Origin of the sequence: Chitinophaga sp. W3I9, from assembly GCF_050434025.1 — a bacterium.
In the GTDB taxonomy this organism is placed as follows: domain Bacteria; phylum Bacteroidota; class Bacteroidia; order Chitinophagales; family Chitinophagaceae; genus Chitinophaga.
The window spans coordinates 3,194,055-3,309,397 of the sequence record NZ_JBNPWC010000001.1 but is presented as its reverse complement, the minus strand read 5'-3'; the positions used below and the strand labels follow the sequence as shown (position 1 = coordinate 3,309,397).

At 45.9% G+C, this 115,343-nt stretch carries 108 protein-coding genes, 1 tRNA gene and 2 pseudogenes (1 of these 111 only partly in view); 47 read left to right on the top strand and 64 right to left on the bottom strand.

The annotated features are described in order from the left end of the window. The 7 genes from QFZ51_RS13860 to QFZ51_RS13830 form a co-directional block, all read right to left on the bottom strand. Positions 1-2,026, bottom strand: the 5' portion of a protein-coding gene (locus QFZ51_RS13860) for a putative Ig domain-containing protein (RefSeq protein ID WP_429046575.1). It extends 215 nt beyond the left edge of the window; only the first 2,026 of its 2,241 coding nucleotides appear in the window; the start codon lies at positions 2,024-2,026; its stop codon lies off the left edge, out of view. 19 nt (positions 2,027-2,045) lie between these two features. Beyond that, the gene (locus QFZ51_RS13855) at positions 2,046-3,005 is read right to left on the bottom strand and encodes a hypothetical protein (RefSeq protein WP_429046574.1); all 960 of its coding nucleotides are present in this window, start codon (positions 3,003-3,005) and stop codon (positions 2,046-2,048) included. Positions 3,006-3,017: 12 nt separating this feature from the next. Beyond that, the gene (locus tag QFZ51_RS13850) at positions 3,018-3,689 is read right to left on the bottom strand and encodes a fasciclin domain-containing protein (protein WP_370911265.1); all 672 of its coding nucleotides are present in this window, start codon (positions 3,687-3,689) and stop codon (positions 3,018-3,020) included. 21 nt (positions 3,690-3,710) lie between these two features. After that, entirely contained in the window at positions 3,711-5,282 is a 1,572-nt protein-coding gene (locus QFZ51_RS13845) for a RagB/SusD family nutrient uptake outer membrane protein (RefSeq protein ID WP_429046573.1), read from the bottom strand. A 19-nt stretch (positions 5,283-5,301) separates the two neighbouring features. Then, complete coding sequence (locus QFZ51_RS13840) at positions 5,302-8,487, bottom strand: SusC/RagA family TonB-linked outer membrane protein (protein WP_429046572.1); 3,186 nt, start codon at positions 8,485-8,487, stop codon at positions 5,302-5,304. Positions 8,488-8,739: 252 nt separating this feature from the next. After that, positions 8,740-10,470, bottom strand: a complete 1,731-nt coding sequence (locus QFZ51_RS13835) for a DUF885 family protein (protein WP_429046571.1) — start codon at positions 10,468-10,470, stop codon at positions 8,740-8,742. Positions 10,471-10,473: 3 nt separating this feature from the next. Beyond that, positions 10,474-12,612, bottom strand: coding sequence for a prolyl oligopeptidase family serine peptidase (locus QFZ51_RS13830; RefSeq protein ID WP_429046570.1), 2,139 nt, complete (start codon positions 12,610-12,612; stop codon positions 10,474-10,476). 190 nt (positions 12,613-12,802) lie between these two features. Here QFZ51_RS13830 and QFZ51_RS13825 point away from each other — a divergent pair, with 190 nt between their 5' ends. The 4 genes from QFZ51_RS13825 (at position 12,803) to QFZ51_RS13810 (ending at position 20,269) form a co-directional block, all read left to right on the top strand. Then, positions 12,803-13,711, top strand: coding sequence for an AraC family transcriptional regulator (locus QFZ51_RS13825; protein WP_429046569.1), 909 nt, complete (start codon positions 12,803-12,805; stop codon positions 13,709-13,711). 93 nt (positions 13,712-13,804) lie between these two features. Beyond that, positions 13,805-15,259, top strand: a complete 1,455-nt coding sequence (locus tag QFZ51_RS13820) for an APC family permease (RefSeq protein WP_429046567.1) — start codon at positions 13,805-13,807, stop codon at positions 15,257-15,259. 481 nt (positions 15,260-15,740) lie between these two features. Continuing rightward, a complete protein-coding gene (locus QFZ51_RS13815) occupies positions 15,741-18,776 on the top strand; it encodes a SusC/RagA family TonB-linked outer membrane protein (protein ID WP_429046565.1) in 3,036 nt (1,011 codons plus the stop codon). A gap of 26 nt (positions 18,777-18,802) precedes the next feature. Then, positions 18,803-20,269, top strand: a complete 1,467-nt coding sequence (locus QFZ51_RS13810; RefSeq protein WP_429046563.1) for a RagB/SusD family nutrient uptake outer membrane protein — start codon at positions 18,803-18,805, stop codon at positions 20,267-20,269. 270 nt (positions 20,270-20,539) lie between these two features. On the opposite strand, the gene QFZ51_RS13805 is transcribed toward QFZ51_RS13810, so the two are convergent. Next, the gene (locus QFZ51_RS13805; protein WP_429046562.1) at positions 20,540-21,691 is read right to left on the bottom strand and encodes an aldose epimerase family protein; all 1,152 of its coding nucleotides are present in this window, start codon (positions 21,689-21,691) and stop codon (positions 20,540-20,542) included. Between the two features lie 197 nt (positions 21,692-21,888). Here QFZ51_RS13805 and QFZ51_RS13800 point away from each other — a divergent pair, with 197 nt between their 5' ends. Then, positions 21,889-24,258, top strand: a complete 2,370-nt coding sequence (locus tag QFZ51_RS13800; protein ID WP_429046561.1) for a beta-L-arabinofuranosidase domain-containing protein — start codon at positions 21,889-21,891, stop codon at positions 24,256-24,258. 28 nt (positions 24,259-24,286) lie between these two features. Here QFZ51_RS13800 and QFZ51_RS13795 read toward each other — a convergent pair whose 3' ends face one another. From QFZ51_RS13795 to QFZ51_RS13760, 8 genes are all read right to left on the bottom strand, one after another. After that, a complete protein-coding gene (locus QFZ51_RS13795) occupies positions 24,287-25,249 on the bottom strand; it encodes a family 43 glycosylhydrolase (protein WP_429046560.1) in 963 nt (320 codons plus the stop codon). Between the two features lie 71 nt (positions 25,250-25,320). Next, on the bottom strand, positions 25,321-27,369 hold the full coding sequence (locus tag QFZ51_RS13790; RefSeq protein ID WP_429046559.1) for an alpha-L-arabinofuranosidase C-terminal domain-containing protein: 2,049 nt from the start codon (positions 27,367-27,369) through the stop codon (positions 25,321-25,323). Between the two features lie 13 nt (positions 27,370-27,382). Further along, complete coding sequence (locus QFZ51_RS13785) at positions 27,383-28,102, bottom strand: NUDIX hydrolase (RefSeq protein WP_370911878.1); 720 nt, start codon at positions 28,100-28,102, stop codon at positions 27,383-27,385. Positions 28,103-28,297: 195 nt separating this feature from the next. Then, positions 28,298-29,980 (bottom strand): sodium:solute symporter family transporter, encoded by a 1,683-nt coding sequence (locus tag QFZ51_RS13780; RefSeq protein ID WP_429046558.1) that lies wholly within the window; start codon positions 29,978-29,980, stop codon positions 28,298-28,300. 92 nt (positions 29,981-30,072) lie between these two features. After that, complete coding sequence (araA, locus tag QFZ51_RS13775; protein WP_429046557.1) at positions 30,073-31,551, bottom strand: L-arabinose isomerase; 1,479 nt, start codon at positions 31,549-31,551, stop codon at positions 30,073-30,075. A gap of 10 nt (positions 31,552-31,561) precedes the next feature. Next, positions 31,562-32,260 (bottom strand): L-ribulose-5-phosphate 4-epimerase, encoded by a 699-nt coding sequence (locus tag QFZ51_RS13770; protein ID WP_429046556.1) that lies wholly within the window; start codon positions 32,258-32,260, stop codon positions 31,562-31,564. A gap of 6 nt (positions 32,261-32,266) precedes the next feature. After that, a complete protein-coding gene (locus tag QFZ51_RS13765; protein ID WP_429046555.1) occupies positions 32,267-33,940 on the bottom strand; it encodes a ribulokinase in 1,674 nt (557 codons plus the stop codon). 114 nt (positions 33,941-34,054) lie between these two features. Continuing rightward, entirely contained in the window at positions 34,055-35,605 is a 1,551-nt protein-coding gene (locus QFZ51_RS13760; protein ID WP_429046554.1) for an alpha-N-arabinofuranosidase, read from the bottom strand. 321 nt (positions 35,606-35,926) lie between these two features. On the opposite strand from QFZ51_RS13760, the gene QFZ51_RS13755 reads away from it, so the two are divergent. Genes QFZ51_RS13755 through QFZ51_RS13745 form a run of 3 tightly spaced genes read left to right on the top strand, consistent with a single transcriptional unit; the run spans position 35,927 to position 37,547 of the window. Further along, positions 35,927-36,166, top strand: a complete 240-nt coding sequence (locus QFZ51_RS13755; protein ID WP_429046553.1) for a hypothetical protein — start codon at positions 35,927-35,929, stop codon at positions 36,164-36,166. 33 nt (positions 36,167-36,199) lie between these two features. Beyond that, positions 36,200-36,907 carry a dipeptidase PepE gene (gene pepE, locus QFZ51_RS13750; RefSeq protein WP_429046552.1) on the top strand — a complete coding sequence of 236 codons (708 nt, stop codon included), beginning with the start codon at positions 36,200-36,202 and terminating at the stop codon, positions 36,905-36,907. Between the two features lie 49 nt (positions 36,908-36,956). After that, positions 36,957-37,547 carry a TetR/AcrR family transcriptional regulator gene (locus QFZ51_RS13745; RefSeq protein ID WP_370911870.1) on the top strand — a complete coding sequence of 197 codons (591 nt, stop codon included), beginning with the start codon at positions 36,957-36,959 and terminating at the stop codon, positions 37,545-37,547. Positions 37,548-37,552: 5 nt separating this feature from the next. On the opposite strand, the gene QFZ51_RS13740 is transcribed toward QFZ51_RS13745, so the two are convergent. Then, positions 37,553-38,272, bottom strand: coding sequence for an SDR family oxidoreductase (locus QFZ51_RS13740; protein ID WP_429046551.1), 720 nt, complete (start codon positions 38,270-38,272; stop codon positions 37,553-37,555). An 81-nt stretch (positions 38,273-38,353) separates the two neighbouring features. Further along, a complete protein-coding gene (locus QFZ51_RS13735; RefSeq protein ID WP_429046550.1) occupies positions 38,354-39,292 on the bottom strand; it encodes a helix-turn-helix domain-containing protein in 939 nt (312 codons plus the stop codon). A gap of 40 nt (positions 39,293-39,332) precedes the next feature. Between QFZ51_RS13735 and QFZ51_RS13730 the strand changes: the two genes are divergently transcribed. After that, positions 39,333-39,686, top strand: coding sequence for an ADP-ribosylation/crystallin J1 (locus QFZ51_RS13730; RefSeq protein WP_429046549.1), 354 nt, complete (start codon positions 39,333-39,335; stop codon positions 39,684-39,686). Positions 39,687-39,754: 68 nt separating this feature from the next. Here the strand turns inward: QFZ51_RS13730 and QFZ51_RS13725 are convergent, their stop codons facing one another. Next, complete coding sequence (locus QFZ51_RS13725; protein WP_429046548.1) at positions 39,755-40,162, bottom strand: winged helix-turn-helix transcriptional regulator; 408 nt, start codon at positions 40,160-40,162, stop codon at positions 39,755-39,757. A 208-nt stretch (positions 40,163-40,370) separates the two neighbouring features. Between QFZ51_RS13725 and QFZ51_RS13720 the strand changes: the two genes are divergently transcribed. From QFZ51_RS13720 to QFZ51_RS13710, 3 genes are all read left to right on the top strand, one after another. Further along, complete coding sequence (locus QFZ51_RS13720) at positions 40,371-41,096, top strand: SDR family oxidoreductase (protein ID WP_429051585.1); 726 nt, start codon at positions 40,371-40,373, stop codon at positions 41,094-41,096. 14 nt (positions 41,097-41,110) lie between these two features. Then, a complete protein-coding gene (locus QFZ51_RS13715) occupies positions 41,111-42,112 on the top strand; it encodes an NADP-dependent oxidoreductase (RefSeq protein WP_429046547.1) in 1,002 nt (333 codons plus the stop codon). A 185-nt stretch (positions 42,113-42,297) separates the two neighbouring features. Continuing rightward, a complete protein-coding gene (locus QFZ51_RS13710; protein ID WP_429046546.1) occupies positions 42,298-42,951 on the top strand; it encodes a hypothetical protein in 654 nt (217 codons plus the stop codon). A 72-nt stretch (positions 42,952-43,023) separates the two neighbouring features. Here the strand turns inward: QFZ51_RS13710 and QFZ51_RS13705 are convergent, their stop codons facing one another. Together QFZ51_RS13705 and QFZ51_RS13700 are read right to left on the bottom strand one after the other, a co-directional pair. Then, a complete protein-coding gene (locus QFZ51_RS13705; RefSeq protein WP_429046545.1) occupies positions 43,024-44,355 on the bottom strand; it encodes a DEAD/DEAH box helicase in 1,332 nt (443 codons plus the stop codon). A gap of 29 nt (positions 44,356-44,384) precedes the next feature. Next, positions 44,385-45,362, bottom strand: coding sequence for a DUF6528 family protein (locus tag QFZ51_RS13700; protein WP_429046544.1), 978 nt, complete (start codon positions 45,360-45,362; stop codon positions 44,385-44,387). A gap of 115 nt (positions 45,363-45,477) precedes the next feature. Here QFZ51_RS13700 and QFZ51_RS13695 point away from each other — a divergent pair, with 115 nt between their 5' ends. Next, entirely contained in the window at positions 45,478-45,948 is a 471-nt protein-coding gene (locus QFZ51_RS13695; RefSeq protein ID WP_429046543.1) for a hypothetical protein, read from the top strand. Positions 45,949-46,231: 283 nt separating this feature from the next. Here QFZ51_RS13695 and QFZ51_RS13690 read toward each other — a convergent pair whose 3' ends face one another. From QFZ51_RS13690 to QFZ51_RS13670, 5 genes are all read right to left on the bottom strand, one after another. Next, positions 46,232-47,284 (bottom strand): SO2930 family diheme c-type cytochrome, encoded by a 1,053-nt coding sequence (locus QFZ51_RS13690; protein WP_429046542.1) that lies wholly within the window; start codon positions 47,282-47,284, stop codon positions 46,232-46,234. Between the two features lie 26 nt (positions 47,285-47,310). Beyond that, entirely contained in the window at positions 47,311-48,582 is a 1,272-nt protein-coding gene (locus QFZ51_RS13685; protein WP_429046541.1) for a parallel beta-helix domain-containing protein, read from the bottom strand. A gap of 26 nt (positions 48,583-48,608) precedes the next feature. After that, positions 48,609-51,359, bottom strand: coding sequence for a TonB-dependent receptor (locus QFZ51_RS13680; protein ID WP_429046539.1), 2,751 nt, complete (start codon positions 51,357-51,359; stop codon positions 48,609-48,611). A 133-nt stretch (positions 51,360-51,492) separates the two neighbouring features. Further along, positions 51,493-52,371, bottom strand: a complete 879-nt coding sequence (locus QFZ51_RS13675) for a LytTR family DNA-binding domain-containing protein (RefSeq protein WP_429046538.1) — start codon at positions 52,369-52,371, stop codon at positions 51,493-51,495. Between the two features lie 62 nt (positions 52,372-52,433). Then, positions 52,434-52,949, bottom strand: a complete 516-nt coding sequence (locus tag QFZ51_RS13670) for a hypothetical protein (RefSeq protein ID WP_429046536.1) — start codon at positions 52,947-52,949, stop codon at positions 52,434-52,436. A 206-nt stretch (positions 52,950-53,155) separates the two neighbouring features. On the opposite strand from QFZ51_RS13670, the gene QFZ51_RS13665 reads away from it, so the two are divergent. Next, the gene (locus tag QFZ51_RS13665) at positions 53,156-53,581 is read left to right on the top strand and encodes an SWIB/MDM2 domain-containing protein (protein WP_370911853.1); all 426 of its coding nucleotides are present in this window, start codon (positions 53,156-53,158) and stop codon (positions 53,579-53,581) included. 90 nt (positions 53,582-53,671) lie between these two features. On the opposite strand, the gene QFZ51_RS13660 is transcribed toward QFZ51_RS13665, so the two are convergent. Both QFZ51_RS13660 and QFZ51_RS13655 read right to left on the bottom strand, forming a co-directional pair. Beyond that, entirely contained in the window at positions 53,672-55,267 is a 1,596-nt protein-coding gene (locus tag QFZ51_RS13660; protein ID WP_429046533.1) for a Na+/H+ antiporter, read from the bottom strand. Position 55,268: 1 nt separating this feature from the next. Beyond that, entirely contained in the window at positions 55,269-55,829 is a 561-nt protein-coding gene (locus QFZ51_RS13655) for a flavin reductase family protein (protein ID WP_429046531.1), read from the bottom strand. Positions 55,830-55,988: 159 nt separating this feature from the next. Here QFZ51_RS13655 and QFZ51_RS13650 point away from each other — a divergent pair, with 159 nt between their 5' ends. Next, positions 55,989-58,259, top strand: a complete 2,271-nt coding sequence (locus QFZ51_RS13650; RefSeq protein WP_429046529.1) for a M60 family metallopeptidase — start codon at positions 55,989-55,991, stop codon at positions 58,257-58,259. Position 58,260: 1 nt separating this feature from the next. Here QFZ51_RS13650 and QFZ51_RS13645 read toward each other — a convergent pair whose 3' ends face one another. The 4 genes from QFZ51_RS13645 to QFZ51_RS13630 are packed head-to-tail and all read right to left on the bottom strand — an operon-like array spanning position 58,261 to position 60,447. Beyond that, positions 58,261-59,130, bottom strand: a complete 870-nt coding sequence (locus QFZ51_RS13645; protein ID WP_429046527.1) for an AraC family transcriptional regulator — start codon at positions 59,128-59,130, stop codon at positions 58,261-58,263. A gap of 35 nt (positions 59,131-59,165) precedes the next feature. Beyond that, on the bottom strand, positions 59,166-59,501 hold the full coding sequence (locus tag QFZ51_RS13640) for a hypothetical protein (protein WP_429046525.1): 336 nt from the start codon (positions 59,499-59,501) through the stop codon (positions 59,166-59,168). A gap of 32 nt (positions 59,502-59,533) precedes the next feature. Then, the gene (locus QFZ51_RS13635; protein WP_429046523.1) at positions 59,534-60,157 is read right to left on the bottom strand and encodes an SCO family protein; all 624 of its coding nucleotides are present in this window, start codon (positions 60,155-60,157) and stop codon (positions 59,534-59,536) included. Next, the gene (locus QFZ51_RS13630) at positions 60,157-60,447 is read right to left on the bottom strand and encodes a YHS domain-containing protein (RefSeq protein ID WP_429046521.1); all 291 of its coding nucleotides are present in this window, start codon (positions 60,445-60,447) and stop codon (positions 60,157-60,159) included. The genes QFZ51_RS13635 and QFZ51_RS13630 overlap by 1 nt, the downstream gene beginning before the upstream one ends. A gap of 163 nt (positions 60,448-60,610) precedes the next feature. On the opposite strand from QFZ51_RS13630, the gene QFZ51_RS13625 reads away from it, so the two are divergent. The 7 genes from QFZ51_RS13625 (at position 60,611) to QFZ51_RS13595 (ending at position 67,237) form a co-directional block, all read left to right on the top strand. Next, positions 60,611-61,144: a class I SAM-dependent methyltransferase gene (locus QFZ51_RS13625; RefSeq protein WP_429046519.1), complete on the top strand. Its 534-nt coding sequence runs from the start codon at positions 60,611-60,613 to the stop codon at positions 61,142-61,144. A gap of 44 nt (positions 61,145-61,188) precedes the next feature. Then, positions 61,189-61,262: transfer RNA gene (locus QFZ51_RS13620), tRNA-Pro, on the top strand. A 20-nt stretch (positions 61,263-61,282) separates the two neighbouring features. Next, positions 61,283-62,641, top strand: coding sequence for a tyrosine-type recombinase/integrase (locus QFZ51_RS13615; protein ID WP_429046517.1), 1,359 nt, complete (start codon positions 61,283-61,285; stop codon positions 62,639-62,641). A 210-nt stretch (positions 62,642-62,851) separates the two neighbouring features. Then, positions 62,852-63,637, top strand: a complete 786-nt coding sequence (locus QFZ51_RS13610) for a hypothetical protein (RefSeq protein WP_429046516.1) — start codon at positions 62,852-62,854, stop codon at positions 63,635-63,637. A 326-nt stretch (positions 63,638-63,963) separates the two neighbouring features. Further along, positions 63,964-65,049, top strand: a complete 1,086-nt coding sequence (locus QFZ51_RS13605; RefSeq protein WP_429046515.1) for a hypothetical protein — start codon at positions 63,964-63,966, stop codon at positions 65,047-65,049. Positions 65,050-65,220: 171 nt separating this feature from the next. After that, positions 65,221-66,237: a YaaC family protein gene (locus QFZ51_RS13600; RefSeq protein WP_429046514.1), complete on the top strand. Its 1,017-nt coding sequence runs from the start codon at positions 65,221-65,223 to the stop codon at positions 66,235-66,237. A gap of 40 nt (positions 66,238-66,277) precedes the next feature. Then, positions 66,278-67,237 carry a hypothetical protein gene (locus QFZ51_RS13595; RefSeq protein ID WP_429046513.1) on the top strand — a complete coding sequence of 320 codons (960 nt, stop codon included), beginning with the start codon at positions 66,278-66,280 and terminating at the stop codon, positions 67,235-67,237. Positions 67,238-67,646: 409 nt separating this feature from the next. On the opposite strand, the gene QFZ51_RS13590 is transcribed toward QFZ51_RS13595, so the two are convergent. Next, a complete protein-coding gene (locus tag QFZ51_RS13590; RefSeq protein WP_429046511.1) occupies positions 67,647-68,762 on the bottom strand; it encodes a hypothetical protein in 1,116 nt (371 codons plus the stop codon). A gap of 484 nt (positions 68,763-69,246) precedes the next feature. On the opposite strand from QFZ51_RS13590, the gene QFZ51_RS13585 reads away from it, so the two are divergent. The 7 genes from QFZ51_RS13585 (at position 69,247) to QFZ51_RS13555 (ending at position 73,900) form a co-directional block, all read left to right on the top strand. Beyond that, the gene (locus tag QFZ51_RS13585; RefSeq protein WP_429046510.1) at positions 69,247-69,672 is read left to right on the top strand and encodes a hypothetical protein; all 426 of its coding nucleotides are present in this window, start codon (positions 69,247-69,249) and stop codon (positions 69,670-69,672) included. Positions 69,673-70,441: 769 nt separating this feature from the next. Further along, the gene (locus QFZ51_RS13580; RefSeq protein WP_429046509.1) at positions 70,442-70,783 is read left to right on the top strand and encodes a hypothetical protein; all 342 of its coding nucleotides are present in this window, start codon (positions 70,442-70,444) and stop codon (positions 70,781-70,783) included. Positions 70,784-70,862: 79 nt separating this feature from the next. After that, positions 70,863-71,057 carry a hypothetical protein gene (locus QFZ51_RS13575; RefSeq protein ID WP_429046507.1) on the top strand — a complete coding sequence of 65 codons (195 nt, stop codon included), beginning with the start codon at positions 70,863-70,865 and terminating at the stop codon, positions 71,055-71,057. A 65-nt stretch (positions 71,058-71,122) separates the two neighbouring features. Further along, positions 71,123-71,704, top strand: a complete 582-nt coding sequence (locus tag QFZ51_RS13570; protein WP_429046506.1) for an AAA family ATPase — start codon at positions 71,123-71,125, stop codon at positions 71,702-71,704. A gap of 12 nt (positions 71,705-71,716) precedes the next feature. Next, positions 71,717-72,691, top strand: a complete 975-nt coding sequence (locus QFZ51_RS13565) for a DUF3871 family protein (RefSeq protein WP_429046505.1) — start codon at positions 71,717-71,719, stop codon at positions 72,689-72,691. Between the two features lie 400 nt (positions 72,692-73,091). Continuing rightward, positions 73,092-73,622, top strand: coding sequence for a hypothetical protein (locus QFZ51_RS13560; protein ID WP_429046503.1), 531 nt, complete (start codon positions 73,092-73,094; stop codon positions 73,620-73,622). Positions 73,623-73,627: 5 nt separating this feature from the next. After that, on the top strand, positions 73,628-73,900 hold the full coding sequence (locus QFZ51_RS13555) for a hypothetical protein (protein ID WP_429046501.1): 273 nt from the start codon (positions 73,628-73,630) through the stop codon (positions 73,898-73,900). A gap of 598 nt (positions 73,901-74,498) precedes the next feature. On the opposite strand, the gene QFZ51_RS13550 is transcribed toward QFZ51_RS13555, so the two are convergent. The 4 genes from QFZ51_RS13550 to QFZ51_RS13535 all read right to left on the bottom strand — a co-directional run bounded on the left by QFZ51_RS13550 (position 74,499) and on the right by QFZ51_RS13535 (position 80,387). Continuing rightward, on the bottom strand, positions 74,499-75,752 hold the full coding sequence (locus QFZ51_RS13550) for a TPR end-of-group domain-containing protein (protein WP_429046500.1): 1,254 nt from the start codon (positions 75,750-75,752) through the stop codon (positions 74,499-74,501). A 365-nt stretch (positions 75,753-76,117) separates the two neighbouring features. Beyond that, entirely contained in the window at positions 76,118-78,391 is a 2,274-nt protein-coding gene (locus tag QFZ51_RS13545) for an ATP-binding cassette domain-containing protein (RefSeq protein WP_429046499.1), read from the bottom strand. A 561-nt stretch (positions 78,392-78,952) separates the two neighbouring features. Then, positions 78,953-79,576, bottom strand: coding sequence for an NADPH-dependent F420 reductase (locus QFZ51_RS13540; RefSeq protein WP_429046498.1), 624 nt, complete (start codon positions 79,574-79,576; stop codon positions 78,953-78,955). Positions 79,577-79,622: 46 nt separating this feature from the next. Next, positions 79,623-80,387 (bottom strand): SDR family NAD(P)-dependent oxidoreductase, encoded by a 765-nt coding sequence (locus QFZ51_RS13535; protein ID WP_429046497.1) that lies wholly within the window; start codon positions 80,385-80,387, stop codon positions 79,623-79,625. Positions 80,388-80,610: 223 nt separating this feature from the next. On the opposite strand from QFZ51_RS13535, the pseudogene QFZ51_RS13530 reads away from it, so the two are divergent. The 3 genes and pseudogenes from QFZ51_RS13530 to QFZ51_RS13520 form a co-directional block, all read left to right on the top strand. Continuing rightward, positions 80,611-80,849 (top strand): annotated as a pseudogene (locus QFZ51_RS13530) (helix-turn-helix domain-containing protein); the annotation flags it as partial. A gap of 130 nt (positions 80,850-80,979) precedes the next feature. Further along, positions 80,980-81,894: an SDR family NAD(P)-dependent oxidoreductase gene (locus tag QFZ51_RS13525; protein WP_429046496.1), complete on the top strand. Its 915-nt coding sequence runs from the start codon at positions 80,980-80,982 to the stop codon at positions 81,892-81,894. A 43-nt stretch (positions 81,895-81,937) separates the two neighbouring features. Further along, entirely contained in the window at positions 81,938-82,765 is an 828-nt protein-coding gene (locus QFZ51_RS13520) for a helix-turn-helix domain-containing protein (RefSeq protein ID WP_429046495.1), read from the top strand. A gap of 52 nt (positions 82,766-82,817) precedes the next feature. Here the strand turns inward: QFZ51_RS13520 and QFZ51_RS13515 are convergent, their stop codons facing one another. Further along, positions 82,818-84,014 (bottom strand): alpha/beta hydrolase, encoded by a 1,197-nt coding sequence (locus tag QFZ51_RS13515; RefSeq protein ID WP_429046493.1) that lies wholly within the window; start codon positions 84,012-84,014, stop codon positions 82,818-82,820. Between the two features lie 106 nt (positions 84,015-84,120). Between QFZ51_RS13515 and QFZ51_RS13510 the strand changes: the two are divergent. From QFZ51_RS13510 to QFZ51_RS13480, 7 genes and pseudogenes are all read left to right on the top strand, one after another. Next, positions 84,121-84,825: pseudogene (locus QFZ51_RS13510) on the top strand (DUF4386 domain-containing protein). Positions 84,826-84,949: 124 nt separating this feature from the next. Beyond that, on the top strand, positions 84,950-85,357 hold the full coding sequence (locus QFZ51_RS13505) for a VOC family protein (RefSeq protein ID WP_429046492.1): 408 nt from the start codon (positions 84,950-84,952) through the stop codon (positions 85,355-85,357). A gap of 182 nt (positions 85,358-85,539) precedes the next feature. Further along, positions 85,540-85,866, top strand: a complete 327-nt coding sequence (locus QFZ51_RS13500; RefSeq protein ID WP_429046490.1) for an ArsR/SmtB family transcription factor — start codon at positions 85,540-85,542, stop codon at positions 85,864-85,866. Then, a complete protein-coding gene (locus QFZ51_RS13495; RefSeq protein ID WP_429046489.1) occupies positions 85,863-86,348 on the top strand; it encodes an SRPBCC domain-containing protein in 486 nt (161 codons plus the stop codon). Before QFZ51_RS13500 ends, QFZ51_RS13495 begins: the two co-directional genes overlap by 4 nt. 91 nt (positions 86,349-86,439) lie before the next feature. Next, on the top strand, positions 86,440-86,799 hold the full coding sequence (locus QFZ51_RS13490) for a nuclear transport factor 2 family protein (RefSeq protein ID WP_429046487.1): 360 nt from the start codon (positions 86,440-86,442) through the stop codon (positions 86,797-86,799). Between the two features lie 81 nt (positions 86,800-86,880). Further along, positions 86,881-87,912: a PQQ-binding-like beta-propeller repeat protein gene (locus QFZ51_RS13485; protein WP_429046486.1), complete on the top strand. Its 1,032-nt coding sequence runs from the start codon at positions 86,881-86,883 to the stop codon at positions 87,910-87,912. 106 nt (positions 87,913-88,018) lie between these two features. After that, a complete protein-coding gene (locus QFZ51_RS13480) occupies positions 88,019-88,726 on the top strand; it encodes a serine hydrolase domain-containing protein (protein ID WP_429051583.1) in 708 nt (235 codons plus the stop codon). 224 nt (positions 88,727-88,950) lie between these two features. Here the strand turns inward: QFZ51_RS13480 and QFZ51_RS13475 are convergent, their stop codons facing one another. From QFZ51_RS13475 to QFZ51_RS13440, 8 genes are all read right to left on the bottom strand, one after another. Further along, complete coding sequence (locus QFZ51_RS13475) at positions 88,951-89,808, bottom strand: RNA polymerase sigma factor (protein ID WP_429046485.1); 858 nt, start codon at positions 89,806-89,808, stop codon at positions 88,951-88,953. A 77-nt stretch (positions 89,809-89,885) separates the two neighbouring features. Next, complete coding sequence (locus QFZ51_RS13470; protein WP_429046483.1) at positions 89,886-90,689, bottom strand: SDR family NAD(P)-dependent oxidoreductase; 804 nt, start codon at positions 90,687-90,689, stop codon at positions 89,886-89,888. Between the two features lie 375 nt (positions 90,690-91,064). Further along, positions 91,065-91,199 (bottom strand): hypothetical protein, encoded by a 135-nt coding sequence (locus QFZ51_RS13465; RefSeq protein WP_429046481.1) that lies wholly within the window; start codon positions 91,197-91,199, stop codon positions 91,065-91,067. Next, positions 91,196-92,296 carry a hypothetical protein gene (locus QFZ51_RS13460; protein ID WP_429046480.1) on the bottom strand — a complete coding sequence of 367 codons (1,101 nt, stop codon included), beginning with the start codon at positions 92,294-92,296 and terminating at the stop codon, positions 91,196-91,198. The genes QFZ51_RS13465 and QFZ51_RS13460 overlap by 4 nt, the downstream gene beginning before the upstream one ends. Then, positions 92,263-93,594 (bottom strand): hypothetical protein, encoded by a 1,332-nt coding sequence (locus QFZ51_RS13455; protein ID WP_429046479.1) that lies wholly within the window; start codon positions 93,592-93,594, stop codon positions 92,263-92,265. The genes QFZ51_RS13460 and QFZ51_RS13455 overlap by 34 nt, the downstream gene beginning before the upstream one ends. A 68-nt stretch (positions 93,595-93,662) precedes the next feature. After that, positions 93,663-93,842, bottom strand: coding sequence for an RNA polymerase sigma factor (locus QFZ51_RS13450; protein WP_429046478.1), 180 nt, complete (start codon positions 93,840-93,842; stop codon positions 93,663-93,665). 140 nt (positions 93,843-93,982) lie between these two features. Continuing rightward, positions 93,983-94,438, bottom strand: coding sequence for a MaoC family dehydratase (locus tag QFZ51_RS13445; RefSeq protein ID WP_370911817.1), 456 nt, complete (start codon positions 94,436-94,438; stop codon positions 93,983-93,985). Positions 94,439-94,737: 299 nt separating this feature from the next. Beyond that, the gene (locus tag QFZ51_RS13440; RefSeq protein WP_429046477.1) at positions 94,738-95,022 is read right to left on the bottom strand and encodes a nuclear transport factor 2 family protein; all 285 of its coding nucleotides are present in this window, start codon (positions 95,020-95,022) and stop codon (positions 94,738-94,740) included. A gap of 525 nt (positions 95,023-95,547) precedes the next feature. Between QFZ51_RS13440 and QFZ51_RS13435 the strand changes: the two genes are divergently transcribed. Together QFZ51_RS13435 and QFZ51_RS13430 are read left to right on the top strand one after the other, a co-directional pair. Then, positions 95,548-96,138: a phosphatase PAP2 family protein gene (locus QFZ51_RS13435; RefSeq protein WP_429046476.1), complete on the top strand. Its 591-nt coding sequence runs from the start codon at positions 95,548-95,550 to the stop codon at positions 96,136-96,138. 9 nt (positions 96,139-96,147) lie between these two features. Beyond that, positions 96,148-96,333 carry a hypothetical protein gene (locus tag QFZ51_RS13430; RefSeq protein WP_429046475.1) on the top strand — a complete coding sequence of 62 codons (186 nt, stop codon included), beginning with the start codon at positions 96,148-96,150 and terminating at the stop codon, positions 96,331-96,333. A gap of 45 nt (positions 96,334-96,378) precedes the next feature. Here the strand turns inward: QFZ51_RS13430 and sigZ are convergent, their stop codons facing one another. The 6 genes from sigZ to QFZ51_RS13400 form a co-directional block, all read right to left on the bottom strand. Next, a complete protein-coding gene (gene sigZ / locus QFZ51_RS13425) occupies positions 96,379-96,957 on the bottom strand; it encodes an RNA polymerase sigma factor SigZ (protein ID WP_429046474.1) in 579 nt (192 codons plus the stop codon). Between the two features lie 10 nt (positions 96,958-96,967). Further along, positions 96,968-97,741, bottom strand: coding sequence for a metallophosphoesterase family protein (locus QFZ51_RS13420; protein ID WP_429046473.1), 774 nt, complete (start codon positions 97,739-97,741; stop codon positions 96,968-96,970). Positions 97,742-97,790: 49 nt separating this feature from the next. Continuing rightward, positions 97,791-98,318, bottom strand: coding sequence for a DUF6428 family protein (locus QFZ51_RS13415; protein ID WP_429046472.1), 528 nt, complete (start codon positions 98,316-98,318; stop codon positions 97,791-97,793). Between the two features lie 26 nt (positions 98,319-98,344). After that, positions 98,345-99,433 (bottom strand): ACR3 family arsenite efflux transporter, encoded by a 1,089-nt coding sequence (gene arsB / locus QFZ51_RS13410; protein WP_429046471.1) that lies wholly within the window; start codon positions 99,431-99,433, stop codon positions 98,345-98,347. 21 nt (positions 99,434-99,454) lie between these two features. Next, positions 99,455-99,943 carry an N-acetyltransferase family protein gene (locus tag QFZ51_RS13405; protein WP_429046469.1) on the bottom strand — a complete coding sequence of 163 codons (489 nt, stop codon included), beginning with the start codon at positions 99,941-99,943 and terminating at the stop codon, positions 99,455-99,457. A gap of 125 nt (positions 99,944-100,068) precedes the next feature. After that, positions 100,069-100,398, bottom strand: a complete 330-nt coding sequence (locus QFZ51_RS13400) for an ArsR/SmtB family transcription factor (RefSeq protein ID WP_429046468.1) — start codon at positions 100,396-100,398, stop codon at positions 100,069-100,071. 218 nt (positions 100,399-100,616) lie between these two features. Between QFZ51_RS13400 and QFZ51_RS13395 the strand changes: the two genes are divergently transcribed. The 5 genes from QFZ51_RS13395 (at position 100,617) to QFZ51_RS13375 (ending at position 104,168) form a co-directional block, all read left to right on the top strand. After that, on the top strand, positions 100,617-101,471 hold the full coding sequence (locus QFZ51_RS13395; protein ID WP_429046467.1) for an AraC family transcriptional regulator: 855 nt from the start codon (positions 100,617-100,619) through the stop codon (positions 101,469-101,471). A 72-nt stretch (positions 101,472-101,543) separates the two neighbouring features. Next, complete coding sequence (locus QFZ51_RS13390; protein WP_429046466.1) at positions 101,544-101,999, top strand: aldo/keto reductase; 456 nt, start codon at positions 101,544-101,546, stop codon at positions 101,997-101,999. Beyond that, on the top strand, positions 101,993-102,148 hold the full coding sequence (locus QFZ51_RS13385; RefSeq protein ID WP_429046464.1) for a hypothetical protein: 156 nt from the start codon (positions 101,993-101,995) through the stop codon (positions 102,146-102,148). The genes QFZ51_RS13390 and QFZ51_RS13385 overlap by 7 nt, the downstream gene beginning before the upstream one ends. Positions 102,149-102,750: 602 nt before the next feature. Next, complete coding sequence (locus QFZ51_RS13380) at positions 102,751-103,122, top strand: hypothetical protein (protein ID WP_429046462.1); 372 nt, start codon at positions 102,751-102,753, stop codon at positions 103,120-103,122. Continuing rightward, a complete protein-coding gene (locus QFZ51_RS13375; RefSeq protein WP_429046461.1) occupies positions 103,119-104,168 on the top strand; it encodes a hypothetical protein in 1,050 nt (349 codons plus the stop codon). The genes QFZ51_RS13380 and QFZ51_RS13375 overlap by 4 nt, the downstream gene beginning before the upstream one ends. Positions 104,169-104,223: 55 nt before the next feature. On the opposite strand, the gene bla is transcribed toward QFZ51_RS13375, so the two are convergent. From bla to QFZ51_RS13350, 5 genes are all read right to left on the bottom strand, one after another. Further along, entirely contained in the window at positions 104,224-105,096 is an 873-nt protein-coding gene (bla, locus tag QFZ51_RS13370) for a subclass B3 metallo-beta-lactamase (RefSeq protein ID WP_429046460.1), read from the bottom strand. Between the two features lie 70 nt (positions 105,097-105,166). Further along, positions 105,167-106,234, bottom strand: a complete 1,068-nt coding sequence (locus tag QFZ51_RS13365) for an alpha/beta hydrolase (RefSeq protein WP_429046459.1) — start codon at positions 106,232-106,234, stop codon at positions 105,167-105,169. A 30-nt stretch (positions 106,235-106,264) separates the two neighbouring features. Continuing rightward, positions 106,265-107,668 (bottom strand): S41 family peptidase, encoded by a 1,404-nt coding sequence (locus QFZ51_RS13360; RefSeq protein ID WP_429046458.1) that lies wholly within the window; start codon positions 107,666-107,668, stop codon positions 106,265-106,267. A gap of 65 nt (positions 107,669-107,733) precedes the next feature. Beyond that, a complete protein-coding gene (locus QFZ51_RS13355; RefSeq protein WP_429046457.1) occupies positions 107,734-108,396 on the bottom strand; it encodes an OmpA family protein in 663 nt (220 codons plus the stop codon). Further along, positions 108,371-108,745, bottom strand: a complete 375-nt coding sequence (locus QFZ51_RS13350; RefSeq protein WP_429046456.1) for a hypothetical protein — start codon at positions 108,743-108,745, stop codon at positions 108,371-108,373. Before QFZ51_RS13350 ends, QFZ51_RS13355 begins: the two co-directional genes overlap by 26 nt. A 464-nt stretch (positions 108,746-109,209) precedes the next feature. Between QFZ51_RS13350 and QFZ51_RS13345 the strand changes: the two genes are divergently transcribed. Then, positions 109,210-109,800: an alpha/beta hydrolase gene (locus tag QFZ51_RS13345; RefSeq protein WP_429046455.1), complete on the top strand. Its 591-nt coding sequence runs from the start codon at positions 109,210-109,212 to the stop codon at positions 109,798-109,800. Between the two features lie 12 nt (positions 109,801-109,812). Here the strand turns inward: QFZ51_RS13345 and QFZ51_RS13340 are convergent, their stop codons facing one another. The 7 genes from QFZ51_RS13340 to QFZ51_RS13310 all read right to left on the bottom strand — a co-directional run bounded on the left by QFZ51_RS13340 (position 109,813) and on the right by QFZ51_RS13310 (position 115,319). After that, a complete protein-coding gene (locus QFZ51_RS13340) occupies positions 109,813-110,586 on the bottom strand; it encodes a DUF3658 domain-containing protein (RefSeq protein WP_429046454.1) in 774 nt (257 codons plus the stop codon). Positions 110,587-110,670: 84 nt separating this feature from the next. Beyond that, positions 110,671-112,212, bottom strand: coding sequence for an FAD-dependent monooxygenase (locus QFZ51_RS13335; RefSeq protein WP_429046453.1), 1,542 nt, complete (start codon positions 112,210-112,212; stop codon positions 110,671-110,673). Positions 112,213-112,252: 40 nt separating this feature from the next. Beyond that, complete coding sequence (locus QFZ51_RS13330; protein ID WP_429046452.1) at positions 112,253-112,870, bottom strand: helix-turn-helix domain-containing protein; 618 nt, start codon at positions 112,868-112,870, stop codon at positions 112,253-112,255. Next, entirely contained in the window at positions 112,857-113,087 is a 231-nt protein-coding gene (locus QFZ51_RS13325; RefSeq protein WP_429046451.1) for a DUF6597 domain-containing transcriptional factor, read from the bottom strand. The genes QFZ51_RS13330 and QFZ51_RS13325 overlap by 14 nt, the downstream gene beginning before the upstream one ends. A gap of 112 nt (positions 113,088-113,199) precedes the next feature. Beyond that, positions 113,200-113,412 carry a hypothetical protein gene (locus QFZ51_RS13320; RefSeq protein ID WP_429046450.1) on the bottom strand — a complete coding sequence of 71 codons (213 nt, stop codon included), beginning with the start codon at positions 113,410-113,412 and terminating at the stop codon, positions 113,200-113,202. Positions 113,413-113,651: 239 nt separating this feature from the next. Beyond that, a complete protein-coding gene (locus QFZ51_RS13315) occupies positions 113,652-113,861 on the bottom strand; it encodes a hypothetical protein (protein ID WP_429046449.1) in 210 nt (69 codons plus the stop codon). Between the two features lie 18 nt (positions 113,862-113,879). Then, complete coding sequence (locus QFZ51_RS13310) at positions 113,880-115,319, bottom strand: hypothetical protein (protein ID WP_429046448.1); 1,440 nt, start codon at positions 115,317-115,319, stop codon at positions 113,880-113,882. Between the last annotated feature and the right edge of the window lie 24 nt (positions 115,320-115,343).

Sequence of the window (115,343 nt, the reverse complement as noted above, 5' to 3'; positions counted from 1 at the left end):
ATACTTCATAGTGCGCAGTGGCTATACGTCGCCCCGCAGCCATACCCAGCGTGTCCTGGTCGATAGCCAGCACTTCATCATTGGTAAGCAGGTTAAGCGTAAAAGTATCTATCCTGCTGATATCACACCCGATAAGCAACGGTGCGGCCAGCAAGCTCCATAAACTAACATGCGTATATTGCTCGTCCGGTGTAAGCCGGGAGGGATGCAGGTTTTCACCCCAGCCCACCTGCCCTACGATCATCATGTCCGGATCGTTCCAGTTACCGGGGCGGGCATACTTTTCAAGTGGATATTGTCCGAAGCCGATGCCAGCCATGCTTTCCCAGGTATCATCAATATCTTCTGTCGTGCGCCAGGTTTGTGCATCCACCTGGGAACCCCATTTCCACACTTCCCTCAGTCCGTACTGGCACAGGTTATACACAATATCACGCGGATACTTCCGGATGGCCCGCTGCATCACACGGAACGGATGAATGAACGTTTCCCGGCTGGTATCGGCGGGCATCACCTGGTCGTAACTGCACCAGTCGTATTTAAGGTAGTCAATTCCCCAGCCGGCATAGGTGGCGGCGTCCTTCTCCTCATTCCGGTAAGAGCCCAGGAATCCGCCACAGGTAAGCGGGCCAGGAGAAGAATACATTCCAAATTTCAATCCTCTGTTATGCAGCCAATCGCCCAGCCCTTTCATATCGGGAAACTTTCCGTTAGGAAGGATGCTGCTGTCGGCAGCACGCCGGGATTGCTGCCAGCCGTCATCAACATTGATATAATTCCAGCCGTGATCGGCCAGGCCCTTGTCCAGCAGCGCCTGGGCAGAGCTTTTTACTTTTTCCTCACTCACGCTGAGTCCCCAGCAATTCCAGCTGTTCCATCCCATTGGCGGCGTTAATGCAATAACAGCGCCTGCCTTGAGCAGCAGCGATTGTGTAGCAACTCCCAATGCATTACTCACAGTAACAACTATACGATAATTGCCAGCCTCTTTTACCACGCCGGTAATCACGCCATGGACGCTGTCGATCGTTAACCCTTCCGGCAGCCCCGATACACTGAAATGAAGCGGTGTTGTTCCGGTGGCCGCCACTTTGAAAATGACGGGCGCACCCGGACTAACACCGTACACCGGGGCACTGTTAATCCGCGGTTCAGGCGCAGGCGCCGGGGTCTGGAGGTAAGGCACGTCCAGTTCTCCTTTTAGCTGATGCCCGGTAGCCGTTTCTGTGAAGCAATAACGTAAACGGATACCCGCTCTGTGAGGCGCCTCCATGATAAACGCGCTTTTTGAGCCGGGTGTAAGTGTCATGGCCTCCACATGGCTCGCAATCTTTTTTCCGGCCGCTATATCAAATATATCGCTGCGGAGTGTACCCTTTACCGTAGTATTGAACACATTCGTCAATTTCACTGGCAGCGATGTTTTCTTATCACGGAACACAATCTGGTCTTCCGGCAGCGTTAGCCGGATACCATCAATTTTCCGGAGCAGATCCACGTAAGGTATGCCCATAAAGATCCCTCCTGTACCACCGCCATCAAACACTCTTACAGCTATCACGTTTTCCGCGTCCCAGCGGATAGCGCTGTCTGAAGCCGGAATATGATACTCCCGGATGTATGGCCACTTGCTGACATAACCACCCACGTCGTGCGGGAAGCTACCGGTTTGCCCTACCCGCACGCCATTCAGCCAGGTTTCATCTACATCATTTACATGCGCAAGATAAATCCTCAATGAATCTTTCCAGGCAGCCTGCTGCTTCAGGCTGCGGGAAATCATCACCTTCATACGGTACCAGCCATATCCGTGATAGTCCGGGAATCCCTGCGACTGCCACACTTCACCGGTTTTTATCCGCTTCCAGTGACGGTCGTTGTAGCCTGGTGCAGCCCACTGCAGGGAGTCGCCTGTTGCAAACGCCGCTCCTTTCAACATCAGGGCATCAGGATGCTGGGCTATGGCAGGCAAAGCAAAACAGATCATTAATACTATAAACCATCCATGTTTCTTACACCCGGTCATTGTGTCTTTCTTTAGTTACTTATAACTTCGTCACGTTAGGCATTCTTATCGTCACTTCATAGCTGCCTTCAAATAGTATCTGGAAACCAAACCGTGGATTGGCTGCCCAGGCTTTGGCAGCGGCGCCATCCATCTTAATAAACCACGCCGGGATGCGGTAATAGATCAGGTAATTTACATAACCCGGGATCAGCTTGGACGGATAAGGAGCGATGGCATAGTCTGTGATCAGTGCAGTATCTGTTACAATCACCGGGTTAAACCTCGCATAGGAAGCAAAAGAGGGACGATCACCACGGGTAATCACTTCTCCGTTCTTCGGATTAAACAGTTTGCCGTTCTTATCCATGATCTTCAACATCACTTTGGTACCGGTAGCGGATACACGTTTTAATTCCATCGTTCCTTTCATCTCACCCGGGAAAGTATTGGTAACAGAGTCGAAACCGGGGATCACCGGTACTTCCGTCATACGGATATACTCCGGATCTTCAATGTGCAGCCGGGCCAGATTCTGGTATACCCTGCTCCCGTTTACATTCGTTGCCTTCACATCAAACTCATACACCCCATTGGGAATAAAGGCGGAAGGCGATTTAAACAGGAATCCGCCGTTTACCGGGTTAAACTCAAAAGGCAACTCCTGCAAACTGTCCTGTTTTGCGCGTAAAAGAGCAATGGTAGTATCGGTATCCGGGTCAAAAGACATTTTATCTTTAAATACCCATACCGGGTACCTGGTGTTAAATGCCGCCGGCAATTTGCCACCGCCCACCGGCCGTATATCCAGCATTTCAAATTTTACCGGTGGTGTGGATCCATCAAATAAAATACCGGGATAGCGGGCGGTAATCCCCTTCGGAATGAATATCTCCGGGCTTTTGTAACGGATACCATCGCTCAGAAAACCTTCTTCCACTTTGCTACATGCCGTATTCATCAATACAAATGCGATGATGGCGAATAAGATATATTTCATAGTCATCTTATTTTAGTTTTCCCTGTAAATGTAAAATCCCATGTTGGCGTTGGCCTCTAATACATGCACCATACCCGTAGCAGTACGCACTTCAGAAGTTTGCACATACGCGTAAAAATCAGGTTCTGTGTTCTCGGTACCATCCGGTACGTCTTCATCTGCCAGTCCGAATACCCGCCGTATCTGTATCCTGTTAGTAGTTGAACGGATACCGCTTACATCGATATAATACTTCTCCAGCAGCAGGAAATAATTACCCTCACTGTTGATGTTGGTGAAGCTCTTCTTCGTATAGCTCATAGCTTTTTTATCAAGTACGCCTTTGAATATATGCCGTCGCAGGAAGAACTTAATACTGTCTGTCGTCAAACTATCCAATGTGAATTTGATGTTCTCATTATTATACTTCCTTTGGATAGCGCGTGTTTGCTGCGCCAGGAAACTGGTCACCCCCAAATTAGTGGGCGAAAAGAAGGTGATGTCGCCGTTGATCTCGTCTTTCATACCGGCGCGGTCAATCAGCATTACCACGGTATCCAGCACTTTACTTTCCTTCAGGAAATCGTAGGTCGACATCTTCCTGATCCTCTCCACGTCAGTATTACCTTCATTAACGAGGTAGTTATCTTTTTTACATGCTGCCAGGATCAGCAGTGATCCGAGTAACAGATGAATGATCTTCATGATGAATAATTTGGATAAAAATTAAATTTTACCTGCCCAGTATTTATTCTGTACCAGCAACCTGTTGTTATTGAACAACGCGGGATCCAGCGGCAGCAGGAAGCCTTCCTGGTTGTACCTGGAGGGCGTAAGCCAGGGAACCATCGACCGCTTCATTCTCACATCATCAAAATACAGCTGGCCTTCCATAAACAACTCGCGTGAGCGCTCCGTTATGATTTCATCCAGCAGGCTGTTGTAACTCAGCGGCGACTCGCTCACATACATTGCAGAGTCCATCTGTGGCAGGTTGCGCGAGCGGCGGAAACTCCGCAGCTGCGAATAGGCTTCTCCCAGTTGTCCTTTATACACGGCAATTTCCATGCGGTTCAGTAGCACATCTGCATAACGGATCAGGGAAACATTGTTATCCAGGTAAGGTTCCGCCTGTTGATTAGGATTGTTATAGATAATGTTACTGTATTTTGTAAAGATGGGTTGGGCGCCGTCTGCATCATATAGAAACAAGCTTCTGCGTATATCCGTATTAGGTAGTGTATCCTCCGGATTAGGTCCCGTTTGAATAATGCGGGGATACAGGTTACCAACGAAGCTGTTGCCCAGCAGCAGGTCGCTCCAGTCTGCTTTTGCCAGGACGGGAATCCTTAAAAACTTCATGGGCATCAGGTTGTTGGAACCTTCGTTATAAGCATACCGTGTATATAATTCAAAGATACTTTCGCGGGTGTTACCGGTAAATGCCTTTGCATACTGGATGCTGTCTATCTTCCCGTTGGGAGCCGGTAAGCCGTATAACCCACTGCCAATAATAGTTTCCACCAGTGCGGAAGCTTTGGCTACATCGGCCATATCGGGAGTGGCCTCAAACACCGGCTTTTTGATCACGCAGGCGCGCCACAGGTATACCTGGGATTGCAGCGCCATCACCGCAGCTTTATTAGGCACTGTGCCCCTGTTGGACTCCACTTCATATGCCATATCCAGGCAGTTGGCGGCCGAATCCAGGTCATTCAGGATTTGCTGCACCACCAGGTTCTTGTCTGTACGTGCCAGTGGTTTGTTGGCAATAGGATCAGGATCCGGTGTTAACACCAGTGGTACATCGCCAAAGGTGCGGAGCAGTTGGAAATAAACATAGGAGCGGATAAAAAGAGTTTGTCCGGCGATGTTTTTCCGGCCTTTTTCCGGATCATCGAGGAAGGTATCGTCCGGTACCAGTGGCAGTTTTTCCAGTATCAGGTTTGTTTGAAGAATAGTGCTGTAAAACCTCGACCAGTTCCGGAAAACATCCAGGTAGTTCATTTCAAATTTACCCACCTGTATGTTCCAGTCGGAGTTGGAAAAATAGGGTCCGCTCCTGATGATGATAAACTGATCACCCAGCGTCATGTCGCCCAGGTTATGAAAGTAATCCTGCTCAAGCATATTGGCGCGCAGCGAAGCGTATGCGCCTGCCAATGCCTTCTTCATATCATTTTCCGACTTCCAGAATTTCTCCTCGTAAGTAGTATCCTTTGGCTCCTGGTTCAGCATTTTCTTACACCCCGATAAAAATGCTGCCACTATAATGATGATAATAAAAGTCCGTTTCATAAAAAGTGTTTAGCTGTTTTTAAAATCCTACATCAATGCCCAGTGTATATTTATGCGGGCTCGGATAGCCGACACCGTTATACTCGCCGTAAGGGTTCACATTTTCTGCATCCGGTAATCTTTTGGAAGCCTGGAACATATACACATTGTCCATCAGGCCATAAAACCGCAGGCGGTTCAAATGCAGCGGCTTCAGGGCCTTTTCTTTGAGGGTATAGCCAAATGATACATTTTTGATCCTGAAATAATCACCTTTCTCCAGGAAGAAAGTTTGATCGGCACGATAGTAATAGCGGTAAGTACCGATATCCATTCTTGCATACTGGGCCTTATCACCGGGCTTACGCCAGATATTCATAGAAGAAAGATCTGACACCGCATATTTGGAGAACTCGTTACCGGAACCATCCCAGCCGTAGCGGCCATAGGTATCCGACTCATACAGGTTCAGCACATCTCTCTTAAACGTGAAAGTGCAAAGGAACCCGAAGGTGAAATTCTTCCAGTAAAAATTTTGTGTAATACCACCCGTGAGGAAAGGATTAGGATTGCCATACGGAATTTTATCTCCTGTGATACCTCCGTTAAAGGCATCGATAATACCATCGCCATCCAGGTCCGCAAAAATAAATTCTCCGGCTCTGAAAGGATTATTGGCAGCAGGATCATTCACTGCCCCCACCTGGAATTTCTTACCGGTGTATTTGTCAGTCGGCACATCATCATCGGTAGCGTATACGCCCAGTGTTTTCAGCAGGTAGAAAGTATTCACTGCTTTTCCGCGGGTGAGGATATGCGTGGTATTAAACAAATTGCCAAAGGTAAGATCACGATTGTTGTTAGGCATACTTACCACCAGGTTTTGATTCATACTTACATTCCACATGATTTCCCAACGCAATGCACTCTTCTCCGGCATCACATTCCTGAACTGGAAATTGATATCAATACCGGAATTGCGTAATTGTGCACCGTTGGTTTTGGCGGTGGCAATACCGGTAGTACTTTGCAGGTTCATATCAATGAGTCCCGCTTTGCTATTCTTCACATATACATCGGCACTGAAATAATATTTGCCATTCATCAGTTCTGCCTCTATCCCACCGTTCCAGCTGGCGGTTTTTTCCCAGCTGATATCTTTCTGCGCTACGCCACCAGAACCGAATTGCGGGGTAATAGTTACCGCACCGTTGTATGTATTGGGGCTCAATCCGCTGCCGTTATACCCGGCGGCGCCTACGTTATAAAGACTATACTGCAAATAATAATCGCCAGGCAGGTTACCCAGCACGCCATAACTACCGCGCAGTTTCAGCATGGACAACCAGCTGGAATAACGCCGCATAAAAGGTTCATTACTAATCATCCAGCCTGCTGAGATAGCGGGAAAATACCCCCATTTATTATCCGGTCCGAAGCTGGAAGCAGCATCACCACGCAGGGATGCGGAAAAGAGATAGGTACTTTTATAATCATAGTTCACCCTTGAAAACAGGGAGAGAATACCAAAGGCCGCGTAGGACGAACTGCCGTACAGATAAGGTCCCTGCGGGAAACCATTCACTACCTGGATTTGGTCACTGGCGCCGCGATCGCCGCGCGCATACGTGTTCTGGTAAGTGCTGTACTGTACTTCCTGCCCTACAATGGCGTTGATGGTGTGTTCCTTTCCTTTTCCAAATACAGCGTTCCAGTTCAGGTCATTAGAGGTGGTATAACTTTGCTGCAACCCGCTGCTAGAGGAAGCAGAGTTACCAAGGTCTGAATTCAGTTCACCCGGCACCGACACATCGCGGCGGCTCATTACCATCGACACTGAGTTACGCGAGCGGAACGACAACTGGCTGGATAACCGTAACTGCACAGAGATATCGCCATTTACCTGGTTATCCGTGTTGATATCCATATTACTGGAATAGCGTCCTAATACGCGCTGCAAGCTGTTTTCATCCGGTGCAAACAGGGAGGAGGGCATGCTTTGTCCTACTGCTCCAAAAAGATCTGCACTGCCGGAACCGCGTCCTCTTTCCATGCGGGCCAGCCGGATATTGGGTACGACTTCCAGCGCACCGTTTTTGGTACGTATAGAAGAGGAGTAGTTGAGCGTATAGCGTTTAAATCCCGAGGCTTTCACAATGCCATCTTCCATGTACATACCGGCCGACAGGCGATAAGTATTGTACTCCGTTCCCCCGTATACGTTAAAGTCCACGTTCCGCACAAATCCGTTGCGGTAAAACAAGCGTTGCCAGTCGGTCGACTTATTCAGATCCGGGTTCAGGCTGTCTGTCATGATGAGATTTTTATGCGTCAGCCTGTCGTAGTTATTTTCAAACGCATCATCATACAGGCGGATCTTTTCGCGGCGTTCTGCCGCGCCCACCAATATCTGGCGGAGTTTAGGGATCTGCGTTAAACCGCCATAGGCCGACACGCTGAAGCGCGGCGCACCGGTACGGGCACGTTTTGTTTTGATAATGATTACGCCGTTGGCGCCACGGGAGCCATACACAGCCGCGGCAGCCGCATCTTTCAGCACATCAACCGATTCTATTTCGTTGGGGTTCAAACCGGCGATATTGTTGGTACCGGTACCAATGTCCGGTCCCACCATATCATCGTTGAACTGCGGTACGTCATCAATTACATACAGTGGCTTGTTTAATATTTTATACTGATTGCTTTGGTAAGAAGTACCGATAGCGGTATTACCCCTCACGGAGATGGTGGGTGCCGCGCCGGGTTCCCCGGTGAAGTTCTGCACATTTACGCCGGCCATGCGTCCCTGCAGCAGTTGTTCAAAACTACCGGCAGGAATGTTTTCAATGTCTTTTCCTTTGATGCTGGAAACGGCAGCAGTAGCTTTACGCCGGTTCACCGTCTGATAGCCGATCACCACTACATCTCCCAGTGCGCCGCTCTGAGCGGTGAGCACTACGCTGAGATGTGTGCGGCCTTTTAATTTCTGTTCCTGTTTAAGATAGCCGATAAAACTGAACTCTAAAGTAGCATCAGGTGGCGCTGCCAGGGAAAATTCCCCCTTGTCGTCCGTAACTACCCCCTGGGAGTTCCCCTTAATTTTGACCGAGGCGCCGGGCAGTGGCCCACTTCTTTCATCTGTAATTTTGCCGCTGACTTTTACGTTCTGGGCAACAGATGGTAAGACCGCCAATAAGGCGATAAAGGCCATGACAATTTTTTGCATGGGATTAGGTTTAAGCAGTGTTGAAAAAATTCTGGTTGATATACGATGTTACAGGTCCGCACACAGTGCGTAGACTAGATATAAGATTTTATTCCGGTTGATTTATTTTAATTGTATTGTTGACAATTGTTATTACAAATCTATCTAAAAGGACCGGATATTACTTCCCGGAAATTAACTGATAGGTTGCTGATTTTAACTGGTAAGGAGGGAAAAGGGGAACATCTCTCAACGGAGACGTTCCCCGCAGGATTATAATTTGTAAAAACGCCAGCTGGAGGTAAAATCCTTTGGCACAGGCTTATTCAACAGGATGGCCCGGAGCATTTCAACAGGCATCATATTCTCCCGGAGCACCGCGTCATGATATTGTTTGAACGACATCTTACCACTGTCTACCAGTTCTTTCTTCAGCGCTTCAAACTGCAATCCGCCAATCATATAGGCGATCTGGTACAGCGGGCTGTAACCGCCAACAAAAGAACGGCGTACTTCTCCTTCTGCGTTTGCCCGCTCGTGGCCTACGCGGTCTACCAGGAAATCAATACATTGCTGCGGCGTCCACTTACCGGTGTGATAGTTAATAGAGAAGATAATGCGCGCGCAACGGTGCTTACGCCAGAACAACATACCAACGCGGTCCTCCGGCGACTTTGCAAATCCCTGGTCCCATAGCAACCGTTCCCAGTACAGGGCCCATCCTTCGATCCAGAAAGGCGTTTCAAAATGGCGGTATGTTTTATAGCGGTTCTGCATAAACTCCTGGAGGGCGTGCCCTGCCAACAGTTCATGGTGAACGGTGGCGCGGGAAAAGTGCGGGTTGTTACCACGCATACTCATCATTTTGTCTTCCTGGCTCATGCTGCTAACGGGATAGGATACACTAAACTCTTCTCCACCGGTGAAGAACGGGTTCACCAGCTGCCGCTCCGGTGTCATCATAATCATGCGCCAGGTTTCTTCCGCGAGCGGTGGCAGGGTGATCAGGTCGTGTTGCTTTATAAAATCCACGGATTCATTGTAAAGCTTCACCATCTCAGCAGGTTGATCTGCCGGGGGCACGTAACTGTTCTTTACTTTCTCCATGGCTGCTTTCCAGTCTGTTCCCAATCCCATTTCTCGGGTGGCTTTTTCCATTTCCGCATCGCACCAGGCAAACTCTTTATTGGCAATGGCCAGCAGTTCCTCTGGTGTATAAGGAATCATTTCTTCCTGCAGTCCTTTGATCAGCGCGGTTCTTCCGATAGGGTGACCGGCAATACCACTGCCATCGTCGGGCATACGGGCGGTACTTTTTTCTTTATTGGAGAAAGTAGTGCTATATGTTTTCAGGAGACTGTCCACCTGTTTATAGGGAGCAGGCACCCACCAGGAAAACAGCGGATCATAACCGTTATAAAAAGCAAAAACATTTCCCAAAGCTTCCCGTAAGCCTCTCAGAGTAGAGATACCGCGACGGATCTGCGGCAGCGTGAGCGAGCTGTCGCCTTCCAGCTGCTGTCTTTTTTTGATGATCTCCCTGGCTGTTTCGCTCAGCTGGGCGGCCAGTGCCGCTGCATCGGGTTTCTCCCCCCGGCGGCGATGCTGCTCTACGTTGTAAATTTTATCGGCAAAGGGAAACCATTTTTTTACCTGTGCGCTTTCCTGTTGTGCAAGTAACAGTTCCTCCATTGTTTGTGAAAGCCGGCGTTTAAACAGGGTGTAATCTACCTGGGCGCCTACATTAAGCCCCGCATAGTTCAGTTGCTCCAGCCGTTGCTGGTAGCTTTTTACCAGGGTGGTCATGCGGGTGAACCCTTCCGGCGAGCTGTCTACAAAGTAAAACCGGCGCAGGTTACCGGCATCCGCATCATATTGCACCATGATGTTATTCACTTCGCTGGTCTGGAGATACAGGTCATTATCCGCAGATTGAGCGGAGGCTGTTGCCTGCTGCAGCAGCACGCAGGCGAGGAGCATGTATAATTTCTTCAAAAGAGGCATATTTTACTCGTTTATGTTTCTGTCAGGCGGATTAATATTCAACAGGCTTTTTACAAAGAAATCGCGGCGTTTAATTCGTCCGTAGGGGCCTCCGTCGCTGTGCCCCATACCCGGTACCGGCAGGAATTCGAAGGACTTTCCTTTTTTAATCAATGCGTTGATCACGCGGTAAGTAGATTCCGGCGGCACGTTTGTGTCGGCCTCTCCCACTATCAACAGCAGGCGCCCCTGCAATTTCCCGGCATTGGTTACGTTGGATTGTTCTTCATATTCTTTGCCTACAGGGTATCCCATCCATTGTTCATTCCACCATTGCTTATCCACCCGGTTATCATGACAGCCACAGGAAGCCACTGCTGCCTTATAAAATTCGGGATGAAAGAGCAGCCCGCCCAGTGCGTTTTGCCCGCCGGCGGAAGTTCCGTATAGCCCTACCCGTGAGGTATCCACAAAAGGATACTTTTGGGCCAGTGCCTTGATCCAGAGAATGCGGTCCGGGAAACCTGCATCAACCAGGTTCTTCCAGCATACATCGTGGAATGCCTTTGATCGGTTGGCGGTGCCCATGCCATCGATCTGCACTACAATAAATCCAAGATCAGCCAGGCTTTGCATATCGATATAATAACTCATAAAACTCTTGGGTACAAACGCATCCTGCGGACCTGCATAGATATTTTCCACTACCGGGTACATTTTCGTGGAGTCGTAATCCGTTGGCCGGCACATTACCCCCCAGATATCTGTTTTGCCATCGCGGCCCTTCGCCGTAAAAGGTACGGGGAAAGGCACGCCGGTAGCCTCCCAGCCGCTCACGTCTGTTTTTTCCAACACGGTGATCAGTTTCCCGTCGGACGTGCGGCGCAGTTCATTTACCGGTGGCACGTTTACCTGTGAGTATTTATCTATAAAATATTTTTTATCGGGAGAAAAGATTGCCTGGTGGTTACCGGTGGCCGGGGTAAGGTCCAGCAGGTGCTGACCGCTGAAGTCTGTACGGTAGTAATGGAGAAAGTAAGGATCTTCCCCCGCGTTCCTGCCACCTGCCCTGAACCAGATCTCTCTTTTCTTTGCATCTACGCTGTCTATATCCCGGACTACCCAATCACCTTTTGTTACCTGGTTTTTAATTTCGCCGGTGAGGGTATTCACCAGATAAATATGCCGCCAGCCGTCTTTTTCGGACGTCCAGAGGAGTTCATTGGTTTCCGGCAGGTAATGGGTATAAAGGCGCGATTCGTAGATGAAGGAGGGTGTTTTTTCATCCAGTATGGTGCGGGTATTGCCGTTGGTGGCGTCTACTTCTATCACGCGGAAGCGCTGATGGCCGCGGTCTACTTTTTCATAAAGGAAGTAGCGCGGGTCTTTATGCCGCCAGTGCAGTTCCGGTGCTTCAAAAAAATCGATCTGTTCTGTTTTTACTTTAGCGGTGGTTTTTCCGGCCAGGGTAAACAGGTACATATCGAAGGTGGTAAACGGATCGCCCGGTTGCTTATAGGGTTGCGAGCGCAGTTGTCCGCGGGTGGTACCGGGTACGTCGGTGAGTATGTAGTACACGGAGGAATCTTCCACGGGGTGAATGCGGTAACCGACCAGGTATTTGCTGTCGGGCGACCAGGCCAGGGCGCCATAGTAGTCGCCGGAGGCTTTTCCGTCTGTTGTAAACGGTGTAAGGGCGCCGGTGGCTACCGAGCGTACATACACGTTACCATCTATCGTGGTGGCGACCCATTGTTTATCCGGGGATACGCTATCTGTTGCAAAACTCTCCCAGCGGCTGGGTTCATGTCGCCTCACCGGACGGGTAGCGGGGTAGTCTTTAGCCAGTTGCGCAATTTTTGCGGTGTCGGTGATCACCTCTTTTTTACCGGTGGCAGCCGTCACAAGATAACCTGTTTTACTGCTGTCTTTTCCTGTAACCACATACCAGAACGACTTCCCGTCGGGCAGCCAGTTGGCCTCCACGTTGTGCCGGAAGATGGTTTTCCGGGTAATACTGTCCAGCAGCTGTACTTTTTTATATCGCTGCAATATCTCTGCATGTGAAGGCAGGTAAGGTGTTGGCTTATTTTGCTGTGCGAGCAACAGCCCGGTTGGCAGGCTCCATAAAATCACCAGGTAAAGAAATCGTTGGTATTTCATAAGTTGTGTTGATCCGCTATAATTAAATGTATACTGGACAGTTAATATTTACTCCCTGTCCGATTATTTTTTAAAAGTACATCAGGCATTGATTAGATTTTAAACGTTTTTTAATAACTTGTTCTCATATCTTCACCTAAATTTGGTTGCAATCTCTTCAAAGGTGTTAAAAAAAGAATAATGTAAGTGCATGAAAGTATTACAGTTTACGATACCTGTGGCGCATGATAAAACCATTATCACACAAAAGGACTGGCTGCCGGCTTTTTACCCGCATCTCCATCGTCATGAGGAAATCCAGCTTACGTGGATCCAGCATGGGCATGGTACTTTGATAGTAGAAAATAATATGCATGCCTTCTGGTCGAATGAAATATACTGGATAGGCAGTAACCAGCCGCATGTATTAAAGAGCGAGGAATTGCCTTTTGGCAGCAAGAATAAAAAGAACGTGCAGGCCCTTACCCTTTTCTTCAACCCGGAAGGCAAGCTGGGACCCTTGTTTGGCTTGCCGGAGTTTAAAAAGATAAAGTCTTTTATAGATCAGTCGCAAAACGGGTTTAAGATACCGGAGGCCCATGTAGTGGAAATATCCAGCCGGTTGCTGAAAATCCACCAGTCGCAGGGCATTGCACAGTTCCTGGCATTTGTGGAGCTGATCAATTTCTTCCTTACTATTAAGGACCTGGAGCCACTGATCACCGGGTCAAGGTTATCTGCTGTAAATGAACAGGAAGGAATCCGCATCGGGTACATCTACAATTATATCATGCAGCATTATGATGCGGAAATAAAGCTGGAAGATATCGCCAGGGAAGCGCATATGACGCCGCAGGCTTTTTGCCGGTATTTCAAAAAACATACGCGATTAACGTTTGTATCATTCCTGAATGAAGTACGCATCAATGAGGCCTGCAAAAAGCTGGCAGGCGGGTCGTATGATAGTATTGCCACTGTTGCCTACAATTGTGGTTTCAACAGCATAGCGAATTTTAACCGGGTATTTAAGAGTATTACCCGCAAATCGCCCCGCAGTTACCTGCGGGAATATGAGCAGCTGGAAAACCCGCCACCGGGCACTGCAACAAAATCTGCATAGTATTGATCAAAAAGCGAATAGAATTGCCAGCAAAGTAACTGTAGTTTTAGGGGAGATAAACCTGTAATATCAACCAAACTACGATTCGCTACTATGTCAGACGCTCCTACCTTTAAGCCGTCCATTAAGTTGCTGGATGCTACTATGATTGTAGCCGGCAGCATGATCGGCTCCGGAATTTTTATTGTCAGTGCAGATATTACCCGTCATACCGGGAGCGCCGGATGGCTGTTGCTGGTATGGCTGATCACCGGTTTTATGACCCTTACGGCTGCATTGAGCTACGGAGAACTGAGTGGTATGTTTCCACGGGCAGGCGGCCAGTACATCTACCTGAAAGAAGCCTATAATCCTATGACAGCCTTCCTGTATGGCTGGAGTTTTTTTACCGTGATACAAACGGCTACCATTGCCGCGGTGGGCGTAGCCTTCGCCAAATTTACCGCCTATCTCCTGCCGGCTTTCAGTGAAGAAAACGTGTTATTGTCGGCAGGAACGCTGCATATCACTGCTGCGCAGCTGCTTTCCATCGGGGTAATTGTGTTACTGACCTATATGAATACACGGGGTATTGAAGGAGGTAAAATTATTCAGACAACTTTTACACTTACCAAACTGGTAAGCCTGGCTGCGCTGATCATATTCGGACTGCTGGCGATTAAACCCGAAATATGGCAGGCCAACTGGCAGCATGCGTGGAACCTGCATCCCCTGACAACAGGTGGCAGTATATCGTCATACAGTACCATTGCCGCTTTTGGCGCTATTGCTTCCGCCATGGTAGGATCGGTGTTCAGCAGTGACTCCTGGCATAATGTAGCTTTTGTTGGCGGGGAAATAAAAAACCCCCGGAGGAATATCGGGTTAAGTCTTTTTTTAGGAACCGCGATCGTCACCATCATTTATGTGCTAACCAATATTACCTATCTCGCTGTATTGCCTTTGTCAGAAATTGCAAATGCACCAAAAGATCGTGTAGCCGTTTCCGTATCACAGGCGGTGCTGGGAAATACAGGCACAGTACTTATTGCAGTAATGATCATGATATCCACTTTTGGTTGTAACAACGGGCTTATACTTGCAGGTGCGCGGGTGTACCATACCATGGCCAAAGATGGTTTGTTTTTCAAAAAAGCGGGGGATTTAAACCGTTCTGCGGTGCCTTCCTTCGCACTGTGGATACAATGCCTCGTGGCATGCTTATGGTGTCTCAGCGGCCGTTATGGCGACTTACTGGATATGATCTCTTTTGTGGTGGTGGCCTTTTATATGCTTACCATTGCAGGCATCTTTATCCTGCGGAAGAAGCGCCCGGACGCCGACCGGCCTTACAAAGCGTTTGGATACCCGGTGTTGCCGGTGCTGTATATTTTAATGGGTATTGCTTTCTGCGGACTGCTGTTTGTTTATAAACCACGATTTACCTGGCCGGGACTATTTATAACGCTGTCCGGTATACCCGTGTATTATTTTGCCAACAGAAACAACACCCGCGATAACGCATCTATCAAAAAAGAAAATATAACCACCGCTGATTCTTCTTACTAAATTATCTGTCAACCAGGGGGACTATCAAAAAATAGTCCCCCTCTTTTTTGGTGCCTTCCCCTATAAGCGTATCCTCTACGCCTTTTCGAAGTATTAATATATAATTAATCCAGTATTATAACCAGGCAAAAAACTATACATGTACATTTACAAAATTCGTTACCTTTCTGACAGAAACTGATGCGATGTTATGTAGACATGTAATTCCTTTTCTGACGAAGCATTACGACGTGCCATATTGATCATGTGAAAGACCAACTTTTTTCATCTCTTTTGGGGATCCAGTGAATTATATAAAAAAACTGCCTCCAGCGGGCAAATGTGCAATAACGATTTAGCAACTTTTATTTTATAACAACCAAAAAACTAAACGACAACACGAGAGACAGGCCGTATATCTGTTCCATTCACGTTTCTATTCAAGTTCACGTCTTATTCATTAATTATGAGGTACTCATTCACTGGAAAATTATGCTTTCTGATGGTCTTTCTATGCGCTGCCACCAGCGCAGTATTTGCTCAAAAGACCCTTACCGGAAAAGTTACCGGCGCGGCAGACGGTGCAGGTCTGCCTGGTGTAAACGTAATCATAACCGGCACCACCAGCGGCGCCAGTACTGATGCAAAAGGGAACTACACCCTTTCTCTACCGCCGGGTGCTAAATCGGTTTTGTTCTCGTTCATCGGCTACGAACCACAAACGGTTACCATCGGTGAACAAACCGTTATCAACGTATCACTGGCCGCAGCCACCAAGGGATTAGGCGAAGTAGTGGTAGTAGGTTACGGTGTGCAAAGTCGCCGCGACGTTACCGGTACCATCGCTTCCGTTAAAGGAGCCGACATCAAAAACCTTCCTGTATCAGACGCCGCGCAAGCCATCCAGGGCCGCGTAACAGGCGTGGATATTGTACGGTCGGATGCTGCCCCCGGCAGCACGCCTGCCATCCGTATCCGCGGTACAGGCACCATCAATAATGCCGACCCATTGATCATTATAGATGGCGTACCGGCAGGCGGACTCGCAGATGTAAACCCTAACGACATCGCCTCCATGGAAATACTTAAAGATGCGTCTTCCTCCGCAATATATGGTACCCGCGCCGCCAACGGCGTGGTGATCATTACCACCAAAAGAGGAAACTATGGAGAAAAACTGAAAGCATCGGTCAACTTCTATCGCGGCGTTACCAATACCATCCGCTATATCCCGCTGCTCACCGCACCCGACCTGGTAAAACTGAAACAGGAACGCTATACCAACGATGGCGTGGCAATAGAGCCCATCTGGCAGGATCCTTACTACGCCACTCAACGCACCGACTGGCAAAAAGCATTGTTCGGCTCCGGTGATATTACCAATGCAGATGTGAGCCTGCGCGGCGGCAACAACACCTCCAATTATATGCTCAGTGCCGGTTATTATAACGAAAATGGTATCATCACCAATTCCTATTTCAAAAGATACTCGGTGCGCATTAACTCAGAACACAAGCTGGGTAAGCGTTTGAAAGTAGGTGAAAATCTGCAGCTCACCTATAAACAAAACAGCGGCCCGGATACCTACTCTTCCCAGACAGGTCTTATTTTCAGCGCCCTGCGCTTTAACCCCGCCATCCCCGTTCACAACCCCGATGGCAGCTGGGGCACTTCCAAAGCCAGCAATGAACTCGGTGATATCAACAACCCCGTATACACCGCGGAAACCACCGACACCTGGACCAAAAACTATCGCATGCTGGCCAGCGTATACGCTGAACTGGAAATCATGGATGGCCTCACCCTGCGCGCCAACTATGGCTTTGACGGCAGCCTGATGAACCAGTTCAACTTCGCGCCTAAAGTACTGGATCAAACCAGGGCACGCGATCATGCAGAACTTTTCAATCGCAGCGAAAGCTATAACAACCAGCTGAGCGAAATTTTCCTTACCTACAATAAAGTGCTGGCAAACGTACATCACCTCACCGTTACCGGCGGTTACTCCCAGCAAACCTATAACGGCTCCTGGAACCAGGCGGAAAGATGGGGCTTTAACGATGAATCGAAAGACCAACTGGTACTGAGTAACGGCAACGATATTCACGATGCAAAAGGCAATTACTTTAATGCCAACGCTATCGCATCCGGGTTTATCAGGGGCTTCTATGGCTTTAAGGATAAATACCTGCTCACCGTTACCTTCCGTGCCGATGGCTCGTCCAGGTTCTCACCGGATCAACGCTGGGGCTACTTCCCCGCTTTCTCCGCAGGCTGGCGTATTTCAGATGAAACCTTCTTCAAAGACAACGTAAAAGTCGTGAGCAACCTGAAAATCACAGGCGGCTGGGGACAGCTGGGTAATCAAAACGTTACTGAATTCCAGTACCTCGCACAGATTGATAAAGACCGCCGCTATAACTTCGGCGAAACAGCCTACACCGGCGTATGGAACTCAAGGCTCGCCAACCCTGATATCACCTGGGAAAAGGCCGAAATGACCAACATCAGCCTGGAAGCCGGCTTCTTCCACGATAAACTCAATACCACCATCACCTGGTTCAACAAAAACACCAAAGACATGCTGGTACCCGCTCCTGAAATGGACCTCCACGGCACTTCTGCCATCCCCGACCGTAACCTCGGCCAGCTGAGCAACAAAGGCTGGGAAGTGGAAGTAGGCTACCAGGGCGGCAACGACAAGTTCCATTACAATGTAAGCGCCAACGCTTCTTTTATTAAAAATGAAGTAACCAAACTATACGACCCTTCTTCCTATATCGGTTCCACTCCCTATGGCCGGCAGGGACAGGAAATTTCCCGCACCTATGTAGGTCAGCCACTTGCCTCTTATTATGGCTGGAAAACAGGTGGAATCTACCAGACCGCTGATGAGATCAACAACGATCCCAACATCAGCAAAGATCCAAACAAAGCCAATATCAAACCGGGTGATGTGCGTTTTCTCGATACCAACGGTGACAATATCGTAAATGATAAAGACCGCGTAAACCTGGGCAGCCCCAATCCTAAAATGGTATACGGCATCCAGGCCAGCGCGGGTTACAAAGGGTTTGACCTGAGCCTTTCCTTTGCGGGTGTGAGTGGCGTAAAACTTTACAACGCCGATAAAATGCAGGGCATGGATCCCAACTATCCATATAACCTGTATGCAGATGCCCTGAACCGCTGGCATGGCGCCGGCACCAGCAATTCCGTACCAAGGATGACCCTGGGCAATGCCAATCAGAATAACCGCACCTCCGACCGCTTTGTGGAAAACGGCGATTACTTCTCCCTGAAGAACACATCGCTGGGATATACCATTCCTTCCAAAGTATGGGGCCGCAGCGGCATTTCAGATATCCATGTATACGTGGCCGCGCAAAACCTGTTTATCCTCACCAACTACTCCGGTTTAACCCCCCAGCTGGGTTATAACTACGGTACCGGCGATGGCAACAGGCAGAGAGGAGTAGACGTAGCCGCCTATCCGCAGGCCAGGACCTTTACTTTTGGCGCTACCCTCAACTTTTAATTCACGGCAACCTTAAATTAACTACCATGCAACGGATCAAATATATATTAGTACTCACGGCATTACTCTTTGCCGGCTGTAAAAGCGTACTCGATGTATCTCCCAAAGGAGTGTACAGCACCGGCAACTACTGGCGCAACCAAAGCGATGCCCTTGACGGGGTAACCGGTATCTATAATGTTTTACTGGAAGAAGATTATACCGGCTTTAATGAGTTTGTATTCGATAACTGCTCAGACGACCAGGTACGCGGCGGCGACCATGATTATGACGCCGTGATAGAAGACTTCACCTACGATGCTTCCACCTACAGCGTACGGGTAGGATGGAGATGGAAATATGAAACGATTAACCGCTCCAACAACGTGCTGATCTATGTTCCTAAAATTACAGACATTGATCCGGGCATCAAGAACCGTTGTCTCGGTGAAGCACACTTCTTCCGCGCATTCGCCTACTGGCGCCTGCTGCTGATCTATGGCGAAGCCCCTATCATCACAGAAGATGATGTGCTCAAATCTTTCTATAACAAACCAAAAGTAACGGCCGATGAACTGCGGGCCCAGATAGAAAGCGATCTCCTGGCCGCCGCCGACCAGCTTCCTGAATCCTACGACGACGCCAATAAAGGCCGTGTAAACAAAGGTACCGCATGGGGATTGTTGTGTAAACTGTATATGAACTGGTCGAAACTGGACAAAGCCATCGAATACGGCAGCAAAGTAGTTAGCAATACTAACTATAAACTGGCAACAAACTATGCTGATAACTTCAGTGTAGCCACCGGCAACAATTCAGAAATGCTGCTCGCCGTTCAAACAGTAGACGGAAACGGCTACTCCGATTTCATCACCTATCATGCTCCACGCAACTGGAACGGATGGAGCTTCTTCTACCCTACCAAAGGACTGGTAGATGAATTTGAAGCAGGCGATCCCCGCAAGAATATCTGCATCATGCAACCCGGTGATAAAGTAAATATCGGTACCGGTATTGCCACTTATGAAGCATCGGCTTCCTGGAGCGGTTATCACTATAAAAAGTTCTGTAGCTGGAAACCTTCCGGCGGACTCGACTACTCCCTCAAAACACCGCTGATGCGCGCCGCGGATATTTACCTGCTGGTGGCAGAAGCAAAGATCCGTTTAAACGGCCCGGGCGCCGGCGACTCGGAACTCAATGCCGTTCGCAAGCGCGCTTCCGCCAGTTTACCGGCAGTTACCAATGCCGGCATGGCAGCACTGATGCATGAACGCAGGGTGGAACTATGCGGGGAAAATGAACGCCACCAGGACCTCCTGCGCTGGGATAAAGCCAACCTCGTAGACATTGTGGCGTTGTACAAGAAACCAAAGCTGGCGTATGATGGTACCGTGATTACAAGAGGGGGAGCCCCACGTATTTTCACGAAGCCTAAAAACTACTTCTTCCCGATGCCGCAACAGGAAATCGACAGAAGTAAAGGCACACTGGTGCAGAATCCGAATTATTAGCGAAGGAACCGCCTTCGGCGGTGGAAATTGTCTTGGAGCAGGATTACGCTGATTTTGCTGATTATAAGGATTTGATCTTTTGGATTTTTATAAGATTAAGGAAGATAGAAGCGAATATTTAAAAGACTTCGGGGAGATATAAGCGGATATACTCGCTTACATCTCCCCGAAATCATTTATAAAATCCAAAAGTTCAAATCCTTATAATCAGCAAAATCAGTGTAATCCTGCTCCAAGACAATTTAAAAACCGCCGAAGTCGGTCCTCCGCTTACTTCACCGAAAACTTATACACCGTTGTTTGTGAAAACGTTTCACCCGGTTTCAGGATTACGTTCGGGAAAGAAGGTTGATTAGGAGAATCGGGGAAGTGTTGTGTTTCCAGGCAAAGCGCCGCGTTCTGCACATACTTTTGCCCGTTACGTGTATTCGTGAGCGTGCCATCCAGGAAGTTGCCGGTATAGAACTGAATACCGGGTTGGGTGGTAGCTACCTCCATATAACGGCCGCTGGTTGGGTCGTACAGGGTAGCAATGGTTTCCAGCACCCCTTCCTGTTTGTCCAGTACCCAGTTATGATCATATCCGCCTTTTACTTTGCCGATATCAGCACCGATCTTTTTGGCAGTGGTAAAATCCATTGGGGTACCTTTTACCGGGTCCAGTTTACCGGTAGGAATCAGCTTATCATTTACCGGGGTATAACGGCTTGCCTTCAGCGACAACTCATGTCCGAGGATGGTGCTGTCTTTTCCCGCAGAAAGATTAAAGTAAGCGTGGTTAGTAAGGTTTATCGGGGTCGCTTTATCGGTGGTTGCCTTGTAGGTGATCTGCAGGGCGTTGTCCGGTGTAAGCGTGTATACCACCGTAGCCTGGAGGTTACCGGGATATCCTTCTTCTCCGTCTTTGCTGTTATATACCAGTTGCAGGCTGCTGTCGCCGGCAGGAGTGGCTGCCCATACTACCTTATCAAATCCTTTCAGTCCGCCGTGAAGCGTGTTGCCGTTATTATTAGCGGCGAGTTTGTATTCCTTGCCATCCAGTGTAAACTTAGCATTGGCAATACGGTTGGCATAACGGCCTACCAGTGCGCCGAAATAGGGCTGGCCTTTTTGCTGGTAGCCTGAAAGTGAGTCGTAAGACAATACCACATTGCCTTTCTGTCCTTGTTTGTCGGCAGTAATGATATCTGTGATAGTACCGCCGTAATTCAGGATCTTTACTTCCATTCCGTTTGCATTCTTCAGGGTATACTGCAAAACTTCCTGGCCATCTGCCTGGCCAAAGCTTTGTGGGCCAGCTGTTACAGCCGTTGCTGTGGAATCCTTACTTTCTTCCGTCTTCGCAGCATTGTTGTTGCAGGAAGCCAGCATGGTGCCACCGGAGATCACGAGGGCGGTTAGCGCCTTAAAGTTCATGTCCATAACGTATTTTGATGTTAAGTGAAAAAGAGTCACTAAATATCGGGATAATCCGGCTAAAGTCAAATATTTTTATTTAAAATTTATTGTCACAAGAACAATTAAAACGCGATTGATTAAAATACGTGTACTTTCTGTCAATAATTGGAAAGTAAGTATACACCGGGCTAACTAGCTTTAGCCTGTTAAATTCTGATGAAATGAAAAGACTGCTCCTTACGGGATTGTTGCTGGCCGGCAGCGTTCCGCTGTACTATAGCGCCTGTGCCCAATCTTATGTACCAGGGTGGAAAGAAAGCAAGATGAAAGTGTTGCCTACAGCCACTATAAAAGCATACCCGTTCCCGATAACGGACGTCACCCTCCTGGACGGCCCCTTTAAAACGGCTATGCAGGCGGATGCGCGATACCTTTTAAAAATAGATCCCGATCGCCTGCTGTCGGCTTTCCGCACCAATGCGGGATTGCCCGCAAAAGGGAAGCAATATGGCGGCTGGGAAACCGGCGGACTGGCAGGCCACACCATGGGTCATTATTTGTCGGCCTGCGCCATGCAATACGCCGCCACCAAAGATACCGCCTATCTTAACCGGGTGGCCTACCTGGTAAGCGAGCTGGCACTGTGCCAGCAAAACCGCCGCAATGGCTATATCGGGGCCTTCCCCAACGATAATAAGCTCTGGTCTGAAGTCGCTGCCGGCGATATCCGCTCCAGGGGCTTCGATCTTAACGGTGGCTGGTCGCCCTGGTACACCGTACACAAAATTATGGCAGGGTTACTGGATGCATGGCTCTACTGTAATAACGCGGAAGCATTGAAGGTAAACAAAGGGATCGCGGACTGGACCGGTGACGTCATCAAAAACCTGTCGGAAGAACAGATGCAGAAAATGCTGATCTGCGAATACGGCGGGATGGCGGAAACACTGGTGAATACCTACGCCCTGAGCGGCGATAAAAAATACCTGGACCTCTCCTATCGCTTTTATGATAAACGTATCCTTGATTCACTGGCTATCGGGAAAGATATATTACCAGGCAAGCACTCCAATACCCAGATCCCTAAAGCCATTGCCAGCATCCGCAGGTATGAGCTGAACAAAGATCCCAAAGATGCCGCCATTGCCAGGTATTTCTGGGAAGTGGTAACCAGGGATCACTCCTATGCCAATGGCGGTAACAGCAACTATGAATACTTCGGACCAGCAAGACAGCTCAATGAATCGCTCACAGACAATACCACCGAAACATGTAACACCTATAACATGCTCAAGCTCACCAGGCACTTGTTTGCATTGGAGCCACAGGCGCGTTTCATGGACTACTACGAAAAAGCATTATACAATCATATCCTGGCATCGCAGCATCACGAAACCGGTATGATGTGCTACTTCATTCCCCTCCGCATGGGCGGCCACAAAGAATACAGCGATGAGTTTGAAACCTTTACCTGCTGCGTAGGCTCCGGAATGGAGAATCATGTGAAATACGGTGAAAGCATTTATTACCGCGGCGCCGATGGCAGCCTGTTTGTGAACTTGTTTATTCCTTCCGTACTTGAATGGAAAGACAAAGGTATTACAGTAAAGCAGGAAAATAACCTCCCGGCAGATAATCGTATAGCCCTCACCGTTAGCACTAAGAAAACAACGTCATTTACCCTTCGCATCCGTAAACCGGCATGGGCGCGACCAGGCATTACACTGAAAGTAAATGGTGCGGAGCAATCCCTGCAAACAGATGAAAGCGGATACTTCGTGGTTACCCGGAGCTGGAAAAACAGCGACCAGGTAACGCTTACCCTGCCAGCCGATGTGTATACAGAGGCGCTTCCCGACAATCCTAACAGGCAGGCATTGTTTTATGGCCCGGTGTTATTATCCGGTATACTCGGCGAGAAAGAACCCGATCCGGTAAGCGGCGTTCCGGTGCTGGTAGCGCCTAACGGGCAACCCAGCACCTGGATCAATCGCAGCAACGACCCCGGCACACTGGTGTTCCGCACTGCCGGCACCGCAAAGCCAATGGACATTACACTTACGCCCTTTTACCAAACCCGTAATGAGTATTACACCGTATACTGGGATGTGTTTACGCCGCAAAGCTGGCAGGAACAGCAGGGGAAATATGCAGCGGCTAAAAAAGCGCAGCAGGAGCTGGATGCGCGTACTACCGACATTCTTCGCCCGGGTGAAATGCAACCGGAACGTGATCATGAATTCACCGGCGAGAAAACCAGCACCGAAGAAGAACATGGACGCAAATGGCGCATTGCCTGGCCCGGAGGATATTTCTCCTTTAATATGAAAGTAGATCCCAACTCCCGTCATTCGCTGCAATGTACTTATTGGGGCATGGATAACCGGGGCCGTACATTTGATATCATCGTAGACGGCACTACTATTGCCACTGAAGATATCAACAAATTCAAGGAGAGCAGGTTCTATCCTATCTCTTATCCCATCCCTGAACATCTTACAAAAGGAAAGCAAAGCGTGAATATCCGTTTCGTACCAAAAGCCAATAACAGCGCAGGCCCACTGTATGGCTGCAGAATGGTGAAAGAATAAAAAAACAGGCGTTAGCGGAGTGGATCCGCTAACGCTGTTTTACTACCGGCCACCCGTTTTCCCATTGCAATAACTCCACTCTCAATGTTGGTTTTCCCCCGTCGCCGGCATCATAACCATGAAAAACGAGATAATCATTTCCATCAAATGCCACTACGGCATTATGCCCAACGCCATGCCAACGGGCATCTCCCGCTAATAGCAGCGAGCCGCCGCCATCGGTCATTCGCCGGTTTTCTTTATCAGTATAAGGTCCCAGTAATTGTGCAGATCTGCCCACCATCATTTTGTAGGTACTCTTTTCACCGCGGCAACAATAATCGAACGAAACAAAAAGATAATAGTAATGCGCTTTCTTATAAATAAAAGGCGCTTCTATTGCAGCATTTCCGAGTAAAGCATCCGCAATCCCTTCATCGCGGTGACGCGCGGCCAACGTGTACCACACCTGTGGCACAGCCGGGCGTGTAGCCGTACTATCCAGTTTAAACATTTTGATGCCACCCCAGAAAGAGCCGAAACTCAGCCATGCCGTACCCAGGCTGTCCGTAATAAAATTGGGATCAATGGCATTCCAGTTATCCCTGCCGGGAACAGATTGTATCACCATGCCTTTATCAATCCATTGAAAACCGGGCGATTGCGGATCCAGTGTTTTGTTAACCGCCACACCAATGGCAGAAGTATTTTTCCCAAACGCGGAAACTGCATAATACAAATAATACCATCCGTTATAGTAACTGATATCCGGCGCCCATGTATGCCCTTTAAAGCCTGGCACAGCAGCCTTTGTCCAGGCAGGTGGCGCAGTAAATACTGGTGGTTGCCGGTTCCAGTTTTTCATATCGGGAGATGAATACACCGTAATCCCGTTTCCCGTACAAAACAAATACCAGGTACTATCCTGGCGGATCATTACCGGATCATGAACAAACTGCGCCTGGCTATGCCATGCGTAAAAAAGTAGTATCCAAATTAATCCCCGTTTCATGATCATTCTTTTTATAACAAAAAAAGGCGGCAGAAAAAACTTTCCTGCCGCCGTATATACTTGCCAGATGGCTATTTATTTATCTTCGCACGGATCACGTAAAAGGACCACGGTGCAATATCCGTACGGATTGTTTTTCCTTTGATGTTTATATCTTTTTCTTCCGGGGAGATGCCGGTGGGACGGTCCAGCGAATTAAGACCCTGAAGATCATTGCTACGAAGCGCAGTTAACTTCCCATTGGCAGCAATGCTTTTTACACCCTGCACTGCTACTGCTACCGGCTTAACAGTAGCGGACGTGTTCACCAGTTTGATGACCAATTCACCCGTGGCGTCATCTACTACCGTGGATGCATATACGCTATCCTGTCCGCTGATTACCTGGTTACCTTTCAGCATGGGTACCACTGCAGTGCCTTTGTTATTGGCATACAGTTTTTGCACATAGTAGTTAGGGGTACCATAGGAACGCAGGTTATCAAACCAGATAAGGTCGGGCGTCCACTGCCATCCATCCACATGTGCCAGCAGCGGCGCATAGGAAGCCATTACCACTACGTCGGTATTGCGTTCCAGTCCGGTCATGAAGGCGGCTTCTGCCAATGCCGACTGCCAGTTGTTTTTATTATCCCCGTTGCCTACTCCTTTACTGTGTGCAGCATATTCACCGGCAAAGATCTTAGGCCCTTTACGGTCGTAGGAATCATAGCGTGCTGCGTTGCTGAGGAACCATTCGGGAGAGCTGTAATAGTGCTCGTCGAGGATATCTGCATTCAGTTTACGCAGCGTGTCGTTGAGGAAAGTAAATCTATCACCGTCAGGGCCCGGGCCAAGACTGTTTATCAGCTTGATATCCGGATACTTGCTTTTAATGGCTTTTGCAAAAATAGTGTAACGTTCTACGTATTGCGGTCCCCACTGCTCATTGCCTACGCCCATCATTTTCAGGTTAAACGGCGCCGGGTGGCCCATTTTTGCGCGCAGCGCGCCCCATTTGGAAGTTACGTCGCCATTGGCAAATTCAATCAGGTCCAGTGCGTCCTGGATGTAAGGGTCCAGTTCATTCACGGCTACCACTTCTCCGCTGTTAAACTGACAGGCCATGCCGCAGTTGAGGATCGGTAAAGGCGACGCGCCTATGTCTTCCGACAACTGAAAATATTCAAAGAAGCCAAGTCCGAACGACTGGAAGTAATCCGGTGTGGCGCGATGTGGAAATTCGTTGTTCCAGCGGTTGATGATCAGTTCACGGTCATTCACATCGCCTACTGTTTTCTTCCACTGGTAGCGGTTTACCAGCTCGCGTCCTTCCACGATGCAGCCGCCGGGGAACCGGAGAAAGCCGGGATGCAGGTCGGCCAGCAATTGTACGAGATCGGTACGAAGCCCGTTGCTCCGCTCCTTCCAGGTATGTTGCGGGAACAGGGAGATCATGTCAACATCTATCACCCCATTGCCGCTGAAAGTTACTTTCAGTTTGCCTTTGGACGCGGTGGCAGCAGCGGTGAAACTGGCTTTATATTGCTGCCAGCTGCTGCCGGCAGGTGATACAGTGGTGCTGCCTATTTCTTTACCCGCATCATCGAGTAAGGTAACGGTGAGCTTTACCGCAGCGCCTTCCTGTTGCCGGGCATACAAAGAGAAATTGTACTGTTCGCCACTCTTAATACCCATGCCGCGGAAACCTTCATTCACTATTTCAAAACTACGTATAGCCGGCATTGTTATCCTGGCAAAGCGTGGATTGGATGGGTGGTCTTCCTGCCGGTTGACGACCACTATCTGCCCACTAGCTACCGCGTTCCTTGGGACGCTCCAGCCCATAAGCGGCGTGCTGAACTCAAAGGACCGGTTCTTTACCAGCTCCGCATAAATACCGCCATCAGCGCTGAGGTTAATGTCCTCAAAGAAGATACCCCACATATTGGGCGATACCGGCGTTTTTATTTCGCCGGCCTTTACAGTAAAATTCAACGGTTGCTGGGCTGCCAACGGCGTGGTATAAACGCCCATGAGCAGTGATAATGCCGTAATAATACGTTGTGGTTTCATATAATTATTCCAGTTTTTTCTTGCCCCGGATTGTTCAAACCCGGTGAGCACTAATAATTTATCCACTTTACCTTTTCGTTTATACCCCGTCGTTATGTTGCAGCATGTGCGGATCGGGAACAAAGTTCAGGAAGGCGTGGAAATTGGCGTTATACTTTTTCCGGTCGATCCTGTAATAAAAGGCGCCCTTCTTGGAGCTTAGCTTGTCTTTGTCCGCGAGCTTTACCAGCAGTTTGGTAGAAAGGATCTTGCGGCTGAAATTACCTTTATCGAAAGAGATGTTATAAACAGATTCGTATAGGTGTTGTAGTTGCGGGATGGTGAATTTAGCCGGCAGCAGTTCAAGCAGCAGCGGGTGCAATGCAGCCTTATAACGCAGCTTCTCCTTTGCCAGGTCTACCATCGCTTTATGATCGAAGATGAGGTCCGGATGGTGGTTAATAGGAAACCATACCGCGTGAAAATCCTCATTCAGCTGCTGTTTGTATTTCTGAATATCGATCAGTGCGGTGTAAGCCACCGATACAGTGCGTTCTACCGTATCACGGGAAGGGGAACTGAAGGTATGGAGCTGCTCCATATAAATGCCATCCAGTCCGCTGAGATTTTTTAACACCCTGCTGGCGGCATCTTCAGCGCTTTCGTGCTCCTGTATAAAACCGCCTACCAGGCTCCATTGCCCTTTACAGGGCTCAAAACCCCTTTGTATCAGCAGCAGTTTCATTTCCTGGCCATCGAAGCCAAAAATGATACAATCAACGGCGAATAATAACCGGGTCTGCTGCGAATATCTTTTCATAACAATAAATTAGGCGGTAAAAGTACAACGCGGATTTTGTCTTTCTCGCTGATTACGCTGATTATAATGATTTTCTTGATTTTTATTTTTTCTATAGTTCCGGTAAAACCTATCTAAAAATCGTGTAAAATCAAAAAGAATAAAATCAAAAAAATCATTATAATCAGCGTAATCAGCGAGAAAGACAACCTTCGCTTACCAGAAGCGGATGTACAGCGCGGATAATAACAACAATGTTATTACGATCAGCACAGTGGTTGCCGGGGTAATTTTGAACATAGCCTTATCAAGTACAAAGGCTTTCGGATTTACTTTTGGTCCTGCGAAGCTGATAACGATCATCACGATCATGGTAAACATAAAGGCCAGTCCCATACAGATGAGGAAAGGAATTTCGTAACCGCCTTTACCATTTGGATAGGCTGTATAGAAAATTGTTTCATGTCCAAGTACGGCAGGTGCAAACTGGTTAAAGAACACACACAGCGTAAACCCGGTGATAATCCCTGCTACAGCAGCGGCGCCGGTAGTGCGTTTCCAGAACATACCCAACAGGAACATGGCAAATACGCCCGGACTGATAAAGCCGGTATATTTCTGGATAAAGGTAAATCCGCCCTCACCGCCAATACCCAGCAAATCGTTCCAGGTAAAGAGGATGCCCAGCAACATGGCAGCTACTACGGTGATGCGACCAGTCCATACCAGTTTTGCTTCAGAGGCATCCTTCTTAATATATTTACGGTATATATCCAGGGTAAAAATAGTAGAGATACTATTGGCCTTACCCGCCAGGGAAGCTACAATAGCAGCAGTTAATGCCGCTATGGATAAGCCTTTCAACCCGGAAGGTAAAAAGCCGAGGATCGCTGCGTAAGCGCCATCTTTACTGGCCAGGCCAGGGAGGTGTCCGTTTTTCTGCAGCACATATGCCGCAATACCCGGCAACATGACGATGATGGGCATCATGATCTTCAGTAAGCCCGCGAAGAGGATACCGTTACGGGCAGTTTGCAGATTGGCTCCCAGTGCGCGTTGCGTGATATACTGGTTGCAACCCCAGTAGTTGAGGTTCACGATCCACTGACCGGCGGCATACATCAGGATCCCCGGAAGCACCAGGTATTTGTTGATATAGTCCTGCGAAGAGTTGGCATCCGGTTTTGCCAGGATCATATGAAAGTGATCCGGCGCATCCTTCATGAGGGCATTGAAGCCAGCCAGGGCATTGTGTCCCAGGCCAAACTTTTCACTCACCAACGTGAGGGCCATATAAGTGGTGGCCAGTCCGCCGATAATCAATACCGCCACCTGGATCACATCTGTATAACCGATTACCTTCATACCGCCGAGTGTAATAATGATGGCAAATATGGAGAGCGCAATCATCACCACATGCAGGTATTCGCCTCCCAGCAGGCCATTGATGGCCAGTGCGCCGAGGTATAAAATGGAGGTGAGGTTAACGAACACATAGAGAAATAACCAGAAGATAGCCATGATCAACGCTACCGTTTCATTATACCGCGTTTTCAGGAACTGCGGCATGGTATAAATTTTATTCTTCAGGTAGATGGGAATAAACCAGACGGCAATGATGATAAGGGCTATTGCAGCCACCCATTCATAGGCTGCTACTGCAATACCTACAAAATAACCATCACCGCTCATGCCGATAAACTGCTCTGCAGAAATATTTGATGCAATCAGGGATGCCCCGATTGCCCACCAGGTAAGGGTTCCTTCAGCGAGGAAGAAGTCTTTTGTATTCGTTTCGGTTTTCTTTTTTCGTTTGTATATCCAGTAACCGTATACGGAAACAATAATGAAATAAGTAATGAAGACGAGTATATCGCCGGTGGAAAGGATGTTTTGCATAACGGGCAGTTTATTAGCTTTTGCTTTAAGAAGTTGGCAAGTTATAAAGCAGCCGGCGGTGGTGCTTAAGCGCCTCCCGCCGGCAGGTGGAATTATTTATAGGATACATCGTTCCAGCGCAGTTCATTCTTGAACTCACGCAGGTCGGTGTTCTTCCCTATCAGTGCCAGTTCAATACCCGCCATTTCTGCAAAGTCCTGCATATGTACGGAGGTGAGGTTTTGGCTGTAACAGGTATGATGCGCGCCACCAGCCAGTATCCAGGCGGTGCAGCCTTTTTTCATATCGGGATAAGGTTTCCATAACACGCGGGCTACCGGCAGCTTTGGCAGATCCTTCGGCGGTTCCACTGCTTCTACCTCATTTACGAGCAGGCGGAAACGGTTGCCCATGTCCACCAGTGAAGCGTTGATCGCTGGTCCTGCCGCGGAATTGAATACCAGTCTTACCGGGTCTGCCTTCCCTCCTATGCCCAGCGGATGCTTCTCACAGGATGGTTTTCCGCTGGCGATGGATTCGCAGATCTCCAGCATATGGGAACCGAGCACCATTGGATTAGACGGGTCAAAATGATAGGTATAATCTTCCATGAAAGAGTTACCACCTTTTAAACCGCTGCCCATTACTTTCATGGCCCGCACCAATGCGGCTGTTTTCCAGTCGCCTTCACCGGCAAAACCGTAACCGGCTTTCATCAGGCGTTGCACTGCAATGCCCGGCAGTTGTATCATACCATGCAGGTCTTCAAAGGTATCGGAGAACCCTTTGAAGTTCCCGTCTTCCAGGAATGCTTTTAATCCGAGTTCTATGCGGGCCGCATCTTTCAGCGCAGGGTCCTGCAGCAGTGCGGAAGATATCGTATATGCATCTCCGTATTCCTTTACCAGGGAGGCCACTGCTCCATCGGAAATGCCATTGATCACACTTACGAGATCACCAATGCCATGCGTGTTGCAGGAGAAGCCCAGTTTGGATTCTGCTTCTACTTTATCGCCATCGGTTACCGCCACGAAGCGCATGTTGTCGCCGAAACGAACAAACCGTGCTCCCTGCCAGTCGTGCCAACCGGCGGCTACCCTTGCCCAGGCGCCCAGTTCCTCCAGTACTTCCGGATCCTGCCAGTGGCCGGTGATCACCTTGCGGCTCATCCGCATGCGGCTCATCATAAATCCGAACTCCCGGTCGCCATGAGCGCTCTGGTTCAGGTTCATGAAGTCCATATCTATTTCACTCCAGGGGATATCGCGGTTGAATTGAGTATGCAGGTGGCAGATAGGTTTGGATAATGCTTTCAGGCCACGGATCCACATTTTAGCCGGGGAGAAAGTATGCATCCAGGTGATTACCCCGATACAGTTAGGAGCAGCATTGGCTTCCATACATACGGCGTAAATTTCGTCCGGTGTTTTTACAGTGGGTTTGTAAACCACCGTAACGGGTATGCGTGTATCCTTGTGCAGGGAGGCGGCAATTTCCTGGCTGTGTGCGGCTACCTGTTTCAATGTTTCTTCTCCGTACAGGTGCTGACTGCCGGTTACAAACCAGATTTCGAAATTCTTCAGATTAATCATGTTGCTTGGTTTATTGCCCGTAATAGGAATTGGGGCCGTGTTTACGTTCAAAATGTTTCCGGATCAGCGCATCTTTCAGTCGTGGTGCATTCCCGTTAATCGACTCCGTGAGATACGCCATTTGTGCCACTGATTCCAGTACGGCGCTGTTGTAAACTGCTTTGGCGGGAGTTTTGCCCCAGGTGAAGGGCGCATGGTTTCCTACCAGGATCATTTCAATATCTTCGTAGCTAAGTCCTCGTTCCGTCAATGCATTCATGATCTGGAAGCCGGTCTGGTATTCATAGTCACCGGCAATCATTTCATCAGACATCGGCGGGGCGCAGGGAATATCCACGGTGTTATGGTCGGCGTGCGTAGTGCCATAAATGGGAATATCGCGCAGACTCTGCGCCCATGCGGTAGCATAAGTGGAGTGCGTATGCACGATACCTCCAATGTGTTCCCAGTGCTTATATAATACCGCGTGGGTGAGGGTATCAGAAGAAGGCCGCAATTGCCCGTCTACTGTTTTACCATCGAAGTCCACTATCACCATTTTTTCGGGAGATAGTTCCGGGTAGGGAACACCACTGGGTTTGATGGCAAACACGCCCAGCTGCCGGTCTGCTGCACTTACATTCCCAAAGGTGAAGAGGACCAGTCCCAATGCGGGCAGTTGCATATTGGCTTCGTATGCTGCCTGCCGGATATGTTGATACTGTTGCATACAAAATTAGTCAATGGTGATGGCGGCAGTAAATGCGCCTAATGCTTTATACTTCTGGTACCTGTTTTCGTATATGCCAGCGCGTTGGCTATCCGGGTGATAGGTAACTTCAAATCCCTGTCCCATTGCTTCCATCGCATCTTCCACCCTGTTGAACAATCCTGCTGCGGTGGCGGCAAACATGGCGGCGCCGAGGGCGCAGGTTTGTTCGGAGCGGTGAATACGGATCGGCATATTCATTACATCGGCCATCATCTGCATGATGAAAGCCGACTTTTTGGCTACGCCGCCAATTCCTATCAATCCTTTTACAGGAACGCCTTCCCTTTCAAATCTTTCTACAATGGCTTTGGCGCCAAAGCAGGTAGATTCCGCCACGGTGCGGAAAATGCGAGGCGCGTCTGTAGCGAGGTTCAGACCGGTGAGGGTACCTTTGAGCGACTGATCCGCGTCTGGTGTACGGCGGCCGTTAAGCCAGTCGATACCCAGTTCACTGTGTTCTTCCGGCGGGATCTGTGCTGCCTGTTTTGCCAGTTCAACGATCATCCTGGCGGAAGTTTCCTGCGCCAGTTTAGCGGCAGTTTCTGCATCAATCAGGGAAGACGACGGCAGGAGGTGCTGTAACGGCCATGCCAGTACGTTACTGAACCAGGCGTACGCATCACCAAAGGCCGATTGCCCTGCTTCCATGCCCATCATACCGGGGATTACAGAACCCGGTACCTGTCCGCAGATACCTTTTACCAGTGTATGTTTCATTTCGTCCATAGGCGCCACCAGCATATCGCAGGTGGAGGTGCCCATTACCTTGCTGAGGTGGTAGGGCTCTATTTGTCCGCCTACCGCACCCATGTGCGCATCAAACGCACCGATGCCTATTACTACGCTGGTAGGAAGCCCCAGCCGCTCTGCCCATTCGGGGCAAAGATGACCTGCGGCTTCGCCGGAGGTGTATGTTTTTGTAAAGAGCCGTTGTGTGAATCCCTGTAATAACGGGTCAATGGCGGAGAAGAATGCATCCGGCGGAAGGCCGCCGAATTCTGCTGCAAACAGCGCTTTGTGCCCTGCGCTGCAAACGCCGCGTTTCAGCTGGCTGACATGTTTTCCTCCGGAAAGCAGGAATGGTATCCAGTCGCAATGTTCCACCCAGGAGTAAGTGGCGTTTCTAACGGCTTCGTCTGCACGAAGAATATGCAGCAGTTTTGCCCAAAACCATTCCGATGAATAAATGCCGCCCACAAAGCGGAGGTAATTTTCTTCAAATGTAGCGGCAGTGGCGTTGATCGCCGCTGCTTCCTTCAGGGCGGTATGATCCTTCCATAACACAAACATGGCGTTTGGGTTATCCTGGAAGGCTGGTGTAAGCGCCAGTGGCGTACCGGTTTCGTCAACCGCTACCGGTGTGGAACCAGTGGTATCTACCGAAATAGCTTTAATATTGGCGGCAGCTCCGGGGCCGGCCTGTTGCAGGCATTGCCGGATGGTAGTTTCCAGTCCTTCCACATAATCCAACGGGTGCTGGCGGAACCGGCTCTGGGCTGCATTGCAGTACAGGCCGTCTTTCCAGCGCGGGTAATAAAATACTGCCGAGGCGATTTCATTCCCGTTATGCACATCTACGATGATAGAACGTACCGAATCAGTACCGTAGTCTACCCCTATTACCCAGGATGAATTCATATTGAACGTTATATTGACACTTATAAAAAAAGGTAAAAAATTACGAATGACGGCGGGTAGAAATGATACCGGCTGGATTCCAGTTCAGCCAATATCCCACCGCGCCGTTATCCGTTACTTTAACTCCAACACTACTACTGAGAAAGGAGGCAGCTTTACGCTGACAGTATTATTTTTCAGTGAGGCGCCTTTAAAGTCTACCGGTTTAATATTATCCGGCTTTGTAAAACTGTTATAGTCCTGCAATTTGGCGGAGGCCAGCAGTCTGCCACTGATAGATTTATAAGCCTGGCTGCGGGTATCCAGCGTTACTTCCTGCGTTTTATGGGCATCAATGTTTACGAGGGAAATGTGCGTGACGCCGTTTTTATCTTTGGAAGCAGAAGCAGACACTGCAGGCAGTTTCTCGTTATTGAACGTATAGTCGTTGGAGTGAATATCCACCGGGATTAAAGTAGCATCCTGGTGTATGTTATACATCTCCATTACATAGTAAGTGGGTGTAAGTACCATCTTGTCGCCTTTGGTAAGGATAACGGATTGCAGTACATTGATAGCCTGCGCGAGGTTGGCCATGCGCACGCGGTCGGAGTGGTTATTAAAGATGTTCAGGGTGGCGCCGGCAATCATGGCATCGCGCATGGTGTTCTGCTGGAAGAGGAAGCCAGGATTCGTTCCCCCTTCTACGTTATACCATCCGCCCCATTCGTCTACCAGCAGCGCTATCTTTTTCTTCGGATCATATTTATCCATGATCGCGGTATGTTTGCTGATCAGCGTATCCATCAGCAGGGCTGATTTCATGGTAGCGAAATACTGTTTCTCTGTGAAATCAACCGCATCTCCTTTATTGTTCCAATCCACGGAAGAGTAATGATGGAGGGCAACACCATCGAGTAAACCCGCGGGGATGTTTTTCATGAGCACTTCTGTCCAGTTGTAATCGCCATCACTGGCGCCGGATGCAATACGGAAGAGAGGCGCGTTTTTCCAGTCGCTTTGCATGAAGGTGGCAAACTTGCGGTAAAGGTCGGCGTAGTATTCCGGCCGCATATTACCACCGCAACCCCAGGCTTCATTGCCTACTCCCCAGTAACGTACCTTCCAGGGCTCTTTACGGCCGTTTTGCTGACGAAGGTCAGACATGGGACTTTTACCTGCGAAGTTGGTATACTGCACCCAGTCGGAGAGCTCCTGCGCAGTGCCGCTGCCCACGTTGCCGGACAGGTAAGGTTCTGCACCCAGCTCCTCACACATGTTGAGGAAGTCGTGCGTACCAAAACTGTTATCTTCCGTTACGTTTCCCCACCAGGTATTTACGATAGTGGGCCGTTTATCTTTCGGACCTATCCCGTCTTTCCAATGGTAGGTATCTGCGAAGCAGCCACCCGGCCAGCGTAGATTGGGAATTTTCATTTTACGCAATGCGGCAATCACATCTTTACGTACCCCGTTGGTATTGGGGATGTGGGAACTGTCTCCCACATAAAACCCGCCGTAGATACAATTTCCCAGATGCTCTGCGAAATGACCATAGATATTGCGGTTGATAGTTTGAGTTGGCGCATCCGGACGAAAGGTAACTGTATTTTGTGCCTGCGTTGCTTGCGTGGAAAGCAAAAGGCCCAGGATACCAGTACGGATATAACGATATTGTTTTTTCATAACGAGGTTTTAAAAATCAGGACCGGCAGCACTGTTTTGCTGCGACAATTCAAAAGAACAAAATAATTGTCACATTTACAATTAAAACAGTAAAAAAAACATTTTAAAGGCAGCAGGAGGCCATTCTATGGCTTATTTCCAGTAAATATTTTTTTCAGGAAAGATAGAAATCATCAGGATAGTGCGGATTTACCACGGGCATGGCAGCGAAATGGGTGTTTTTTGCCGGCTGTCATATTCGGGCTATTAATTTACCGCAGCAGCTTTTCAATTCACAGCGGAATTTCGATATTTGCGTAAAATACTGTACAAACCATTCTTATGCCATTCACCAACCTGGAACAGTTGTCCCTTTGTTTGTTATTATTTGCGGGCTGTGTGCCAGCTCCATCTCCCGAAAAAAAGGTAACGGCAGATACTGTTGCCCTGCCAACAGAACAACATATGATAATGCCGGCAGATTCCCTGCCGGTGGACATTGAGGAAGACAGTACGGTTGTACCCGCCGGCGCGGTGACACGTACACCTGCAGCCACCAATACGGTAACCAGGAGAATTTAGCCGGAAGAATTACCTTTGTTTAATTTTTTTATTATGAGGCATTTTATACTGGCGAGTACCTCCACGTTGTTTGGGGAAAACTACCTGGCTTATCTGCAACCTGCCATCAAAGCGTTGTATGCAGGCGTAGCGGAAATTGTTTTTGTTCCGTTTGCCCGTCCGGGTGGCATTTCCCACGACGATTACACCAGCAGGGCGGCGGCGGCCTTTGAAGAACCCGGTATACGCGTGCGCGGGCTCCACACCTTTGAGGATCCCGCTGCAGCCATCAAAAATGCGAAGGGTTTCTTTACGGGGGGCGGCAACACCTTCCTGCTGGTGAAGCAATTAAATGAGCTGGGACTGATGCAGGTACTCCGCGATGCAGTGAACAACGGCGCTCCTTACCTGGGATGCAGCGCCGGCAGCAACATCGGGGGCGTAACCATGCAAAACACCAACGACATGCCCATTGTGTACCCACCCAGTTTTGAAACAATGGGACTGATCCCTTTCAACCTTAACCCGCACTACCTGGACCCACTGCCCGGCTCCCAGCATATGGGCGAAACCCGGGAAACACGCATCAAAGAATACCATACCCAAAATACCACGCCGGTACTGGGGCTGAGGGAAGGCAGCTGGATCTACGCCCATGGCGATACTTTAACCCTTAAAGGCACGCTGAGCGCCAGGATCTTTGAAGCTGGCAAAGATCCTTATGAACTGCCCGCAGGCAGCTCTCTCGTCCACCTGAAATAAAAATCAGGATGACCCCTTAAAAGAACAACCATTCTTTTATCTTTGCCTCATGCGTGCAAAAGACGAAAATAAAGAGTGGATCATCCGGGAAAGAGCCATAGAAATGATTGTTCATGAAGGCTTTGATGGCCTGAGCATGCATAAACTTGCCAGGGCAGCCAGGATTTCGGTATCTACCATCTATATCTATTTCCGCAACCGCGAGGACCTGCTGAACCAGTTATATACAGCAGTAGTGGCCACTTTTGTACAGCATAGCATGAGGGGATTTGACCCCGACATGAACTTTGAATCGGGTTTATGGCTGCAATGGAAAAACAGGTATGAATTTGTACTACGCAACCCGCTGCATTACCATTTCTCAGAACAGTTCCGGAACTCCCCGCTGATCAAAAGACAGGATGACGCACCGGAAATTGTTTTCAAAAACGCCATGCGGCGGTTTGTAGCTAATGCGACAGAGAAAGGCGAAATAGTGGACCTCCCGCCGGAAGTGTTCTGGGCCATTGCCTACGGCCCATTCTATACCCTTGTTAAATTCCATCTCGATAACTCCACGATGTCCGGCGTTCCCTTTTTCCTGAGTGATGAACTGCTGCAGCTAACCTTTCAGCGGACCATGAGGGCACTGCGGGTGTAAGGAAATTATAAGCTCAAGCCACCATCGCAACGTATCACCGTTCCCGTTATATTACCATTACGCATCAGGAAAAGAATCGTATCCGCTACCTCTCCGGGTTCTCCTACCCTGCCAACGGGCAGCTGTGACGCATACTGCTGAAAGGTATCCGCTTTGGTATCTGCCGGCAGGAAGTCCCACCAGGCGGTATTTACCACGCCTGGTGAAACAGCGTTTATGCGTAAGGGTTGTATTTCTTTCGCTATAGAAGGAATCATCAGCTCCAGGGCGCCATTGATAGCCGCCAGTCCGGATACGCCCGGCGCCTTGCTGACTGCCGAAATAGCGGTGATCAATGTAATGCTCCCGCCTTTATTCACATAAGGCAACGCCGCCTGCAGGGTATTCAGCTGCGGCCAGAATTTGCCTTCGAAGCCATCCCGCAGGTCTTGCAGCGACAGCTCTGCAAACGCACCTGCACCTTTGGCCCCACTCAGCGCAATTACCAGGTGATCAAAATTTCCTTGTGTCCGGAAAAACTCATCCAGCTCATCCCGGTTGTTGCTGTCCAGCGCCACGGCCTGGATACCGGGGTTCTCTTCTGCCGCCGCTGCAAGCTTGGCTGCTGAACGGCCCGTAACTGTTACATTCGCTTTTTCTTTGACCAGCATTGCAGCAGTAGCTAAACCTATTCCAGAAGAGCCACCGGCAATAATTACTTTTTTACTTTCAAATGTACCTGACATATTGTTGCTGTTTTATACCCACAAAGTTGAGATATAAAACACTGGTCCTTGTTACCGGAATCATGCATCGTATTAACCGGATCATGCATTTTTACGGAATGCCAGCGGCGTTTGCCCGGTCTGCTCCCGGAAGAAGCGGTTAAATCCCGCGGGATCACTGAAATTAAGCTGGTAAGAGATTTCCGCCACCGAGGTATCGGTATACCGCAATACCGCCTTTGCTTCCTGTACCAGCATATCTGCAATAGCATCTGAGGCCGTACGGCCCGTTACATCTTTTACGGTACGGTTAAGATGATTAGGCGTTACGCCCAGCAAAGCGGCATAATCTGCTACCCTTTTTTTTGAAAGAAAATGCTGGCTGACCAGTTTCTTAAACCGGGGCACCAGGTAAGTAGTTCGTGTATCCGTAGCCGTTAAATGGAGCTGCTGTGCTACATAACTTCTTTTTACTTCCAGCAGTAATAAATAAAGATACATACGGATTGCTTTCCCGCATCCCGGCCGGTGATGCTGCAGCTCTTCATTGATCTTAGCACAAAAATCCGCTACGGCTGTGATCTCCGTTTCCGCTAATTGTATAAAGGGCACGCCTGCATAATCGAAGAACGGAAACTCCTCCGAAACCTTATCTGCCGGGATAATTTCCTGCAGAAAATCTGCATTAAACAAAATATAATAGCCGAAAGTATCTGCGCTGATATTGCTTTTACTAAACACCTGTCCCGGAAAAGTAAAGCTCAAAGTACCGGGGCGGTGTTTAAATTGTTCCAGTCCCAGCTGTACATCCACGCTGCCCCTGAGCGTAATACTGATCCGGTAGAAATCTGATTTTAAAGGTCCAACCGCCGGCCGCAATCCTTCACTGGAATAGATTTCCAGGCCGGTAATCTTTTTCTCCGGCGCCAGGTTACTATAGCCAAAGCTGGAAGTATCTGCCTCCTGCCGGTGAAGGTGACGGAAATCGTTTAATACGTATTGCGGTATTTCCGGTTTGTTGAGCTTGGTTTTCATTGCCATTTGCCTATATTCGTTCTTTAAAAGTAGATAAATATTACCAATGGAGTTAACCACCCTTTATCGCCCTGTAGGACCAGATGAACTTGTTTTGATTGAGCAATCCGGCTGGAAACGGTTCCCACCCAGGCGACCGGATCAACCTATTTTTTACCCGGTCATGAATGAAGCGTATGCCATCCAGATATCAGTGGAATGGAATGTTCCGGCATATGGATCCGGCTTCGTTACCAAATTTTCTTTGAGCAGCGATTTCCTGAAAAGATATAACGTTGAAAATGTAGGCGGGGAAATACATAACGAGTTATGGGTACCGGCGGAAGAGTTGGAGGAGTTTAATGATAATATTGTGGGAACGATTGAGGTGACGCAGCGGTATTATAAGGACACACAATGAAAGTCAACGTTTACCTCGCCCCATTTGTGAAACCGCAAATATTTTTTGAAAAAGAAAACTTCATCCCCTCAACTCTCCAACTTTTTTGTCATCGCTTTAATAAATCCGGCCTTATCCTTTTTCACTGCTTTCAACTGCGCTTTCCTGTCTTCCGGTATAGCATAATACTTTTCCGCCCATAGATTTATTTCAATCATTACGGGCAGCAAATCAATTCCTTTACGGGTTAACCTGTACAACCCTTTGACTTTACTATCCGGGTGCGCCAATTTTTCAATGATCTTATTTTCCTCCAGCGCCACCAGCCTGGCGGCTAAAATATTAGTCGCAATCCCTTCTGCCGATTTTAAAAAGTCGCCGTAAGAGCACTCTTTTGCAATCAATAAATCCCTGACAATCAACAGCGACCACTTATCCCCCCATACATCCAGGGAACAACTCACCGGGCAATCCGACCTTTTTTTTGCTTTAGCCATAAAAATATTTTAAAAAACACTTGCATTTTGCAAGTAAATACTACCTTTACACTTGCAAAATGCAAGTAAAGGTACAAAACAACCTAAAATGAAACAAACAATTTTAGCGACAGGGCTTAATCCCGCAAGCTTCACGAAAATGGTATACACTAAAAAATTAAGCTCATGATCATAGCAGGAAAGACGGTATTGATAACCGGCGGCGCGTCTGGCGATCGGCCTGGAAGCAGCCAGGCAATTCCTGGCCAATGGCGCAAAGGTCATTATTACCGGCAGAAACCAGGAGAAACTGGACATTGCCCAAAAAACACATCCGGCGCTGATTACCATCAACAGCGACGTGGCCAATGCTGGTGACGCAGCTGCGCTATTCAGCCGGATAAAAGATCTTGGCGGTATAGATATACTGTACAATAATGCAGGTGTTGGCGTGCCGCCATTAAACCTGGGGCTTACCAATGATCAGCACTGGGAAGGAGCAGCCTACGAAATGAATGTGAACTACGTGGGAGTAATCCGGTTGAACAATCTGTTCATGGATATGTTGAAGTCAAGAAAGGAAGCAGCCATTATCAACACCACCTCCATACTTAGTTATGTACCATCATTGATCGAAGCTACTTACTCCGCTTCTAAAACGGCTTTGGCTTTTTACACCCGGTCGCTCAGGGAACATCTGCGCATTTTAAACAGCCGGGTGAAGATATTTGAACTGCTGCCACCACTGGTAGCAACAGAAATGACTGCGGCCCGGAACGATAAGAAAATGACCACAGAAGAACTGGTAAAAGGACTGATAGCCGGACTCAAAAAGAACCAATATACTATCCGCGCGGGTGACACAAAATTGATCTATATACTCAACCGGCTTTTCCCGAAAATAGCTTTTGGCTTAATTAATTCTAAAAAGACGTATCGGTCTCTAACAGCATAGCACAAACTTCGCACATGAAAGCATTTATTATAAATCGCTACGGCAGGAAAGAAAATTTGCAGCTGCGTGAAATCGCGGAGCCGATCATAAAGGAACATGAAGTATTGGTGCAGGTACATGCTGCCAGTGTAAACTTATTGGATTCAAAAATCAAGAATGGTGAGTTCAAACTCATTCTCCCCTACAAAATGCCCCTTACTTTGGGACACGATGTAGCAGGTGTGATCACAAAAACCGGCGCTAAAGTGAGCCGCTTCAAGGTAGGCGATGAAGTGTACGCCCGACCGGCAGATCATCATATTGGTACTTTCGCGGAGCTGATTGCCATCAATGAAGCCGATGTAGCGCTCAAACCCCAAAAACTAACCATGGAAGAAGCGGCATCTGTCCCCCTGGTGGCGCTAACAGCCTGGCAGGCACTTGTTGAGAAAGCCGGCTTGAAAAAAGGACAAAAAGTTTTCATCCAGGCGGGCTCCGGTGGCGTAGGCACCATTGCCATTCAATTGGCCAAACACCTCGGCGCTACTGTAGCCACTACAACCGGCACCTCAAATGTTGAATGGGTAAAAGCGCTTGGCGCAGACGTGGTGATTGATTATAAAAAGGAAGATTTTGAAAGCATCCTGCATGATTATGATGTAGTGTTGAACAGCCAAGATGCTAAAACACTCGAAAAATCTCTCCAGGTGCTAAAGCCAGGCGGAAAGCTCATCTCCATATCCGGCCCCCCGGACCCTGCTTTTGCAAAAGAATTCCGATTGGGCTGGCCGCTGAAAATAGTGATGGGACTGCTCAGCTTTGGCGTACGCGGCAAAGCCAAACGCCGGCATGTCAATTATTCATTTCTTTTTATGCGGGCGGAAGGTAACCAGTTAGGCAAGATCGCTGCACTTATTGACGCAGGTGTTATTAGCCCTGTTATCGACAAGGTATTTCCATTTGAGAAAACAGCAGAAGCCCTGGCCTATGTTGAAAGCGGGCGCGCAAAAGGCAAGGTTGTCATCAAGGTTAAATAAAATTACACTTATAATGTTAGCGGCAATCGGGTTGCTATCCTCATGAATTTATCCAGTTCGTCCCGACCATTGTTTTTGTAACCGGCTACTGTTATATTTGAGCGAATGTTAGCCAATGCAAAAGGTAACAACATCCCTGATGTACATTGGAATACCAGCTTCTAACCCATGTAAATGATTCAATTATGATAACCGCCCAAATGTTACGCGATCTTGAACAGGATCCGGCAGTGAAAAAAAATTACGCAGCAGCAGGCAGCTGGGGACAGCATAAAATAGTATTCCTTCCCGTGGTGGTGCTGATTTTTAGTGCATTTGCGCTTTATTTTTTCTACGACCTTTCTAAAACCGATAACAGTTATTCCACCTATACAATGGTTTGTGGCGCGCTGGTATTACTTTCCATCGTAGCCATTGCCCTCATACAAAAAAGCGCAAAGCAACAGGTGATAAATAATATTGCTTCCGTACCGGTGTGCGTAGCAAAGAAAGTATATGGCAACGATTCCAACGGCATTTACTATTGCATTTATACTACGGGCAACAAACGCCATGACCTTGCATTTATTGATGCAATTGCCCATAAAATATTTAATATCGATCAGGAACCGGAGGCGGCATCATATAAGCGGGAAATAGACCGCCTGTTCAGCGTGCAATTTGCAAATACCAATTCCGCAGCGGTACCGCTGCCAACCGGCTTTACGGAAGGGGAACAGGTATATCAGAAACAGTTTGCCACGGCTTCTATTGCGGCGGTAACAACGGCGAATGACGGCAAATTTGCCGTGCTGGCTTTTAACGGAACAAGTGTGCCGGTATTGAAAGAAGCGCTTTAATTGAAAAAAATTGCCTGAAAACAAAGAGGGCGTCTCAATAATTGAGACGCCCTCTTTAAATTACTTATATCCCTATCTCGCTATATCAATCTTCACTTTCTTATTCTTGATCTTCTCATTTTTAATCATCTCCAGCGTATTCTGCACTTTCGATTTCACCACTGCTACAAAGGAGAAGAAGTCTTTCACTTCAATTAAACCGATATCTTCTTTCTTCAAATGCGCCTGTTTAGACAGGAATCCCACGATATCCACTTTATTCACTTTATGTTTTTTGCCTGCGGCAATAAAAATAGTCGTCCATTTCGGTTTGTCCGGGATGGTGGAGGTAGCGGGCAGTTCAATGTCTTCTACCACTTCATCCGCGAGGTAAGGCATCCGTTTTTCATCGGGTGACAGGATGAGGATAGCGGTACCACTGGCTTCCATTCTGGCAGTACGGCCGTTGCGGTGCGTCCAGCTGTCTTCCGTATGTGGCAGATGGAAATGCACGATATAACGGATATTCGGAATATCAAGACCGCGGGCTGCGAGATCGGTGGTTACCAACACATTTACAGACCCATTGCGGAACTTGCAGAGGGCGGCATCCCGCTCCTGCTGCTCCATAGCGCCATGATAGAAGGTATTGATAATACTTTTTTCAGACAGCATTTTACTGGTGCGCTCCACCGCTTCGCGGTGATTGCAGAACACAATGGTAGAGCGGTTGCCCAGGTAGCAGATAAGACGGAAAAGGGTTTCTACCTTGTCATTTTCCGGCGACAGCACTTCCTTGATCGTTAAACGGGCAGCAGGCGTGCCTTCTTCCGGGAGGAAATCCAGCTTTTCCGGTTTGTCCAACGCCAGGAAATCAGGGATGTCCACTGATTCTGTAGCGGAGGTCAGTATCCGTTTTTTGATATTGGGAAGCGATTCAATAATGAAAGACACTTCCTCCTGGAATCCCAGTTCCAGGGTTTTATCAAATTCGTCGAGTACCAGCGTTTCAATAGCTGCCGTAGTGATATTTTCCCTGCGGATGTGGTCTCCCAGGCGGCCGGGGGTACCGACTATCACTGCTGGTGGCTGTATCAGGTTGTTCTCTTCTGTTTCCCTCAGGTGTCCGCCATAGCAGGCGGTGATCTTATAACCGGTGCCCATCAGCTTGAACACTTTCTCTATCTGTAAGGCCAGCTCACGGGACGGCACCACGATCAGGGCCTGGGTGTTTTTATTGGCAGGATCGAGATTTTCCAGGATGGGCAGCAGGAATGCCAGCGTTTTACCGGAACCGGTAGCCGATAACAGGATAACATCATTGTGATGCTTGTTTGCGTCCACTGATGCCTGCTGCATTTCATTGAGTGAATCGATCTTTAAATTGGTAAGAATATTACCTAATGAGTATTTTTCTTTTTGCATTGCCGCAAAAGTACGAAGATTAACGGGTTTTACCTGCACAAATGCATCGGATCGCCCGCCGGATAGCTGAATGCATTGCGTACTACCCACCTGGCTTTGTAGATCTTCCAGCCTTTATGGATAAACAGCCGCTTCCCTTTGGCGTCGAGCAACTCATCCGTCCACCACGATTCCTTTGGCCGGATCACAATGGTGGGAAGGCCCTTCCCGGCGGAAGAAACGCTTTTAATATTGTCCTGCAACACATCGGCCTTCGTCAGCTTTTGTGTAATAACATCAAATTTATATACGTTGGTGGTATTCGTCAGCCATAGATTATTTTCACCATATACCGGAAAGAGATCATGTGCCTCTGTTCCCGGCAGGGAAAAAACGGTATCCTGCACCAAATCCGGCGCGTTGCAGTTGAAGTTATACCTGAATGAATGCATATGAGCCCTGGCGGCCGACCACAATCTTTGCTGGCCGGCATCCCACACCACATTATGCCCGAAATCAATGGGTATCCTTTTCGTATATACGTTATCGGGGAAATGAACGGTATCTGTTTTAAACACCATCAGGTAGTTGCCGGTACTGGAAGCGCTCACAATATTGCCATCGGGCAACAACTCGGCAGAATGGGTATTACCGCCTGCATAGGCATAAAAAACCGTTTTCTTATCCGCCACCCTGATCAGCGCCACACCGCCACCAGAGGCATTCATTAACACATATTCATTGTTGTACACCATTTTGGCGTCGCTGGGATTGCTGAACCATTTTACATGCGCCGGCCGCACATTGGAGTTTTCCGGCTTCCATTCCCAGATCACCTCACCGGAAGGCATTGCTGCGATTATAATCCGGTGCTGCGACTGCTCCGCTATCACCATACATTGATTACAGGCCGCTACTGTAACAGCGGTATCGGGATGATTCCCCGCCAGGGCAACACCGCTTTTACAGGAAGTGACAACGGCCAGCAAACAAATTATAGCGGCCAGAAAGGATTCTCTTTTTTTCATTGTTAGTAAGATATATCGCCACATTTGGCTATGGCGCCACATAATTACAATTTTTTCCGTGGAATTAAAAGACCCCTCTTTCCTTCATTTGCCTCATTTTTCTTACTTTCAATATATGAAAACACCTTACATATTACTGGCGCTTGGCGCAGGCATCTTTGCATCCTGCCAACAACAAGGCCAGCAGCAGCAAACCAACGCTACCAAAGATTCATTGCCACCCGTGGTGGAAAAAGAAAAATCCAACCATTGCTTCGAAAAAGTACTCGGCAGGGATACCATCCAGCTCCGGTTAACCATGCACGACAGCGTAGCTACCGGCACCCTGGTATATAATTACTTTGAAAAAGATAAAAATACCGGCGACTTCAACGGCCTTATCAGCAATGGCATCGTCCGTGGAAAATACGTTTTCTTTAGCGAAGGCGTGGAAAGCTCCCGCCAGGTGATCTTCAAAATCTCCGACCACGAAGCATATGAAGCACTACCCGACAGCATCGACCACCAGGGCCTCCCCGTGTTCAACAGCCAGAACGAAGCGCTGAAATTCGACAACATCCCACTGGTGGAAGGAGCGTGCAAATAAAAGGCCTTCGGCCTTCGCGAATTTTGTCTTTCTCGCTGATTACGCTGATTATACTGATTTTACTTTTTGGGATTTTTATAATGATTTTGGGGAGATATAAGCGAACATATTCCGCTTCTATCTCCCCAATATTTTTCAAAAATAAAATCAGTATAATCAGCGTAATCAGCGAGAAAGACAAAATACGCTTCTATCTCCCCTAATCCTTTATAAAATCCAAAAGTAAAAATCAAACTAATCAGTAAAATCAGCGTAATCCTGAGTAAGACAACATCCGCGCGCGTTATTTCATTGCCGCAATCCACTGCCGGATCAACGCCACGCCCTCTGTATGCACCACCGTGCGCGCCAGCTCCGGCATAGCCGTACCCGGTTCCACACTGTTCATACGGTAAGCCAGGATGGAGTGCAGCGGGTCGCCGGGGATCACGTCGTAATCCAGTCCGCCGGCGCCACCACCAGCCGAAACGGGCGACTTCATTATACCGAGATGGTCAGGGGTGGTTTGTTCGTATTCCAGGAATAGGCCGGTATTAAATGCATCGCCGCCTTTGGTGTGGCAGTGCGCGCAGTTGACATCAAGATAAGCACGCGCGCGTTCATTCACAGTGTAGTGAATACTGTCTTTCCAATCGGGCAGCCGCGGCACTTTTTCCAGGGAAGGCATTCCCATCAACAAGCCATTGCTGGCCCATTGCTGTAACTGGTTCTGCACTTGCCCGTGACGCACAAAATTAAGATTGCGCGCTTTGGGACCAATAGGCGTAAGCACGCTGTTATTAATATGACAGCGTTTACAGTCATTGGTGTTGGGCATCTGGTATAGGGTGGACTGCTCACGCCCGTTGTCGTCCAGGAAGGTGATGGGGATCTTTTTTCCCAGTATCCATTTCTCTGCATCCTGCTGATCCTTATTCCACAGGTAGTTCATCACTTTCCATTGCCGGTCTGCCGGGTCTTTGAACAGCAGGCGCGTTTCTATCATGACTTTTTCATGCGCCGGATTGGTGTATGCAAAGTTTTTAATGATAAAAGTGGAATCCGGAAAATCGAGGGAACCGTGACCGGTGTAGCCCATCGTTTTTCCTTCCGGTAGTACAATAAAGCGGTCTTTTACGGCGTAGTCGGTGAACAGCGGCGTAGCCAGTTCATAGTTCACGATGCCTTTACGCGGCTGTAATGTTTTGAGCGCGCCGGTAAAAAATCCATAGTCAGATAATTTTTGTTTAAACTGGAACGGACCGGCTGTTGCAGCAGGCGACGGCCGTTGCTGACAACTCTGCGTGGCGGCGATCCATAAAATTAAACACATCACAAATAAACAAGACTTCCTCATCTCCCTTAAAAAATTTAATAAAAACACTATTTACATACATAAGGCGTAACATCGGTACTGGGCTTCCAGTTTTTCGACATCATGTTCATGGCATCCACATTTACAAATAAGTTGGGACCCTTTTGCTGTATACAAAGCGAATCGGGATTCACCGCTGTACCTTTTGTGAGGATGTTGGTGGTAATACCATCGTAGGTAATGAAAGGCAGGCGGGCATTTTTACGCGCCGGGTCATCTGCATTTAATTTCTGTTCTATACCCACTAAAATTTTTCCGGTATGATGCTCATATACTGCCGGCGGAAAAGCGGCGCCCACTTCCATAATATTATCATGTATATGCACATTGCGGGGGATCGGGAAATAATGATCGTTGATTTTTGAACCGGCCTTTTCATCAATGAAAAATCCTGATACCACTGAAATAGCGCTGGAATTATTATTGATGATGCGGTTGTTGTACAACTCTATATCCGATGCGGCGAGGATCACCACGCCACTGCCGGGAGCAGCATTGCCTACGCCCCAGGTGGAACCGAAGCTGCCGGATTTGGCAAAATTCTTTTCGTTGTTGTCGTGCATGTAATTGTTGTATGCCCTTACGAAGCCACCGCGTTTCGACAGGTCGGGCAGGTCAAAAATGAGGAAGCCGGCGGTGTTACCCCAAAACTCATTATCATACACCTGCGCATTGGAAGTATTTTCTATTTCGCACCCAGCCACATTTTTAAAGGCTTTGCATTTACGCACGATGGCGCTGTCGGTTTGTCCTACGTAGATGCCGGCGTCGGAAGCGCCCTGGGCATAGCAGTTTTCCACCAGCACATTTTTACACATCACTGGGTAAATGGCATACCCGCCGCTGGTGGAATCGGATACCGACCAGATCGCATGCACATTGGTGACTACCACTTTCTCGCTTTTATTGATCTTGATCAGGTCTCCTTTGGAGTCGCGCAGGGTAAGGCCGTCGATGGTAAATCCTTTTACATCGGTTACCCGGATGCCTTCCCCGCCCTGGCTTTGGGCCGAAAAGTCGAAGATCGTTTTATCCGGACCGGCGCCCTGGATCAGGATATGATTTACCTGGGCGATACTGAGGTTATCAAACTTATAAGTCCCTTCTTTTAAGGTGATACTGCTGCTGTCCGTCAGCGACAGAAAGGCTTCCGCAATTTTTGTTTCCTCACCGGGACCAAACTGAAGCCGGGTTTTATAACCGCTCTTCTCCTGAACTTCCGGACCCTGGCAGGCTGCCAGCAGGGCAATCAATAACAAACAGATAGGATATCGTTTCATACTTGGAAATATTTATTTTAAATAAATCAGAAAACATTGTAAGCGAAGGTGACGTAGTACATACCACCGATGGCCGGGCTGCCGAAGCCATTTCTGTAATAGGTATTGGTGAGATTTACCCCACCCAGTTTAATCGTGGAATGCGCCTGCAGGAGCCGGTAACTCACCTGTGCATCAATGACTGCCGAGGCGGGTACCGTACCGCTGCCAAAACCAATCTGGTAGAAATAGGCCGGTCTGTAACGGAAGGTAGTATTAAATGAGAATTTTTCCTTCTTACCAAAGCCGGTATTTCCAAAATCGATGTTGAATTTATAGTTGGGCGTGTTGAAATTATTCACCTGGCTGTTGTTCCTGTTTTTCAGGAAATCGGACGAGAAATTGACCTTTGCCAGGAAGTGATGCGACAAATCCACGCTCACACTGGCGGCGTAGCCATAGGTATTCACTTTTTCCGCGCCGTTATAGGCAATATTATACTGGATATAAGTGCTGTGATCCAGGAAGGCGTTGGGATCTGCCGTACCGGGGGTATTGGCCACATTTACATAGCCAATGAAATTTTTCCAGGTAGAATAATAACCCAGCACGTCTATCAGCACCCTGCCGGCGATGAGGGACGAGTAACCTAACTCGAACGCATCTACGGACTGCGGTTTGATATCATTCAAAGCAAACTGTTTCAGGTCTGCGGGATTCTTTGTGCGCTGGAATGAATCCACGCTTTCCAGTGTATAGGCCGGGTATTTATTAAACTGGTATACGCCGTTGAGCAGCCTGTCGGACCCGCCGGAGGCGAAGCTGTTGTAATCGATCGGGGTGCTTTGGAGCGACTGGATATTGGAAGGGAAGCTATACGCATTCTGGTAAGAAAAGCGGATGAAACTTTCCTTGTTCACTTCCAGTACCGCAGATACCCGGGTGGTGATACGCGGTTTGGCGAACAACGTATTTTTATCATACCGGAAAGCAGCAGCCAGGCTCAGTTTTTCGCGGATCACTTTTTTGGTAAGATGGGCGTAAGCACTGTATTCCGCTACATCAATAGGCCCCTCGTTATCCGGGAACAGCGTGCCTTTGGAGTCGAGCCGGTACAGGCGGTAGTTTAACCCGGCAATCAGCTCCGCAAATTTTACCAGGTGTGTAAAATTATACTGGGTTTCTGCATTAAAGAGGCGGCTTTTATCGGTAAACAGCGTACCACCTTTGGAGGTGGGAATGTTGGAGATACTATCTTTCAGGTGCAGGAACTGTGTGCTGCCGGCGTCGGGCCGGCCCTGGTCGGCGAATGCCCTGGCCAGGTTGCTGGCATCAATATAACTTTTACCCTGCGACATAGCTTCCAGCAATGCGCTGGTATATTGCGGGTACCAGCCATCGCCGGTATTACCGTCGTAGCTGGGCTTCCAGGCTTCGTTGATCAGCTGCGCCGTGGGCATGGCAATAATGGTACGACCAGAATTTTCGCGGGAAGTGTAGGCTCTCACAAACCAGTGCTCCGCTTTTAATTCGGCGCGGTATTGTCCCAGGTGGAAGTTGGTGAGTGCGTAGCGGGTATCATTGCTGTATACCGCGTTGCCTTGTCCGAAGGTACCCGAAAGAATGGCCTCCAGCTTCGGTTTGATCTTATAGCGCAGTTCCACATTGGCTTTGAACATTTTGGCATCGCTGCTCAGGTAGCCGTATTCCGGGTAGCCGGTGCGGGCTACCATATGCCTGCCTTCCGCCAGCATGGGCGAAATGATAGGTTCCAGTTCCGGCACCTGCGCCAGGGCTCCTTCCAGGAAGGGGTTAATGTCTACGGATGTTTTGCTCCCGTAAATATTTACGCCGTTATAGTTAGGATCCTGCTGCGGGCCACCGGGACCGTTGGTATTAGTGGTATCGTTGGCCATCCAGTCTTTCGCCTGGGTGTATTGCACATTTATTTTAAACGCGAACTTGTCGTTTACTTTTTTGCCCCAGCGCACGGTCCAGTCGTAGTAAGGCGATGGCCCCAGCGGATCATTGGCCTTTCCTTTTTTCACATGGTTCACGCCCTGTGTGATTTGTGCGCTGAGTCCCTGGTATTTGAACGGGTCTTTGCCGGTCATTACCATGGTGCCATTGAGGCCGCGGGAGCCGTACAATGCAGACGAGGCGCCGGACAGCACTTCGAGGTTGTCCACGTCCAGCTCCGTAAGACCAATAATAGCGCCGATGGGGAAGTTGAGGCCGGGGGCCTGGTTATCCATACCGTCTACTATCTGGGTGAAGTTGGTATTGCCGCTGGTATTGAAGCCGCGGGTGGTAACGGTGGTGAACAGGAGGCTGGAGGTGGTAACGTCTACTCCTTTGAGGCCCTGCAGCATGTTATAGTAGCTGGGCTGCGGGGAGTTGATGATATCTTTGCTGCTGATCCTTTCAATGGTAACCGGGGATTCTATTTTCTTTTGTACAAACCGGCTGGCAGAAACCACCACTTCTTTGCCCAGTACCGATGCGGGCGACAGCTCAATGCGCTGAAATCCGGGACCGGAAATGATGATTTCTTTTGTTTCAAAGCCTACCGATGACAGTATAAGGGTAACAGGATAATTTTTCCGGGTAGAGAATTTAAAGTTTCCCTGGTCGTTGGTATAGTCCCCGTTCTGTGCTTCCTTCATGGTCACGGAAACAACAGGCACTACTTCCTGGGTAACGCTGTTGCGAACGTTGCCCGAAATCACAATCTGTGCATTAACCGTAAGGCGCACCCCGAACAGGCAAACCATACTTATAATAATGGATCTTAACATCGGCAGGTGGGATTTAGATGGCTTGGTTGTTTAATTTATCGCCTTGTGGCATAGCGATATTACCAAAATACGCGGACGGAACGCATTGGTACCATTGACTTTGGGGCGAAACCGGGGCTATTGGGGGTAAAAATCAGGGCACGGGGGCGAATCTTTCCTGGAAAGCCGTTAAACAGGTAGCCGATACCGGTACACTGATATCACTGAGACCCTCCAGTTCCAGGTAATGTCCTTTTGTGTTTTTCTTAAAAAGAACCACTTTGGAGATATTCACCAGGTAAGAGCGATGTGCACGCACAAAATTATCGGGCGACAGGTACGACTCCAGTTTTTTCAGGGATGTTCTGACGAGTTCCTTGCTGATGGTATTTCCGGAGAGGTAAAATACCTGCACATAATTATCTTCTGCTTTCATGAGCAGTAACTTGCCAGGGTGCAGGGTGAGCACGGGTTTGTCATGTTCGTCACGGATCAGGATACAGGGATCACCGGCTTTGACCACCTGTTCTTTTTCCAGGCTTTTGAGTTGGGCTATTTTCTCCCTGGTAAAAAACCAGAGCAGCGAAATGCAGTAAGGCAGCGGTAAAATAAGGGCGATATAACGAAGGGTATTGATAAATTCGGCCCAGGTAAGGAAAAATGTATCCGTAAGGGTTACATCCACTATGGTAACCATAACGGCTACGCCCACAATTTCGCCCAGGAACCAGCAGAGGTAGGTGGCATTGGTGAGCTTACGCCGCCATTTTAGCCTGGCCAGGCCAAACTGCGTGATGGTCAGCACTACTACCCCGCATAAGGTGAAAATAAGGAACAATGCCATGAGGGATAGCGGTTGTCCTTCGTACCACATATTGATATTAAAAGGCAGGAAGATATACATGAACAGGAAGCTGAAAACGCTGCAGAACACGATCAGGGAAATCCTGTTGGCAACGGAATCCAGTAAGGTAAAGCGGGGTTGCTCTGCGGTATACCGGGAAATAAGTGGCAAAGTGGTCAAGCTTTTCATGTAGTGGATGATTTACTTTAATTAAGTTAAGTAAAAAAGCCGGAATCTGTATGCAGTGGCGGTTAAAACCGGGGCTCCTCTCCTGGCTTCAGTTCTTTTCCCCGCTGCTTTTCGGCTGCTGCAAATGCGTCATCGGGCAACGCCCTGAAACCCTTTGGCGCTTTGGAGGCCGGCCCTTTGTAAATGCCGATAAACGGCTTGGGGAAAGTCCGGCGGGTAACGGGGTCGGTCATACGAAAAAACTGCGGATACCAGCCCTGAACGGGGCTATTGTCCGACTGCGGTTTTTCAGCCGCCTTATTCCGGTTGGCGAGTATAGCATCCAGGGAGATGTGGCTGATATCGGTGGCCGAAAAGAAATAAACTTTGCGCCCGATCAACCTGCCATTCCGTGCGCCCTTGAAAACACCGGCGTGGTGCCATTCTGTGGAAAATACGCTCAGTTCCTTTGCGGATATTTTGGTGTTGAATTTCTTCGACAGCAAGGCGGCCACTTCGCCCGCCTTTAATAACCCTTTCTCTTCGGCATCCTGGTAATTTTCAGATTTTCCCTGCCGCAGGTAATCACTCCTTTTCATGGTGGAAAGATACAATTAAGTGCTATAAAAGCAGGCCTGTATTGCTAAAGACCTGCAATTGCCTCATAACCCGCTGCTCCGGATCCAATGCTGGCGGGAAATTGATATGGTGAATAATGCGTTTTCCAGGCAAACTGGCATATGTGTTGATGTTAGGGGGCGTATGTCCTCCAGGGACTGCATCATATCATCTTAAAACCAGAAAAATGGCAAACAAAAGTACTACCGGCAAGAAAGCGGCTGCTGCAAAAGCACCGGCAAAGAAAGCAGCAACAAAGGCACCTGCGGCAAAAGCACCTGCAGCAAAAGCGCCTGCTAAAAAGGCTGCTGCAGCCAAGCCAGCCGCCACCAAACCAGCTGCCGCCAAAAAAGCAGCAGGCGCATCTGCCGGTTCCGGGCTTAAAAAACCACTCGCACCCTCTGCAGAACTGGCCGCTGTTATTGGTACCACCCCATTGCCAAGAACGGAGATCGTAAAAAAAGTATGGGATTATATTAAGAAGCACAATCTGCAGGATACTGCCAACAAACGCATGATCAACGCAGATGATAAACTGAATAAATTATTTGGCGGGAAGAAGCAGATCTCCATGTTTGACCTGGCCAAAGTGATCAGCGTTCATGTGAAGTAAATACCGGGCAATATAACGTTAACCGGCAATGAGAGGGCGCCTCCGGAGCAATACCGGAAGCACCCTGTTGTTATTTTATGCCCGTCAGGTTCAGGAAGCAGGTTCATATTTCATTCTCAGGATCTCCTCTTCAATATCCACCAGCTCATGATATTTCCGGATCAGCTCATGCGCTGTAGCCGGGTCCTTGTTTAGTTCGTGCAATACCTGGCGCTGGTGATCCAGCATCTTCACATAAACTTTCTTATATAACAGGTGGTCCACTCCTTCAATCTTATTGTGCATGGACACGGTTTTGCGAAGCTCCAGGTCTTCCCGCAGCTGCTTCAGCGCCGGATTTGTCTTTACCTCTTCCGGGTATTGGGTATCCAGGAAGCGGATGCTTCCTTCCAGTAGCCGGTCGCGGATAATCCGCTCCTGCTCTTCTGCAGGGATTTGTTTATCGGGATCTTCCATATTTACCCATCTGATCACCAGCGGCAGGGTGAGCCCCTGCGCCACCAGCGTAAGCAGGATCACCGTAAAAGTGATAAACAGGATCAGGTTGCGCTGAGGGAAAAGCGCGCCATTATCCATATACACCGGGATCGACAACGCCGCGGCGAGTGATACCACTCCCCTCATGCCCGCCCAGCCGATAATAACCGGACCTTTCCAACCCGGCCGGCTGTCGGCCGTGGTGATATACCTACTGATAAATACCGTGAACACGGAGGCGCCCATCGTACAAAGCAGGCGGGTTACCACCAGCACGCCGGTGATAATTACACCGTATTTTATGGCATCCCAAAGACTTACCGTACCCAGTTCCTTAATGATCACCGGCAATTCCAGCCCGATCAGCATAAACACCAACCCGTTCAGCATAAATCCAATCGTAGCCCATACATTGGCGCCATGCAACCGGCTCCGGTAACTTAGTATATGCTGGCTCCGGGAAGAGAGGAACAATCCGCCGCTCACCACCGCCAGTACACCTGACCCGTGGAAATATTCCGCTGTGATGTACATTACATAGGGCGCCGTCAGGGTCAGGATCACATCCATTTCCGTACCGGTAGGCAGCCAGCGGTGAATGGCATAATATATCAACGCCACCAGCAAACCAATGGCAATACCCATCACAATGGCCACCACAAAGCTCGCTGCCGCTTCATGCAACACAAACACCCCGCTGATCACAGCGGTTTTGGCAAAGCTGAATACAATCAAACTGGACGCATCGTTCATCAAGCTTTCCCCTTCCAGGATCGCAGAGATCCTTTTGGGCACCTTCACATATTTCAGGATGGTAGTGGCAGATACCGCGTCTGGCGGGGATACAATGCCGCCCAGCACAAATCCCAGTGCCAGTGAAAATCCCGGGATCAACGCATGGGATACTACGGCGACCACACCGGAAGTAACAATCACGATTAAAAATGCAAAAATAGAGATCACCCGCCGCCATCGCCAAAGCTCCTTCCACGAAGTATACCACGCCGCTTCATATAACAGTGGCGGCAGGAAAATGAGCAGGATCAGCTCCGGGTTAATTTCAATGGAAGGGAAAAGCCGCAGCATGCTGAGGCACAGTCCACCCACCACAAGGATGATCGGGTACGCAATTTTCAACTTCTGCGCAATCATCACCAGCAACAAAATAAAAAAGATCAGTAAAATGTGTTGGATAACGGCAGTGAGCATACTATAGATTCTGGTTCTTAAATTTCGCTCTCAAGTTAATGTGTTTTCCTGACACCATAAAGATGCCCTCTCCCCTGTAATGTACCGTTTTCGGGTATTTGGGATAAACAGCCGCGCGGGCGCTCACCACTTCCAGGATAAAGAAATTGTATCCTTTCAGCAGTTGGGTATCGGCTACCTTACATTCGTAGTTGGCATAACATTCCTTTATCAGCGGCGCTTTCACGATGTTTCCCGTTTCCTCCGTGAGACCGAATTTCCGGAACTTGTCCAAATGGGCGCCGGTACTATTTCCGATCCCAACGATCTCCTCTACCAGGTTCACCGTAGGAATATTGATCACGCACTCCCCGCTTTTCCGGATCATCTCATAACTGTGGTTCTCCGCCGTGATCATGCATCCCACCAGCGAAGGGGAAAACTCCATCACCGTATGCCACCCCATGGTCATGATGTTCGTGTTGTTTTTCCAGCGGGAACTGACCAGCACAATCGGACCGGGTTCCAGGAATCTGCGGATCTCCGCTACCGGGAGATCTGCTTTTTTGTAAGCTCTTCTCATAATAGGGTTGTTTGAGTACAGGACTGCAATAATCATACACATTGCGCCGGAATAAGGTTAATCCTATCAAGCAAAGGAAGATCTCTGCGGCTGTTTTTATTCTTATTAAATTAGCAGACCAGCGTATCCGTTTATTATTAAACACATCCCTGTTAGTTCATGACATCAATCAACACTATTGCCGGAAAGATTGCTATCTGCCTGATTTTTACCGGCATTCTTTTCTCCCATCATTCGTTATCCGCACAATCGGGCGACCAGCAACGCCTGCTGGATCATGTTCAACAGATAGCGATGCCGCCGGCACCGGATAATGCCACTTTCACCCTCCCCTTAAACGAAAAACCCACCATTATTGCTACCGCAACCGAAAAAGATACAAAGCAGCACCTGCCTGTTATCATGGCCTCCCGGCTGGATAAAGGCAGGATACTGATTTTAGGGTCCGACAAATATTTTAAAAAGCCCCTGTTAGATGACAGGAACGTACAGCAACTGCTGCGCAATGCTATCGCATGGGCAGGCAACAAAAGCGGCAGCATACAGGTATGGGGCCACAACAGCGATCTTCCACCGTTCTTACATCTTCTGAAAAATTACAACACCATCACCGATACCGTTAACATTGCACCTGCCGCCGGCATTATTATCCTTACCCAGGATGTTACCGATACTGTTAAAAGAAATCACCTGGAAGCATTTGTAAGAAAAGGAGGCGCCTTGATATTTGGTTCTCCCGCTACTGGCATTTTAAGCCAGCAAAAAACCAGTTATTTTGAAATGGACTTAAACCAGCTTTTCAGGAAAGCCGGGATGTATCACGTAACCGCCACACTAAAACCGGAAGATAGAAAAGAGGGATTAACGATCCGCTCCATTCCTCCCTATGTGCACATTTCTTCGTTAATGGCGGCATTTAAGGATACGCTGTTTATACCCGCCGCTGCTGACGCCGACAGCTACGCCAGCACCATAGCCAACTATTTATTTAATAATCCCGATACCACTGCTATATCAAATAAAATCAGGTCAACGTTTGCAAACCGGCAGGCGCCCGTCATCCCATCTCCCACACACCCGCTCTGGAAAACTGATGTAAAAAACCGGTTCATCTACAATGTTCAAAATTACCTGGCCACACAACACCAGCAACGGCATACCGATACAGGGTACATCCACCCTGCCAGCAGCCTGTTTCCCGGGGAAGTGAGTAAAACAGCCCCGAGGGTGAATGAGCCGGTAGTTATATCTATAAAGGCAGGCGCCCAGGGCCTGTTGGAACCCGATGGTGTTTTTTACAGGTGGCACAGCACCGGTTTATATGTGGCAGCAGGCGATACGGTGACGATCACCATTTCCCCGGACTGCATTCCACAACAGCTGAAAGCACAGATAGGCGTGCATGAGGACAACCTAAGCCATATGGATTATTATGTGCGTCATACTGATGACCTCACAAAAACTTTTGAACTCGACAAACCGGCGACCACCATCTTTTCTCCGTTTGGCGGGCTGTTGATGATCAAAGTGCCCGACACGACTTCGCTAAAAACACTTCAGATACAGGTAAACGGGGCGGTTAAAAGTCCGTACTTCAAATTGGGCGTTACCAGTTTAGCCGACTGGCAACATACCATCCGCAACTGCCCGGGACCGTGGGCGGAACTGGCTACTGATAAAATTGTACTCACCGTTCCTTCGTATCGCATCCGTAAGCTGGACGACCCTGAAAAGCTGATGAAGTTCTGGGATGAAGTGATGGATGCCGATGCGCAGCTGGCAGCTATTTCGGCCGACAGGGTTCACCCGGAAAGGATTATCATCGATCAACAGGTAGCCTTTGGTTATATGTATACGGCGCCACATAAAATTATGGCGCCTGATGATGAAAGTTGCGCCCTGATGCTGGATGAAGCGCAGCTGCGGGCAAAAGGCTCCTGGGGGCATTTTCATGAACTGGGCCACCGTCACCAGTTCTGGGGCATTGATTTCGATGGCCTTGGTGAGGTAACCGTAAACCTGTACACCATGTATGTATATGACCAGGTGCTGCATAAAGGGCTTTATAATCACGAAAACATAGCCAGCAGGCAGGCGGTTATCGATGCCGTAAAGAGCTATATGAAAGGGCAGCCCGGTTTTGATAAATTCCGCGAAGATCCGTTTCTCGCTTTAAAAATGTACATCGAAATAATTGAACATTTCGGGTGGCAGCCTATTGCTGACGTCTTCAAAAAATACCGCGCTTTACCTGCCGCGCAATACCCGGTATCAGAGGCCGATAAAAGGGATTACTGGTTTACGTGTATCAGCACCGCCACGCAAAAAGATCTTTCCCTCTTTTTTGACAAGTGGCAGGTGCCGGTTACGGAAGCAGCCAAGAAGGCTGTCAGCAGTTATCCTTCATGGTTGCCGGAGGAGCTCCAATAAATTACCGGTGACTTTTCCTGAAGCTTTCGGGCGTCATGCCGGCATTTTTACCAAAGAAGGTCACGAAATAAGAAGCGCTTTCAAATGCAAGTTCCTTGGCTACTTCGGCCACCGACAACCCGGTGTAATGCAACAGGCGCTGGGCTTCCAGCGTGATCCTTTTGCGGATCAGCTCTCCGCTGGACAGCCCGTTATATTCCCGGCACAGTTTATTCAGGTAGTTGGTCGTGATATTTAATTGCCCCGCATAAAAAGAAGGCGTTTTATGTTGCACGAAATGCTCTTCGAGCAGCAGCTTGAACTGACGCATTTTTTCTTCTTTGTTGTGCTTCCGCTCTATCCCCGTGGGGGGATTGAAGTGGCGGTCGAGGTTACAAAGCAGGATATTCAGATACGACCGCAGCACATTATCGGCGCCTTTATGCCGGCCGTAAAATTCCTGGTGCATAAACCGGGTGATCTGGTTCCACTCTGCTGTTTTGTTTTCTTCCAGGCATATTTCGTGAATGCTTTCCTTATTCAGGAAAGAAAAGTTGAGCAGTACATTATTGTTATATCTCAGGGAGAAAAAACTTTCTGTAAAGCAAATAACGTTACCGCGGGCGGCACGGTTGATATGTATGCTGCATATGCTGCCAGGTTTTACACAAATGATTTTCGGATGATCCAGCCGGATAACAGCGCCATCAATTACCGCCGTGCCCTGTGCGCTTTCAATGCACAGCAGCATGTAGAACATTTGCCTGTGGGGCTGTTCCAGCAAAGGGTACTTATCGGGTATACATCCAAGGCTGCCTATCCAGAAAAAATCATTACCGGTGTCAAACATGTCAGCAGATAACACAGCTATTTCGCTGGATTTCATACTCATGTAGTAGCTTAATGATGTGAACGTAACAGGAGAAATTACGCTGTAGCAGCGGGAGGCCGGAATACCTGCCTGATGAGGCTTTGCGGGGAATACGGCGACTTATAGCCGCGAAAGGTAATAAGGCTTTCAGTAGAAACAGGTTTTGCCGGGGCAGAATCATACTGCTGGCAAAACAGGGTAATTTCTTTCAGTCGTGTATTGACCGTATTTTCGGGTTTATCGTTTTCTTTTATTTTCCTGTCCAGGAAGCAGGCGCCTTTACAAACCGGGATGAGGTCGAACCGGTTAATACAAAGTTCGGAGGCGATATAGTTCCTGTTAAGATAAAATGCGGCTACTATCCAGCAGTTACCGGTGCTTTGTAAAAGCACGATACACAGAAGCCATATGGATAGTATTTTCTTCAATTTTCTTTTAGTAAGATGTTAATATCGTTTATCAACCGGGTTGTTTCCCGTGGGTCTGTACCGTTATATACCCCGCGTATGTGCCGGACTTTATCCACCAGCAGCAGTCCGCCGCTGTGCACATAGCCCCCGGGGGCAGAGCTGTCTTTATACGCCGTAGAAAAATATCCTTTTTCAGCGAGGCGGTAAATGGTATCCTGGCTACCGGTAACAAACCGCCATTTGGGGCTGGTTACTTCCAGGCTGGCGGCATATGCTTTCAGCCGGGGAATGGAATCGTCTTCCGGGTCAATGGTGTGTGACAGGAAAAAAATGCCGTCGTTTGCTTTAAAGGTGTTATACACCTTCTTCATCTCCACGGTCATCTTCGGGCATATGTTCGGGCAGGATAAAAAGATAAAATCCGCCACATAGATCTTCCCTTCAAATGACTGTTCATTTACCGGGAGGCTGTCCTGGTCCCTAAACGAAAAAGGCGGGACAACGGGGTACGTGGTGTCGTATACTGTTTTCCCGTTATCCTGACGCGCTGTTACCCCCGGCTCACCCAGTATGGGCAGCTTTTTCGCCGGCGATGCACATCCGGCTACCAGTAAAGTGATCAGGAGTATCTTCTTCATTATTTCATGACAAGGGTGTAAGCTGCGGGCTTTAACAGGAAGCTGTCTTTGCAGGCGGAGGAGCAAAATCCGAGAACAGCACCTTGGTAATGGACGGTGTCGTAAATCCCTGCCTTGATGGGCATTCTGCACACGGGGTCTCTCCGGTTAGCCACCAGCGCGGTGTCGTACTGCACTTCCTCCGGGGCCACTGCCATTGAAGAGTCGCCCTGATGCTGGCTTTCATGGCCGGCATTGCCACCGCAGGCGGCAAGTGCAGCTATTAAAAATAATCCTATATAAGCCTTCATGCCTGTTTTATTTTTCATTATCAGCCGCAAAAATAGGGATTAAAGTAAAGGGAGGGATAAAATGAACGGGACAATAGTTTAGAAAAAAGGTAACTGGTATGAGAGGTTGTGAGTTTAGTACAGAATTTACTAACCTGGTCCCTTCCTTGTACCTTTATAAATTATGGATATAAGAGATGCTATCGCGCTGATAAAACATCCCCCGGTTATTGCCGGGGCTCAAACGGTTTGGGCGGATCTCGGATGCGGGTCAGGCTTATTTACCTATGCCCTGGCCAACCTGCTGGAAACAGGCAGTACTATTTATGCCTGGGATAAAACCTTCCCATCCTTATCCGGCCAGCCCAATCCACAACATGTTACCATCCAACCGGGGCAACTGGATTTTTTGAAAGATGATTTACCCGTATCAGGGCTGGACGGCATCCTAATGGCCAATTCCCTGCACTATGTATCCGGGAAACCGGCCTTTATTGATAAGGTAAGTGCGCACCTGCAGGGAGACGGTGTTTTTCTGATAGTGGAATATGAAACGACAAAAGCCAATCCGTGGGTACCTTATCCCGTACCATTTCATGCTTTAAAAGCATTGTTTCATAAGGCGGGATTTAGATCTGCAGTGAAGTTAAACGAAAGACCTTCCCTGTATGGATCCGGGCATATGTATGCCGCGATGTTCCGGAGAATTTTTGTGTGAAAATTTGTTGGATAGGGAAATATTTTTAATTTAGACATTCCCATCGGGATGTAGCGCAGCCCGGTAGCGCGCTTCGTTCGGGACGAAGAGGCCGCTGGTTCGAATCCAGTCATCCCGACAAATAGATAAACCTTGAAGTTGCGTAGCAATACGGGATTTCAAGGTTTTTTATTGTTCCTCTCTTTCCTCCCCCTTTGGAGTAACCAGCCCATTATATGGCCCAGTAAACACCTTTTGGGTTACAATATGGGTCCCACAAAAAAGTCTATTAAAGGAGAAATCAGTATTGAAGATCACAGAGGTAAAATCCGGCTCAGATGGAGGTATAATGGTGTAAGGTATCCTTTGAACTTACCACATGCCTATACCGCTGAGAATATGCACCATGCCACAGTTAAGATTGCGGAGATAAAGCTGGATATATTAAAAGGCTGCTTTGATACGACATTAGAAAAGTATAAAGAAGCACCTGCCCATTCGTCAAATACTCAGAAATCTGCAAAGCCTAAGGTTCCATCAATCCAGCAAAATGGGTCCCCGGTAGATGGGAATATTCAAGATGATAATCATCTTGTCAATATAAAAGACCTGCTACCTTTATTCGTATACTGGGCTATCAACATCAAAAGCGTTAATTTGGAGAATACATCCTACTACTTTAACGCGAAAAAGCTGTTGGAGAGATGGGATACATTAACCATTGACGACATACCGGAAAAGCTGAATAGCTTAAAGGTAGCACCTACCACGTACAATGATCGGCTAACCTGCATCCGTGGCTTCCTTGCATGGCTACTCAAAAAACGGAAAATAAGCGATAATCCATTGGAAGAAGTCAGCAGGAAGAAAAAAAGGAAGCAGCTGAATGATAAAAGGCGACCATTATCGGAGGATGATATCCTGCTAGTACTTGATGCGATTAAACAGGATACGTACTGCCCTCCTGCTTCTCAATTCAAACACTCCTTCTATTACCCTTTTCTGTACTTCATTTTCCATACAGGTGTACGAAATGCAGAAGCTATCGGATTGCGGGTAAAGCACGTTAATATCAGCCTTAAAACAGTAGAAATATCAGAAACCTTTGCTCGTACAAAGAGAGGCTCTAACCACGCAGCAAGGGTACGTAAGGGAACAAAGACAGAAAACGCCAGGTATCTTCCATTGGGCGATGAACTTATAGATGTGTTACAGGTGCAGATACAAGGTAAAAAACCAGATGACTTTGTATTTCCATCCCCTACTGGGCTTTCTATTGATGACCATATGCTTCAAAGGAGAGTCTTTAAACCGGTAACAAAAGCGTTAGGATTAGGCGATAAGGACCTTTATGTAGCGAGACATAGCTATGGTACAAGGTCAATAGAACAGGGTATTTCAGCTACCAGTACTGCATATGCAATGGGACATGCTACTGCTGAAACGGTGATACGTAATTATGTTGATGTTGTTAGACCTGCTACAATAATAGCTGCCTTAGCAAAGCATAGGATATAATTCTCATTTGAGGATCAAAAAGATTACATATTTCTGTCCATGATTCATAAATTACGCAAAAAATAACCGAAGACAATTTACTGTAAAAGGGGTGATAAAGTAATCCCTTTTATGGTGAATTTTGATACCATAGATTTAAAACTAACTTTTTTTGACAATCTGAATCTAAGCTCCTACTTTTATTCATTCTATCATCTAAAAGTCATCCCTATGGCAAAAATGAAGCCCTCTGAGTTCGCAATTAATATGTACTGTTCAATTCTTGGAATTCTAACTCAAGAATATTTAAATTCGCCCGAAACTCTCAATCTATTTAAAAGAGGTGGGCCAAACATCTATTTCATTTTGCGCCGGCCCAGGATATCTTTTGACCCCCAAACTTTTGCAGCCGGTACCGAATTTATTGAAATCGACTACAAAATCCAAATTAAGGACAAATTTGAAACTCGTCATCTCAAAATCCCAAATGGATTAGACACTAGTGATATTTCAATTCGATCTGAGTACCCTTATACAGAATTTGCAATAATAGACAATACATCAAGGATCGAACTTAGCCGAGGAGATGTATCACTATTTCTCAATCAATTCTACTTCTACTTAGAAAACCCTGATTTTCTCGACTTTGAAGTGCTATACATTGGGCAAGCATATGGGGATGGAACTCGAACGGCCCTAGATAGGCTGCCCAGTCATTCCACTTTACAAAAGATTTACTTTGAATCAATAAAGAGAAATCCTGATTCAGAAATTTATATTGGCTTAGCAAATTTCGACCAATTAAATATTATGACTTTGGATGGACAGGAAGATTTCACAGAAGATGAACTAGCTGCAGACGAACAGAGAATGATCAAAATCCACAACAAATTAAACTATGAAGGGATTAATCCACAGCAAAGAGTAACATTTACAGAAGCGGCCCTAATCAAATACTTCCAACCTCAGTATAATAAAGAATATAAAGACTCATTTCCTAATTCTAACCATAGTTAATATGCTGAATGTTATGAGTTAGATATCAATTCCGTTGTATTTGAATTAGACACAACTGACAAAATATTCAGTATGTTCTACACAACTGCGGTAACCAAACAGCCCATTCATTATGGTAATTTCCTCTTACACAATCCTGCGGAACGCAAATCGCTTTTTGATTTTATGTAATATTAAGAACTATCCGAACCTCCAAATCACTATAAATTAGAACTTCCCATGACTTACACCAAATTTCATACTAAAGCTTCTAATGTACAATAATTGGGAGTGTGCTCAGTTGCCACTTTCCTTGCATTTGTGTATATTAATCATAAAAAAGCCTAATGAATCATAAGGAAAACATCCCTAGACGTATTTCTACTATCGTAGCCTACATGCATCCATTTCGAATCGTAGAATCTCAAGAAAGTGGAAAATGGGAAACCGATATTGACCAAATAAATAATCGGGCCTGGAATTACGTACAACTTCACGAAATTGTTGGTGGCTTAGATGTTGGTCTAAACACTCCATATCATCTTGTCATCGGGTTTGATGGTGCCCTAGCATTACCACCTATACCAGAACTCCGAGACCCTCAAAGAGTTGTAGAATTTTATAACAAATGTTTAGCAGCACTCCTATTAGGAGGAGTGTATTGCGAAGCTATAAATCTAGATAGTATTGAAACAGGTGTTATACTCGATTGGAAATATATACGCATTATTAAACCCGGCAAATCCGCATCTAGTATTTTCCATCATCTAGCAAGATTAAAAATGCTTCCTCCCCTTACAGGCATATCGTTACTCAATCCTCATGTTATTAGCTACTATAGCCTGTACAAGGCCATGGATGAAGGTATGGAAATTATTAATAAAATACCAAATTTAAGTTCTGAATTCTTATTGAAGGGTACTACAGGAATAGCTCGTTTAGACTGGGGTGTGGCATTATCAAATTTGTGGATTATCATAGAGCAGTTGATTAGTTATCTCTGGCAGGAAAAAATCCTCAAAAACATCCCTACGGGATCAGATAAAATTGATGGGCAGAAGGAACAACTATCAGATACGAGGACATGGGGTATGGCCAATCGCATCGAACTTCTTTACCAAACAGGAATACTTACAGCATCAATAGTGAAATGGCTTTCTAATGCAAGAAAAATCAGGAATAAACTTGTCCATGATGGGAAACATCCCCCGAGGAACACGGCTATCGAGGCCTATAACCCAGTCCTTGAATTAATCACCATTATTATAGGTAAGAACTTTTCCCTACAGTTACTAAATTTTGACGATCATTTAATATCAGACCCTTTTAAAGCCCCAAATGAAGGAAACAATACGCCTGATTATTGGATGCCATTTCCGAAGCTCCCTGGCGAGGATGATATTTCTAAAGAAAAAAATTCTAAACATTCCTGAATGTCCAATATCTGAAAGTAATATATTCACCAATGACTGCTATATTGAAAGATAGCACATACTGCCATAACAAACAAGCAAGAGAAATACTTCCTTAATTGTATAGTACATAACTAATTTTTTCGCAAAAATCCATTATATTTATTTAGTTACCTCATATCCCCATCCATAATGATAAAAAAGATCTGGAATAATTTACAGGAATTTGAAACAAGAGATCTAGTTGAAAGATATATTGGAAAAACTTATGACAGAAAAGCCTCTGCAAGGCAAATTATAGAGATAACATCCAACTTCATTCAAGGAAAAGAATACTTTAGAAATGCTGCTGACGCTAATATTTCAGTTAAGCCATTATTATTGTATTATGGCGTTTCTGCACTTAGTAGAGGATTAATTCTCGCATGCTCACCTCATATTTCCGAATCTTCATTGAAGCCATCACATGGCTTGTCAACAAATAACTGGCAGGAGGTCCTATCAAGAAAAGATTTTCAATCTTTATCCGTTTCAATAACTCAAGGGACATTCAACGATCTCTTAGTAAATACAAAGAATAAATCTAATTTTAGGCATAATACAAATGCAATAAACTGGAACGTTGACTTTCCGATTCCTCCAATTGGTACTATAATAAATTTTGCTCAATTAGTGCAAACAATTCCCGATTTAAAAGAACAATATGAGAGATGGACGGAGAGGAGATTACCTTTCCTGAGATTACAGCAGTTTATGCATCACGGAGAATCTCATTATGAATACACCATTTATAAGAAAAAGATCAACGAAGAAGACATTGCGGATATTTTCAGTAAAGAACAATTTGGTGATTACTCCATCTCAGAAGAAAAATCTTATCTCAAACTGATAGTTGCCGGCAACAAGGTACCTCAGTTTAGCCAGAGCTTTGCAGATCCCTTTAATACGGGCATGGGAGATGTTGTTATTACTAGGCAAGTGAATCCAGGAACAAATTTAAGCCTACTGGGTCAGTACTATAGCCTATCCTTTTTCCTTGGAATGCTTTGCAGGTACTTCCCCTCAATATGGATTTCACTGAGTAGAACAGAAAAAGGAGATGCAATATTCCCACTTCTCACGAGAATAATGGATGACATCGAAACTATCTATCCTTCTATTGTTCTAGATTTTTTAAGAGCGAACGCGGAAAAACCCATAAAGGAATAGCTCCCAGGATTTAAGTCACTCGTCATAAAGCAGAATAACTATGATTTATCTTGATTGGAATGTTTTTAATCAACTTGAAAAAATCTCCGAATTACCTGATGACGTCGCTCTTGTGTATAAGAAAATGCTACAGATAATACAAGAAAACAAAATAAGCACTCCTTATTCCAATGCTCATATTAGCGATCTGTATAGAGGATATGTCAAAAATCCCATTTATACACCAGCGCACCTTCGTCACATAACAGATATGACAAAAAATTTGTGCATAGTACAATACTGGGGCGAGCCTAAAATACGAATTCATTACCGACAACCATCGGAATTCCTCGAATCAACAGCTGAGGAATTTGAAAATACAGCAGCCACTTTTTCCAGTTTATTTAATAGTATAGATGACCCATTAATGCAAGGTGTCTTTGGAATGCAAAGGACGATGATGAGATTTCAGTCTATAGACGAAAGTTTCCGAACAATTTATTCAGTTAATCCGATTTTCAGCATTATTTTCCCAAGGACAAAGGTCGAAATGAATCAATTAGCTCTCTGCGAAGATCTTTACGACTTTGCTCGTAAAATAAAGACCGACTACGCTTTATATAAAAATTACCGAAAATTTCTTACTGAATGTCAGCAAAAATTCCCCTCATATAAGAATCTCTATCAAGTTATGCATAATAAAATAATCGGCACCCCCAAAAGCATAGCATGGGATGACATATGGGATTTAGCAACTCCTGACTTTAAACCAAGTTCTAATGTATTCTATGACAAAATCATCCACCTATTTACAACAACAGACTTGAAAGGTTATAATCAAGACGAGAGATTTGCAAATCTGCTTGATGATGCACTACATTGTTTTTACGCCGCACATTGCGAATGTTTTGTCACTTTGGATTTGCGTTGTGCGAACAAGGCCAAATTAGTTTACAATAAACTGAAGATCCCTGCGAAGGTAGTAACGCCTCTTGAGTATATATCTATGATGGGTATGTAATTTTCTTGCAAAAGTTATCGCAAAATGCGAAAAAAGAGTCAACCCGTCTCCTGTAAGGGAAAGAATGACGATCACGAATGGATATTAGGTACACAGAAAGGGCATATCACTTCTATGGAATAAAACTTAGAAAGTGTACGCCCCATATTTAATAAATGTCTAAAACCTTACAGGTTTACCCTCAATTAAAAATGTTTAGCCTTTAGCATTCAGTCATCTTAGGAAAAGAAGCGAAAGAGGAACATGCTGATTTTGTGCATCAACGGATAAAGTGTTGCCGTATAAAATCGACTAATCCGAATATACAGCGAAAAAATTCTAAATCTCATCCTGTCGTTTCATATTTACCATATCCTCTGTATTCTTTATGTTTAAACAATCATCATCAATTATCACATTTTAGCCAATGCTACCAGTGCTTTATTTTGAGGGTAGGCTCAAATCCAATATACCGTTTCAGCTCATCCCTCATTATTTCGTGTAGGTGATCTTCATTTCCTTCTGTGGTAGCAATGCAATCATGAATCGTTATAATGGGCACTCCTGGCTTTTTCTTGATGAACCGTTTAGATATAACCTTTAGCACCAACCAGCTCTCAATACTATGAAACAGCCAAGCTGCATGTGCATTGTCTATCATTTTCAAACAATGGAACAACCAATAAACAGAGGGGAATTCTTGCTGGAAAATTTTAGAAGGATTGATTACCCAATCATCCGACTTGACGTTAATACGGTTATTTTTACAATTCACCACTATTAATAGCTCCCTTTTCACCTCTCTCCTATCTCGGTATTTTGGATGACATTCGCTAGAAAATAAATGCCGCATATAGTCATAAAATTGGCCTCCTGAAACAAGGTCAAAATACAGCCTCATATCCTTAAACACTCTACTGTATTCGGATTCCATTGATTTCCCGACCATAATAGAATAAGTAGAGATATAACTGTAAATAGAATCAGTATTACATGGATAATCAGAACACATAGATGCCTCATCAAAAATTCTGTATACTTCAGGACACACATTTTTGAACGTGAAATCTACCTTGGACCCATCGGTATCCCAGAAATTTTCATTGAATAAACAGCCCCCAGTGGAGAACAAACAACTACTGATATCGACTTCCACAAATCGTTTTTGCTCCCAACTGAGAAAGGGACGTAACTCTTTATTCATCATCCCCACAGACGAATAGAATCTATCACCATGATCTGCTAGGGAGAAATGGTAGTCGCTATTCTTTATTCGGTGAATCAGAATTTGGTTTCTTTTATAAGCGCTGCTATCAGCCGTATACTTGTCATTCAACCATCCATATGCTCCCGCTTCATTGATTTTAAGCTTAGGACTTTTCAGGAATTGGGTGAGGTAGCCATACTTCTGATTAGCCCTCTTATATTTTTCACTTCGGAAAGAATAATTATCCAGTTTCTTTATCAGACGGGGATCTCTTATCTCCTCCTCGACCAGTGGCTTATCTCCATAGGGGGTGGAAATGCAATATCCAAACGGATTCACACCAGCTAGATATGCACTTCTGGTAATAACTCCGCAATCTCGCAGATACTTAGTGTAGGCTTCGTAGTTGTGAACTACTGGTTGAAGCTCTTTTGCGTTGATGTATGCAACGACATCTCAATACGGATTGTCAAAATTAACAAATGACCGAGCAGTTATCTGATGAAGAATGAATTTTAAATGATCTGCGTTGAAGCCTTTTATTTTTGGTGGATAATCTATAAGAAGCTGATCAGTACTGTGTTGTAGGAGAAGTGTTTTAGCCAAGATATATGCACGTTACGAGCATATTGAGAGTATAAATCATGCATTTAAATTTAATGCAGAGTTACGACAATAAAATGACAATTCCAAATAAAATGTCATGCATATACTGTAACTGTGAATCTACTTTTGATTCTTAAATTATCATTTTAGAGCCTTGATGATTTTTGAACAAAATCTGAACATTGTGCGTAATTTTCGCTCCCTAAATCTGTATCAAATGAATGTCATAAATCGATTGCTATTATTAGTGTTACTCATGCTATTGCATCATGTTGCTTATCCGCAGTATTTTTTGAATCTTACTGAATCCGGAGTTAGAGAAGAGGTGAAAACGGCTTTTGGTAAAGGAATTGAGATGAAACAAGCCGTCAGGGCAGGCAATACTTACACGCTAACCTGGAATACGCAAGATTATGAGTGGAGCATACTTTTTAATGAGAGAAGAATATCCAAAGTTTTAATAGTATTTCCTAAAACACAAGAATCCCTGAATATATACGTTCAGAATTTAAACAAAACTTGCGTGCCTATATCCAATACTGACTGGAAGTCATATATCAGGGATCGGGTATACAAAGTCGAAATGAGATACATTGCTGAAGTTTCGGAATTGTCTTTCTTCACCTTTACAAGGCTTGAATAGCTGGGGAACAAAATAGGCGGTGACTAGTTATATCGTCAGTTGTAAAGTGTATTTTCTTGCGTAGAGATATCGTAGTCATAGAGTCTCTTCTCCACTGCCCTTGCTGTACAAGCATACTTCTGTGCAATTGATCTGATTCTACTAAAATACTCCTCACACTCGTGAAGTTTAAAATTCACCCCATTGGGATTAGTTGTAACTAATTTCAATCGATGCAATTGCCGCCAAGCCCTGATATCAATTATAGGAAAACGCTTTTTGTCATAGAACATTAAAATTGTCGATGCAGCAGGGTACCCAACTCCGTATAATGAAGTCAATATATGTATTTTCAACCTATCATTATTTGTCGAAAAAGAAAGTGCCGTAGTTAATCTTGTATTGTAGTCTGTATTTCGTTGATAATGATTCAATGGTCTATCACTTTTTAGCCTCAAAATACTAATCAACTGGCTTTTTGTTAAATACCCTATTTTTTTTATATCCGCCAACTCATTAAAAAGTACCTCTACGTGTTCAAACTCAGTATAGGGAATTCGACGCATTATTTGATTCAATGTCATATTATCAACTTGAGATAATAAAGAAGAATGTACCTAAATATAGCAATTATTTATTAATGTACTAATGATCCTCGGACCACGCCCCACATAGTATAAGCGGATACTACGTCCTTCTTCCTTGCAACCCCCGCCTTACTCTGAGCTTCCGACTTACCCCCCGGGTATTTTGACCTCACGCTAATTAATTCACACAAAAAACTACTTCAATGGTTACCATCACAAATTACCATGTGCGCAAAAGCACTACTGGAAAGACATTTATCACGCTGGAAATTCAAGGCGGTATTGAAATGATTCAAAGTCAGCAAACAGGTAAGTTCTACGCCACCGCAAAGAAGTGCAGTATTCCTTCAACTTTTGACGAATCCACCGCTAAAATGATAGTAGGTACCCAAATGCCAGGTACAATAGAACGTGTAGAGTGCAGCCCTTATGATTATACTGTACAACAGACAGGGGAAGTTATAAGCCTTGCACATACCTATTTGTATCAACCTGAATCAACTCTTTCTATTAAAACAGGAGTATCACAGCTACAGGAAAGTTGATGGTGTAAGATTCGCGATTTAACGGGCAAGGTGAATTTCATCTTGCCTTTTTTTATTCCCTGAAAACAAACCGCTAAAAATGGAACTAAGACAAGCACAGAGAAATAAAGCCAAAATAAAGATGGCTTTAGCAGGTCCGGCAGGATCAGGTAAAACAAAGAGCAGCCTGTTTATTGCTTATGGTCTATGTGGTGACTGGAATAAGGTAGCCATAATTGACACAGAGAACAATTCAGCAGATTTATATGCTCATTTAGGCCTTATCAGGTATTAACATTATCACCTCCGTTTACTCCTGAGAAATACATCAATGCTATTGTAATCTGCCAGCAGAAGGGAATGGAGGTTACTATCATCGACTCAATTACACATGAATGGGAGTATATTCTTGAATTGCATGGTAACATGGCTGGTAATAGCTATACCAATTGGCATAAAGTAAACCCCGCTCATAATTCCTTTGTGCAGGCCATCCTTCAATCCCCTATTCACATAATATCTACAATCAGAACTAAACAGGATTATATCCTTTCTGAAAAGAATGGAAAAATGGTTCCTGAAAAAGTAGGTATGAAAGCCATTACCAGAGATGGAATGGACTATGAATTTACGCTGGTATTTGATCTGGATATGAAAAATCAGGCTACATCAAGTAAAGACAGAACGGGGCTGTTTATGAATAATCCGCCAGTGAGAATCACCCCTGCAATAGGTGTGCAAATACTGGATTGGTGTAATCTGGGAGCGATTGAACAAAACAACTCTCTTCCTGATTTCACAGGGGTTATTAATAACTGTAAGTCCATTGATGAGCTACTTGACCTCTACATGAAAAGGCCAGAATATCAGCAATCGCATCTACAGGAATTTACTGCTCAAAGGCAGCGGTTAAGCAATCAAACACAATTAAACAGGCACTAAAATTTCTTTATCATGGAACTAGTACGTGAATACCTGACTATTGAGTCAGATGAAAATGAATCTATTTCAGACAGTAAACCCTTTATTGAAGCTAACACAGTACCAGCTAGTTTGCAGGAAATTAAAGAATCACATATTATTCCTGTTTTTACCAAGGACAATGAGCAGGTTATCAGTCATGCAAATTTTATTGAAACCACTGTAAAAGTGGCAAATGAACTATTCAGCAATGAATTGATTTTAAAGCCCTGTATCAGGTTATCGCATCCAATCAAAGGAAGAGTTCCATCAGCCAGAGATAAGCCCGTAAATCATCTATTAGAGCATGAAAAGACCCTGTATTATGAAAGGATGGCTTTTGTAATCGAGATACCATCTATCTGTGAATTCATTGATGGTAACCGACTTTCTTTAGCCATTGGGGGCGTTAAGGCTTACAACCTGGATAATCTATCTGCCAGAAAAGGGACGGATGAACATTTTAAAGTGTTTATAGGCTTCCAGAACAAGGTATGTACGAATCTTTGTGTATGGAGCGATGGCTATGTAGGTGACCTCAAGGTGAAGAATCAGCATCAGCTGTATACTGCTATTTACAATCTGTTCAACAGTTACCAGTCTGTTAATCACCTATCCATCATGAAGGATTTAGCTAATTACTTTTTGACTGAACAACAGTTTGCAAAGTTGATAGGGAAAGCCAGAATGTATAGCCATCTACCAGCAGAAATCAAATTACAGATACCGCCATTACTTTTCGGAGACAGCCAAATCGGAGCGGTTGTAAAGGATTATTGTAAGGATGATAGTTTCTGCCGGATGAACAATGGAAGTATTAATTTATGGAGACTGTATAATCTCCTCACAGGGGCCAATAAAAGCACCTATATCGACAATTTCTTAGATAGATCAGTTAATGCTTTCCAGTTTGTAAATCAGATCAAAGCTGGTTTGGATAGTGGAGAAAGCAACTGGTTCTTGAATTGATTTAGCAACCACTGGGAAAGAAGCCGGGTCGGTTGGCTAATCCAATCTTTCTTTCGAGGATCGGCATATTGATGGGGTGGTTTTTCCAGACCGCCCATATTTATTTTGCCATCAAACTATTATACATGCGGTTAGAAAGCAGCATACTCGTAATTAATAAACAAGGGTATATTCGGCGGGTATATTGCCCCTTTGGTGTTTTAACGATAACACAGATAGGAAATATACCTCCGCTTACCAAAATGATGGTGCAGGAAGTACACGGGACTATTCAAGACCTGTTAATATACATCATCAACGGTAAGCCATTTGCCCACAGACATTTTCACATTTTAATCCAGTTCTGAATCAGGTAACGAAAATCCTCTGTGAAGGATATTATACGCAAAATCATTTTTTTATGGAGCATAATCCAATTGTCAAATATCAGGAATTTATAAATAAAGCCATCCTGATAGATCAAACGCCTTTACTCACTGACTTGCTGGATAGGAATATATTGGACCAACAAGGTCAGATATTTAACCAACTTGAATACAAGGGAAAATTATCAGATGGGGATTTTTGGGGTACAGACGAAATCGTTAAAAAAAGAATCGAAGAAGCTACCCAAGCCATTGATGACCTTACCACCGAGATAGAAAACAACTCTATTGTAGACTGTAGAAGAATAGGAAAGGCAATGGAAGATCAAGTGGCTGATCTGCGAAAACTAAAGGAGATGAAAGCCAGAAAGAGAAGCATTTATCAATGGCTTTTAATCCCTCATTGGTTAGGTACTGAGTTAATAAGCATGGGCGAGGTGGTATTTAGAGCCTATGGCTGTAGCTGGTATGGCGTTACCTCCCTTCTTGAACATCATTGCAGCAAAGATGCTGTCTTGCTGGAACTAATTGAGGAAATAGATAAATCTGATAACATTTTAAACTGAAACAAATGACAAGTAAACTACCAGTAAATATGCTGCTGGACATTCATACCGCTTTTTCTAAACTACCCGTCAAATTTAGGGAGATGGTATCTGAGGAATGCAGCTTTAGTACACCTACGTTTTACAGAAAAATGAGATGCAGGGATAAACCTGATCCTAACAGCAAAGGAAAAATTATACCAGCGCTGAGTAATGCAGAGAAAGAAGCCATTCATAGGATGGCTGAGATAGCGGTTGCTGAAATTAACGCCTTTATGGATAATTTGTCCATTAAATAGCTTTCCTCCATAGGGGCTATTCTACTATTAAACAATTATTATTCACTTTGGGCCACATTCTGGTTCCGTTACTGCATTAGGAGATAAAGGCTCGAAGAGAAAAAAGGGGAAAACCCTCTACAGTAAATAGTTTTAAAGAACTTAGACTATTTATAAACTATCGTTCGGGACGAAGAGGCCGCTGGTTCGAATCCAGTCATCCCGACAAAATGATCAAAAAGTAATAAATGTGATCAAATACGATCGCTTATGAAAGACGGACGGGACCAAATGTCCCAGTTTCTTCAGATCCAGAAGGAAGTGGCCCAGTCATATCCACAATACCTATTGCTGAACATTTTTAATTGTAATAGCTACTACTTAATCTGACAGTACAGGTTTTTTTATATGGTTAAGTAGTAGCTATCACACATATAGCGATGCGGATAAAAAAGATCATCGCCCGGGAGCAAAGAGGTGGCAATCGAGCTTCGTACGGCGGACACTTCTTAAAATCATTAAGTGCCTGCTTAACATCAGAATACGGGAAAGATTGAGCGTTGCCGCTTTTTGAGCGCCCGGCCCTTGGCTACGGCAAAGACGGCGTGCAACAAAACGATTACCTAAACATCTGCTCCGCGCCACTTTTGATATAAAACTCTTTATAATTTTTTATGTTAAGGATGTCGTTTACGGCTTTGTTTTTATCGGTGCTTTTGTCGTAGTAAGCTTTACAGATCTGATATCCCACCCAATATCCCAGGTCGGCAGGTTTGTCTGGAGTTTCCTGATCGGAATTAGCTATCCAGTTGCGGGACCTGTTCAAATACATTTCCTTCTGGAAATCTGCCCAGATCTGCTTTTCTTTGCCTTTAGCCCAAACAAACAGGCGTTCATTAGCCGTGTGACCTGATATCAGCTCCCCAATAAAATCGGCCATACCTTCGATGAGCGCCCCGGCAAGAAGGGTGGTGTCGCCCCCACGTCCGGCCTGGTTAAAATGAATGAGCTCATGTGCTATCAGGTGTGGTAAAGCCTCCAGGTCTGCGAAGTTATTCTGCTGCCATAAGTTCAGTTCTTTAACAGGAACTTCTGCAGTCCGGGCGGATTGGTCCACGCCAATTAATAAGCCAGCGTCAGTACTGGTTCCGCCTGAGTTAAATGCGCCTATCACGAAGTAAATATCAGGAAACTGAGCTTTGCTGTAAATTTGTTTGAACTTGACAAAGCTTTGGATCATTCGGGGTTTTTGCTGATCAACGGCAAAAGTATTTTTACGTACAGCAGCGTAAAACTGAGGCTTGGTGTTTACGGATTTTACAAAATTCTTCAGGTTTTTGACTTTATAACCCAGATAATCCTCAAGTCCATTTGAAGCGGGTTCCACATAGTATTTCTTATAAAGATCAAGGGCGTGAGCCGTATCTTTCTTAGCCAGCTCGTATGCCTTCCAAAAGTTCTTTACATCGCTGGTGATCAGTTTAGCCTTATAAGGATCTGTTGTGCTGTTCTTAACTGTCTTTATGCTATTGAGAAGTTCCGACCAGCCCGGCAAGGAATGCAAAGATTCAAGATCAGTGTCCTTTTTTATTTGATCGGCATTTTTATAACCGCCATTAACCGCACTCGTGAGTAAAACCAGGGCACTATCTTTTTGACCGTTTAAGGCATAACAACATGCTGCGTTATAGTAATTACTTGATTTCAGGACCATAAAATCGACGTTCTCCGTCGCTTTTAAGTAATACTTACCGGCTTCTTTGAAATTTTTGGCTTTATAAAGACTATCGGCTATTTCCTCAGGTTTCACCTGGGCAATTGTTGCAGTGCCGGTTAGCAGAAAAAGAATTAAAAGTTGTTTGAATTTAAACATATAAAAAGGAAGATTTTTATATAAAGGATAACGATAGTTCAGATAATGAAAGCCGTGTAATTCACAAATTATCAATGGCGATGTTTACATCAAACTTAATTAAAAATTCACATAATAACAGGACACTTTTTTTCGTGAGATTTGTATACAGTCGCAGGTCCAACGCACACACGGGAGCCATAAATGCTCCTGATAAATAAAATAAAGATGGCTGGTTATGTGGTGTCAAAAAAGGCAACCTCACAAGCAGCAGGTGTGCTCACCGGTTATCGCTCCTCAGGCGGAGTTGCCTGAAACAGTTCTTTCCTGGTGTAGTTTAATATTCAGGAAGAAATAACCGCGCGATAATGTTTTTTTTGCGGGGACTAACGGGGATGAATATATTTTTTCAGGAAGATGCCTGTTTGTGAAGACTTGTCTTTAATGAGATCAGCGGGTGTGCCTTCAAAGATCACTTTACCTCCCTGGCGGCCGGCGCCGGGACCCATGTCAACAATCCAGTCCGCCTGGCTGATCACGTCCAGGTTATGCTCAATAGCTATTACGGTGCTGCCGTTGTCGACCAACCGGTTCAAGAGTCCTGTTAAATTAGCCGCATCCGACAAATGGAGCCCGGTGGTGGGTTCATCCAAAATATAAATATTGCCGGTATTTTCCAGCTCGGCAGCCAGTTTGATCCGCTGCCTTTCGCCGCCGGAGAGGGAGTCCAGTGGCTGCCCCAGGGTGAGGTAGTCCAGCCCTACTTCGTGTAAACGATGCAACACGCGCACAACCTCTTCTTCTGTAAAAAACTGTATCGCTTCCTCTACATTCAGCTTCAATACTTCATCAATATTTTTGCCACGCAGCGTATAGCCCAGCACGTTATCTGTAAAACGTTTGCCCTGGCATACTTCGCAGGTGGTTACCACGGCATCCATAAAGGCCAGGTCGAGGGAGGTTACGCCGAGTCCTTTACACGCCGGGCATGCGCCCTCTCCGTTAAAAGTGAACAGGCCGGCGCTTACTTTATTGGCCCGGGCAAACAGCTGCCGGATAATATCTGATATCCCGGTGTAGGTGGCCGGGTTCGATCGCACAGATCCCGCCAATGCGTGCTGGTTGATACAAACAATGCCTGGGTACAAGCGGGGCAGCACACCGTTGATCAGGCTGCTTTTTCCCGATCCGGCTACGCCGGTAACCACCGTTAACACGCCTTTGGGAATATCTACGCTTACCTTTTGCAGGTTATGTAATGTGGCATTGCGTACACGCAAGCTGCCGGTAGCAGTTCTCACCTTTTCCCGGAGCTGTGGTTGTTTGCGGAGGGCCGTACCCGTTAATGTACCCGATTTCAGCAAACCTTTTACCGTGCCTTCAAATACTATTTGCCCGCCATGCTTTCCGGCTCCCGGCCCCATATCTATGATATGGTCGCCGATGCTGATTACATCGGGATCATGTTCCACTATCAATACGGTATTTCCTTTATCGCGCAAACCCTTCATCAGCAAATTGAGCTGATGCACGTCACGCGCATGAAGACCAGTGCTGGGTTCATCAAAGATGTACATCATATCACACAAACTGCTGCCAAGGTGCCGCACCATTTTTACCCGTTGGGATTCGCCGCCGGAAAGTGTGGAGGTTTCACGGTTCAGGCTCAGATATCCCAACCCGATACCATCCAGGTGTGAAAGTCTTTCGATGATGGCGGCCACCATAGTAGCCGCCTGCGGTTCTTTGATGCGCGCTATTTCTTTTATAAGATCGCTTACCTGCAGTGCCGCATTTTCCGCAATGTTCTTTCCATGAATCTTACAACTGAGTATTTTGGCGTTGAGGCGGGCTCCCTTGCATTCCGGGCAGGGGCCTTTGGTTACCACCCGCCGCAGCGGCTGTTGCCACGACTTCTGGCTATCTTCCGGTTCTTTAGCCAGGAACCTTTTGGTGAACCGTGGCATTACGCCTTCATACTTCGCAGAAGGCCACCATCCCGGCGCAGGGTGTTTGGGTTTAATTTCTTCCTGGTATAAAAGTAATTGCCATTCTTCTTCAGAATAGTCTTTCAGCTTTTTATCGTTGTCAAAAAATCCCGACATCACAAAGCGTTTCCACAAAGCTGTTCCCGGTGCAAAAGAAGGAAACAGGATAGCGCCTTCGTTCAGGGATTTGCTGCGGTCGAACAATTTTTCCACGTCAATGGTTGTTGTGGTACCGATACCGTCACACACCGGGCACATGCCTTCCGGGTGATTGAAAGAAAAAACATTAGAATAGCCCACAAAAGGTTTTCCTATCCTGGAGTACAATAAACGGAGCAACGAATAAATATCAGTAATGGTGCCAACGGTAGAGCGGGCATTTCCCCTGATCTGTTTCTGGTCAACAATAATGGCAGGGCTCAGGTTCTGCATCAGGTCGGCATCCGGCTGACCATAGTGCGGCAGGCGATGCCGGATAAAGCTGCTGAAGGTTTCATTCAGCTGCCGTTGTGCTTCTGCAGCAATGGTATCGAATACCAGTGACGATTTTCCTGAACCGGAAACACCAGTGAGCACAGTGATCTTTTTCTTGGGTATATCTACATTGATATTCCGGAGATTGTTTTCGCGGGCGCCTTTAATGATGATCATGTCTTTATTACGTGGTTGCATAAGCACAAATTATGACGAGGTACACAACAAGAATGCCGCCACTTTCTATCTCTGATGCAATTGGGAAGGAACATATTTCATTAAACCATAACCTTGAGCCGGCAACTTTTTTGTGAACAAGAAAATGTGATGTGACCCAAATGACTATCCGCTGATTTCCGGCACCATCCTCAATTGTTGCTTTATTTGGAACTGTGCCGCAATTCTTTGACACATTCTCTAAGGCAGTGTCTACTCAAGTTTAAATTCCTGCATTGAGATTTTGTAACAGGGGCTATTTTTTCCTTTTTAAAATAGGTTTGGCGTACTATTGGGCTAAATAAATTTATTAAAAGCCCCTATAAAAACAAACGATTTTCTAGAAAAAAAAGCAGGTCAAGACCATTTGCCGCCTGCTTAGCTATTGTATCCCGGGCAAGCGAAACGCCCCCCGGGCTGGAAGGCGTCAAGCAGACCTATAAATGAGCGTACGCCAGATCGGGGCGTCGACCTCCTTCAATCAAACTGTGATTCTATTTGTCCATGGGGAATGATCGCATCAAAATTTGCCATCAAGATTCATTAGCCGAACTTGACCAGGTCCTTAAATATCAGTTGACCCCAGCTATTTCCGCGCGCCTGCACAAGCAGTCCTCCTTCCGAAAGCCCTCCAAGTTTGATGGGTGAAAAACCGAGATTCTCAGCGAGCGCACCAATCTCCGCTACTGCGCCCTCATCGTCGCCCGCCAGGAACACAACTCTCCTGCCACCATGTACGGTGGGATCCTGATCAAGAATGGCAGCAATCAAATGGTTGAAGCCCTTAACGAGTTTTCCACCAGTGAATGCCTGGGCCACGAACCTGGAAGAAGGCTGTCCTCCAAGTTTCTCAGGGGGCACACCGTAGGCATTGGTCACATCAACGATGATCTTCCCCTGCCAGTTGGGCAGCGCCTTCGCGACATCCGGGTGCGACTCAAAACGGACAGCTAAAAAGATGACGTCCGCCTTCACAGCTTCCGCCAATGTTGTGGGAAGGATCTCCGGCCCGATCGCTGCCGCGGCGGCTGCAAAGCTTTCCGGGTTGCGCGTGGTTGCAACAGATACTTCGATGCCGTTGCGGGCAAACGCCTTGGCCAGGGCCTGGCCAATATTGCCGAAGCCGATAATTGCGTAGCTCGCCACTTCTTTTTTTAATTTACTCATTTTGAAAATTATTTATTGATACGGGTTGCAAACCCGCGTGGGTCAATTATTTAGATAAATAGCTAAGGCCACCATCAACAAGAAGTTCAGCACCAAGCATGAACGAAGAATCATCAGAAGCCAGGAAAACCGCTGTTTTACCAATGTCAGATGGCTGCCCGATTCGCCCTATCGGCATTACATCTGCCCAGTACTTTTTCACCGCTTCAAGTTGTTCTACCGGAACAAACCTGTCAAATACCGGTGTATCTGTTGTACCTGGTGATATTACATTTGCCCTGATCTTTCTAGCTAAAAGGTCATTTGAAAATCCTTTTGCAAAATGGATTACAGCGGCTTTCGCAGCACCATAAAGCGTAAAAGACGGATATGCCCGATGCGCCGCATTTGAGGCGATAAGAATAATCGAACCCCCATCATTCATATAGGGCAGTGCTTTATGAACAGTGAGGTAAACACTTTTCAGGTTTAAATCCATTGTCTTGTCATAGTCGGCTTCGCCGATATCTGCCACAGAACCAAATGTTGCCCCAGTAACGGCACCACCTGCATTGGCTACAATCACGTCTATTTTACCAAATTTTTCAGATGTTTCCTTAAAGACTCTTTCCAGGTCGGTAATGCTGGTTACATCAGCATTTATGGCTATAAAATTATCTCCAAGTTGAGCTACGGAACTATCTAAAGTTTCCTTATTTCTCCCAACAATAGCTCCTTTAGCACCTTCAATTTTAAATTCCCGGGCAATGCCAAATCCAATGCCACTATTACCACCTGTAATAACTGCTACTTTGTTCGTTAATCTGCTCATTATTTCCTTTTTTAAAGATTGAGCAACAAAGGTAGACCACCTAAGTTATCTAAAGTAACTTAGTACTGAAAAATAACAGTAACATCGGTGTAACTCAGTAACATTGTGTTGTAAAATAGATTCTACTCAAAGTCGTCACTTCAGTTAAAACAAAGCGCATTCCGGTTGAATTTAACACCATCCGGCGGCTGACGTTTGCATAAAACTGAGTAATAATGCCCTGCTCAATATCTCTCCCAAATACTTAAGCAGCTTGTTACGTATGCATACAGGGCAAAACACACAGCATTACATCCATGAAAGCTGATAGAAAGGGCCAAAGAAAGAATCTCCACCACCGACCTGTCCATAAGCGAAATCGCTTATGAACTGGGATTTGAACATTTGCAATCTTTTAGCAGGTTGTTTAAAGCCCAAACACAACTATCTCCCCTTGCATTCAGACAGTCTTTCAAAAACTAACCGGCTACCAAAATGATTACGGTCTCCCCCAAATTGGACTTTTCAATACAACAACTTTGGGCTTTTGAAGAAAACTGCCGCGCATATTAATGGCGAGTTTTGTAGTATCATTTAAAAGAAAGATAAAATCATGTCAAAGACTGTTTTGAAGAATAAGAAGGCGTTCATTATTACGGGTCCGACCTCCGGTATTGGTCGCCTTACGGCACTTGAGCTTGCAAAGTATGGTACCGTGGTATTGATGGGCCGGGACCTTAAAAAGCTGGAACAAATGCAGCGGCTTATTAAAGAAAAGGGGCAGGATGCGGTCCCTGTCGTTTGCGATCTGTCTGATATTATTAGTGTCCGGCGTGCTGCTGCAGCAATCATCTCGCTCGATATCCCGATTACCGGGCTACTTAATAACGCAGGTATCATGCAAATGCGTGCCACAAGGAGTGCGCAGGATTGGGACACGACCTTCGCTACGAACCACCTGGGGCCATTTGCGTTGACCGAGGAACTTATACCATATCTGCCTGATGGCGCAAATATCGCTTTTGTTGCCTCCGGAGTAGAGGATCCCGGGCGGAAACCTGCGAACGCCGCCGGCTTCCGCGGTGGCCGCTTTATTTCTGTAGAGGCGGGCGCCCGCGGTGAATGGGAGCCCGGCGGCTCTAAAATGCCGGGGGCAGACGCATACGCAACATCTAAGCAATGTATCCTTGCCGCGGCCCTGGCTCTATCCCGTGAAACGCCACGGTTGCACATCAATGCCATCGAACCGGGCTTCATTCCGAACACGGGACTAGGCAGGGACGCCAATGGCTTCCTTCGTTTTATAGGAAATTATTTGCTCCCGCTGGTCGCTCCATATATTAAATACTGGAGCACCCCAAAGCGGGCGGCACGCCTGGAGACAGCAGTTCTAACCAGCGAGTCTGGTAAAACAGGCATTTATTACGACGAAAAAGGACTGCCCATGCTCGGCTCCATGTTGGTGCAGGATCCAAAATTTCAGGAGCTCGTTGTTGCGGAAACGCGCGCCCTATTGTCAAGGGTTTAATTATTATTGTTAAGATAAGTATGATTAACTTAGGGAGATCAAGATGAAAGCTTCTGTCAACAAAACGACTCTCGTTGGTCCTGCAATAGCAAGGGAACAATTCATTGGCGAGCATCTCTTTTTCTATGTTGTGAAAGGGTGTGTGAACGGTTATTACGGCGATAAAAATTACACCTTGAAGTCGGGCGAATATGGCATTGCCCGTAAAAACCGCTTGGGCAGGCAGACCGCTACCAAAAAGCAGTATGTGATTGAGAAAATCATTTTTGTTTTCGATGAACCGTTCTTAAAACAATTCCAGGACAAACACCGGATAAATGCCGTAAAGTTCCGATCTGCTGAAAACTTTATACGCCCGGCAAGCAATGAGCTGATTCCTGCGTTTATTCGATCTTTAACTCCTTACTACAATAGTCGTGGAGAAATGGACAAAGCATTTTTTGATGTAAAGCGGGAAGAACTGCTCCTAATACTGTTGCAACTGCAGCCAGAATTATCGGGACTATTCTTTGATTACGGTATTCCCGGGAAAATAGATCTCGAAGAATTTATGAACCGAAATTACAAATTCAATGTAAGTGTTGCCCGGTTCGCCTACTTAACCGGGCGTAGCTTATCTGCCTTCAAGCGGGATTTCAAAGCGATCTTTAACGACACGCCTAATCGCTGGTTAGTGCAAAAACGTTTGGGCGAAGCCCGTTTTCTCCTGGAAAAAGAGGCTGCAAAACCCTCCGACATTTATCTTGAGTTAGGCTTTGAAGCATTGTCGCACTTTTCTTTTGCATTTAAGAAACATTTTGGAATTGCACCATCGGAGTTTGCAAAAAGGAACCATGTAAGTCCAACAGGCTTACATGTGAAGGTTACTTAGTTGTCTATATTAGCGGATTTGAAAAACCTGATTGGTAGAAGGCATATCTATGTTATTTCTGCAACTCCAACAAGCGCGATTTAATTTCATTTGATGCAGGATTCAATTCGCTGGCCTTTTTGTACGAAGCGATAGCGTTCTGCTTTTCTCCTTTCAAAGCATATGCTGCGCCCAAAGCCGCAAAGGCTTTTGAAGAAGACGGATAGTTAATTGTATTCATCTCCAGTAGCTTAATGCCATTATTCAGGGTTGCCGGATTTTTTACTATCCATTGTGCCCAGCCATTGACATATGCTTCGTCAGGCAAAATCGGATAACCAAACTTTTGTGATAATTCTTTATAGTGTCTCATAATGATCTCGGGATTGATCTCCTCATCACTTACCGCAGGTAGTGGCCACTGGTGATAGATAAACCGAAGTCCATCATAATATGATTTGATAGTAACGGTCATATGACTCTCAACCGGATAGCTCATATATTCAAAATCCAATCCTTTGATGTTCCGCTTTTTGAGCAGGGAATCAAACTTTAAAACATCGGTATGAAATGTTGATCCAGGTGAAGAACCTTCATTGCCATCACTAAAAAAAAGTGTTTTCGATAAAGTTGATCCTGTTTTCATTTTTTTATCCGCGAGCTTCAGCAGGAATTTCTGATCCCACCAGAAGGATGGGCTCACGGCAATGTATGCGTCAAACATATCCGGATAATTAAGGAGGCAATTGATGGCTGTCAGCGCCCCGAATGAGTGTCCCGCAAAAATGCGGTAAGGTTGAGTTTTGTAATTTGAATCGATATAAGGTATAAGTTCTTTCTGAATGAATTGAAAAAGATGCTCATTCCCTCCGCTGTTCCTATACGGGGAATTAGCAGTGGTATCCGGTTTTCCATAATAATCAATATTGCTGTGAGATGGAGTGAGGTCACGGTTACGGTCTGTATTTGTTATTCCTACAATAATCAGTGGCGGAATAACATACACATCCTGCCGGCTGAGGTATTTAGAATATTCTACCATTTGGGTAAAATGATTGTCGGCATCCAGTATATAGACTACCGGATATTTTTTCTCCCGATTGTCAGCATCCTTTGGTGTGTATATCATTATCTTTCGATCTTCTTTAAGGATGCCGGAATGTATCGTCACCACTTCTCCCTGACCGGACTTAATTGGTTCTACCGTTTGGGCAATTGCCTTAAATGAAAAAAATAACGGTATAATAAAAAATAGGAAACCGGATTTCATATAATTTGGAATGTAAGTTAATTGTAAATATGACGCTTTTCCTGAAATAATCATTGTAAATGAATAGCTTTATGTCTCATTCAACAGGCCATATTAATTTATCCCAATGCAGGACAGCTCCTTCCCTTCCTTAAAAAGCAATGCGCGAATTGCTGGTTTTCTTTATTTGGTAGTTATTGCCGCCGGGCTGTTCGCACAGGTGTTTGTCCGCCAGGCATTAGCTGTTCCCAATGATGCAATGGCAACGGCCAGGAACATACAATCCCATGAGTTATTTTATCGTTTGGGCTTTTTCGCCGACCTGCTAAACTTTATTTGCGGGTTGCCGGTGATATTATTCTTTTACCTTTTATTTAGCCCGATCTACAAAGGGAGCACCATCCTTGCGATCTTTTTTGTGATCATCTCAAATGCAATATTTGCGATGAATATTTTATACCAGTTATATCCATTGATAATTCTGGGCGGTAAAGAGTACCCGGGTATTTTTCAACCTGATCAATTAGCAGCGTGATCTGCCATGGCCCTGGACTTTCAATCACAAGGATATGCCATCGGGCTGGTGTTTTTTGGATTTTACTGCATCATAATCGGTTGGCTTATCTTTAAATCATGGCATATCCCAAAGGTATTGGGCATATTGTATGCCGTTGCGGGGTTATGTTATATCCTTAACAGCTTTATAATGTTCCTTTCACGCGGCTTTGCTAATCCCTTGTTCCCTTATATTCTGTTCCCATCCTTCATTGGAGAGGCTGCGGTTTGTTTATGGCTTATTTTTGCAGGGATAAAAGAAAATAAGGTCAGTTAGCCTACTCCATTAAGCCTGATTTTTAGTCATAGCAAATAAATTTTTACTTTCTCAACATTTGTGAAGGCTTTTTCATTTTTGTCTTTTCATCTTTGCATCAATAACAACAATAAAATTTTAAAAAATGAAACAGGTATTTATCAATCTTGCGGTAAAAGACATTCAAAAATCACTGGAGTTTTATACCCAACTTGGGTTTGTAATCAACCCCCAGTTTTCCGACGACCAGGCAAAATGCATGGTGTGGAGCGATGCAATTTTCGTTATGATTATGAGCCATGAAAGGTTCCAGACATTTACGAAAAAACCAATAGCTGACACAAAAAGCAATATTGCAGGCCTATTTGCCTTATCAGTTGAAAGTGTTGATAAAATGAATGAAGTTGTTGCGCATGGATTAAAAGCGGGAGGAACAGAGCCAACGCCTATGATAGATTACGGGTTTATGCAACTACGGCGAATAGAGGACCTTGATGGACACACCTGGGAAATATTTTTTATGGACCCCACCAAAACGCCCAACCAGGATTAACCACTTAAACATGAGGTTGGACAAAAATCATGAACGCTTAGGAGAATACACGATACTTACCAAAAAACAAGGCGCTTGCTAAAAAGGAGCGCCTTGCTTTTGCAAGATAAAATCGATATTCTAAAAAAACATTTTGGCAAGTAAATACTTGCATTTATATTTGCAAGCACATACTTGCATTTATGAAAGTCAGGAGAGATGTTTATCAGGCCATCGCCGATCCCACCAGGAGGGAAATCATTAACCTCATTGCAGCACAGTCGTACAACGTAAACGCCATCGCAGAAAAGTTTGATATGACCAGGCAGGCCATATCCCTGCACGTGAAAATACTGGAAGAATGTGGGCTGCTGGTTATCAAACAAAGCGGAAGAGAAAGATTCTGCGAGGTACAGCTGGATCAACTTGATGAGGTAGTAACCTGGATAGATCAATCCAGGAAATTATGGACCAGGAGGTTTGAAAAATTAGATAAATACTTACAACAACAAAAATCCAAAGGTAAATGAAGACCAATAAAGAAGATCTTTTTATTACACATCTGTTTAATGCACCGCGCGAACTTGTTTTTGAGGCGTGGACAGATCCCGGACATCTGCAACACTGGTATGCACCAGACGGATGTACCATAGTATTTAAGTCGATAGATGTTAAAGTTGGTGGTACATTTCATTCTGTTATTCACGATCCTGTGCATGGAGAGTGCTGGATCACAGGAGTATACCAGGAAATAACTTTTCCGGAAAAACTCGTTTTCACAATGGAGCTGAGTAATGAGCAAGGCACGCTACTCAGCGCAGCCGACGCCGGAAAGTCAAAAGACTGGCCAGCGGTAACTATTACCACGGTGACCTTCGAGTCGTCCGGCGGGCAAACAAAACTTACCCTGCATCAAACTGTTGCAGAAGCAGAAGCCAGGAAAACCGGCGCCTACCAAAGCTGGTTCAGCATGTTTGACCGTTTGAATGCGCTATTATCAACCGGTAAATAATATCAAAATGATGCACTGCTTAAAGTCTGCCTGGCTGTTTCTTATAATATGTCTGCTCAGCAGCTTCATTTATGTTTCAAAATCAAACCACGTGAGTAAAAATAAAGAAACGGTTACCAAATACATGGAAGCTTTCAACCAGCAAGACCATGCTAAAATACTTGCCTGCTTAACCGACGATATAACCTGGGTGCTTCCCGGCGTTTATCTGCACAAAGGGAAAGCTGCTTTTGATAAGGAAATTGAAAACGAAGGGTTTACAGGCAAGCCCGTTATCAACGTATCCAGGATGACAGAAGAGGAAGATGTAGTCATCGCAGAAGGTACCGTTCAAGCCAAAACGAAAAATGGAATTATTGTCAACCTTGTATTTTGTGATGTTTTTGAAATGGAAAACGGGTTGATAAAAAAGCTGACGAGCTACCTGATGACCATAACCGATAAAAAATAATTTCAGGGACCCGGGCCCGGTTTCCCTGGCACCCGATTTCCAAATACAAAGGATAGCAGAAAATTTTAGTTCCATAATAATATGATGCAATTAGTCCGCCAGATAAACCAGGTAACGGAACCGCTCATTACAGCAGCAGGCGTTGTTTATAAAAACAGCGATAATGCTATTATCCGGATAGACAACCATCTTTCAGTTACCAAAAGTGAACCAGATACAGCGCCTTTTGTGCTTGCAGCAATGGTGAACCGGGAAGTGATCATCCGGACAAAGGACAAGATCATTGCCTGGGATACAGATAGCAACGTCAAAAAGGAATATCCATTCAATTATACAGGCAGCCTGCAGATCAAGCTGCTGTATGATGATAACATGATCATCCGCAATAAAACGGCTGACGGCTGGAAGCTGAGCAAATATAATTTCCGGGATTCCAACCTTATCTGGGAAGCTGATGGCGCCTATACCCACCTTTTTACCGGCAACGGAGATCAGTTGGTGGCTACGCATACTGAGAAAAAGCAGTTGCTCTCCTGTTTGAGCGCAACAAACGGTCACCTTCTGTGGGAAGTAAACATAAATGAACTGGGGCTGCCTGCAGGTAGTTATGAGATCATCGGACGTCCGCAGTTGGAAGGAGGACAAATATACGCGGGCGTCACCAACGGCCAAACAGACTATTTACTTTGCCTCGATACCAGTAACGGCCAGTTATGCTGGCAGGCGCAAGGTGCAGGTATGAGATTCCAGGCTACGGATCAGACTATACTGTGTTTTGTGAATACGGAAATATGGCAGGTCAATGCCTCGGACGGCACACGCCTTCATAGCGCGGACCTGTCATCGCGCATTAAGTCTGCAGGTATCGATCCTTATTCCAACGTAATATTCAGGAATAATAAAATGTACCTGGCAGGTATCCTGGACACCATTATCAGTGAATGGAATATACAAACCGGCGACCTGTTATGGCATTACCGGATACACGATAGCAATAAAACAGGCCGCAGAGGTATGATGATCCCTGCAGCCGAAGATGTATTTTATGTATTTGATAACCGCATGTATGTGCTGGATTCAGAACAGACCTTACATGTATTTGAAAAAGCGTAAAAGTACCTACATCACACTTGATAATTAAGCACCCAAAATATTCTGGATTCTATTAAATTCTCACGAAATTAGTGCATTCACTATTTTAATTGACAAGCATAGATAAATCCCAATCAACGATCTGGCCAACCATACCTCAAGAATAACGCGCATTTTCCCTAATATGTGGCAAAGGCCGGATTATCATTCCCTTAATCCGCTTCGTGGCTATAATCGCCAACTGCTCTATGAAGGACTCCATCAGATGAAGATGGATACACTGCCCGGCAAAATATACTCCTACTCCAACATGGCAGTGGCGTTGCTCGGTACCATTTTAGAGGACACTTACAAACAGGATTATTTTACAATCTTATCCAATACCATTCTTATGCCTTTGCAGATGAAAGATACCCGCATCGACATAGCATCACTATCGGCCGGCCGCATCGCCTGGCCCCATAATGAGCTGCGACAAGTGGTGCCCTTATGGGATATTTCTAAACTCCCTGCTATGGGCGCGCTACGGTCCTCTACGGCCGACATGGTTAAATTTATCAACGCCAACAACCATGAGATAAGCCCGGCGATAGCGCTGTCGCACAGCGTAACATTTGGCACCGAAAAGGAAGGTATGGGCCTCAATTGGTTTATCCATAGTTCGCCTCAAGGATATAAAATTCTTGAACACAGCGGAGGAACCGGTGGCTCACGCAGCTCGCTGGAATGTTTTCCCCGGCTTAACGCCGGTTTCGTAATACTTACCAACAGCCTTGCAAATCGTAACAACCTCGAAAAAGAACTGGCAGCTATTGTGGCTTCGCAGCCAATCTGAACTTCATGAAGTACCGGTGAAAGCCAATCGGGCGCATTTCGTGATGCATGAAAAATTTTCAATCCCGCCTGAAAACATGTAGCGTTCCCTGATCATCAGTAATGAATAAATTACCGTTGCAACGCATCGTCAGAAAGCTCCATATTTCAGAATTATCTGCTAAGGAAAAAGTGCTCAAATGCGAAACAGGGAGATGATTACCGGCATTTTTACGTGGAAACGGATTACTCTGTTTTATTCCGTCGTCTCTCAAAAAAATCGCTCTTTTCGCCAATGGCTGTTTTGAGACAGTTCATAATTTCCTCGTGAAAGTCCGTGCCTGCCGCGTTAAGAGGATCAATAGCCTTTACCAGCAAAGTGCGCAGTTCAAAAAGCTGCTCCCGGTTATACTTCTTTGAAGCCTTTACCAATTCCAGCTTCATCAGCTCTTCCTGCTGATTTTGTTTGGGGTTAAATATTTCGTTGATATGGCTGCATTGGTGGCAAATACCATTCTTGTTGATTAACGCACACCGGTGCTCAAAAATATTTGTCATCGTATTCCTCGCATCGTTCAACAGGTGTTTGATGACCCCTTCGGTTTTGCCAAGAATAAGGCAGATTTCCTTTACCTGAAAATCGTAAATGTCCTTTAAGATCAGCGCCACCTGGTTTTCTATGGGCAAGGTTTTTGAAATACAGGTGAAACAATAGTCTATATGTTCTTTCATTTCATAAGCCCCTGCAGGTGACGTATCATGCGTCATCCAAAAAACCTCCCGGATCTCCTCCGAACTGATGGCCAGATCTGCCGCCCGGTCCTGGGCATCAGCCTGCCATCTTTTTAATTTCCGTAAGTGATCGTAGGCGAGGTTGGTGGCTATTCTGAATACCCAGGTTTTTAGCGATGATCTGCGGTTAAACGTTCCGATTTTAGTAAACGCCCTGACAAAGGTATCATGGGTCAGGTCATCTACGTCGTTCCGGTCGGTAACTAAACGGTACAGGTAGGATTTCAATTGATTTTGAAATCCGGCAAACAGTGCCTGGAAGGCATTGATATCGCCGGCTATTGCCGACAGAAGAAGCTCCTCTTTTTCCATTAATATAATTAATCAATAACGAGATAGTTGCGGCCCCGCCAAAGGGCCACAACTACTAATGTACCACAAAAAGGATACTATAAAATGTTCAGCTTGCCGCAATCCACATCTACAATATGACTGTTAAAGGCTACCCCCGTTTCAGAGGCCAGGAAGGCGGCCGTTTCACCCACTTGTTTCAAGGTCGGACTTGTTTTTAATATGTCCAGGGACTTGTATTGCGCTACCAGCTGTTCCACGGGCATTCCATATTGTTGTGCCGCAGCATTTATCCACCCGGAGATCCGCCTGGTTTCCATCAGGGCGCCGGGACAAATACACATTACTTTTATACCATCTCCTCCCCATTCGGCAGCCATCACCCGCGTCAATCCTTCAATGGCGGCACTGGCGGCCGTAATACCCGCCACATTAGAAAGCTTGGACCGGGACAATGCAGCCGTAAGTAGTAAGATAGTCCCTTCGGACCGGCTTTGCATCATATACCTGGCTGCTACCCTTGAAGTGAGGAATTGTGAACCGCAAATCTTCTCCATAGGAGCCATAAATTGAGCAAAGGTGGCCTCCGTTGTTGGTGGACGCCCACCCATCTCGTCATAGTTTGCCCCGATACCATTGAAGACAACATCCAATTTACCGTTGTCTGCGACGACTTTTTTTAAGAAGTTGTCTATTCCAGCCTCATCCAAGGCATCCACTCTGGCGGCTTCCGCACTTCCACCATTCGCTTTGATTTCCTGTGCCAGTGTTTTTACAGCATCGAGATTCCGGGCAGTGACATACACTTTTGCGCCGTGCCGGGAAAATGATCGCGCCACTGCTCCCGCAATCTCACCGGATGCCGCAAATACTACGGCAACTTTGTCTTTTAGATTTTGCATTTTGTTTCAATTTATCTTTTGACGGTTAACCCGGCTAAATGATCGGGATTTTTCAAAAAAATAAATTACACTTCCTATTTTATTGGATATAAGTAATTTTTATATTTTTTTAAATAAAATATTTAGCAACGGAGATTTGCACAACCATCTTAACCAATCATTAGATACAAACAAAATAGACGGGAGTCATCGTCAACCGTCCTGACACCATCCTGCCAGTGGAGAACCGGCGGGCTGGTGTCAGGCAAACGAATCATTTTTGCCTGCTGATCTTCGATTACATACCGCTTATCAAAATGAATACCGCGCGCCTACCTGCATTTGCCACCTCGACGCAAATGGATCCACAGAATAAGGCTTACCGGGATTTACAAACTAGTAAAGCGGGTAACTCTGAGAGGATTTGGCTGGTATATAAGGCAATAATCCTACGCTTGAAGTGGAGTTATAGGTATTGGGAGAAAAATAAGCTTTGCCCCAGTTTGCATTCAGCAGGTTGGTAACGTTCATATGTCCAGGCTAAGGGTAATGGTCTTTACTTTAGATGGATCATCTGCGGTTGTATTCAAATGAAGGTCCTGCGCAAAGTGAAAGTCGGCACTGGCATTCCAAGGTGTTCTGCCTGCATTTCGCTCGGTGAACGATCCTCTCCGGGAGCGCAGATATTTATTGCCATCAATAAACGCATCAAAGGCAGCCGCCTGCTCCGCCGCGGTTTGCGTTTCAGTGGGCGCAAAGAAATTAATAGTCTCCTCTTTGGCGGGTATATAGGCCAGTGAGACCTGCTGTGGCGTATTCTGCGGTGTATAATTCACGAAGCCATAAGTAAATGGCGATCCTGATTGTGCAGATACAAACAGGGAAAAAGAGCTTACCCATGTTTTATTCCAGGCCTTGCGGTAGTTGATATTACCTACTATCCGGTGGCGGATATCAAAGTTGGAATAAGCCAGCTGCGGATCATTGGGATTCAGTGCCTGGTTCAGCTGCCAGTTCGATTCGAAAGAGTTACGGATGCCATTGGCCACGTCCTTGGATTGCCCATAGGTATAAGCCAGTGAAAAACCGAAGCCGGATTGAAAAGCACGGGCCACCTGCCCGGTAATACTGTAACGGTATCCCTTAGAAGTATTGGACATTTCATACGCATTGGCAAACTGTGGGTTCAGGTTGTTCTGCCCGGGGAATACCGGTTGATACTGATGATTCACGGCCGAATCAAAAACGGCATAAGTGGGACGGTCTGTGAGGTTAATTTGCTGGAACATTACATCCTTGATCGTTTTCGTATAAATCGCTTCAAGGGTATATTTAAAACCGTTTTTATCCTTAAAATCAACTGCCAGGCTTCCGCGCAATACCTTTGGCATTACAAAGCTGTTATCTATCACATCCACCTGTGTTTTGCCGGCATTTTTATCCGTTATCACCTGCCCGTTATTAGCCGCAAAATCACCAATGCCGTGGCCTGGTTGGTGTTGCATGGGATCTCCCTGGAAAATATAAGGCGGGTTGCCATCCGTTTTCTGATCGTAGGCGCCATAGGTGTCGCCATTATTGTAAAAGGCATAGCCTAACCAGGCAAACGGGATCCGCGAAGTGAACATACCCACACGCCTCTCAGCACCAGCGACTGGTCGCCATAGGCGTCAAAACGGAAACCAATCCTGGGAGAGATCTGTATCTTGCCCAGGTAGCCACCGGTTATCTGGTTCAGCGGCGTATATGTATAGGTGGTGCCAAACGAGGGATCCGTGAAAGCATTGCGGGTCTTATCGCTTAATATTTGTTTGGTGGGCACGTTTGCCAGGTCAAAGCGCAGGCCCTTGGTCAAAGTAAAACGGTCTGTAAGCTGTACTTCATCCTGGATATATGCGCTGTAGAAATTAACGTTAAACACTGCGACCGGGTTTGCCATTATATAATCGCGGCTGTTATTTACATAGTTGTAGCTGCCTTGTACGCGTTCAGGGTTGTTATTCAAAAAATCGTCTATGCTTTGGTAGGTGACCCTGCCATTCCATGAGTTTACAAAACCATAATTGATCCGGTACAATTCATTGTGCGTACCGATGGTAAGGGTATGTTTACCCAGGTTCCATACCAGGTTGTCTGTGATCTCTATGGTGCGCTGGCGCTGGTTGAATATAGAAGCTTCCCTGTCTGTGCCAAAGAAAATAGTGGTTCCCGGTGTACGGCCCACGATCTGTACCTGCGGAAACGAAGCATCACTTAGCGGTGTACGATAGTCATGAATACTGGTAAATCCTACGATGGCATTGTTGGAGAAATTGTTATTAAACCGCGTTTTCAGCTCCGCTACCGTAGAGGTCTGGTTATTGAACTGCTCATACGCAATACTGCCAAAACGAAAATCAAACTGGTCACGTTCCATATTAATGGCTTTGGAGCGTATGGTATTGTTGCGGATCGCCAGCTGGTTCCGGTCATTAATGTTCCAGTCCAGGCGGTTAAAGTACTTCTCCGAGTTGGCGTAGGCATTATAAACGCCTGCCGTACCGGGATCAAAGTTATAGTGATGAACACTATAGTCGATAATGCTTTGTGCATCCGCCACACTGAGAATGCCGTTAGCAGACGGGCTGCCGGCTACCTGTTGTATGGGGTCCTGCCGGCGGGTAATTTCTTCATTGGTAAAAAAGAACAGTTTGTTTTTAATGATGGGGAAACCTACCCTGAACCCTGCCTGGTAATCATGAAAATCTGATGGCATTTTTGTATTCAGTTCAGAGCCGGTATGGTCTGGTCCTACCAGCGTGGCATTCCTGCCATAAGCGTATACGGAACCATGCACTTCATTGCTGCCGGAGCGGCTAACGGCGTTGATGCTGCCGCCGGTGAAGTTACCGATCTTCACGTCATAGGGCGCCAGGTATACCTGCATATATAACGGGCTACACTATACAGGTAGGAGAAAATCTTTTTCTGCAATACAATTTGTTTCCGTTGTTCTCATACGCTTAAAAAAACGTCCTGGGTCACATCTTCTGCATCATTGCGGTTATCTATATGCTTAAATACCAGGGCAAAGATTACTTCAACAAAACAACGGTACACGGATTCAAACGCCGTCTTGTCATCCTGCTGGATGCGTTGCCATAAGTCCTGATCATTCCAGTCATCCATTTGCATAAATGCAAATATAACAGCTGAATATTACGCTATTATTATCTTTTGGTGCCGCTCCCGGCACTGTCCCATTGCGTTATTTTATTTTGATTACTATCAAGCCCTTTATGGCGATTCGAATAAATGGAGTATTGAAACTACCATTAAAAATGGTATAAAAATACCACATCACCTGTGTAAGCCGGCTTCGCCTTGCCTTTAATACTAAGCGTAGCACCAATTACTACTTTGGTAACTCCTCTTAAATCAACTATGGAATTGAGTTTCGCTTTCAATTGTACTTCGTCGTTTACAAACACTGCCTGACCAAACTTAAACCGTTCTATACCGTAGTTAATTTCCATTTTAACGTTCCGGATGTCTGCAATTTGCTTCCATAAGTAAGGAATTAACGCCAACGTCAGATAACCATGGGCAATAGTCGTTTTGAAAGGCCCCTCATTTTTTGCTCTTTCCTCATTGCAATGGATCCATTGATGATCCAGTGTTGCATCCGCAAATTTGTTGATCTGTTCCTGGTCTATTTTATGCCACTCAGAGCTACCTATCTCTTTACCCTCATACGCTTGATATTCTGCGAAACTGTTTACAATTACCATAATTCTTTCTTTTATTATTATTTATAGATACAAGCGCGCCCAGGCAATAAACTCGCCAGGATAAACGGATTTCCAACTTACTTCTATTTCTTCAAGTATCCAAAACATCAGTCCAATTAATTTGTTAAAAGGACATCAGAAAAACAAAAAGTCCGCTATGATAGCGGGTTTCCAGTCAAACCAGGCTCTATTCACTCAGTCCTGCCAGAACATATCTTCCTGCTGCTGATCGTCTGAAAATAGCCAGACCTGCGAAATTTTCCCGTCTTTTACTTCAAATAAATCGACCCCATTCATGTCTATGCTTTGGTTCCTTTTGTGGCGGTGAATCGAACCGGGCAATCTATCAAATTGTCGCTTTCCATTAATGCGCCACTCGGTTTAACAATCAAACTTCCTGCTACCTGCGCCATCATTGCTCCAAGCATATTACCTATTTCTTCCAGCCCATTTTTAACCCCCGAAAATTTATTGTTCCCTGGTTGATGCCACCTGGCATCCGGTGCAAAAACCGAAAACGCTTTAGGAACGCCTCCATTTTCAAGCGCTTTAAAGTAGCATTCAATTATTTCTTTTGATGTCATTTATTACCGGTTTTAAAGTGTATAATATTTACCTGTCCCAGAAGTATTTACCGGATGCTTAAAATCCAGCGTTTTTATCGCAGGCATTGCGCGAAGGTATGTATTGCTTACCTTTAGGAAAATGCTTTTCTCCGTATTATCTGAAAGCAGCTTCCGGTATACCTCCGCTTTGTTAATCGCTTTCTCCAACCTGGATTTTTCCATAGGTTTAAGCAGGTAGTCGATGGCGTCCAGCTTCCAATCCAGGAAAATTTCCGAAAAACAGCCAATATCATTAGCTGGTAAATAATGGACGGCTTGTTTTCCCTGTTGCTGCGTCCTTTTTCAATTTCCTGCGTCTTACTGTTGTACATTATTCTTCAACACAAAAATTACCTGTTAATGGAAAAGAAAAAAGGTCTGATGCTATGTTTTAGGAGTTTGCCGCTTGTTGTAGTCGCAAGTACAATGATCAATGCATCGCTATCCGCGCAATCCGTACATCCTTTAGAACCAATATCCAATCATTACAAATCGTTGGCGGCAATGAATCCGGCTGCGGACCCTGCAAATGCAAGGCTGGATACCATTACGTTCCCATGGAGTGAATATAGTAAAGGAGCGCTCGCGAATTCACTCATGCGGACCTACTATCTTAGTAAAGAAGATGAAGAAAAGCTGCCTGGTTATATTAAATATCCAGCCAATAGTTCCTTACAGACCAGGGCTGAATTGGATTATATGCTACAGTTGCAGGCAAAAAGAACGTCTGAAGAAATCCACAGGGCAGAATATATAGCCAACATCGGGTCGTGGCCAAACATAATAAACCCTTTGGACGCTGACTATGCCGAAAACCGCAAACAACTGTTTTATATTGCCGGCCCGGTTGGTGATTGGTTCAATGATCAGAATTTTCCCGCCATCACCCAGCTGATGTTACATTGTATCCAGGATATCAGAGTAACTGAATTCAGGTTAAAAAGATATTTTAAACGCCCACGCCCCTATCACCTGGAGCCCCGGCTATACCCACTGGCACGGATTAGTTCCCCGTCTTTTCCCAGCGGACATACCCTATGGTCTTTTACAGAGGCGTTAATATTCAGTGAAATAATACCGGAGAAAAGAGCGTAATTTATAAAGATGGCAGAAGAAGTCCGTTGGTCAAGGGAACTAATGGGAATCCACTACCCCAGCGACAATGAGGCATCGCGGAATTTAGCATGGCACCTGCTTACCAGTTGGTATAAATCCCCCGCATTTGTAGCAGATATGGAAATGGCCAAAATAGAATGGGCCAGGAAAAAGGGGATGTACGATACTAAGTAATTACTAAAAAGCTACAGTGCCCTTCACGGACCTGTAGCTTAACACTTAAATGACGGTATCGCTGGCACAATAATTTTTACCCGGAGGTGAGTTCTTACAACAGGCAAGGATATTCCCATATTTATCAAACTCATATTCACAGCAACGTATAATTTCTTCTTTCAGTTTTTCCCTGGCTCTTTGTACTCTGGACTTCGCTCCTGATAAAGAAATGCCCATCTTCCCGGCAAACTGTTGCTGCGTCAATCCTTCCAGTTCTGTAAATACAAGCGCCTCCCGGTAGATTTGTGGCAACGATTCAATCATTGGCCGGAGGCAATCCGCAAGGCGATACTCATGCTCTTCAGCAAAAACTTCATGATCCTCCGCCATTACAGGTGCGGCATCAATGGCTATATTTTCACGAGTGCGGCGATAGTAGTCTGTTACGGCATTATTGGCTACCCGGTACAAATATGCCCGGATGTGCTGCGCCTTTTCTATCTTTCCAATATTTATAAATATTTTAAGATAAACATCCTGTAGAATATCGTTACAATGATCGCCTTGATTCACCTTCTGGCAGATGAATCTTTTCAATTCCGTACTAAATTCTTCCCAGATCGAAATATGTGTAGGTTGCATAAACAACAGCTTAAATACCGGTTCTCAAACTTTCGGCATAGGCATCAGGCAGGGGGCTGTCTTCTACCGCTTTAGCGGCCTTCTCCACATCATATTCAAAGCGAATAAATTCCACCTGGATGCTGTTTTTATCATGAATACAGCTATGGTCATTGATATGCAGCATCACATAGCCTCCGCGGGGGTCGCCGTCTTTAGGCTTCCCTACGGATCCAATGTTAATGGCGTGCCTGTAGTGTGGATTCCCCTCCGCTTCAGCCGACAAGATCCTATGATAGGGCTTGTGTGTATGGCCAAAACACATAATGTCGGCATCTGCATCAGCCATAATTCTCAGCATGCTTTTTTCCTCCCGGTCTTCAAATAAATATTCATTGATTTTACGGGGACTGCCATGTACAAGAAGCAGGTTCAGCTTATCATTATTTAATTGAAATTCCACTTTGATGTGGGCAGGCAGTGTACGAAGGTATGTACGTTCGTCTTCGTTTACAATCTGGTTGGTGTAAGAAATCGAAATACTGCCGTTAGCTTTCTCCATCTCTGTTTTGTAAGCACAGCCACAGTCGTTGCTTGTTCTGCCAATTCCAAAATCGTAGTTGCCGGCAATCGCAGGAATACGACGTTTTCTGATTTCATTGATTACCTCGTTGGGCCAGATATTATATCCTACAAAGTCGCCCAGGCAGTAAATGGCATCGGGTTTTCTTTCATCAACATCTTTAAAGAATGCTTCCAGAGCCGGTAAATTTGCATGAATATCGCTGAACAAAGCTATTTTCATAAATAGAATAATTGAAGATTGGATTAGATGTTCTTAGAAATATTAACGATCAGCAGCAACCGCCTCCAGGTGTGCAACATTGGGCAGCTTCCAATCCTGCCGGAACTGCCAATGTTTCCGTTTTTGGTGTACCACAGGTCATACCACGATCTGTTGCTTTACATTGGGTAGCATCCGGCTGCAGGTTTACTACCAGGTTATCTCCATCCAAAAGGAATTCCTTTGGATACATCTGCCGGGTATCAAATTCAGCATTGCCAAATTCAATTTTCACGGTGGCTTTGGGATTTAAGTCGATGCTGCGTTCCACCAGGTCTACTATCTTCAATGCTTTGTTGACTGCCATAGCGCGATCTGTTTGTACTTCAACCGGTTCCCATAATTGCACAATAATTTCTGTCCAGGCGTTTACTTTGCCGCCGCAGTCTACGGAAGTTATAGGAGCCTGTTTGATTTCTGTTATATGATAAGAAGGTGCTACCAGTTTGTCCTCAGCATATTGAAATTGGAGGATTTGTTCCGGATGTTTTTGCAACTGGTCTTTAAAACTCTGCCAGTTCATTTTTGAATTACTCATCTTATTAAAAATTTAAAAGTTTTTAATTATGCTTTAACAGCGGTTACCGGCGCTTCCACGATTTTGCTGTACCAGCGTTTACGAAGCCAGAAGGCGACGTTTACCAGTGCAATCAATGCAGGTACTTCTACCAATGGCCCGATTACGCCTACAAATGCCTGACCGGAATTGATTCCAAATACACCAATCGCCACCGCTATGGCTAATTCGAAGTTATTACCGGCTGCGGTAAAAGCGATGGAAGCATTTTTGGAATAATCTGCCCCTGCAGCTTTACCTAAAGCGAAACTAACGAGGAACATGATAGCGAAATAAATTACCAGTGGTATAGCGATTCTTACTACATCCATAGGAATTTGTACGATCAGCTCCCCTTTCAGGCTGAACATAACAATAATGGTAAACAGCAATGCTATTAATGTAATGGGAGATATAAATGGTACAAACTTTTCCTGGAACCACTCTTTCCCTTTCCATGCGATCAGGGAATATCTGCTGATGATGCCCGCTGCGAATGGAATGCCCAGGTAGATACCCACGCTTTTCGCGATTTCACTGATAGAAACCTCCACTGTGATCCCCTTCATTCCAAAAATGGTTGGAAGCCAGGTGATAAATACATAAGCATACACGCTGTAAAGTAATACCTGGAAGATACTGTTGAGTGCTACCAGTCCGGCAGCATACTCGCGGCTTCCGTCTGCCAGCTCGTTCCAGACGATTACCATTGCTATGCACCTGGCAAGGCCAATAAGAATTAAGCCGGTCATGTATTCAGGATATCCATGCAAAAAAAGTACTGCCAGGCCGAACATCAGGATAGGGCCAATGATCCAGTTAAGCAGCAAGGATAAGGACAATACTTTGGTATTGCGGAACACTTCGCCCATCTTGTCATACTTTACTTTCGCCAGCGGTGGGTACATCATTAATATTAACCCGATTGCCAGGGGAATATTAGTCGTTCCCGAGGAAAAGGAATTGATGACCCCTGAAGAGGACGGAAAAAAATACCCGATGCCTATTCCAATAGCCATCGCCAGGAAGATCCACAATGTCAGATAACGATCTAAAAAGCCCAGTTTCTTACGTTGAGCAGGATTACAATTTTGCATAGTATTTTTATCAGGATATTATTAGACGCCAACTTTTTTGCTTCTTCGTTCCAGTAAAAGCGTATCCCGCCAGGTATCACCCATTTTGCCGATGCGTTCCCGTCGCCCTACTATACGGAAGCCGCAGGCTTCATGTATTTTAATGCTGCCGGTGTTTTCAGGAAAGATGCCTGCCTGTAAGGTCCAGAGTTTATTTTCTTCGCTTTGCTCAATTAATGTTTGCAGCAATGCTTTTCCGATTCCTTTGCCTTGTGCGTCCGGCGCTACGTACACACTTACTTCTGCAACGCCTGCGTAAACGCATCTGCTGGAGACCGGTGTTAACGCCGCCCAGCCAAGAACCCTGTTGTCCTCTGTCGCTACCAGGCGGCAATTTTTTAAATGTGACTGGTCCCATTCTTCCCAGGAGGGCGCTGCTGTTTGAAAGGTAGCGTTGCCAGTGGAAATACCTGCTTCATAAATGGCCAATACTTGTGGACCATGTGTTGCTGTCATTGGAAGGATAGTCATAGAAAGATGCTTTTTCAGTATTAAGTATGACTTCGTGATTATATGAAACGTGCCGCAACGAGGTGCTTAACAATAAACCCCCCATCGTATAATTGCAATATTGCGATATATATAAGCAAATTTTTTTAACAGCAGGATTTAATCTCCGCCGCCTCTTTGAAGAATGCTCCAAGAATGCTATGGTATTGGTTCCAGACCTTTGGATTTATACAGTAGCAAACACTGGCTCCTTCAATAGTTCCCTGAATAAGACCTGCTGTTTTCAACTCCTTGAGATGTTGCGAAGTGGTTGCCTGTGCCAGGCCAATCTCGTCTACGAGATCGCCGCACACGCAAGCGTTCTTTTTAACGAGATACTGCAAAATAGCTATCCGGGCCGGATGTGCCAGCGCTTTAGCCATATTGGCTATATCATTTTGTTCTTTGGTGAATAAATCCGATTTGGTAGCTCCCATAAATGTTACCTCTTTAACATATCGCAATATTACGATTAGTTTTGAAATCTGCAAAAAAAGATTGCTTTTTAATAGAAAAAAATCACACGATAATATCCAGGCAGTTTTGAAGAAGGAAATCTTCCAGAAGACATTTATGTTTCGGATTGTTTGCCGGCTCCCTGCAAGCATCGTTCATCCGGATATTGTCAGTACTTTTGGAGAACAAGTTTTTGCTGATGCAAACTATTAAATCACTGCTTAACGATCATAAGCAAAATGATCAACTGCCCATCAGAATCGTTTCTCCGAATTTCGGGCATCTTTCCGCGGAGATCGCGGATCAGATTGAGCTGACGCATCGTTCACCTTATTTCTTTATACTGTTTATAGTAAGCGGTTGTACGCGGCATGGCGTTGACCTCGAAGAATTCGATATTGAAAGCAATCAATTGCTGATGGTGCGTCCGCACCAGATCCATCGCCTACCAACTTCTGGGCATGGTAGCGATTATTTTAAACTAGGCTTTGATGAAAATTGTCTTTCCCGGTTGCCAAAACCATATCCCTTTCTGATTAACCCTTTAAACCAACAAAAGATAAGCGTTACCTCAGCAACTGCCGTCAGGCTCAAAGCCATCTTCGAAATGCTCATCGGTTTATTAAGCACGCCAGATACTGATCCGGAGCTTATCCTGGCGCACCTCAATAGCCTGTTAACCGAAATCAACCTGGCGTATTTTGATACGGATAAGGCGCCGGTGAACGATCATATCTCAAAGTGGATAGATTTTCAAATATTTGTTGAAGACAACCTGACCGATCATCCTACGATTAAGGATATAGCCGGTAAACTGGCATTAAGTACAGATAGCTTATACCAGATCGTGAAACAGCATTCCGGACTTTCGCCTAAAGAGTTTATTATTAATCGCCTTATACTCGAAGCAAGACGCCGGATATCCCATGGCGAGCGCGCTTCTGTAAAGGAGCTGGCTTTCGGATTGGGTTTTAACAACCCTGATTACTTCTCCCGGTTATTTAAAAAAGTGACTGGTAAAACCATTTCGGCATTCTTCAGGGATCTGTCCTGATATTCACGGATTTTGTCCAGCCTTCTTCCCGCTGTTTCCACGAATATTGTTCATGAAACTAATCACAAGACTATGAACAGACAACTTGGAAAAAACGGACCGCTGGTATCACCGGTTGGTTTAGGCTGCATGGGGATGTCGGGCGCTTACGGACCATCTGACGACAAACAATCCATATCGACCATTGAAAGAGCCCTGGAACTCGGGCACAACTTTTTAGACACCGCTGATTATTATCTCGCCGGCCATAACGAATCGCTGATCAGCCAGGCCATTCAGCATAAGCGTGACAAAGCTTTTCTCTCTGTCAAGACCGGCCAACTGGTTGCTCCCGGCCCTAACGGCGCTATGGGCCCGGGTGCTGTAACCGGCCGCCCCGAATACATCCAAAACGCAGTGATGTATAGCTTAAAGCGACTTAAAACCGACTACATTGACCTCTATACACTGGCTCGCATAGATCCAGCCGTACCTGTTCATATGCCAGCTTCCAGGGTGAGAACTTTTATAAAGATCTGGAGATGGTAGCGAAGATTAAATCACTGGCTGATGCAAAAGGTTGTACGCCGTCGCAATTAGCGATTGCCTGGGTGCTTGCACAGGTGAAGACATCATTACAATTCCCGGTACCAAACGAATCAAAAATCTGGAAGAAAACATCGCATCTGAAAAGGTAAGTCTTACTGCTGAAGATCTGCAAAGCATTGAAAAAATCATGCCTGCGGGAAGCGTTTCCGGTACGAGGTATCCTGAAAAATTTATGAGCAGCCTGGATAAAGCAGCCTGGATAAATAAGTGCTCCGACAAGTTGATACATTGATTTGAAGAATCAGTAATTTGCAACCATGCAGCCAATCATCACAGAATAATTGGCGGAATATATTCATAGAAAAACAATTAGGCAACGAACGAAATGAGATACTTTTTCTTCGCACTTTATTCGTCCGCCAGTAATTCCAATATCTTCTGCAATACATCTCATTTAAAATTTATTCAATTTGTATAGTTTGGTTATATTTAGAAAGGTAAATCACATACATTCAGTCAAATCTCTTTTAAGTCAGACGATTTATCACTATTATTCTCCCAGATAACACCTATCTTTCCAATCGATATTTAGTTACTCACGACTGATATAAGACTGCTGATATAGGGCCACCCCATAAATTATCCCATTACCAGATGTAATCCCATAGCAGAAATTGGAGGTAGGAAGTTACCTTAATGAACTCATATTATATTCTAAAAAGCATTGTTTGGCTTCTAAAACAAAAGAAAAATGAATACTCAACCTCAATTAATTTTTATTCTAATTGCAATTTTTGGTTCCATTTGCCAGGAGCTGCTCTATTGGTATGAAATAAGAAACAAACTTGATGCGAAAGAGAACAAAAAATTGCTTCATTCGAAGCCTTATTGGGTTATCACTTTCGTTATGATTGTTGTTTCCGGTATTGGAACATGGCTTATCTTTTACGATAAGGAAGTAGATTTCCCAAACAAAATACCTTTTGTTCTAGGCGCCGCTTTCCCATTGGTTTTTAAGAAAATTGTAGCGGCTTTGCAGCCAAGACATTTGGGAGATCTTAAAACCGCTAAGGCAAAAGTTGAATACAGCTTTGAAGATGTCTCTAAAATCTATTTCAAATGAATACCTCAAATAAATTCTTTTTTATTCTTTTGTTCTTTATTTCTTTTAAAAGCAATGCATTTGGTCAAATCCGGTACTTCTTAAAACTTTTCGAATCAAATGATAAAAAGTATATCATTTTAATTGAAAAAGAATATGGAGACGGAAAAGAAATAGCGCATATTGAAGATGAAAAAGCTTTTAATGACTACAAAAAAAAGTTGAAGGAAGAACGGAAAACAGAGATCGCCATCCCGGGAATCTTTAAAACAAGAAAAGAATTTTTAGATCTAAACTATAACGCAATAGGGGGTGACTCAAGAAAAAAAGCGATAGAGATTTTGGCCAGTGGCCCAAAGGGCGGCGTTGACGACATTCACGCCGGCAATGCTTTTCCTAAAGCCGGATTACTTTCACCTGGACTACCCCCAAAAAAAACCTCAAATAAAGCGTTATCTCTTTCCAGAGAAAGAAATAGTCTTATAAACGTTAAAAAATCACAGGTTTATATAAGCATCCCTGAATCACCAGATGAATTTAAAAATATTTTCGATACACCGGATAACCAACAATTGAACGACTGTATAGGCATTAAAAAAAGAATCTGTAACGAAAAGAATATAAATGTCCATTTTGTAACCAGTTCAGATTTATTGACAAATGGAATTATCAATTCACCGGATGACATGCCAATAATCTTAATTGGCCACAACGAAGATGGGGAATTTCGTTTACCGGATGGAAGCAGGAAAAAGTTTGAACATATGGACAGTCTTGCTAATGCAGCAAAACGTAGTATTATTTATTTATCATGTAACGCAGATATTTTTACAAACAGCCCCTCCGCCAACTTTTATTTGACGTACCATGATGGAATTGCTATAACTAATAGAATAAATAATGCTCTTTTAAAAGATGGAAATTTCTTGTCTAATGAAACTATCACAAACATTTTAGAGGTATATGGTAAAGAAAAAAAGCTGAAACTGAAATACAAAATAACTATTTATACAATTTCAGTTTCAGGACTTGGGTATACACTATATGAAATTAAAGATAGACGGTAGAAAAAATATACAAATAAAGCCTCTAATAAAAACGTCCGGAAAGCCTGGCGCTCCACTACTTAATCTTCTCCTGGTACTCCCTTCTACTCTCTTCCAATGCCCTGTCATACGCCTCCCTGTTTGCAAACAACGCCGGGTTATAAGGAGCATTTTCCTCACGTATCTCATGCAAATCAAACTGACTCGCATGGGCAGCTACCCATATGTCAAATTGAATTTTGGGCATGGTATCCAGGGTGTATTTATAGTCAGCGGCGATCTGCGGGTAGGCAGTCACCTGTGAGAATTTCTTTTCCGTTACAATAGTAGGCATATTTGCCAGCAGTACTTTGTAAGTCTTACTGCTATCTTTCACCTCCATTAAAAAGCTGCAGGAGCCTTTCGTGTGGCCGGGGTGGTGGAGTACCAGCAATTTAGCATCTCCCAAACTAACTACATCCTTATCATGCAGCAGCCTGGAGATTTTAACCGGCCTGAAAGCACTGAACTCGCCGCCCAGGGCATAATCCGTTTTGCCGCCGGACTTCACCACCGATTCATCCGCAGCATCTACCATAAATCTGGCGCCAGTCGCTTCCTGAACGGCGGCCATGGCGCCCAGGTGATCAAAGTGAGCCTGGTTGGTGAGCAGGATTTTGATATCACTAAACCTGAAGCCGAGCGCCTCTATGTTCTTTTTAATAACAGCTGCGGAAGAAGCCAGGCCGGTATTAACCAGTATATGCCCTGAAGGCGTAGTGATCAGGTAGCTGGCAAGATCATAGGTACCTACATAATAAAGGTTACCCACAATACGGAAAGGCTGGTATGCCCTGGTCCACTCTTCACTGTGATTAGTAGGTTCTATCACTTTCTGAGCCAGTACATAGTTGCTCATGCAGGAGCACAGGATAACAGGTATTAATTTTTGAAGGATACGTTGACGCATATATGAAGTCGGGGTGAGCGATAAGTGATTATCCCGCAATATTAATGAATTAAACAATTGGTCCTCAACCCTACTTCGGATTTTGTTTAAACGACAAACTTTTCTCAAAGAATTGCAGCATTTTTCCTTCAATCCTGTCAGCAACATGATTGATATGGTCGCCATCATAAATTTCGAAGGAATGTGCAATGTTGTATTTGCTGAGTACTTCATCCAGTGTTCTGATACTTTCTGCGATGGATCTGTCTTTATCGCCTGCATCAAAACCAATGGACTTCAGTTTCCTGATGTTATAGATGTATTGATCCAAATTATTTAACGGGCGGTTCGCGTCCCATTTATTCAATATTTCCGGTTGTATATTTCCATTTTTTATTGGAAGATCAAGATAGAATGGAGGATTTGCCGGGTTGGGTGACCAGGCCGCCGCGGATGCAAAAAGTGCTTTCGTGAAAAAATCTGCTTTTTGCAGTTGTTCAATCGTCTTGATGCTGTCTGCCCGGAGGAACTGCGTTTCCGCGGCCGTTGCCGGAGAGTTCAGGCAACAGGGACTCAGCAGGTATACCGTTGAAAATACATCAGGGTTCTTTTCCCCGATCCGTAATGCTCCGTAGCCGCCCATGGAGTGGCCGCATAAACCCCTGCTCTCCTTCTGTGCAAGGGTACGGTAGTGGCTATCGATATAATTCACCAGTTCCCGGGCAACAAAGTCTTCCCAATTTCCGGTTGTAACTGAATTGGAATACATACTTCCCTGGAAAAGGGTATAAGCATCAGGAGTAACCACGATCATTTCCTGATCCGGCTTTTGGGAAAACGCAGTATCTAATATAGGAGGCAGTGTCATCCAGTGCTTCTGGAAGCCGTAAAATTTTGCATCATTATCCGTGTAGCCATGCAGGAAGTACACTACAGGATAGTGTTTTTTAGTACCGGACTTGTAGCCGGCGGGTAAATAAACAGAAACGTAGCGGTCTGCACTGTCGCCACTGAGATTTCCTTCCAGCAATGTGCTGTGCACTTTTATCCGCTCCACAGTACCTTTGGCGATTTTTGGTTGCTGTGCCAGGCTTTTTATAGAGTGAGACAACAACAGGAAGACAAAAGCAATAGTGAAGCAGGTTACGTATTTTATCATATCGTTACAATTTTCGTTGGATTACCTATCTCACTCCTCAACATACCGCACCGCAAATTCCACCCAGTCTTCCACAGAACTGTCCATATAAATATCCGGCTGGATACCGATATTGTCTATCGGGTAGTCTGGCAAACGCATGGCACGGTAGGTGGGAATAAATGCCTCGTAACCCGGGCATCCGAAATCTACCTGATATGCGTTGCCGTAATCCAATGCGCCAGAACTGGGCGTGCCCAATAACTTGACCTTTTTGCTCTGCTTTGCGATAAACAAAAAATATTCTGCCGAACTCCCTGTTCCTTTATCTGCAAGGATAACAATCTGCCGCGGGCTTTTCGCTGCCAGCTCAACCTTTTCTATATAGGCAGGTTTATCTGTACCGCTAAAGTTCACGAATTTACCCAGGTTTTCTTTTAATTTATCTATTTGTTTGTCTATTTGATCTGTTGGGGTATTCTTATCCAGGCTTTTTTTATAGGTTTGAAGGTTCCCGATATAAGTTTGGGTAGATAGAAATTCTGTCCCGGTGTTCCGTATTGATTTTCCGGAGATGTACGGGAGAAGTTGCTGATAAGCATCTGTTGTGCCTCCCGGATTGCCGCGAAGGTCGATGATCAGGTTTTCGCTGCCCTCAATCTGCATGCGGTGCTGCGAAATCAGCTCCTCAATTTTTTGGAGATGCCGGTATTCAAAACTTGGTAATTTAAGAATCGATGTTCTCGCAGATAATTTTTTGAAATAAAAGCCGGTCAGCTCCGTCAGTTTTTCTTCCAGCTGGGCCGCACTTACCGATGGTGAGGGTACTTCTCTGACCAACGCCATACTTATTGCATCCAGAAACAGGATGCTTTTCTTATGCATGTGGTAGTGCCCTGTTTTTTTGGACCGGTCAAGCATCAGGTATTCAAAAGAACCATCCGGAAACAACCTGAACTTTATATCTCCGGCTTTCCACTGCGTGGATGCTGCGGCGATAATAAACCCGGTGTATTCATTTCTACTCCCCTTTTTAATCCCAATCTTATACCCCTCTGTGGACCACACCCCCTCCAGCGTATCCCGCGTAAGCTTAATTTTTTCCCGGAAATCCGGAATATCGATCACGAGGGATGCTGCTAAACCACTGCTGCCGGAGGAAAAGGGAGAACCATTTGAACCTACCCATAAATGGGGATCTTTAAAGAAATCGGTATACTTTTTTAGTATTTTTTCGCAGGCGCTGCTATCTGCGTTTTTTGCCTCCCTGGTCAGATGCTGTTTTAATTCTTCGTAGGATGATCCGTCCTTAGTCTTTACCCCAAAACCCGGGTATTCGGCTTCCACTTTCTTCATCAGTTTTTCCAACGTCACTGCGCAGTTGCAGCCAGTTTGCTGCGCGTACATGGAAAGGGAAAACATATTGAACGCAAGGCAAAGCAATAATCTTTTCATGTTAATGTTTATTTATCGGGCTGCAAATATAGCCTTGCGGCCTTATTCAACGCCACCTTCGGGAACTATTTCTTTATAAGCTCCACTCTCCTGTTTTTCGCTTTACCCTCCTCTGAACCATTGTCAGCAATTGGCTGCGCTGAACCAAATCCTTCAGAACTTAAGCGTGACTTGTCTATACCGGATGAACTTAACGCCTCCAGCACCGCCTTGGCCCTGTCTTTCGACAACTGCAGGTTATGTGCATCATTACCGGTGTTGTCTGTATAACCATTGATGGCCACTTTCAATCCGGGGGTTGCTTTTAATGCCTTTGTAATTTCCGCCACCGCATCATTCCCTTCGGGCTTCAGGGTGGATTTATCTGTATCGAAGTTGATATATAGAATTGCTTTCCCTTTTTCGTTCAGGTCTTTAGTTATTTCATCCGCTTTCAGCATGGTGATAGTTTGCTTAAACCCTTCCTGCTGCAATATATTCAGCTTGCCCTGGGCGGAGGTGCCGGACAGCTGGATATAAATATTGCTTCCATTGGTTCTGCGAATGATATAAGTTTTGATTTGGTCCTCCGTATAACCGATAGAACCGTCCTCCCCTAAGTAAGAAGCGCCCGGGCTGTAGCGGTCATATTCTTCTTTCGAAATTGATCCGTCAAATATCTTCACGCCGCCGGCAGCTTTGATGGCTTCATCATAACTCTTTTCAAAAAAAAGGAAGGGACCACTCACCCTGTTTTATTTCGCTAACATTACTTTTCCATATGCGACCTTCCAGCGGTACCATTTTACCGTCTATGGCGAAGAAGAGACGGTCAAACTTACGCTCAACAGGTTTGTTCATGGTCTCTAAACCTTCCGGCAAAGTAAAAAAGGGGAAAGCACCTAATTCTTTTTCTGATACCGGTATGGCATCAACGTTAAAGGTGGCGGGTGCGGTGGCCGATTTATTCTCCGTCGTTGCAATAACATCGGTCTTTGGGATAGAATCAGCGGTGCCTGCCTGTTGCTTGCCCTTATTATTGCAAGCGCACACAAAAGCCAAATAAGAAATGCCGAAGAACAATACACGAATTCTCATAATAGTATTTTTATTAAAAAAAGATTTGTTACCAGCCGGTATATCATCAGCCAGCGTGGGTTTAAACCAAATTTAAATATCAGGAGAAAAATCCGGATTGCCTATTACTTCTTTGCCGGTAATCAAAAAATACCTGGAAATCAGGAGAAAAACGGCTTCGCAGTAACAGCAAAGGTATTACCGGCAGAGATTGCATAGGCATTGATATGCGTACGATGTAATGAAAGTGCAATCCTCTGTTTAAAATTTTTTTGGTAATATCGCACACTGCAACGTTAACAATGAACGTTTATCGCTGGCAAGAAGCAAGGAAATTTATGGTGCAAAGTGTGAAAGTGAGTCTTTTTATTTTATGGTTGTTCTGTAGCTTCCCGGGGGCCGCGCAAACCCTGAAGGATACAGCTAAAAAAGAACAAAAGACCGTTTATCTTTTTAGTGGTATAGGTGCCGATTCAAGTATATTCATGAATCTGAAACTTCCGGGATACCATAAAGTTTACATCAACTGGATCCCCGCGTTACCCAAAGAATCGATAACGCAGTACGCAGGCAGGATAAAGAGCCAGATCACGGTTGAAAATCCGTATATCATCGGGCTTTCTTTTGGAGGCATTGTAGCGGTGGAAGTATCCAAACAAATATCAGTGAAAAAAATGGTACTCATCTCTTCTGTCGAGACAAAAGATGAGTTGAATAAAATACAGTTCTTTTTCATGAAGCTGGGTTTATACCGGCTTATTCCAGGTGTATTAATCAGGTGGACCAATTTTCTTACCTATCGTTATTTTGGCGCCCGGTCCCCAAATGATAAAAAGGAACTGACAAAATTATTGCAGGATACAAATGTGTTGTTTTTTCGCTGGGCACTGAGAGGCATTGCTTATTGGAATAATAAAGAAACACCTGAAAGAACCATTCAAATACATGGCACAGCCGACAGGGTAATCGCCAGCAGGTTTGTGCATCCCGACTATCGTATCAAAGGCGGCGGACATCTCATGGTTTTTAATCAGGCGGATACAATCAGCAAAATTATCCTGAATTATTTTCGTTAGTGGCGCCTGTGATCACTTTTTGGCAAGCCTTACCCGGAACGTTCTCATAGAGGTGCGTACTCCGTCCGCTTCGATTTGACCATTTACAATTAAGTGTTCCAGCCTTGAGCTGACAAACCCGTCTCCAAGGCTATTGCGGGGATCACTAAACCCTATCGTTTGCCCTATTACCCGGACGGCGGGCTTCCAGCGTTTATCACAATGTGACAATAGCAGGTTATCATGTGCGGAAAGTTCCCGGAACTGCAACACGCCATTTTCATCGCATTCCCTCAACAATTCAGGACGGGATGCGATATCCTCAAATTCACGGGCCAGTTTGCTGCGTGCTGCAGCAGGCAACAGTACCGCCTGATTGATCAGCGGCGCCAGCTCCTCAAAGGAATATACTGCCATACTGTGGTAGCCCACTATGGGAGGCGCCTGCACCAGCATAACGTTTACAGGTATACGCTCCAGCCAATGGCAAGCCATTCTTATAAACACATAATCGTTACCGTCACTGCCTGCCCATATGACCAGCCTGTCTGCCGGCTGCGCCAGCAAACGGGCCTGTAATTCCCGCCAGCGGGCAAACGCATCGCTGTCACCGCCCCAAAAGTTGCTGTTTTCTTTATTAAAGTCCAGGTTGCGCAGAAATGCCATTCGCTTTTTTCCATCATCCAGCGGGCCGGTGCCGGGAATCTCATTGAAAGCAAATACTTCTCCTGTCAGCGTACGCTTTTTGACCGCCCAGCTAAGTATGCCGCCCCCGCTCAGGGAGGAGACGATGTGTACATCCGCCATATAGATTTTTTTAACAGGAAGTGATCTGGTAAAAATAAGCGTATATCCGGCAAACTTTCCGTCATTCGTCAACTTTTTCCTGCATTACAAAAACCAGTGGGCGGCAGCCTTTTGTAGTTCGTTATAATCCGGTTCGTTGTCCGAAGCCCAGGCAACAATACCATCGGGGCGTATCAGTATGGCGCTTACGCCTAACTGGTCTTTTGCTTTGCCTGCAACATACCTGATCCGGTTGCTGTACTTTTCTGTCCAGGCTTTGAGTGCATCACTCCTATCAAAATCAAGCAATATCCCCTGGCCATCATGCATCAGGTCCCCTATTCCTGTGCCGTCTCCGAATGCAAAGTTGGGAACGCTGTAGCCTGTCAGCGGATGCGCTCCACCGAGATTATAGCGGGTAAAAATGCCCCATACCCTTCCCGCAATATAGGTGGCGCCATCGCGTGTATTTATCAAGTCACGGAAAATTGCATACAGTGCGCGAGCATGAGGATCTGGCCGCATAATGGCCACCTGGGCACGTGACCAGTCCAGCACCTGTGCACCAATGGGATGCCTTTCCGTATAATAGCTGTCCAGCAAGCCTTCCGGCGCTTTATCCTGGATGGTAGCGGCGAGCTTCCATCCAAGGTTCATGGCATCTCCCAGCCCGAGATTTAGTCCCTGGCCTCCCAATGGCGAGTGAATATGCGCGGCATCACCGGCCAAAAGTACCCGTCCGTTGCGGTAGGCAGTGGCTTGCCGCGCCCTGTCAGTCCAGGTGGTGGCGAAATGCAGCGCGCTGATGGTAACATCGGTATCAGAGATGCGGCGCAACACCTCCTGAATGTGCTCCAGCGTAATTGGTTTCCCCGCATCATGAAATGCTCCGCCATCAAAATCCTGGATCATCAGGTAGCCAGGCTGCGATTGGAGGTACATGCCTTTTGCGGTCATGTTACGGCCCGGATTGAGTTGCTGGGGATCGGCAATATCCACTTTGGCAGAGTAGCCGGTAAATTCCGGCTCCGTACCTGCGAATTCAAAACCGCCCGCCTTGCGGACAACACTGCGGCTTCCATCGCAGCCCACCAGCCATTTGCATTGAAACGACCGGTCACCTGCCAGCACTATTACGTCATCGTTAGTTTGATGAAAGCCAGTAACGCCTAGCCCCCGCCTGATGATTACCCCCAGGGATACCGCGCGGCGGGTCAGCACTGTTTCAAGTTCGTACATTTCAGAAATTAAACTGGTCTCCGTCGAACCTGGCAGGCGATATTTCCATTGGGACCTGTCAATATCACCATCGTGGAATGGAATGCCGGCGAAGTGCCCGGCCTGACGGCGTGGCCCCTGTACCGCGTTTGAATGAGGACTTTTAAGCCGTTTATGTATTTCAAATTCTTTCAGTAACCCACGACGGTAAAGCGCTTCAATAGTAGGCGCCGATAGCCCGCGTATCCCGAAAGGAAGTTGCTTCAATAAAGAATCCGGAGTCTCCGCCTTTTCCAGTACCAGGACAGAACATTTGGCCAGGGCCAGTTCACAGGCGAGGAACAGGCCCACAGGCCCTGCGCCGGAAATGATTACATCGTAAATAGTATGATTTTGTGCGGGTTCCTGGCTTACAAGTGTAGCGTTCATATAGCATAATTGAAGCACAAAATTCCGGAATGCCTGCTCGTCAGGCTTGTATAAACGCGACAAAATCGCCGGCAACAGCCAGCTTTCTTTTCTTTGTTCTCCGTGCAAATGCCGCCGGTGTAGTGCCGCTGCAGCGCTTGAACTCCCTGCTTAGATGAGCCTGGTCTGTATAGCCAACCTCATGAGCCAGACCGGCAAGGTTGGTATCCGGGTAAAGCCATAACTGGTTTCGTACTTGCTCGAAGCGCATCACACCAGACACGTCTTTCACAGTATGACCAGAAGATTGCTTGAACTTTCGTTCCAATGTACGAACTGTAGCATGAGCCGCCTCCGCTATCCCGCTTACCGGTATAGCACCATTTGCCTCTCTCATAGCTACTCCCGCTTTGAATAGCATACTGTCTGCAGCAACCTGCGACCCTGCATCCAGGAAATACTGTTTTACATGAGCCAGCGCTTCATCCATCTTCTCCCCCTCCATACATTTACTCAATGTGGATTGAAGGCGCGCGATCGGATGCTCAAAGATGTTCGCGCCTTTCTTATCGGACGGCAGTCCGAGCAAATCGAATACGGTCCAGGGAAAGCACCTGACACCGATAACTTCCAGGCAGTTTTTCGCGTTTAAAATAACAGGCTGGTTAAGCAACCCCATTATAAATGGGCGATGGCAATGGTTGCAAACCACCATGGTGGGAAATGTGACAGTCGCCTCCGAAATGAAAAACAATTTCAGCGTAACCATCCGGTAGTATCTCGAAATCCGATGGCAATTCCCCGAAGTCTACCCTGGTATACCAAAAGCACTTTATAGCGTGTTGCAGCTCTTCAGGAGGATCAAATTCCTGGTGCTGCATTTTGAAAGATAGCATATCCGGGGTGTTTGTTTAACAGTCAATTTGCCTGGGTTTTTACGCGGTAAAAATACAACAAAATAAAGAGGATAGGATTTCCCTTGCTTAATCAATTATTACAACCAGGTACTTACGGTTTTCGCTGCCTGTTTAATTTCTTTTTCAGCAGATGCCCTTTCCACATCCAAAGGCCACTTAATGCAACTACTGGCAGAAACACCCATCGCACCGCGTTTGCGGCGGGTGGGTTGGCGGCTACCGGTCCATAAATATATCCCAGGATGGGAATGCTGAGTATAATATGTAACCAGCGGATTATTTTACGTTCTGTGGCTGCTTTCATAAAAAATGCTTGTTACACAAAAGTAGCCCGCCATCCTGTAGCCACTTATGGGGAGTCGACATGCCGGGGAAATGTGGCGATAAAACGGGTGATACTCATTATTATATCCTGCTTTGCGAAGCAAAAGCAGGCGAACTTACTAAAAAGCCTCATAGAGCCATAGCTCTATGAGGCTTTTTACCACCTGATTTAAGTCCTGCCTGCTGAACGGTAGCCTCATACTGGCAGGTCCTCTTTTGTTAAACCTTCTTTTGCTTGCTATTGCTGTCTTTTTCAGATGGCGGCTGGTCTTCCAGCAACGTCGCCTTTTTCTCGATGGCTTTCTTTATCTCCGGGTCATCCGATGTAACACCGGAATTGAAGTTACCTCCCAGTGAGGTTTTATCCCCGGTATCTTTTCCCGGAACTCCCTTTGAAGTGTTTTTGTTTTCTGTGTTCTTGCTTTCCATAAAAAAGATTTTTATTTACTAATACCTCATCAATGCTGCAACAGGGCTTTCAGCCGGCATCTCGTCTTTTTCGAGCAGGAATACCTGGCCGCCATTGGCGATGGTTTTAATTACCGCCATATTGAGCAGGTCTTCATTGTTGCCAGTCATGCTGTCATCAACATGCAGTTCATTTTTCATTTCATCAAATGCTCCCCATGCCTGCGTGTTATTCGCCACAAACAGTGTATCTATCTGCCCATAATAAGCAGCAGGAACTATATCTGCAATGATAGAAGAAGTGCGGCCTGTAGCGGATTGATTGGCGTACCGGTCCTTTACTTTCTGCAGTTCCTGGTTAAAGTATGGTTGCAATACAGTGCGTGCCTGTTTGTACAAAGCAGGGGTATCATCGTATTCATGATTACCGGTGAGCGCTTCAGGATACACATATGTATATCGCGAAACAGAACGGTATACTGTAATCAGCTCCTCTGCGCCTGCCAGCAAAAGCGGTATATGCTGATCATGTAATACTTCCCTGAAAAGAATGTCGTCTATTGCTTTCAGATACGCTGTGATATTTGTATCGCTGGCGCCGCCAATACCCTGATAATTGGTATCACCATTGGTAGTATCCGGGTCCACGGGAAGGTTGGTGGCCGTGCTGTCCGGGAGCCCGGTTACAGGTATCGTATTCATGCCCGTTGCATCTGCTTTGAAAAGCCGGGCGGTATGTTTACTGATCACAAGTACATAAAAATCTTCTGTTGCCGGCATCACCTGTACCAGAGGAGATAGCTGGAAAGAAGTATTTACCACTAATTGTTCTGCCGGTGATACAGACATTTTAACATACCCTGAGAAGCCGGGTGCAAAGAACATGGCCAGTCCGGCTGACTGGCTTCGCCAGAAGTCCTCATCATACATCAGTGTATACCCGGGGCCGAGCAGCTTGTCCGTTTCTGGCTGTTTCAGACCTTTCTCCTGTAATATTTTCTGTGTCTCCTGCAACTTATTTTTAAAAAGAACCGCATCTGATAAATCATTCACTGCAGCCCCATATTCATGTGTGGGAATATAAACTGATACACAATATTTTCCGGAGATAGCAGCCAGATGATTGAAGGCTTCCTTCGTGAATACACCAGGCAGCTCTTCCGGAGGACTCGCTTCCACCTGTGCCGCAGGGAAACGGTTACGTACGTTATCTTCCTGTTCCTTTTCATGGTCAGGCTTACCGCTTGTCCGGGTACCATATCCCCTGGATGTATTTGCTTTTGAAGTATTCCTGTTCGAATGTAATACATGTACATTATCCGACAGCTCATCCGGGCCGTCAGTGTATTTATCTGTTATTTCCTCGTATTCATCCATTCTTTCGGGAGGCGTAGCCTGTGCTCCAAGTCCCTCTTCTTTGTTTGCGCCGGAGGGTTTCCCCTTGCCGGGATGGAAAGTTCCGTTTCTATCTTTTCCCATAAAATTATTTTTTACAAAGTTCAA

Bases quoted from the DNA above. Each gene is read 5' to 3' on its own strand.
- QFZ51_RS13715 (WP_429046547.1), top strand. From the start codon at position 41,111: ATGAAAGCATTTATTATAAATCGCTACGGCAGGAAAGAAAATTTGCAG.
- QFZ51_RS13310 (WP_429046448.1), bottom strand. From the start codon at position 115,319: ATGGGAAAAGATAGAAACGGAACTTTCCATCCCGGCAAGGGGAAACCC.
- QFZ51_RS13660 (WP_429046533.1), bottom strand. From the start codon at position 55,267: ATGCTCACTGCCGTTATCCAACACATTTTACTGATCTTTTTTATTTTG.
- QFZ51_RS13485 (WP_429046486.1), top strand. From the start codon at position 86,881: ATGATGCAATTAGTCCGCCAGATAAACCAGGTAACGGAACCGCTCATT.
- QFZ51_RS13740 (WP_429046551.1), bottom strand. From the start codon at position 38,272: ATGTCAGGTACATTTGAAAGTAAAAAAGTAATTATTGCCGGTGGCTCT.
- QFZ51_RS13800 (WP_429046561.1), top strand. From the start codon at position 21,889: ATGAAAAGACTGCTCCTTACGGGATTGTTGCTGGCCGGCAGCGTTCCG.
- QFZ51_RS13820 (WP_429046567.1), top strand. From the start codon at position 13,805: ATGTCAGACGCTCCTACCTTTAAGCCGTCCATTAAGTTGCTGGATGCT.
- QFZ51_RS13350 (WP_429046456.1), bottom strand. From the start codon at position 108,745: ATGAGAATTCGTGTATTGTTCTTCGGCATTTCTTATTTGGCTTTTGTG.
- QFZ51_RS13710 (WP_429046546.1), top strand. From the start codon at position 42,298: ATGATAACCGCCCAAATGTTACGCGATCTTGAACAGGATCCGGCAGTG.
- QFZ51_RS13505 (WP_429046492.1), top strand. From the start codon at position 84,950: ATGAAACAGGTATTTATCAATCTTGCGGTAAAAGACATTCAAAAATCA.
- QFZ51_RS13665 (WP_370911853.1), top strand. From the start codon at position 53,156: ATGGCAAACAAAAGTACTACCGGCAAGAAAGCGGCTGCTGCAAAAGCA.
- QFZ51_RS13770 (WP_429046556.1), bottom strand. From the start codon at position 32,260: ATGCAACAGTATCAACATATCCGGCAGGCAGCATACGAAGCCAATATG.
- QFZ51_RS13570 (WP_429046506.1), top strand. From the start codon at position 71,123: ATGGAGGTTACTATCATCGACTCAATTACACATGAATGGGAGTATATT.
- arsB (WP_429046471.1), bottom strand. From the start codon at position 99,433: ATGCAAAATTGTAATCCTGCTCAACGTAAGAAACTGGGCTTTTTAGAT.
- QFZ51_RS13655 (WP_429046531.1), bottom strand. From the start codon at position 55,829: ATGAGAAGAGCTTACAAAAAAGCAGATCTCCCGGTAGCGGAGATCCGC.
- QFZ51_RS13380 (WP_429046462.1), top strand. From the start codon at position 102,751: ATGAATACTCAACCTCAATTAATTTTTATTCTAATTGCAATTTTTGGT.
- QFZ51_RS13325 (WP_429046451.1), bottom strand. From the start codon at position 113,087: ATGCTATCTTTCAAAATGCAGCACCAGGAATTTGATCCTCCTGAAGAG.
- QFZ51_RS13600 (WP_429046514.1), top strand. From the start codon at position 65,221: ATGATAAAAAAGATCTGGAATAATTTACAGGAATTTGAAACAAGAGAT.
- QFZ51_RS13610 (WP_429046516.1), top strand. From the start codon at position 62,852: ATGGCAAAAATGAAGCCCTCTGAGTTCGCAATTAATATGTACTGTTCA.
- QFZ51_RS13690 (WP_429046542.1), bottom strand. From the start codon at position 47,284: ATGAGGAAGTCTTGTTTATTTGTGATGTGTTTAATTTTATGGATCGCC.
- QFZ51_RS13550 (WP_429046500.1), bottom strand. From the start codon at position 75,752: ATGTTTAAATTCAAACAACTTTTAATTCTTTTTCTGCTAACCGGCACT.
- QFZ51_RS13730 (WP_429046549.1), top strand. From the start codon at position 39,333: ATGGAGTTAACCACCCTTTATCGCCCTGTAGGACCAGATGAACTTGTT.
- QFZ51_RS13595 (WP_429046513.1), top strand. From the start codon at position 66,278: ATGATTTATCTTGATTGGAATGTTTTTAATCAACTTGAAAAAATCTCC.
- QFZ51_RS13405 (WP_429046469.1), bottom strand. From the start codon at position 99,943: ATGACTATCCTTCCAATGACAGCAACACATGGTCCACAAGTATTGGCC.
- QFZ51_RS13555 (WP_429046501.1), top strand. From the start codon at position 73,628: ATGACAAGTAAACTACCAGTAAATATGCTGCTGGACATTCATACCGCT.
- QFZ51_RS13765 (WP_429046555.1), bottom strand. From the start codon at position 33,940: ATGAATTCATCCTGGGTAATAGGGGTAGACTACGGTACTGATTCGGTA.
- QFZ51_RS13675 (WP_429046538.1), bottom strand. From the start codon at position 52,371: ATGAAAAGCTTGACCACTTTGCCACTTATTTCCCGGTATACCGCAGAG.
- QFZ51_RS13340 (WP_429046454.1), bottom strand. From the start codon at position 110,586: ATGGCGGATGTACACATCGTCTCCTCCCTGAGCGGGGGCGGCATACTT.
- QFZ51_RS13465 (WP_429046481.1), bottom strand. From the start codon at position 91,199: ATGAACGTTACCAACCTGCTGAATGCAAACTGGGGCAAAGCTTATTTT.
- QFZ51_RS13420 (WP_429046473.1), bottom strand. From the start codon at position 97,741: ATGAAAATAGCTTTGTTCAGCGATATTCATGCAAATTTACCGGCTCTG.
- QFZ51_RS13745 (WP_370911870.1), top strand. From the start codon at position 36,957: ATGCGTGCAAAAGACGAAAATAAAGAGTGGATCATCCGGGAAAGAGCC.
- QFZ51_RS13670 (WP_429046536.1), bottom strand. From the start codon at position 52,949: ATGAAAAGGAGTGATTACCTGCGGCAGGGAAAATCTGAAAATTACCAG.
- QFZ51_RS13840 (WP_429046572.1), bottom strand. From the start codon at position 8,487: ATGCAAAAAATTGTCATGGCCTTTATCGCCTTATTGGCGGTCTTACCA.
- QFZ51_RS13825 (WP_429046569.1), top strand. From the start codon at position 12,803: ATGAAAGTATTACAGTTTACGATACCTGTGGCGCATGATAAAACCATT.
- QFZ51_RS13495 (WP_429046489.1), top strand. From the start codon at position 85,863: ATGAAGACCAATAAAGAAGATCTTTTTATTACACATCTGTTTAATGCA.
- QFZ51_RS13805 (WP_429046562.1), bottom strand. From the start codon at position 21,691: ATGGACATGAACTTTAAGGCGCTAACCGCCCTCGTGATCTCCGGTGGC.
- QFZ51_RS13785 (WP_370911878.1), bottom strand. From the start codon at position 28,102: ATGAAAAGATATTCGCAGCAGACCCGGTTATTATTCGCCGTTGATTGT.
- QFZ51_RS13335 (WP_429046453.1), bottom strand. From the start codon at position 112,212: ATGAACGCTACACTTGTAAGCCAGGAACCCGCACAAAATCATACTATT.
- QFZ51_RS13360 (WP_429046458.1), bottom strand. From the start codon at position 107,668: ATGAAAAGATTATTGCTTTGCCTTGCGTTCAATATGTTTTCCCTTTCC.
- QFZ51_RS13365 (WP_429046459.1), bottom strand. From the start codon at position 106,234: ATGATAAAATACGTAACCTGCTTCACTATTGCTTTTGTCTTCCTGTTG.
- QFZ51_RS13735 (WP_429046550.1), bottom strand. From the start codon at position 39,292: ATGGCAATGAAAACCAAGCTCAACAAACCGGAAATACCGCAATACGTA.
- QFZ51_RS13725 (WP_429046548.1), bottom strand. From the start codon at position 40,162: ATGGCTAAAGCAAAAAAAAGGTCGGATTGCCCGGTGAGTTGTTCCCTG.
- QFZ51_RS13535 (WP_429046497.1), bottom strand. From the start codon at position 80,387: ATGAGCAGATTAACGAACAAAGTAGCAGTTATTACAGGTGGTAATAGT.
- QFZ51_RS13695 (WP_429046543.1), top strand. From the start codon at position 45,478: ATGAAAACACCTTACATATTACTGGCGCTTGGCGCAGGCATCTTTGCA.
- QFZ51_RS13855 (WP_429046574.1), bottom strand. From the start codon at position 3,005: ATGAAATATATCTTATTCGCCATCATCGCATTTGTATTGATGAATACG.
- QFZ51_RS13525 (WP_429046496.1), top strand. From the start codon at position 80,980: ATGTCAAAGACTGTTTTGAAGAATAAGAAGGCGTTCATTATTACGGGT.
- QFZ51_RS13560 (WP_429046503.1), top strand. From the start codon at position 73,092: ATGGAGCATAATCCAATTGTCAAATATCAGGAATTTATAAATAAAGCC.
- QFZ51_RS13475 (WP_429046485.1), bottom strand. From the start codon at position 89,808: ATGGAAAAAGAGGAGCTTCTTCTGTCGGCAATAGCCGGCGATATCAAT.
- QFZ51_RS13705 (WP_429046545.1), bottom strand. From the start codon at position 44,355: ATGCAAAAAGAAAAATACTCATTAGGTAATATTCTTACCAATTTAAAG.
- QFZ51_RS13375 (WP_429046461.1), top strand. From the start codon at position 103,119: ATGAATACCTCAAATAAATTCTTTTTTATTCTTTTGTTCTTTATTTCT.
- QFZ51_RS13455 (WP_429046479.1), bottom strand. From the start codon at position 93,594: ATGCAGGTATACCTGGCGCCCTATGACGTGAAGATCGGTAACTTCACC.
- QFZ51_RS13400 (WP_429046468.1), bottom strand. From the start codon at position 100,398: ATGGGAGCTACCAAATCGGATTTATTCACCAAAGAACAAAATGATATA.
- QFZ51_RS13385 (WP_429046464.1), top strand. From the start codon at position 101,993: ATGGTAGCGAAGATTAAATCACTGGCTGATGCAAAAGGTTGTACGCCG.
- QFZ51_RS13630 (WP_429046521.1), bottom strand. From the start codon at position 60,447: ATGAAGGCTTATATAGGATTATTTTTAATAGCTGCACTTGCCGCCTGC.
- QFZ51_RS13760 (WP_429046554.1), bottom strand. From the start codon at position 35,605: ATGAAAAAACAATATCGTTATATCCGTACTGGTATCCTGGGCCTTTTG.
- QFZ51_RS13345 (WP_429046455.1), top strand. From the start codon at position 109,210: ATGAATCTGAAACTTCCGGGATACCATAAAGTTTACATCAACTGGATC.
- QFZ51_RS13330 (WP_429046452.1), bottom strand. From the start codon at position 112,870: ATGGGGTTGCTTAACCAGCCTGTTATTTTAAACGCGAAAAACTGCCTG.
- QFZ51_RS13780 (WP_429046558.1), bottom strand. From the start codon at position 29,980: ATGCAAAACATCCTTTCCACCGGCGATATACTCGTCTTCATTACTTAT.
- QFZ51_RS13440 (WP_429046477.1), bottom strand. From the start codon at position 95,022: ATGACATCAAAAGAAATAATTGAATGCTACTTTAAAGCGCTTGAAAAT.
- QFZ51_RS13635 (WP_429046523.1), bottom strand. From the start codon at position 60,157: ATGAAGAAGATACTCCTGATCACTTTACTGGTAGCCGGATGTGCATCG.
- QFZ51_RS13650 (WP_429046529.1), top strand. From the start codon at position 55,989: ATGACATCAATCAACACTATTGCCGGAAAGATTGCTATCTGCCTGATT.
- QFZ51_RS13850 (WP_370911265.1), bottom strand. From the start codon at position 3,689: ATGAAGATCATTCATCTGTTACTCGGATCACTGCTGATCCTGGCAGCA.
- QFZ51_RS13605 (WP_429046515.1), top strand. From the start codon at position 63,964: ATGAATCATAAGGAAAACATCCCTAGACGTATTTCTACTATCGTAGCC.
- QFZ51_RS13575 (WP_429046507.1), top strand. From the start codon at position 70,863: ATGGAACTAAGACAAGCACAGAGAAATAAAGCCAAAATAAAGATGGCT.
- QFZ51_RS13585 (WP_429046510.1), top strand. From the start codon at position 69,247: ATGAATGTCATAAATCGATTGCTATTATTAGTGTTACTCATGCTATTG.
- QFZ51_RS13395 (WP_429046467.1), top strand. From the start codon at position 100,617: ATGCAAACTATTAAATCACTGCTTAACGATCATAAGCAAAATGATCAA.
- QFZ51_RS13815 (WP_429046565.1), top strand. From the start codon at position 15,741: ATGGTCTTTCTATGCGCTGCCACCAGCGCAGTATTTGCTCAAAAGACC.
- QFZ51_RS13320 (WP_429046450.1), bottom strand. From the start codon at position 113,412: ATGAAAGCAGCCACAGAACGTAAAATAATCCGCTGGTTACATATTATA.
- QFZ51_RS13445 (WP_370911817.1), bottom strand. From the start codon at position 94,438: ATGGTAATTGTAAACAGTTTCGCAGAATATCAAGCGTATGAGGGTAAA.
- QFZ51_RS13515 (WP_429046493.1), bottom strand. From the start codon at position 84,014: ATGAAATCCGGTTTCCTATTTTTTATTATACCGTTATTTTTTTCATTT.
- QFZ51_RS13830 (WP_429046570.1), bottom strand. From the start codon at position 12,612: ATGAAATACCAACGATTTCTTTACCTGGTGATTTTATGGAGCCTGCCA.
- araA (WP_429046557.1), bottom strand. From the start codon at position 31,551: ATGATTAATCTGAAGAATTTCGAAATCTGGTTTGTAACCGGCAGTCAG.
- QFZ51_RS13810 (WP_429046563.1), top strand. From the start codon at position 18,803: ATGCAACGGATCAAATATATATTAGTACTCACGGCATTACTCTTTGCC.
- QFZ51_RS13795 (WP_429046560.1), bottom strand. From the start codon at position 25,249: ATGAAACGGGGATTAATTTGGATACTACTTTTTTACGCATGGCATAGC.
- QFZ51_RS13625 (WP_429046519.1), top strand. From the start codon at position 60,611: ATGGATATAAGAGATGCTATCGCGCTGATAAAACATCCCCCGGTTATT.
- QFZ51_RS13435 (WP_429046476.1), top strand. From the start codon at position 95,548: ATGAATCCGGCTGCGGACCCTGCAAATGCAAGGCTGGATACCATTACG.
- QFZ51_RS13755 (WP_429046553.1), top strand. From the start codon at position 35,927: ATGCCATTCACCAACCTGGAACAGTTGTCCCTTTGTTTGTTATTATTT.
- QFZ51_RS13430 (WP_429046475.1), top strand. From the start codon at position 96,148: ATGGCAGAAGAAGTCCGTTGGTCAAGGGAACTAATGGGAATCCACTAC.
- QFZ51_RS13545 (WP_429046499.1), bottom strand. From the start codon at position 78,391: ATGCAACCACGTAATAAAGACATGATCATCATTAAAGGCGCCCGCGAA.
- QFZ51_RS13390 (WP_429046466.1), top strand. From the start codon at position 101,544: ATGAACAGACAACTTGGAAAAAACGGACCGCTGGTATCACCGGTTGGT.
- QFZ51_RS13685 (WP_429046541.1), bottom strand. From the start codon at position 48,582: ATGAAACGATATCCTATCTGTTTGTTATTGATTGCCCTGCTGGCAGCC.
- QFZ51_RS13835 (WP_429046571.1), bottom strand. From the start codon at position 10,470: ATGCCTCTTTTGAAGAAATTATACATGCTCCTCGCCTGCGTGCTGCTG.
- QFZ51_RS13580 (WP_429046509.1), top strand. From the start codon at position 70,442: ATGGTTACCATCACAAATTACCATGTGCGCAAAAGCACTACTGGAAAG.
- QFZ51_RS13565 (WP_429046505.1), top strand. From the start codon at position 71,717: ATGGAACTAGTACGTGAATACCTGACTATTGAGTCAGATGAAAATGAA.
- QFZ51_RS13415 (WP_429046472.1), bottom strand. From the start codon at position 98,318: ATGAGTAATTCAAAAATGAACTGGCAGAGTTTTAAAGACCAGTTGCAA.
- QFZ51_RS13540 (WP_429046498.1), bottom strand. From the start codon at position 79,576: ATGAGTAAATTAAAAAAAGAAGTGGCGAGCTACGCAATTATCGGCTTC.
- QFZ51_RS13460 (WP_429046480.1), bottom strand. From the start codon at position 92,296: ATGTTCACTTCGCGGATCCCGTTTGCCTGGTTAGGCTATGCCTTTTAC.
- QFZ51_RS13700 (WP_429046544.1), bottom strand. From the start codon at position 45,362: ATGAAAAAAAGAGAATCCTTTCTGGCCGCTATAATTTGTTTGCTGGCC.
- QFZ51_RS13500 (WP_429046490.1), top strand. From the start codon at position 85,540: ATGAAAGTCAGGAGAGATGTTTATCAGGCCATCGCCGATCCCACCAGG.
- sigZ (WP_429046474.1), bottom strand. From the start codon at position 96,957: ATGCAACCTACACATATTTCGATCTGGGAAGAATTTAGTACGGAATTG.
- QFZ51_RS13645 (WP_429046527.1), bottom strand. From the start codon at position 59,130: ATGAGTATGAAATCCAGCGAAATAGCTGTGTTATCTGCTGACATGTTT.
- QFZ51_RS13845 (WP_429046573.1), bottom strand. From the start codon at position 5,282: ATGAAACGGACTTTTATTATCATCATTATAGTGGCAGCATTTTTATCG.
- QFZ51_RS13520 (WP_429046495.1), top strand. From the start codon at position 81,938: ATGAAAGCTTCTGTCAACAAAACGACTCTCGTTGGTCCTGCAATAGCA.
- bla (WP_429046460.1), bottom strand. From the start codon at position 105,096: ATGCGTCAACGTATCCTTCAAAAATTAATACCTGTTATCCTGTGCTCC.
- QFZ51_RS13450 (WP_429046478.1), bottom strand. From the start codon at position 93,842: ATGCAAATGGATGACTGGAATGATCAGGACTTATGGCAACGCATCCAG.
- QFZ51_RS13680 (WP_429046539.1), bottom strand. From the start codon at position 51,359: ATGTTAAGATCCATTATTATAAGTATGGTTTGCCTGTTCGGGGTGCGC.
- pepE (WP_429046552.1), top strand. From the start codon at position 36,200: ATGAGGCATTTTATACTGGCGAGTACCTCCACGTTGTTTGGGGAAAAC.
- QFZ51_RS13470 (WP_429046483.1), bottom strand. From the start codon at position 90,689: ATGCAAAATCTAAAAGACAAAGTTGCCGTAGTATTTGCGGCATCCGGT.
- QFZ51_RS13315 (WP_429046449.1), bottom strand. From the start codon at position 113,861: ATGGAAAGCAAGAACACAGAAAACAAAAACACTTCAAAGGGAGTTCCG.